This window comes from Synechococcus sp. CBW1107 (assembly GCF_015841355.1).
Taxonomy (GTDB): Bacteria; Cyanobacteriota; Cyanobacteriia; order PCC-6307; family Cyanobiaceae; genus Regnicoccus_A.
In genome coordinates this window covers 2,156,192-2,265,255 of sequence record NZ_CP064908.1, presented here as the reverse complement: position 1 = coordinate 2,265,255, position 109,064 = coordinate 2,156,192, and the positions used below count along the sequence as shown (strand labels likewise).

Sequence of the window (109,064 nt, the reverse complement as noted above, 5' to 3'; positions counted from 1 at the left end):
CTGGAGCGTGGCGGAACCGGTCACTCCGGCGCCGGCGGGCTGGTGGGCCGCGCCATCGATCTGCTGCGCTTCGAGCCCGTCTACACCGACGTCTTCCGCCACGTCTTCGGCGACACCCTGGTGTTCGAAGACCTGTCCAGTGCGCGACGGGAACTCGGCCGCTGCCGGGCCGTGACCCTGGAAGGGGAACTGCTGGAGCGCAGCGGCGCCATGACCGGCGGCAGCCTGCAGCAGCGCTCCGGCCAGCTCAGCTTCGGACGCGCCGGTGAGCAGGACGAGGCGGAGCCCCACCGGCGCCGCCTGCTAGAGCTGGGGGAGAGCCTGGTGGTCTGCCGCCGCCGAGAGGCCGATCTGGGCCGGCAGCTGGAGAAGCTGCGCCCGGCGCTGCAGGAGGGACAGCAGCGCCGGGCCGCCCTGACAGCGGAGCGGGCGGCGGCGGAGCGGGCCCTGGGGCCCCAGCTGCAACGGATGGAGCAGCTCCAGCAACGGCTCAACCACACCCGGGAGGGCCTGGAGAGCGGCCGGCAGCGCCGCCAGCAGCTGGAGCGCGAGCTGGCCCCCATGCTGCTGGACCTGGCCGGGCTGGAGGTGGCCGAGGCCGAAGCCCAGGCGTCCGGAGACAGCGCCCGCTGGCAGGGCCTGCAACGCGACCTGGAGGCGGCCGATCAGCGGCTGGCCAGCGCTCGCGAGCAGCGGGACGCCCTGCTGCTGGCCCAGCGGGAGCGCAGCTTGAGCCTCACCCGCCTCGGGGATCAGCTCGAAGCCCTCGCCGGGGAGGAAGCGCGGTTGCAGCAGGCTGTGCTCAGCCTGGCCGAAGAGCACCGTCAACGGCGCGAGCAGGAACGCCAGGGCCAGGAACGCCAGGCGGAGCTGGAGGGGCAGCAGCAACGGCTGCAGGAGCGTTTCGGCGAACGGCGCCGGGCCCGCGATGCCGCCGAAGCCCAGGTGGCCCAGCAACGGCAGGCCTTGCAGCAACGCCAGTGGGACCTGCAGCGGCTGGGGGAGGAGCGCCTGGCGCTCGGAGAGCAGGAGCGGTCTCAGGCCCTGCGGCTGGAGGCGATGGAGCGGGCCCTGCCCGATCCCCTGCCCGAGATCTCCGAGGAGCTGCGCTCAGCAGGCCTCGAAGCGCTGCAGCAGGAGTTGCAGCGGCTGCAGCAGCGCATGGAAGCTCTGGAGCCGGTGAACATGCTGGCTCTGGAGGAACTGGAGCAGCTGGAGCAGCGCCTGGCCGACCTCGCCAGCCGGCTGGAGGTGCTCTCCAGCGAACGGGAGGAACTGCTGCTGCGTATCGAGACCGTGGCCACCCTGCGCCAGGAGGCGTTCCTGGAGGCGTTCCACGCCGTGGATGGCCACTTCCGCACGATCTTCGCCGGACTCTCCGAAGGCGAAGGGCACCTGCAGCTGGAGAACGAGGCCCAGCCCCTCGAAGGCGGGCTCACCCTGGTGGCCCACCCCAAGGGCAAGACCGTGCGCCGGCTGGCCTCGATGTCGGGTGGGGAGAAGTCGCTCACGGCCCTGAGCTTCCTGTTCGCCCTGCAGCGCTTCCGCCCTTCCCCCTTCTATGCCCTCGACGAGGTCGACAGCTTCCTCGATGGTGTGAATGTGGAGCGGCTGGCCGCGCTGATCGCCAGCCAGGCCGATCAGGCCCAGTTCCTGGTGGTCAGCCACCGCAGGCCGATGATCGCCGCCGCTACCCGCACGGTGGGGGTGACTCAGGCCCGTGGGGCCCACACCCAGGTGGTCGGGATGCCCACCGCCGCCTGAACCGGTGCGGTGGGTCACAATGATCCGACCACCCACTTCGCCGACACCCGCCCGGGATCTGGCCTTTGACCTCCTCCTACCCTCCCTCCGCCGACCCTTCCGGCGCCGCCCCCAGCGACAGGCTCTGGCTGCGCTCCGAGCTGATGGGAACCCAGGTGATCACCCGCGACACCGGCCGCCGGCTGGGCGTGGTGGGCGAAGTGGTGGTCGACATCGACCGCCGGGAGGTGGTGGCGCTCGGTCTGCGCGACAACCCCTTCACCCGCTTTCTGCCTGGTCTGCCACGCTGGATGCCGCTCGATCGCATCCGCCAGGTGGGCGATGTGGTGCTGGTGGATTCCGCCGATTCCCTGGCGGAAGGGTTCAACCCCGATCGCTACAGCAAGGTGATCAACTGCCAGGTGATCAGCGAGTCGGGCGAACAGCTGGGACGGGTGCTGGGCTTCAGCTTCGACATCGAAACCGGAGAGCTCACCACCCTGGTGCTGGGAGCCCTCGGTGTTCCACTGCTTGGCGAAGGGGTGCTCAGCACCTGGGAACTGAGCGTCGAGGAGATCGTGAGCAGCGGGCCCGATCGGATCATCGTGTACGAGGGCGCTGAGGAGAAACTCAAGCAGCTGGGCAGCGGCCTGCTCGAGAAACTGGGCATCGGCGGCCCCAGCTGGGAGCAGGAGGAGCGGGACCGCTTCCGCCAGACCATGGTGCCGGTGGAGAACCAGCTGGCCTCCGGACAGCCCAGCGTCCAGGAGCAGCGCCGGATTCAGCCCGCCTCCAGCCGTGCCGTGCAGGTGGAGGAGCAGGAGGAACTGGAGTACGTGGAGCTGGAGCGCCGCCGTCAGGAACCCCTGCGTCAGCGGCGGTACCTCGACGAAGATGAGTACGACGACGAACCAAGACGCCGGAGCCCCCTGCCCCAGCAGCCCCGTCAGGCTCCGCTTCGCTCCAGCGGAGACCAGCAGCGTCAGCCGCTTGATGTGGAACCCGAGCCCTACCGGGGGAGGCAGGAGCCGGAACCGGAGGTGCTGGAGCCCCCGGCCCGCCCCCGCACGAATGAGGAGCGCTTCTCGGATCCCTGGTGACTGGTGACCGGGTGAATCCTGGGATAGGCCGGCCGGGGGGCCTCAGTCCGCCGGCCTGAAGTTCAGGGAGGCCGAGTTCACGCAGTAGCGAAGGCCCGTGGGGCCGGGGCCGTCATGGAAGAGGTGGCCCAGGTGGGCCTCACACCTGGCACAGCGGATTTCGGTTCGCACCATGCCGTGGCTGCGGTCCTCGATGGTGGTGATCGCTGCGGGATCGAGCCCGTCCCAGAAGCTGGGCCAGCCCGTACCGGAATCGAACTTGGCGCTGGAGCCGAACAGGGGCGAACCGCAGCAGATGCAGTCGTAGCGACCCTCCTGCTTGGTGTTCCAGTAGGCCCCGGTGAAGGCCCGCTCGGTCCCGCCGCAACGGGCCACCTCGTACTGCTCGGGCGTGAGGCGCTCACGCCAGTCGTGATCGGAGGGGGCTGGCGTGGCGGCCGTGTCGGAGCTGGCCATCGGGCAAGAAAGGTCTGCTGCCGTCAATTTAGGCAGCCGGCAGAAGCTCCTGCACCATCGCCGCCAGGGCCGCCACGGCCCCGGGCTGGCCGCGCAGGCTGCGCAGATCGTCGCGCTGGCCCCGCAGCCGCTCCGGGTGGGCCAGCCACTCATTGGCCTCGGCAGCGATCTCGGCGGGCGTGATCGCTCCCACCCGCTCGGGCACCACGGCACGTCCAGCCGAGATGTTCGGCCAGGCCAGAAACCCCCGCTGGCGCATGCGCCAGGCCGTGAGCGCCAGGCCCAGCAACCAGCGCAGCAGGGGCAGGCGCGCCAGCAGACCCAGCCAGCCGTCCCAGGCCTGCATCACCTGCAGATGCTGGGTGGGCACCAGGACGATCATCGGCACACCGAGGGCCCCGAGTTCAGCCGTGTTCGCCCCCACGGTGGTGAGCGCCAGAGCGCACTGGCTCAGGGGGGCATGGGCCGGATGCTGCTCGAACAGCAGGATGGGGGTGCCGGCCCCGCTGATCAGCCAGCGCTGGCCGGAGCCGGCCTCCGGCTCGAGCAGCCGGGGCGGCTGACCGCCGTAGTGGCGCTGAATCGGGTTGCCGCTGCCTCCGTAGGCCAGCAGATCGGGCACGCTGGTGGTCGGTGCCACCGGCAGGATGAAGCGACACCCGGGCCGCAGGCGGGCGAGTCGATCGGCGGTGTCGAGCAGGAAAGGAACACCCACCTGCAGCTTCGCCCGTTTGGAGCCGGGCAGCAGGGCCACCCACTCCCCCTCGGGCAGGGGAGCCACCGCCCGCGCCTCCTCGGAGAGATCGGCCATCAGATCCCCCACCACCGTGCAGCGCTTGCGCCAGCGGGGAGGCAGGCGCGTGGCGGCCTGGGGGCCCATCGCGGCGATGCGGTCGTTCCAGCGCGGCCAACGGGCCACCCACTCGGCATACGTGAGGTGGCGGTAACCGAGACGCGCCGAGAGCAGCACGGTCCAGAACTGATCTCCGCCCAGGAAGACCACCACCCCATGGGCGGGCCAGGGTCCATGGCGCCGGGGCCTGACCAGCAGTTCCCAGAACTTCCGGGCCGGCACGATGCGGGAGAACAGGCCGAGGTCACGGGCCACCCGCGCTTCGCTGCCGGTGGCGTTGGGGCAGGGCACGAGCACCAGCTCCAGGGAGCACGCCGCCCCAGGCACGACGGGTTGAAGCTCCAGCTGACGATGCAGGCGCTGGGCAAGAGGGCGCACCCAGGTGGTGAGTTCGCCAGGGCCGTTGCACACCAGCACGATCGCTGTGGTGGGCGTGCGGCTCAGCAGCGGCTCTCTCAAGTTGTGGGAAGGGAAAATGCGGATGGCGAGACTTGAACTCGCAAGGCCGAAGCCACACGCCCCTCAAACGTGCGTGTCTACCAATTCCACCACATCCGCGTGGCCGTCAGGAGTCTGGACTCCCTTCGGCTCGTCAATATACCCATCGCCGGTCCCGGCCTCCGCCGAACTGCGGAGTCAAGGGTCAGCACTGATACAGTCCGCAGCGGCCTTGACCCACCACGGATGCCCATCGGCAAGCTGCTGATCGCCAACCGTGGCGAGATTTCTCTCAGAATCCTGCGCAGCTGCCGCGAACTGGGCATCAGCACAGTGGCGGTCTACAGCACCGTCGACCGCAACGCCCTGCACGTGCAACTGGCCGACGAGGCGGTCTGCGTGGGGGAAGCCCCCAGCAGCAAGAGCTATCTCAACATTCCCAACATCATTGCCGCGGCGATCTCCCGGGGCGCCGATGCGATCCATCCCGGTTATGGCTTCCTGGCCGAGAACGACCGATTCGCGGAAATCTGCACCGCCCACGGCCTCACCTTCGTCGGACCATCCCCGGAGGCGATCCGGGCCATGGGGGACAAATCCACGGCCAAGGCCACCATGCAGCGGGTTGGAGTTCCCACCATCCCCGGCAGTGAAGGTCTGCTGGAGGACGCCCGGGAGGCCTCCGTGCTGGCTGGGCGCATGGGCTTCCCCGTGATGATCAAGGCCACGGCCGGCGGTGGTGGCCGTGGCATGCGCCTGGTGCAGGAGCCGGAGCAGCTCGAGGGACTCTTCAAGGCAGCTCAGGGGGAAGCGGAAGCGGCCTTCGGCAACCCCGGCCTCTACATGGAGAAGTTCATCGAGCGGCCCCGCCACGTCGAGGTGCAGATCCTGGCTGACCGCCACGGCAATGTCGTGCACCTGGGCGAGCGCGACTGCTCGATCCAGCGCCGACACCAGAAGCTGCTGGAGGAAGCCCCCAGTCCGGCGCTGGATCCTGAGCTGCGACGGCGCATGGGCGAGGCGGCGGTGGCGGCAGCCCGCAGCATCACCTATGAGGGCGCGGGCACCGTGGAGTTCCTCGTGGATCGCAGCGGCAGCTTCTATTTCATGGAGATGAACACCCGCATCCAGGTGGAGCATCCCGTCACGGAGATGGTCACCGGCTTTGATCTGATCGCCGAGCAACTGCGCATCGCCGGGGGCGAGCCCCTGAGCATGCGCCAGGAGGACGTGCAGCTGCGCGGCCATGCGATCGAATGCCGCATCAATGCCGAAGACCCGCAGCAGAACTTCCGGCCGGCCCCGGGCCGGATCACCGGCTGGTTGCCACCGGGGGGGCCGGGCGTGCGGGTCGACAGCCACGTCTATACAGGCTACGAAATCCCCCCCTTCTACGACTCGCTGATCGGCAAGCTGATTGTCTGGGGGCTCGATCGCGAGGCGGCCGTCAAGCGCATGCGCCGGGCCCTGAGCGAATGTGCGATCACCGGTATCCCCACCACGATCGAGTTCCACCTCGCCCTGCTGGATCGGCCCGAGTTCCAGAGCGGCGATGTCCACACCAAGTTCGTGGAGCAGGAGATGCTGCCGCCTGCTGATCCGCGCGGCTGACCCGGCGACGAACCGCCGGCTTCAGGCCATGGCCATGGACGCACTCAGACAATGGACTGGCTCTGACGCAGCACCTGGGTGAGCAGCCCCTGCTGTCCCACCACCAGCTCCCTGAGCAGGCTGATCAGCCCCACCCAGATCACCGGGGTCACATCGACGCCGCCGATGGCGGGAATCAGCCGGCGGCTGAAGCGCAACAGCCCCTCGGTGGGCCAGCCGATCAGGCGCATCGCCCCGCGGTTCAGATCCACCTGTGGGTACCAGGTGAGCACGATGCGGAACAGGAACAGCAGGGTCCAGGCCGCCAGGCCCAGAGCCAGCGCGGTGTGGAGCACCGGCAGGGCAGAGACCAGCACGGAGACGGCCGTCACAAAGCGGTAAGCAGCGGTGGTCCCATCGTAGGAAGCGGGCACCGCTGCCTAAGATCCGGTGCGGATCCCATGGCGCCATGACCCCATCCCTCTCCAACTTCCTCAGCAGCCTCGTGTACGGAGCGCTGATCGTGGTGATTCCGATCACCATCGCCCTGGTGCTGATCAGCCAGAACGACCAGGTCGACCGCAAGCTCTGAGCTGCCGCTGATTCTTCCGTTCCAGGTCCCTAAACTGGAACTGCCGTTCACCCCTGGCGGACGGAACAAGTCGTTCGCCTGAGGTTTCAGACGTGGTCAATGCCAGCCTGAACTGGGCCAGCATCGTCGGCATCGTGTTGGCCGTCGGTGGTGCGTTCCTCTATTTCATGAGGAGCTTCAAGCCTGCCCTCGCCCGCGACTACGACGTCTTCTTCGCCGCCGTGGGTCTGCTCTGTGGCGGGATTCTCTTCTTCCAGGGCTGGCGGCTCGATCCGATCCTTCAGTTCGGCCAGTTCCTGCTGGCGGGAACCACCGTCTTCTTCGCCTACGAAAGCGTGCGCCTGCGGGGCGTCACCACCGAGCAGGCACGGCGCTCCTCCTACTTCGACGACGACGAGCCCATGCCCGCCAGGCCCAGGGTCGGCGGGCGTCCCGGCTGGGATGACGACATGGAGCGCTTCGAGGAGCCCCAGCCCCTGCGCCGGCGGATCCGCTCCCCCCTCAACGAGGAAGCGGACGACGAACCCAGCTTCTACCGCCCCCGTCGTGAGGCCGCCCGTCCTGCCATTCCCGAGCGTGCCGCCAGCCGCCGCCCGGCAGGCGACAGCTCCTGGGACGCTCCTGAAACCAGCCGCCGCCCGGCAGGCGACAGCTCCTGGGACGCTCCTGAAACCAGCCCCCGACGCGAGCCCGACGCCTACAGCACCCGCAGGGCCGGGATCTCCAGCACCGCGCCATCCAGCACGGCACCCTCAGGCCCGGCCTTCGGTTCCCGCCGGCGGGAGCGCGACAGCGGCATCGAGCCCCGTCGCGGCAGCCGTCCGGTGCCCAGCGCCGAGACCATGCCTCGCTCCAGCCGCCGGCCCGGCCCGGCCGGCGGCACGGATCCGGCATCGGGCACTCCCCCTGGCGTCCCCCAGGGCACTCCGATCCGCAACCGCCCCAGCACCACGACCAGCTCCGGTTCTGGTGCCGGTTCCACCCCCACCGGCACCCCCGTGAGCGATGCCGACTACACCCCGCTGAGGCCCACCCCTTCCAGCAGCCGGCCCCGGGACAACACCTCCCGTTTCGACAGCTGATCACCCTGCCGAGGCCCCGCTCACTGACGGTGACGGCGGCGGTCCTGGCGGTTCTTCTGAGTGCATGCTCCCTGCCGTGGGCCCGCCGAACCCGGCCAGCTCCTGGCCCTGGCTGGTCGTCGAGCCTCAGCCGCCAGGATCCAGCCCTCAGCGGTGATGGTCGTCTGCTGGCCAGCGTGATCGAACGACAGGGTCGCTCCACCGTTCTTCTCCAGGAACGCGCCACCGGACGGGTGTTGCCTCTGCGCCACCTCAACCGCTGGCAGCCCCACAGCTCCCCCTCCCTGAGCTGGAGAGGCCGCTACCTGGCCCTGATCGTGCAGCGGGGCGACAGGCGCCTGGCGGTGATCGAAGATCGCCTCACCGACCGGCTGCTGCCCTTGCCCCTGCCGGGCGGGCGCGAACCGGTGCGACTGAGCCTGGCGCCCGACGGCCAGCGCCTCGCCCTGCAACTGGTATCCGCCGGCCGCTGGCGGGTGGAGGTGTTCGAGCTGGGGGGGGTGCTGGAGGTCGATCCGCCGGCCGGAGTGCTGCTGCGCACGCCGGCCGGAGCAACGCCATGACACCCCAGGGGAGGACTGAGTCAGGTGCCCCCCGGCAGGGGCTGGCACAGCTGGCGTTGACCCTGCTGGCCGCCGGCCTGCTCACCGCCTGCGCGGCCACACCACTGCGGCCCCTGCCAGCCGTCAACCAACGGCTGGAGCAGAACGGCAGCAACCGCGATCCCTCTCTGAGCGGCCGCTGGCTGGCCCTGATCAGCGGGCGTGACGGACGCGAGCGGGTTGAGCTGATCGACCTGGATCAGAACCGGCCCGTCCCCCTGCAGGGCCTGAACCGGCCCGACGCCCAGCCCCTGAACGTCAGTGTCGATGCCAGCGGTGAGCGGATCGCGCTGATCCGCCAGCGGGACGGCCGCACCGAACTGGTGCTCTACCTCCGCAGCAGGGCGGGTCTGCAGCCGCTGCCGCTGGATCCGCCGGGAGTCCCCCGGCAGGTGCAGCTGGGCGCGGATGGACGCGTGCTGGCTGTTCAGGTCAGCCGCGGCGGCCTCTGGCAGGTGGACCTGATCGAGCTCCCCTGAGACTCAGGGCACGAGGCCCGCCCAGTGCAGGAAGGTGTCGCCGCTGAGTGCCTCAATCAGCAGCACGGCGGCAAAGCCGAGCATGGCGAAGCGCCCGTTCACCCGCTCCGCGTAGCTGCTCCAGCCGAACGCCGGCACTTCGGAGGTGGTGGCACTGGTGGCTGGAACGACCTCAGGGTCACCGGCAGGGACAGGGGATGTCATCAGGGCTCACGGTTGCGGCCAAAGTCATAACCGGCGGCGGGCAGCAGCCGCCAGCCGCCCTGGCCGTCGAGCTCGAGCACGGTGTCGTGGAAGGCCACCAGGGTGGGCCTGTGACCCACACTCACGAAAGCCATCTCCCGCTCCACCAGCAGCTCGTAGAGGGCCTTCTCGGTGGCCACGTCAAGGGCGCTGGTGGCCTCGTCGAGAACCACGAAGCGGGGGGAGTTGAGCAGCAGCCGGGCGAAGGCCAGACGCTGCTGCTCGCCGAGCGAGAGCAACCGGGGCCAGTCCTGCTTGATGTCCAGATCGGGGTAGCGGCTCACCAGTTCGGGCAGGCGCACCTCCTCGAGCACGTGGCGCAGCTGGTCGTCGCTGAAGCGATCGGTGGGCTGGGGGTAGCAGAGCTGCTCCCGCAGGCTGCCCAGCAGCATGTAGGGCTTCTGGGGAATGAACATCAGCTCACCCACCGGCGGGCGCTGCACATGGCCGGCGGCCGGAGGCCAGAGCCCACTCACCAGCCGCAGGAAGGAGGTCTTGCCGCAGCCCGAAGGCCCGACCACCAGCAGCCTCTGGTGGGCTGTCACCTCCAGGCTGAGATCGCTCACCAGCAGGCGGCTGGTGCGGGGCGGCACCAGATCCACGTGGCTCACCAGGATCGACTCGGGACGCACGGCTGCGGCTGCGGCACCCATGGCGCCTCCGGCGGAGGCCTGCTCGGCGGCCACGAACTCGGCCATCTCGGCATTGATCGCCTCCACCTTGCCCTGGAAGCCCTCGAGACGGCTGATGGAGGCGGAGAAGGCGGCCAGCCGGTCGATGTTGTTGACGATGTAGCTGACCGAGAACAGCACCTGGGAAAAGGCGATGCTGGCCTGGCCGAAGACCCCGAAGTCCACCTGCTTGGCGAAGTAGATCGGCGCGATCACGAGCCAGGGCAGGAAGCGCGAGAAGTAGTCGTACGAGCGCTGGATCACCTGGATCAGGGCTTCCCAGATGATCAGCCGGTTGTAGTTGACGATGACCCCGTCGAGGCGGCGTTCACCCTCCTTCTGCTCCTGGCGCTCCCCCCGGTAGAAGGCGATCGATTCAGCGTTGTCGCGGATGTGGACGAGGCCGTAGCGGAAGTCGGCCTCCAGCTTGAGCTGCTGATAGTTCAGGTTGACCAGCTTGCGGCTGGCGAACACGATCAGGGCCGTTCCCCCCACCGAATAGGCCAGCAGCCAGAGGGCCAGGGTCTGGTTGATGCTCCAGAGAACGATGATGAAACTGAAGAAGGTGAGCAGGGCGGCGATGATTTCCACCGTCACGCTCAGGCTGGTGGCCGTGAAGCTGGCCGCGTCCTGGGAGATCCGCTGGTCCGGGTTGTCGATCTCCTCGATGCTCTCGTCGTTGGGATTGAGAACGTAGTAGGCCCGGTTGGTGAGGTAGCGGCCCAGCATGCGACCACTGAGCCATTCCCGCCACATCAGGCCCAGCTTGGGGATCAGGTAGCTCTGGATGGCGCGGATCGGCAGGGCCAGCACCAGGCAGAAGGCGTAGATCGCGACGATCTTCCAGAACTCCTCCTCCTTGTAGGCCACCAGAACGTTGTCGATGTTCCGGGCGATGTAGCTGATGCCGACGTTGATGCCATTGATCACCAGGATCAGCAGGGCGATCACCCCGAGCAGCAGCCAGGGCAGCCAGCGTCCCTGGCGCAGCTTGCCGCGCAGAGCCACGAAGCAGCTGAGGCCGGCGGCGAACAGGACCATCACGACCACGCCGATCGGTCCGTTCCAGATCGCCGCCACCTGCTCGGGGACCCCTGGCAGGAAGCGGCTGCGCAGGTCGGGGATCCAGGCACCGGCGGCGGCCACCGTCCCGGTGAGCAGCAGCAGGGTGAGCCCGACCACCACCGCCAGCAGGGCGATCACCAGCAGCAGGAACTGGCCGCTGCCGCGATTCCCCTCATCCAGCGGCAGGAAGTAGGGCTGGGCCAGGCGCTGCAGCTTGGCCAACTGCTCGCGAAGGGCCTTGAGGGGACGCATGAACGGCTGCAAGTCGGCTCATTGTCGCCGCTGGCGGGCGTCAGCCGGGGGGCCAGAGCAGGGGCCGGCCGCCGATCACGTGCACATGCAGATGAAAGACCGTCTGTCCGGCCTCGGCGCCGTTGTTGATGACCATGCGCCAGCCGCTCAGCCCCTCCTGCTTCGCCACCTGAGCCGCCACCAGCAGCAGATGGCCCAGCAGGGCCTGGTGGCGGGGTTCGGCGTCGGCCAGGTTCACCAGCGGCTCGCGCGGAATCACCAGCACGTGCACAGGCGCCTGGGGCTGGATGTCACGGAAGGCCAGGCAATGCTCATCGGCGTGCACCTGATCGCAGGGAATCTCGCCCCGCAGGATGCGCCCGAAAATCGTGTCGCTCTCAGCCATGACGCCTCCGCCTTGAACGGCAACGGGTGGGGGGGTGAGACAGGCGGGGCACTGACTGGGTGTCCGGACGCCTGAGCGCCGATGTTGGCACGCTGCAGCAGCGCCACCCTGCAGGGCCTGGAGGCCAGGGAGGTGGCGGTGGAGGTGGACATCGCCCCCGGTCTGCCGGGGCTCCAGATCGTCGGTCTGGCGGAAGCGGCCGTGCGCGAGTCCCGTGAGCGGGTTCGGGCCGCCCTGCGCAACAGCGGCTTCCGCATGCCCCTCACCCGGGTGATCGTCAGCCTGGCCCCGGCGGATCTGCGTAAGGAGGGGCCGGGTTTCGATCTGCCGATCGCCCTGGGGCTGCTGCTGGCCTCGGGCCAGCTCTCGCCCGAGCACATGCAGGGGATCTGGAGCACCGGGGAGCTGGGCCTCGATGGCGGCCTGCGGCCGGTGCGTGGAGTGATGGCTCTCGCCCTGGCCGCCAGACGTGCCGGAGCGAGAGCTCTGGTGGTGCCCCAGGCCAATGGCGGCGAGGCAGCGCTGGTTGCGGGGCTGGAGGTGTGGCCGGCGTCTGATCTGGCGCAGCTGATGGGCTGGCTGGCGGATGCGCAGGGCATTCCGGCTCCGGCACCCGCCCTGACGCAGCCGGAGGCGAAGCAGCCCGACCTGGCTGAGGTGATCGGTCAGGCCCACGGCCGGCGTGCCCTGGAGATCGCCGCGGCCGGAGGCCACCACCTGCTGCTGGTGGGTCCACCGGGCAGCGGCAAAACGATGCTGGCGCGGCGCCTGGCGGGTCTGCTGCCGCCCCTGCCCCGCCAGGAGGCCCTGGAGCTGACCCAGCTCTATTCCGTGGCTGGACTGCTGCCGGAGGGTGGCGGCCTGATCGGCTCAAGGCCTTTCCGGGCTCCCCACCACAGCTGCACGGCCACAGCCCTGGTGGGCGGTGGCGCCACGCCGAGACCCGGGGAGCTGTCGCTGGCCCACCATGGCGTGCTCTTCCTCGATGAACTGGCGGAGTTTCGCCGCGAGGTGCTCGAGCAGCTGCGCCAACCCCTGGAGGAGGGGGAGGTGTGGATCAGCCGCTCACGTCAGCAGAATCGCTTTCCCTGCCGCGCGGCACTGGTGGCGGCCACCAACCCCTGTCCCTGCGGCTGGTTCGGGGATCCGGAGCGGACCTGCTGCTGCGGCGAGGCCCAGCGGCGGCGCTACTGGTCGCGGCTGTCGGGACCCCTGCTTGACCGCCTCGATCTGCAGGTGGTGATGGGGCGTCTGGACCCAGGTGACCTGGTGCGCAGCTTCGGCCTGGGAGCAGCCCGGCCAGCCGGGCCGAAGGACAGTCCCGAGAGCACGGCGGTGGTGGCGACGCGGGTGATGAGGGCTCGGCAGAGGATGGCGCGCCGCAATCCCGGTGGTCAGCCCAATGGACAGCTTCAGGGCGCGAGTCTCAGGACCCTGGTGGAGCTGAGTCCAGGCTCGAAGAGGCTCTGGCAACAGGCCATCGCTCGACGGGGCCTGAGCGCCCGGGCTGGAGAGCGGCTGCTGCGGGTCGCCCTCACCCTGGCGGATCTGGAGGGAACCCAGGTGGTGAAGTCTCAGCACCTAGGCGAAGCCCTGTCGTACCGATCATTTGACCAGGTCGGCAGAGAAATGTCGTTCAGGAACGCTGAACAGCAGCGCCAGCGCTGATCTGATCAGGTTCAGGTCGAGCCCCGCGGGCGATCAGCGGCGACGACGACGCTGCTGGGCCTTGCGCTTGTACTTCTCGGTTGGCGTCTCGTGGTGACGCAGGCGCTTGAGGTCGGCGAAGATGCCGGCTTTGGACACCTGCCGCTTGAAGCGGCGCAGGGCCGACTCGATGCCTTCGTTTTCGCCGACGGTGACCTGGGTCATGAACCACGCAGTGGGGCTTGTTGAACGTCAATGTAGCAATCGGCTCAACGGCCCCCGATCACGGCTGGGCCTTGGAGCTGGGGATCGGCGAAAGGGTCACCGGAGTGGCCGGGGCGGGGGAGACCGCAGGCGGACTGGTTGCTGGAGCCTGACCTGAGGTGGTGGTGGCGGCTGGGGCCTGAGCCTCGGACTGGGCGGCCTCCTGGCCCGGCCAGGTCTCCCGGTACAGGTAGACATGCCCCAGGGCGCGGTTGCCGAAGTGGCGGCGCATCAGCTTCCAGCCCGGTTCGGGAACGAACAGCAGGAAACCGTCGCTGTGGCCCTGGGTGCGGGCCACCACCACCTCGGGACCCGCCTGGTTGCGGCCCGGTGCGGCCAGCAGGATGTTGTCGCTGCCCTGCCGCACCACGCTCAGCCTGTACACGGTGCCCAGATCGCTGCCGCCCACCCGCAGGGAATAGCCGTTGCCATCCATGTAGCGGGAGCAGATGCCGGTGAAGTCAAAGGTGGCCAGCAGGGGCTCCACCCGGGTCGGCGACGAGCCGTTGGTGGAGAAGCAGGGACGGCGGTCACTCACCTGCTCGTAGATGTTCAGCTGGGCGCGAAGGCCATCGCCGATCGGCGCCGCCACCATCACGAACTTCGACTGATCCAGGTCACGGGCACTGAACAGAGCTCCCTGGGCGGCGACGGGGCCGGCGGCGGCAACACCCAGCACCAGCACTGCCGGCAGGGGGGACAGCAGCGTGCTGAACGATCGCAGGAGGAGCGGCAGTGGCGCGACGCGCATCGGTGAACGAGACGAGGTGAGCCCGATCGTAGAAGTGAGATCAAGTGCCGCCAGGGGCGCTCAGCTGGCCTTGTTGAGACGAATTGCGACCAGCAGGCTGATCAGGGTGCCGGGCAGACAGGCCGCCAGAATCAGCCGCGTGGTGAGCACCCCCAGGTCAGGCTCGCCGTAGGAGAGCTCGAAGACCGAGCCGGTGGCGGCGATGCCAAGCAGGCAGGCGAGCCCGAGAAAGACCCCTGCGAGGGGTTGCATCGGCATGGGGAATCAGCGCTGGGAGTGGACATCATCACGGCGGAAGCCGTGATCCTTGAGCTCCTCGTTGAGACTGAGCTCATCGCTGACCAGATCGACGAAGAGCACCCCCTTGAGATGGTCCATCTCGTGGAGGATGCAGCGGGCGAGGAGGCCATCGGCCTTGATGCGGCGTGGGCGCCCCTGCTCGTCGCGGTAACTGACCTCTGCCTCGCTCGGGCGCACCACGGAGAGGTAGACCCCGGGAATGCTCAGACAGCCCTCCTCATAGGTGTTGAGCGCCGCGCTGGTGGCGTTCAGTTCCGGATTCACCAGCACCATCGGTGGCGTGGCGGGGTTCTCGGGATCGAGGTCGATCACCAGCAACTGCTTGTGCACCCCCACCTGGGGTGCGGCCAGGCCGATGCCGTGGGCGCTGTACATGCTGCGCAACATGTCGCGGGCCAGCTCACGAACCGATTCATCCACCTTGCTGATGCGCTTGGCGGGCTGGCGCAGCACCTGATCGCCCAGCCTGTGAATCGTCAGCGGAGGGGTGTCGAGCACCTGCTTGGGGACCTGGACCGTGCGGCTGGTCTGCTCCGCCTGTCGGGCCATCTTGGCGAAGCTGCTGGCCAAAGCGTCACCTGAAACGATGGTGTGATTGTAGGAGCCGCTGGTGGGGCACGGTTCAGGGCAGGGTGCAGGAGCCGGGCCGGGCCGGCCCCTGGAGGCGTCGGAGGTGGTGGGTCGCACGCCGCGGATCAAGGAACCCCAGCTGCACCGAGGCCGGCTGTTCTGGCTGGAGCAACGCCCCGCCGAGCAGGGGCGCACCACCTTGATGATGAGACCCTCGCCCACAGCCGAGGCGATCGAGCTCACGCCCGGCGACTGGAACCTGCGCAGCCGCGTCCATGAATACGGCGGCGGTGTGGTGGCGGTGGACCGGGGACCGGCCGGAGCCAGCGCGGGCGGGCCTGTGGTGGTGGTGAACGATCGCGATCGCTGCCTCTGGCGTCTCGAGACCGAGCGGCCGTCGGCTCAGCCCATGCGGCTCACCGAGCCGGGGGAGCGCGCCTTCGCCGATGGGTTGATCGATGGGCGGCGACGGCGCTGGATCGGGGTGATGGAGGCCGGCGGGCTCGATCAGCTGGTGGCCGTGCCCCTGGAGGGGGGTGAACCGCAGCTGCTGCGCCAGGCCCTCGACTTCTGCGGCTATGCCGTGCTGAGCCCCGATGGCGGCCGTCTCGCCTGGGTGGAGTGGCAGCAGCCGCACATGCCCTGGGAGCGCAGCCAGCTCTGGCTGGCGGACGTGCTGCCCGGAGGAGAGCTGGGTCCGGCGCGGCTCATCGCCGGCTCCGGCACGGCGGGCCAGCCGGCGGCCTGCTCGGTCTTCCAGCCCCTCTGGCTGGCGAACGGGGATCTGGTGGTGGCCAACGACCGCCACGGCTGGTGGAACCTGGAGAGGCTGGAGGCCACAGGCGCTGGGGCCTGGCAGCGGCTGCTGCCGATGGAGGCGGAGTTCGGCATGCCGCAGTGGGTGTACGGGATGCTCACCACTGCCTGGGATGGCCGCCAGCTGGTGGCGGCCGCCTGCGTGCAGGGCCGCTGGCAGCTGGGCCGCGTGCTGCTCAACACCCGTGACCCAGACGGCGGAACGGAGCCAGCCCTGGCTCGCTGGGAGCCGATCCCCTGCCCCTTCGATGATCTCGAGGGGCTCTGGGCCGAGAACGGCCAGCTGGTGGCGGTGGCCGCCGACGCCAGCACCGAGGCGGGCCTGCTCAGCCTGGATCTGGCCAGGGGCCGTTGGCGGCACCAGGCGGCCGCCGACCTGGCGGGGGTGCCGGCGGCTGTCCGCCGTCCGCTGGCTCACTCCATCCCGGCGGACGGCGGACAGCCGGCTGAGGCGCTCTGGTTCGAGGGCTACGGAGGCCGCCCCACCCACGCCTGGTATCACCCCCCTCAGGGGGGAGGCAACGCCGGTGCGCCGCTGCTGGTGAAGGGTCACAGCGGACCGACGGGCATGGCCGGCACCGGTCTGAATCCGGCCATTCAGTACTGGACCAGCCGGGGCTGGGGCGTGGTGGATGTGAACTACGGCGGCTCCACGGGCTTCGGGCGGGCCTACCGCGAAAGGCTCGATGGGCTCTGGGGTGTGGTGGATGTGGCCGACTGCTCCGCGGCGGCCCGCGCCCTGGTGGCCACGGGCCGCGCCAGCCCTGAGCGGATCGCGATCGAAGGAGGCAGCGCCGGTGGGTTCACCGTGCTGGCCGCCCTCTGCTTCAGCGATGTGTTCCGTGCGGGGGCGTGCCGCTACGCCGTGGCCGACCTCGCCAGCCTGGCCGACAGCAGTCACCGCTTCGAGGCCCGCTACCTCGACGGCCTCGTGGGTCCCTGGCCGGCAGCACGGGCCATCTATGAGGCCCGATCCCCGCTCCACCACGCCGAGCGGATCCGCTGCCCGGTGATTTTCTTCCAGGGTCTCGAGGACAAGGTGGTCCCCCCAGCCCAGACCGAACGGATCGTGGAGGCTCTGGTGCAGAACCGGATCCCCGTGGAACTGCATCGCTTTCCGGGTGAAGGCCATGGCTTCCGCAGCGGCACCGTGCAGATTGAGGTGCTGGAGGCCACAGAGGCTTTCTTCCGGAAGCACCTAGCCCTCTGATGCCGTTCATCCCAGTCAGCGTCAGGATTCTGGTGGAGGCCGTGGAGACGCCGGCCGTGGCGCTGGTGGCCCTTGGTCTGGTGCTGGTGGTGGGCCGCAGCCTCGGTGATGTGCTCGGACTGCGCCACTGGGGCATTCCCGAGGCCCTGCTGGCCGGAGTGCTCGGCCTGCTGGTGGCGCCGGCGGGGCTGGTGCCCCTGCTCAGCCAACCCGTGATCGACATCTGGGATCAGCTGCCGATGGTGCTGCTCACCCTGGTGTTCGCCACGCTGTTGCTGGCCAAACCCCTGCCCAGACCGGCCGGGCTCTGGCGGCCGCTCTCGGCCCAGGTGCTGCTGGCCCTCACCCTGGCCTTCGGTCAGTACCTGGTGGGTGGCCTGGTGGTGCTGCTGGTGCTGCAGCCGCTGCTGGGAGTCCATCCGTTGATGGCCTGCCTGATCGAGGTGGCCTACGAGGGGGGGCACGGCTCGGCCGCCGCCATGGGCGCCAGCTACGCCAGCCTGGGCTTCGAAGGCGGCGAGGCCCTGGGTCTGGCCATGGCCACGGTGGGGTTGCTGATCTCCACGGTGGTGGGGGGGCTGGTGGTGGTGCTGGCCCGCAGCCGGGGCTGGCTGATGGGAGGGTCCACCATCGCCTCAGGCGTGGCGAACCCCCCTGAGCCGGAGGAGGGCGTCACGCCCCAGCAGGCTGAGGCGCTTGCCGCCCAGGCCGAGCCACCCTTGCCCCCACCGCCGGAGCTGAGGCTTTCGGCCCTGGCCCTCAACCTGGCCCTGACGGGACTCGCCGTGGCCTTCGGCGTGGTGGCCCTTGCCGGTCTGCGGCGGGTGGCCGACCACGTGGGCGGGGGGCTGGCGATGGTGGTCGATGTGTTCCCGGTGTTCCCCCTGGCCCTGGTGGGATCGCTGCTGGTGCGCTGGCTGCTGGAGCGTTCCGGCAAGGACCACTGGGTCTCGACCCGGGTGCAGAACCGCCTGGGCACGGTGTCGGCCGATCTGCTGATCACGGCAGCCACCGCCTGCCTGGATCTGACCCTGCTGGCTCACGACTGGATGTCGCTCACGGCCCTGGCCCTGGCCGGTCTGGCCTGGAACCTGGGGGTGTTGCTGCTGCTGGCCCCGCGCATCCTGCCTTCGGCCTGGTTCGAGCGGGGGATCATCGAGTTCGGCCAGGCCACCGGCGTGGCGGCCAGCGGACTGCTGCTGCTGCGCATGGCTGATCCACTGGATCGCAGCGAAGCCCTGCAGCCGTTTTCGATCAAGCAACTGCTGCTCCAGCCGATCGTGGCCGGAGGAGTGATCACGGTGGTGGCGCCGCTGGCGGTGAGCAGCTGGGGGCTGCCGGCCTGGACCGGGCTCTGCCTGGCGCTGGTGCTCCTCTGGGGAGGGCTGGGCCTGGCCCTGATGGCCGGGTCCCGAAGCCCGGCCTGAGGCCCTCAGCGCACCATCGCCGCCACGTTGCCCCCATCGACGGTCAGCACCGCGCCGGTGGTGCGCTCCATCAGGGCCAGGGCCACGAAGGCCTCCGCCACATCGCTGGCCCGCACCTCCTCACCCAGCAGGTTGCCGGCCATGTAGGCCTTCTCGCTGACGCCCCGGGCGGCGGAGCGTTCCTGGATCATGCCCTCATCCAGCAGGCCGGAGCGGATGCGATCGGCATTGATGGCATTGGCGCGCACCCCTTCGCGACCGCCCTCGAGGGCGTACTGGCGCATCAGAGCCATCAGGGCCGCCTTGGCGATGCCATAGGCGCCGAAGCCGGGGCCGGGGTTGAGCGCCTGCTTGCTCACGTTGAAGAGCAGCTGACCGCCCATTCCCTGGGCGCGGAAGATGGCCATCGCTGCCTGGGCCACGCTCTGGTGTGAGAAGAGGTTGAGTTCGAAACTGGCCCGCAGGTCGGCGTCGCTGAGATCGGCGATGGCGCCACTCCAGGCGGCACCGGCATTGCTGACCACGATGTCGAGGCCGCCGAAGTGGCCCGCCACCGCCGACAGCGCCTGGCGTACAGCCTGGGGATCGGTGAGATCGCAGGCCAGACCCAGGGCGCGGCGCCCGCAGCTGGCCGCCACCTCCACGGCCTGCTCTCCCTGGCGATCGAGCACCGCCAGATCGGCGCCTCGCCGGGCGAAGGCGCGGGCGGTGGCGGCCCCGATCGCTCCGGCGCCGCCCGTCACCAGCACCACGCATCGGGCCAGGGGCAGCTCCTTGGCCTTACCGAGCTTGGCCTGCTCCAGGCTCCAGTACTCCATGTCGAAGGTGTCGTCCTCACCCACGGGCTGGAAGCGGCCCAGGGCCTCCGCTGCCAGCAGGGTGCGGGCCCAGGCTTCGGCGATATCGGCGGTGACGGAGGCCTCCTGGGCCGAGCGGCCCACGCCCGCCAGCCCAAGGCCGGGGATGGCCAGCACCCGCGGCAGGGGATCCAGCGGCGTGCGTCCACCGCCGACCCGGGCATTCTGGCGAGCCACGTAGGCCTTGTAGTCAGCGATGAACGCCTCCAGCGCCATGGCGGCGGCCTCCGTCCAGGGGCCCGGATCGCCGCAGGCGGGTGGCAGCACCAGCGCCTGGGCCTTGGTGCGGATGACGTGGTCGGGCGTGGCCACGCCGCGGTGAGCCCAGTCGACCAGGCGCTGATCGTTGACCACCGCCAGGGCGGGCTCCGAGGCGCGGAGATCAAGCAGCCAGCGGCGTGAGGCCACGTCGGCCCCGGCGGCCCGGCTGAGCAACCCGCGCAGCACCGGCAGCACGGCAGCCGCAGGGATGGGGGGCTCCGGCAGGGGTCGCGGCCTGGGCTGGGCGCTCACCCGGGCCAGGCGTGCCTCGGCCTCCCCCACCAGAGCCAGCATCCGCCCGTAGCTCTGCTCGGCCGTGGCGCCGAAGGAGAAGAGACCGTGCTGCAGCAGGACCATGCCTTCGAGCTCCACCCCGGCGGCCATGGCCCGCTGCTCGGCCGCCTCAAAGGCCTCAGCCGCCGCCTTGGCCAGGGCGAAGCCGGGCATCACGTAGGGAACCAGGGCGACACGATCGCCGTAGACCTCCCGGCAGAGCGCTTCGGCGTCCGGCTGATCGGCCAGGGCCAGCAGGGCGATCGAGTGGGTGTGATCGACGAACTTGTGGGGCAGGAACGCGTGAAGCAGGGCCTCCACCGAGGGGTTGGGGGCTGATGGGTCGATCAGGTTTCTGCGCTGGGCGGCCACCATGTCCTCGTCGCTGAGGCGCTCGAGAACCCTCAGAGCCTGGAGGGGCTCCAGTCGCACGGCCGGGTGGCCGGGGGGCTCGATCGTGGCCAGGTCCCAGCCGCTTCCCTTGACGCACAGCACCGGGATGGTCTCGCCCAGCAGGCCGGTGACCTCGGTCTTCACGGAGGTGTTGCCGCCGCCATGCAGCACCAGGTCGGGGTCGCCGCCGAGCAGTCGGGCGCTGTAGGTGCGAAGGGCCAGATCTCTGCTGATGCCCACGGCGCCGTAGCGGGCCACGGCGGCCTCGGCCTCGGCCTGTGACCAGCGGTTCTGACTCGGCATCCGGCGGAGTGGCGGGGATTGACCAGGAGGCTAGGGAAGGGCGCAGCGGCCGAACCGTGCCAGCATCAAGGTCACTGAGACCGGCAGACGCCGCCGCCGCGATGGGGCGATCCAGAAGGTCCGGTCGGCGCCGCCAGGCACGCACGCACAGCGGCGGGGGCAGCAAAGCCGGGATGGCGCCGGGAACGATGGTGTTCGTTGGCGAGCGCAAGTGTGAGCGCGCCCGTGTCGACATCTTCGATTACAACGCCGAGCAGCTGAGTGAAACCCAGGATGTGGAACTGAGCCAGTGCTTCGAGCAGGCCCTGGCTGGGAACAGCGTGACCTGGATCAACGTCAATGGCATCCACGACGTGGGCTTGATCGAAAGACTGGGAGAACACTTTGGCCTCCACCCGATGACGCTGGAAGACCTGGTGAACACCAGCCAGCGCCCCAAGCTGGAGGAGTTTGGTCACTACCTGCTGATCGTGATGAAGATGATGGAGTTCGAGCGCAGCAGCGCCTCGATCAGCATCGAGCACCTCAGCCTGATCCTGGCCGAGAACGTGGTGCTCTCCTTCCTGGAGGATGAGGGAGATGTCTTCGATTCCCTGCGTGAAAGAATCAGGAAGGGCAAGGGCCGAATCCGGCAGCTGAAGGCCGACTACCTCGCCTACGCACTGATGGCCACGGTGGTGGATCACTACTTCCAGGCCATCGAGCAGATCGGTGATCACATCGAGGAGATCGATGACAAGATTCTCGAAGACCCGAGCCCGGATGACATTCAGGACATTCACTATCTCAAGCGCGACGTGCTGACGCTGCGCAAGGCGGCATGGCCCTGCCGTGAAGTGATCAGTGCGATCGAGAAGGGATCCTCACCGGTGCTGACCGACAGCACCCGGGTGTACTGGCGTGATCTCTACGACCACACCATTCAGGTGATCGACATGGTGGAAACCTACCGGGACATCCTCGGCGGCATGCACGACACCTATCTCTCCAGTCTCAGCAACCGCATGAACGAAGTCATGAAGACGCTCACGATCATCTCGTCGATCTTCATCCCGCTCACCTTCATCGCGGGCGTGTACGGCATGAACTTCGAGAACATGCCGGAGCTGCGCTGGCGGCTTGGCTATCAGGCCACCCTGGGACTGATGGTGCTGATCGGCGCGGGTCTAGCGCTCTACTTCCGCCGCCGCCGCTGGCTCTGAGCCCGAGGCCAGCGGTCCATAGAGGCTCCGCAATCCCGCTTCGCTGGCTGGTGCCACCCCCCGCTCGGTGATCAGGGCCGTGACCAGCCGCGCCGGGGTGACATCGAAGGCAGGGTTGAAGCCCCTGCTTCCCTGGGGGGGCAGCTGCAGCAGGGCGACCTCACCCGCTGCGGAGCCGGTCTGGGCCAGCCCCTGGATGTGGGTCACCTCCTCGGGGGAGCGGGCCTCGATCGGGATCCCGGCCACACCATCGGCGAGGGTCCAGTCGATGGTGGAGGCGGGCAGCGCGACGTAGAAGGGCACGCCGTTGTCGTGGGCGGCCAGGGCCTTGAGGTAGGTGCCGATCTTGTTGCAGACATCCCCCGTGCGGGTGGTGCGGTCGGTGCCCACGATCACCGCATCCACCAGGCCGTGCTGCATGAGGTGACCGCCGGCGTTGTCGACGATGACGGTGTGGGGCACCCCTTCGCGGCCCAGCTCGAAGGCGGTGAGGCTGGCGCCCTGGTTGCGGGGGCGTGTTTCATCCACCCAGACATGGATGGCCAGCCCGGCACGGTGGGCCTTGTAGATCGGGGCCAGGGCGGTGCCCCAGTCGACGGTGGCCAGCCAGCCGGCGTTGCAGTGGGTGAGCACATTCAGGGGTTCCTGCTGCCGCTCGGGAGGCCGCTCAGCCGCCAGCCGCCTCAGGAGCTCAAGACCGTGATCGCCGATCGCCGCGCACATGGCCACATCCTCATCGGCGATGACGGCCGCCTCCGCCGCGGCCGCGGCGGCGCGCTCGGCCGCAGGCAGCGGAATCACCCGGTCACGCACCCGCTCCAGGGCCCAGCGCAGGTTGATCGCGGTGGGGCGGGTGGCGTTGAGCCGCTCAAAGGCCGCCGCCAGAGAGGCCTCCCCCGGATCGGCCTGCAGGGCGAGCATCAGGCCGTAGGCACCGGTGACACCGATCAGGGGGGCGCCGCGCACCACCATCGTGGCGATCGCCTCGGCGGCCTGATCGAGCGTGGCGAGCGAGCGGGTGCTGAAGCTGTGGGGCAGGCGGGTCTGATCGATCACCCCCACCGAACGGCCGCCGTCTTCGAGCCAGATCGTGCGCCAGGCCTTGCCGTCGATGTTCATCCGATGCCGCGTGCCACGTGTCGCCGCACCATGCTGACAAACCACAGGGCACTGGCACCGACCTGGGACCAGCGGGTCCAGGAACAGTTCCTAAGCTGAACCGGACCTCGCCGCGAGGCACCATGCCGAGCAATCCCGTGACCTGGTTCGAGCTCAACGTGAGCGACATCGAACGGGCCAAGGCCTTTTACACCGACGTGTTCCAGGTGGAGTTCCAGGACTTCTCCAATCCGGAGATGGACTACTGGTGCTTCCCGATGGACACCTCCCAGGTGGGCGCCGGCGGCGCGCTGATGCGCATGGACGGCTGCGAACCCGGCAAGGGCGGAACCATGGTGTACTTCAGCTGCGAGGACTGCGCCATTGAAGAAAGTCGCGTGGTGCCGGCCGGCGGCCAGGTCTGCCGCCCGAAGATGGCGATCGGCGAGTTCGGCTTCATCTCGGTGGTGCTCGACACGGAGGGCAATCCGATCGGACTGCATTCCATGCGTTGATCGCCGCTGGCACGTCTTCAGCGCACGCTGAACGGATCCCAGGCCTCGGGACCGATCACGAAGAGGATGTCGTCAGCCAGCAGGAGGGTGTGGCCGTGGGGATGCGTGATGGGTTCCCCAGAACGGGTGATCGCCAGGATCGTGACGTTGTGCTCCGCGCGCAGACCGCAGCTGGCGATGGTGTGGCCCACCAGCGGTGACTGTTCGCCCAGGCGCAGGGAGTGGGTGGTGAGGTGGGGGACAGCGACGCGCAGGTCGCTCACGGCCGTGGACTCCGGCGAGAGGCTGCGGGCCATCTGGCGCCAGTCGCCGCGCACCTCACCGATCAGACGCTTGATGTCCTCGCGGGGCACGAGCATCCGCGCCAGCACGCGGGAGAACACCTCGATCGACACCTCGAGTTCATCGGCGATCACCTCATCGGCCCCCAGGGACAGCAGCGTTTCCACCTCACGCAGGTAGCGGCTGCGCACAAGGATGAAGGCATCGGGAGCAAAGCGGCGCGCCAGTTCCACGACGCGCCGGGCACCGGCGGGATCATCGATCACCACCACGATGGCGCGGGCCCGATCGGCATGCACCAGGCGCAGGATCGGCTCCTGGCTGGCATCGCCGTAGTGAATCGGCTCACCGGCGCTGAGGGCATCGCGCACGATCGCGGCGTTCACATCGAGCACGGCATAGGGGATGTCGCAGCGTCGGGCCGTGCGGGCCAGGTTGGCGCCGGTGACCCCGAAGCCCACGATCAGGATGTGACCACTGAGGCCATCGGTGCTGCCGGAGCTGACCGGCACCAGGCGGCGGCGCTCCAGCCGCCGCAGGGGGGTGGTGGCCACCCAGGCGGCCAGGCCTGGACCGCAGGCCACCAGAGCCGGGGTGAGCATCATGCTCAGCACGGCCACATCCAGAACGGTCTGGAAGATGTCGGGCCCGAGCAGGCCGGTGCTCACGCCGGCCTTGGTGGCCACCAGGGAGAATTCACCCACCTGGGCGAGCGCCAGGCCGGTGAGCACCGACCCACCCAGGGGCAGGCCCACCACCAGGGCCGAGCCGGCGGCCACCAGGGGTTTGACCAGCACCACTCCCAGGGTGAGCAGCAGCAGCGAGAGCGGGTGGGCGAGCATGAACTGGATGTCGAGCAGCATGCCGATCGACACGAAGAACAGGCTCATCAACACATCGCGGAAGGGCAGCATCACCGCCACCGCCTGATGGGAATACTCCGACTCCGAGAGAATGAAACCCGCCAGAAAAGCACCCAGCGCCAGTGACAACCCCAGCGACTGGGTCATCATCGCGATGCCCACGCAAAGGCTGAACACACCGAGCAGAAAGGCCTCCGAACTGCGGGTGCGGGTGATGCGCTCCAGCAGCCAGGGCACGATCCAGCGCCAGGCCAGCCACGCCACCAGAGCCACGAGGGCGATCCTTCCCAGCAGGGCCGCAATCGTGTCTGCTCCCGACGCTGCCCCCACCCCAGCCAGCAGGGGTGCGATCAGCATCACCGGAACGACACCCACATCCTGATAGATCAGGATCGCCAGGGTGGTGCGCCCATGCGGTGTTTCCAGTTCGGCTCGCTCCTGCAGCATGCGCAGCACGATGGCCGTGCTGGAGAGCGCCACCACGAAGCCCACATACACCCCCTGTCCTAGGGAGAGCCCCAGCCCCCTGCAGATCGCCCCCACCAGTGCTGCGGTGCCGAAGAACTGCAGGGAGCCGCCGATGAGGAAATGACGGCGCAGACGCGCGACGTCCGCCAGGGAGATCTCCAGCCCGATCACGAACAGCAGCAGCACCACGCCGATCTCGGCCAGCAGTTCGATCTCGTGGACGTTCTGCACCAGCCGGAACAGATCCGGCCCGGCGAGCACACCCGCCAGCAGCAGGCCGATCGAGCTGGGAATGCTGAAGCGGTGACAGAGCACCACCGCCACGGCTGACATCGTGAAGATCACGACAATGTCGAGCAGAAGGGAGGTCATGTCACTGCCATGTGCGGCCATCGGTGCTGCGGTACGTTCCCCCTCCCTGGTTACCGCCGCCGGCACCCAGGGCCTGCATCAGCAGGTAGACCTCGAGGCTGTCTCCCCTGCGCTCGATGCTCTGCTTGAAGCAGAACGCGAAGGGATAAAAGTCGGGCTTCAGCACCAGTTCCCGGCGCAGACTGCGGCGGCTGACCTCAAGCTTGTAGAGCTTGCAATCCTGAAGCAGAAAGGCCATCTCCTGGTTGTTGAGAGTGGTCTGGAACACACGGCCACCCTTAGGGGCCACCTCCTGCTGCAGCCGCTCCAACCTCCGGGCGGGTGAATTCCAGGCGTGCCACGCTGCACTCAGCACCAGCACAAGGCCGCCCGCCAGGGCCAGGGCAGGAAGAGGCCTGAATGCAGCCATGGGCAAAGCCCGGGCGAGGCTTCAGGTTACCGGGGCTGAGCTGGGGGGAGCCCTGAGACGATCGCTGGCTGGTGTCCGATGAGCGCGCCGCCGGCAAGACGGGACCGGACCTGTGGGGTCCCGTCGTCTGGATGGAAGGGTCAGGCCGCACCTGGCCGCTGCCCGACCAGGAGTGCACATCCCAGGGCATCGGCAGGAAGGCGAGGTAGTTGAGCCAGAGCTGCACTGTCGAGAAACCGCCGTGGCGCCACTCCAGGACGTCCATGATCACGTGCAGCGCTGGGGCGACAAGAGCGGCGATGCCCACCGCAGCGGCCAACTGGGACTGGGGAGGTTCACGAGGATTCATCGGCGCCAGGGATCAGGCCCCATGGTCCCGGCTGGCGCAGGCCTGATGCCTGGGAAGACGAAGCCTTGGCATGGCAGCAAAGATGAGCAGCATGACCAAGTAGACCGAGCCCGAGACCTGATCCCGGCTGCTGATGACCTGTGCGATGGACCGTTGCTGAAGGACTCCGGCGAGAGTCAGCTCCGCGGCAATCACAAGAGCGAGGCCCAGGCCGCCAGTGATCAGCGCGCTGATCGGCGAGCAGATGTCAGGGAAGCGGCGAAGCATGTGCCCGGCAGCCCGATCGATGACCACAGCCATGATCGGCATCTCCACAAGTTCCGCCCATCGTTCACCGATGCGAGGGACCAGCAGGGGAACCCTGACCAGACCGAGCAGGAACCCGGCGCCGAGAACGATGGCGCCATACGCGAGACCGGCCTGAATGACCTTTGGCATACTCGCCCCGGGCTCTGACGATGAAACTCTGCCGTGCCGCGACGATGATCAGTTGGCCTGTCTGACTTGACGTTGACGGTGCATGCAGCCCCATAGCGACGGCGGCGCCACCCACCCAGACTGCTCATACCGCTCAGCCGCCCTCGGGGCCATGGGTCCACTCTCCCCGCTTGTGACCACCCTGCGCCGCACGCCACCGCTGGTGTTCGCCATGGCGGTGCTGGCCACGGGTCTGGTGGTGTCCAGCAGCGTGCTTGTGAAGGGCGTCCGCCGCGGCAACGACACCATCACCGTGACCGGTTCCAGCACCGAGCGCATCACCAGCGACTTCGTGGACTGGACCGTGGACGTGGCCCGGAGCGCACCGACCCTTCAGGCCTCCTATCAGGAGCTGCAGCCGGAGGTTCAGCGCACGATCGACTTTCTGCGGCAGCAGGGCATCCCCGCCGATGCCATCAGCCGCAATCCGATCAAGTCCGACAAGTCGGAGGTGCGCGACTCCCGCACCGGTGAGCTGCAATCCACCACCTTCACCACCCGCCAGCAGATCCGCATCAGCAGCCCCGAGGTGGAGAAGGTGGCTGCGGTGGCCCAGCAGATCGGTGAGCTCGTGGGCCAGGGGGTGCCACTCACCATCAACGATCCGGCCTACACCTACACCAGGCTCTCTGAAAAGCGGGTGGACATGCTCGCCAAGGCCACCCGTGATGCCCGGCTGCGCGCCCGCGAGATCGCGCGCCAGGCCGGCTCCCACATCGGCGTGATCACCCAGGCCGACACCGGCTCCTTTCAGATCACGGTGCCCAACTCCACCGAGATGAGCAGCTTCGGCTCCTACGACACCACCACGATTGAGAAGGACATCACGGCCGTGATGGGTGTGACCTTCCGGGTGGACTGAGGGACCGGCAGGGGGTCAGGCGTCACGTCGCCCCGGTGGCGACCACAGCCTGCAGGAGCTCTGTCGCCCGTTGAAGGATGGGGGCGGGGCCATCGGCTCTCGCTGCATGACCGTCATCGGAGCTTCGCCGAAGTACAGACCATCGGAGACAAGGAAAGTCAACCGGATGGTGTCGCGATCTGGAGGCGCCCGTCGCGCCTCCTCCCAGGGGCCGATGGCGTTGACGACAGGCTGGGACACCGCGAAGAGAACCTGAACCAGGTGCACCATCGATTTGGCCGCCTCCGAGGAGTAAGGGGAATACGAGGGATCACGAGGCGTGATTGCTGTTGGCTGGGAGCCTTCGCAGGCGGTGAGGTCGAGGGGAAAGAAGGCACCTCCCGGACCAGGATCATGGTCAAGCCATTGTGGGCCGGACACTGGCTTCGACAGCTCGTGGCGTTGTGTTGAGGCGTGCTCAGGGGCGGACCGGCTCCGCCAGATGTTCACCGCCGACCTGAAGGTGTGCTGGTGGTGCGCTGAGCCTCCGCCACGATCCTGAGACCGCCACGCACCACCAGCAGCGACACGACCACGCCGACGATCAGGTCGGGGTAAGGGCTGCCCAGTGCCCACACCAGGCAACCCGCCAGGATCACGCCGAGATTGGCGATCACATCATTGGTGGAGAAGATCCAGGACGCCCGCATGTGCACGCCCCCATGGCGGTGACGGGCGATCAGCAGCAGACAGACGATGTTGGCGATCAGGGCGAGGACGCCGATCGCGATGATCGGCAGGCTCTGCGGATCGCTGCCGAGCAGGAAGCGGCGCAGCCCATCGAGCAGCACTCCGAAGCCCAGCAGAATCTGAAGAATCCCGCTCAGCCGTGCCGCATGGGCCTGGCGACTCACGCCTTTGCCGACGGCAATCAGCGACAGCCCATACACCGCGGCATCGGCGAGCATGTCGAGCGAATCGGCAAGGAGCCCTGAGGAATCGGCCAGCCAGCCCGCCAGCCCGCCAGCGATTCGACCAGGGCCATGCCGGCATTGATCAGCAGCAACGCCGTGAGGGTGCGGCGTTCCAGCCCCTCGGCCTGATTCCCACCGCAACCGCAATCCGCCATGGCTCTAGGACGGTGGCTGGCCAAGCTGGCGGGCCTGGGAGGCGGCGTCGCGGGCACCCCAGCGCCGGCTGATCCTGCCCTCCCGGATGGTGAAGGTGAACAACTCCATGGCCACCAGGGTGTTGGAGCGTCCGGTGGGCCGGTTCCCGAAGGCCGGGGCCTTGAAGGTGCCGGTTTCGGTGTAGCGGGCGCAGACCTGATCACCCTCCGCCACCAGGTCTTCATTGGTGAGCTGCAGGCCATAGCCCTCGATCAGCTGGCGCCAGATCGGCTCCACCTTGTTCACCAGGCCATGGCCGAGCACTCCCTGAATCTCCGCGTCTTCTGCGAACAGACCCTTGAGGGCCTGCAGATTTCCAGTGTTGAACGCCTCCACGTAGCGCCGAACCACGGCTTTGTTGTCGTCCTCGAGGGTCATCGGCCACTCCGGAGGCACAGAGCAGGGAATGTGCGGATTCTGCCCCTCGATCGCGCAAAGGCACCACCGACTGGTCCTGCGGGCACGCCGAGGGGCGCTGAGGAACGGTGCCGGAACTCACCGAGGCTGGAGCACCTCGCTGAAGTGCTCCGGTTGCGTGAGCTCGCATTTGCGGCCTGGGAAGGTGCCGTAGAGCGCCCGGTGACGGCTGAGTCCGTACTCATCAGAGCGCGTGGGGTAGGCGCGCACCCAGACGATCAGGTTCTCGAGATGCTCCTCCTGCTCGCGAGCGGAGCTGAACTTCTCGGGCTCCCAGGGCCGGTCCCGGCAGTGGGCCACGCAGATGTCCACACCGGGATTGAGGAAGATCAGGTCGTCGGCGTGCACCAGCACCGGCTCGAGGATGTCGGCATAGCAGCCTTCGATGATCCAGTGGTCGTGCTCGGCGATGAACTGCCGCACGGCAGCCACGCTCTGCGCCAGCGGGCGACGCTGGGGGCTGCCTGGCTCAAACGCCACAGCGTCGAGGGAGAGCCGCGCCGCCGGCTGCCGGGCCACCAGCTGCCTGGCCAGGGTGCTCTTGCCAGCTCCGGCATTGCCCAGAAGGATGATGCGCATCGTTGTGGCCTTCACGCACCAACCTTCTCTCCCTTCTAGGCCGTCTTCAGGGCGGCCACTGGCGCGAGCCTCGATGCCGGCGATCCCGACGACCTGGCCCGGCTCTGGGAGGGTCTGCGCCCAAACCTGCAGAGCAGGATCAGCCGCTGAACAGCCAGCCCTGGAAACGGCGGGTGAGAAAGGGCATGACCGCATAGGTGAGCAACACCACCGTGATGGCCGCATTCACCGACACCCGCAGCGCCCAGGGCCAGGCGGCCAGCCAGACGGCCACGTGGGGGCTCACCAGCAGGGCCACGCTGGTGACACCCAACCACACCAGCAGGGCCTGCTTGTAACGCCGCGGGGATGGACGGGTGGATTGTCCGGGCAACCGGAACCAGGCCTCCAGGCCCGTGAGCACCTGGATGGATTCCTGCTCGCTGATCAGCGGCATCACCCGCTCGATCCAGCCCCTGCGCACCTCGGACTGCAGCCAGGACTCGAGGTGGGGGCAGGTGTCGAACTGCAGCACGATCGCGTAATCAGAGCCTCCACCGAGCTGGGGGGTCAGGATGTGCACCCCCAGATGGCCGTCGAAACGGCGGGCGTCGGCGGCGATGCCCTTGATCCAGGCCTCATAGCCCGCCTCCCTGCCGGGGCGGACGCGATGGGTGATCACCGCCGTGACGTGCTGGTGGGGATCCATGGGGAACAATCCGGCCAGGGAGCAGACACCAGAGCATGCCCTGCGGAGTGGAGACGGCAACCAGGGTCGCGACAGCAACCGACTCCGACTCACCGACACAGATCGGACCGTCGACGGGCCAGAACCCGCAGGGGATGATGATGAACCGATTGAGGATCCTCCTGCAACCAGACTGTTCCATCTCCTCCTTGAGCCACCTCGGGAACGCTGCGACGAATTGGGACTGGAATCGACGGCTCATGATTCTCGCCCACGCGCCAAGGCATCCATCGAAAGGATGCGAGCGAGCAGCAGGATAATGAGTCGCTTCTCTAGCGGCGGAACTCCTCCCGTTCTTCCTCACAGATCACCAGCAGCAGGCTGTCCTTGACAGCCGTTTCTCGGTGGGTATCCCCAGGCTCGACAAAATAGGAGCCGCCAGCTGCGATGAGGTGCGGATCCTCGGCCTCCGCCTGCACTTCCATCACTCCGCTGAGAATAAACACCTGGCACCAATGGGCATGATGATGCGTTGGGATCGACATGCCTTCAGGCATTCGATAGAGCCCCGATTCCACGTTGTAGTTCCCTTCCCACAGGCGGCAGGCCTGCATCGTGATTCCCCGCACATCAATGGACTGCCAGCACTGATCATCGGCCGGGAGGTATCTGGTCATCGGTGCTCTGCTTCAGGGAGTCAGGGCTTTGGAGGCCTGAGGGTGTTGTACTCGCAGTTCCTGTGATCGGCCAAGAGGTTCTGAGCGGCGTCCCAGCAAGTGGTGTAACTCAGGAGGATCAGCCCCGGCGTAGCCGGGGCTGACGGCTCACCTCCCTCAGATTTCAGCTGTGGCAATGGGTGGGCCGGTCTGTGACCCTGTTCGGAGAACTACCACCAAACCGAACACAGACCATGACCCTCACCCATAGTGGCGCCTCCGAGCTGAGCCAGCTCATGGAGGGCACCACCGCTGGCGCCCTGATCCCAGAGATCGTGCGCCGGGGTTTCCAGGACCTGCTGGAAGCCGAGGTTTCTGCCCTCACGGGCGCTCAACTCCATGAGCGCTGCCCCGATCAGCGCTCCACCCATCGCAACGGCTACCGGGAGCGGCTGCTCACCACCCAGGTGGGCGACCTCAGCCTGGCCATTCCCAGGTTGCGGCAGGGCAGCTTCTTTCCCAGCTGGCTGGAGCCACGCCGCCGGGTGGACAAGGCGCTCTACGCCGTGGTGATGGAGGCCTACACCGGCGGGATCTCCACCCGCAAGGTCGACGCCCTGGTGGAGGCGCTGGGCGGGGCCAGCGGCATCTCCAAATCGGAGGTGAGCCGCATCTGCCAGGGGCTCGATGAGCAGGTGAAAGCCTTTCTGGGCCGGCCGCTTGACCATGCCCGCTTTCCCTACGTCTACCTCGACGCCACCTACCTCCACGGCCGCCTGGGCCGAAATATGCAGGTGGTGTCGCGGGCGGTGGTGGTGGCGATCGGCATCAATGCCCTCGGCTACCGCGAAGTTCTCGGCATTGCCGTGGGCGACAGCGAGGCGGAGGGCTTCTGGCGTCAGTTCCTGGGCTCACTCAAGGAGCGTGGCCTCGACGGCACCCGCCTGGTGATCTCGGATGCCCACCTGGGCCTGACGGCAGCGATCAAGCGGATGTTCCAGGGCAGTAGCTGGCAGAGGTGCCGGGTGCACTTCCTGCGCAACCTGCTGAGCCATGTGCCCAAGGCCGGCCAGGACATGGTGGCCGCTGCCATGAAAGCGGTGTTCGTGATCCAGGCTCCAGATCAGGTGCGCGCCCACTGGCAGCGGGTCACCGAGATGCTGCGCAAGCAGTTCCCCGGCGCCGTGCCCGTGATGGAAGCCGCCCGGGACGACGTGCTGGCCTTCCTGCACTTCCCCCAGGAGCACTGGCGCAAGGTCTGGAGCACCAACCCGCTCGAGCGCCTCAACAAGGAGATCAAACGCCGCACCAACGTGGTCGGCATCTTCCCCAATGATCCAGCGATCGTGCGCCTGGTGGGCAGCCAGCTGCTGGAGCAGCAGGAGGAATGGCAGCTGGAGCGTCGCCGCTTCTTCTCTGAGGCCACCATGGCCAAGATCCCAGAGCCAGAAGAGCCCTTGGAGCTCACCGATGCAGATCCGAACGCCCAGCCGGCTGCAACCATCAGCTGAAGCGCACCAGCTTCTACCTCGATCTACACAGAACACATCGATCGCTGAGTTGCCAATTCAGCGATCAGGGTTCATAATGGATCAATGGAGCTGCGCAATCAGCTTCCAAGCAGTCATCCCCTGACTGCTCCTGTTCACCCTCCGGAGAGGGTCACAGGACCTCCTGAGTTACACCACTCGGAGGGGCGCTACCAAAAGAAGTCCTATGCCCCACCAGCACAGGGTTCTGGTCGTCGATGATGACCCCGAGCTGCACCACTTCCTGGCCGGTGAACTCACCGTGGAGGGCTACTCCGTGGAAGCGGTGGGAACGGGCCAGCAGGCGCTGATCCGCCTGCGGGACGCTGGCTGGGATCTTGTGTTGCTCGATTGGAGCCTGCCAGATTTCAGCGGCGTGGAGGTGTGTCGGCGGCTGCGGGCCAGTGAGCTCACCACCCCAGTGCTGATGCTCACCGCCCGCGATGCGGTGGCGGAGCGTGTGGAGGCACTAGATGCCGGTGCCGACGACTACCTCACCAAACCCTTCTCGATCGAGGAGCTGCTTGCACGGGTGCGGGCCCGGCTGCGCCGGCTGCCCGGCGCCTCCAGCAGCGACGATCTGCTTCGCTTCGCGGATCTTGAAGTGAACACCGCCAGCCATGAGGTGAGCCGCGGAGGCAAGCCGATCCAGCTCACAGTGCGGGAGTACGACCTGCTGCTGGCCCTGCTCAGAGAACCCCAGCGGGTGCAGGAGCGCCAGGCGCTGTTGCACAACGTCTGGGGGGAGCACTTCGTGGGGGATGCCAACCTGCTCGATGTCTACATCCGCTACCTGCGCAAGAAGATCGAGCGTCCCGGCCTGCCCAGCCTGATCCAGACGGTGCGTGGCGTGGGCTTCATGCTCAAGCAAGGGGAGCCGAAGTACTGAGCTGCACCCGCTCCAGCACCAGCTGAAAGTCGGCGCCGCCGCCGGGGGCCGCCTCCACCCGCACCTCGCCGCCCATGCGCCTCATCAGCAGGCGCACCATTGCCAGGCCGATGCCGCTGCCGCTGGCATTGGCTTCACTGGAGCCACGCACAAAACGCTCGAAGATGCGCTCCTGCTCCGCCAGGGTCACCCCTTGGCCATGGTCGCGCACATGCAGCACCGCCTCGCTGGCGCTGGTCGAGCTGAACAGTTCGATTGGAGTGCCCTCCGGGGTGTACTTGAGGGCGTTCTCCACCAAGTTGGTGAGGCACTGCTGCAGCCGCTCGCTGTCGCCAAGGCCCAGGGGCGGTGAGCCATCCTCAGGAATGCGCAACCGCAGGCGGGCGGAGGCCAGGGGCTCCAGCCGCTCGAAGGCCGTCAGCAGGGCTTCATCCAGGTCAAGAGGGTCGCGTCCCAACTGCAGGCGGCCGGCTTCCTCCCGGGCGATGTCGAGCAGTTCTCTGACCAGCCGGCCCATGCGCTCCGCTTCGCGCGCGATGAGCTCCAGCTCCGGCCCGCCAGCCAGGGGATGACCCTGTCGTTGAAGGCTCTGGGCGTACCCGCTGATGAGGGTGATCGGCGTGCGCAGTTCGTGGGCGACGCCATCCACGAAGGCCTGCTGACGTTGGCGTGCGGCGGACAGGCGATCCAGCAAGGCATTGAAGGCTGCAACGATTGGTTTCAGTTCCTCGGGCTGACCAGTGCCGGACAGCCGGATCTGCTCAAGGCTTTCAGCATCGATCCGGCCCAGCTGGGCGCTGAGCTGATCAAGCGGCATCAGCGTTTGCCTCACCACCAATCTCAACAAGATACTGGTGAGTAGCGAGGACAGACCCGCTGCGGCCAGCAGCAGCAGCAGCACGATGCGGCGGCGTTCAAGATCGGCCGAGATGTCTTCCACCACCCGCAACAAGGCTGGCCGGCCGGAGAAGCTGAGCGGCTGGCTGCTGCAGAGGTATAGGCGACCGCCAACAGTGAAGGCCACCAGGTGGTTGTAGCCGATGCAGCGGCGCTTCACAGTGTCCACCAGCTCAGCAAGCTTCACCCGCTGAGACACAGTGGCGCTTCGCCTGGGCCAGCGGTAGGGCCGCCCAGGCTCCAGCTCCAGCCACAACACCCGGCCTGGGGTGAGGAGACGATCCAATTTGGCCTGGAATTCGGCAGGGCCGGCCGTGGGGGAGAGTTGCAACAACTCCTGGCGCACCTGATCCGCCGCCAGGCGGTGCCGCTGGGCGCGAGAGCGATCGAGCAACTCCCGGTGGGCCAGAACCACAAGAGCAAAGCCAGCCAGCACAGCCAGCATGCTGCTGGCCTGCAGGCGACTGCGCAGGGACACACTGGCTGAAGAGAGCTTCACCGGCTCACCAGACGCCTGAAGGCAGCATCCACGGGATCTGGCTCACCAGACGCCCGCCACTGACGAACCAGTATGGCCAATGCCTGGCGGTAGCTCCGGCCGCGTGGAACGGCCCAGATCAGAAACACAACTCCCGGCAGCACGAAGAGTGCCAGCAACAGCACTGCGGTCAGCAGCTCTCCTGCCCCGAAGCGACCCGGCGGGATGGGCTGCCCGGAAGACACTGCCCAGGCCAGGGCGCGCTGCGGCTCAGGCCATGACCGGAAACGTGCAAGACGTTGTTCGATGGGTAGGCCCTGCAGTTTCCTGCGACCTTCAATGCGGTTGAGCACTTTGTCGCGCTCACTTGCCCAAGCCTGAACCTTCTGGAGCGAAAAACGCTCAATCAGCCGGCCGTCTGTCGCTATGAGCGCATAGCTGCAGCTAGACGAGTGAGAGTGCTCCGGACTGGCTTCAGCTTTCCTTTTAAGAGAGCCGCTACGAATTGCCAAGCCTACAGCTGCGGCATAAAGGGCGTCGTTGGTGAAGCGGGGCTGCGACAATCCGGGCCGACAAGAAGAATTTGAAAACTCTCAACGAGCAGAGACCCCTCAGGCAAAAAGGGGAGGAGCGCAACACGATGGGGCAGGTTGCAACGCATTCATAACAAACAAAGCCTCTCTGTCCAAGAACGAAAGCCCATAAGTCAGCAAGAAGAAAATAGACGCAATACAATAAAGCTATTACTGCTTGGAGCAGCTTAATGGCAAGGGCTGCCAATCCAGAGCAACCAAGAAAGAGTTAGGCATGAAGAGCTGCGGCGAAGCACTTCATGCCTAACATGGAACATGCCCCCAAGTCACACTTTAATGCTACTAGTTAAATGCACAAGTGGTAGCCCCAGCGTCATCAATGGTAATAGTCGCTGTTGTTTCTCCACCCGCCGACCTTTGGTCTAAACAACGTATGCCCTCAGGAAATGACTGGGTGGACAATGCAGGATTAAAGGCCGTGGCAGTAACCACATAATCAGCAGTCGCGCCTGCAGCGAGACCCACGCATGCGCCCGCAGCAGGCTCAGTAATTGCTGCATTAACGGCCGCAGAAGAGCCAACGTCAATGTCTGAAGCGGCACTAGTCGCACACTCCTTGGCGAGCCCAATAGCCTCTCCCATGGCGGCACCAATAGCGGCCACATCACGTGCTCGAACGTAATTAGGAATCGCCAGAGCTGATAGGATGCCGATAACGGCAACAACAATCATGAGCTCCACAAGAGTGAAGCCTCTTTGAAGAGCAATTCGCTGAGACCTAGTTGGCAAACTTTGCAAGATCTTTAAACGAAGTGAAGCGTTCATTTGCTGTGTAGAAATCACATTTAAAGCATAGGCATCAATGAACTGTTCGGCATCCCTAACGCACGGCTCACCTCTAGCACAAGCCTCCGGCGTGCTATCGCTGAAAAGCCAGATGTGGACTGGCACTTGAAAGGCCAAGTCACCTTGAGACCAAGGCACCGATGGCCTGAATCACTGGCAACGCACGAAAGTAACACGGCATTTCCTCAGCATTTTTTCAGCAGCAACACCGCTTCGCCAAAGCAATATGGTTGCGATTCGCAATCTCTGCCCTAAGGAGACTCTGGAAAACCAGCCGGTAGCGCCCCTCCGAGTGGTGTAACTCAGGAGGTCCTGTGACCCTCTCCGGAGGGTGAACAGGAGCAGTCAGGGGATGACTGCTTGGAAGCTGATTGCGCAGCTCCATTGATCCATTATGAACCCTGATCGCTGAATTGGCAACTCAGCGATCGATGTGTTCTGTGTAGATCGAGGTAGAAGCTGGTGCGCTTCAGCTGATGGTTGCAGCCGGCTGGGCGTTCGGATCTGCATCGGTGAGCTCCAAGGGCTCTTCTGGCTCTGGGATCTTGGCCATGGTGGCCTCAGAGAAGAAGCGGCGACGCTCCAGCTGCCATTCCTCCTGCTGCTCCAGCAGCTGGCTGCCCACCAGGCGCACGATCGCTGGATCATTGGGGAAGATGCCGACCACGTTGGTGCGGCGTTTGATCTCCTTGTTGAGGCGCTCGAGCGGGTTGGTGCTCCAGACCTTGCGCCAGTGCTCCTGGGGGAAGTGCAGGAAGGCCAGCACGTCGTCCCGGGCGGCTTCCATCACGGGCACGGCGCCGGGGAACTGCTTGCGCAGCATCTCGGTGACCCGCTGCCAGTGGGCGCGCACCTGATCTGGAGCCTGGATCACGAACACCGCTTTCATGGCAGCGGCCACCATGTCCTGGCCGGCCTTGGGCACATGGCTCAGCAGGTTGCGCAGGAAGTGCACCCGGCACCTCTGCCAGCTACTGCCCTGGAACATCCGCTTGATCGCTGCCGTCAGGCCCAGGTGGGCATCCGAGATCACCAGGCGGGTGCCGTCGAGGCCACGCTCCTTGAGTGAGCCCAGGAACTGACGCCAGAAGCCCTCCGCCTCGCTGTCGCCCACGGCAATGCCGAGAACTTCGCGGTAGCCGAGGGCATTGATGCCGATCGCCACCACCACCGCCCGCGACACCACCTGCATATTTCGGCCCAGGCGGCCGTGGAGGTAGGTGGCGTCGAGGTAGACGTAGGGAAAGCGGGCATGGTCAAGCGGCCGGCCCAGAAAGGCTTTCACCTGCTCATCGAGCCCCTGGCAGATGCGGCTCACCTCCGATTTGGAGATGCCGCTGGCCCCGCCCAGCGCCTCCACCAGGGCGTCGACCTTGCGGGTGGAGATCCCGCCGGTGTAGGCCTCCATCACCACGGCGTAGAGCGCCTTGTCCACCCGGCGGCGTGGCTCCAGCCAGCTGGGAAAGAAGCTGCCCTGCCGCAACCTGGGAATGGCCAGGCTGAGGTCGCCCACCTGGGTGGTGAGCAGCCGCTCCCGGTAGCCGTTGCGATGGGTGGAGCGCTGATCGGGGCAGCGCTCATGGAGTTGAGCGCCCGTGAGGGCAGAAACCTCGGCTTCCAGCAGGTCCTGGAAACCCCGGCGCACGATCTCTGGGATCAGGGCGCCAGCGGTGGTGCCCTCCATGAGCTGGCTCAGCTCGGAGGCGCCACTATGGGTGAGGGTCATGGTCTGTGTTCGGTTTGGTGGTAGTTCTCCGAACAGGGTCACAGACCGGCCCACCCATTGCCACAGCTGAAATCTGAGGGAGGTGAGCCGTCAGCCCCGGCTACGCCGGGGCTGATCCTCCTGAGTTACACCACTTGCTGGGACGCCGCTAAACCAGCCCATCTGCGGGACAATGGTGCCGTGATCGCAGGTCAGGACTGGGTTGATGGGCGGCAAGCAGCTCGGCTTTTCGGACTATGAGCTGACCACGGCCAAAAAGCAGACCAAGCGCGAGAAGTTCCTCTCTGAGATGGAGGCGGTAGTGCCGTGGCAGGCGCTGATCGCATTGATCGAGCCCTACTACCCCAAATCAGGCAAGAAGGGCGGCCGGCCTCCTTATCCGCTGGCCACGATGCTGCGGATCCACCTGTTGCAGCAGTGGTATTCACTCAGCGATCCAGCCATGGAGGAGGCCCTGATTGAGGTGCCCACCATGCGCCGCTTCGCGGGCATCGAGCTGATCAGCGAGCGGATCCCTGATGAGACCACGATCCTCACCTTCCGCCACTTGCTGGAAAAGCACGAGCTGGGCCAGGCGATCTTTGACACCGTCAAAGCTCACATCGCTGCGCGGGGCATGACGATGCGCCAGGGCACCATCGTTGACGCCACCTTGATTGCGGCACCCAGCTCCACCAAGAACAAAGAGGGGAAGCGGGATCCGGAGATGCACCAGACCAAGAAGGGCAACCAGTGGTACTTCGGCATGAAAGTCCATGCCGGCGTAGACAAGGACTCGGGCTTGATCCATTCGGTGGTGGTCACGGCCGCCAACGTGCACGACCTCACCCCGGCGGCCGATCTGTTGCATGGTGATGAGGCGGTCGTCTACGCGGATGCGGGCTACCAGGGCATCGCCAAGAGACCGGAGATGGCAGGCAAAACCACGGAGTTCAGGGTGGCGATGCGACCCGGAAAACGGCGAGCCCTACCGGACACACCAGAAGGAAGGCTGCAGGATCTGATCGAGACGGCCAAGGCTCACATCCGATCGAAAGTCGAGCACCCATTCCGGGTGGCTGGCGTCCCCGGCAGTGGTGTAAATCCCCAGGGCCTCAGCCCGGCGTAGCCGGGCTGAGCGTCCGCACCTCAGGCGATCGGCTCCACGGCTGACGTTGCAAGGGGTGGGCAGGCCCGTTTCCCTGGTTTGAGAACCACCTCAACCAGACAGACCATGCCCAAGACCCATGCTGCCGTACCTGAGCTGGCCTCGCTACTCGATGGCAGCAGTGCCGGGGAGCTGATCCCTGAACTGGCACGCCACGGCCTGCAGCAGCTGATCGAGCTGGAGCTCGCTGCCTTCCTCGGTGCGGACTGGCACGAGCGCACCGAGGAGCGGCTCGGCCACCGCAACGGCTACCGGCCTCGCACCCTGACCACCCAGGTGGGGGATCTGGCACTGCAGATCCCGAAACTGCGCGCGGGCAGCTTCCTCCCCTCGATCCTCGAACCCCGCCGCCGGGTTGATCAGGCCCTGTACGCGGTGATCATGGAGGCTTACATCGGTGGGGTCTCGACCCGCAAGGTCGATGCCCTGGTGGCGGCGCTCGGCTCCCAGAGCGGCATCTCCAAGTCGCAGGTGAGTCGCATCTGTCAGGAGATCGACCAGCAGGTGCAGGCGTTCCTGGGCCGGCCGCTGGAGAGCAGCGGCTACGCCTACGTCTACCTCGATGCCACCTACCTCAAGGGGCGGCTGGGCAAGGCTCAGCAGGTCTGCTCCCGCGCCGTCGTCGTCGCCATGGGGGTGAACGAGGACGGGCGCCGGGAGTTGCTGGGCCTCAAGGTGGGCGACAGCGAGAGCGAGCCCTTCTGGGCGGAGTTCATCGCCCACCTCAAGGAGCGAGGCTGGCGTCCCCGGCAGTGGTGTAAATCCCCAGGGCCTCAGCCCGGCGTAGCCGGGCTGAGCGTCCGCACCTCAGGCGATCGGCTCCACGGCTGACGTTGCAAGGGGTGGGCAGGCCCGTTTCCCTGGTTTGAGAACCACCTCAACCAGACAGACCATGCCCAAGACCCATGCTGCCGTACCTGAGCTGGCCTCGCTACTCGATGGCAGCAGTGCCGGGGAGCTGATCCCTGAACTGGCACGCCACGGCCTGCAGCAGCTGATCGAGCTGGAGCTCGCTGCCTTCCTCGGTGCGGACTGGCACGAGCGCACCGAGGAGCGGCTCGGCCACCGCAACGGCTACCGGCCTCGCACCCTGACCACCCAGGTGGGGGATCTGGCACTGCAGATCCCGAAACTGCGCGCGGGCAGCTTCCTCCCCTCGATCCTCGAACCCCGCCGCCGGGTTGATCAGGCCCTGTACGCGGTGATCATGGAGGCTTACATCGGTGGGGTCTCGACCCGCAAGGTCGATGCCCTGGTGGCGGCGCTCGGCTCCCAGAGCGGCATCTCCAAGTCGCAGGTGAGTCGCATCTGTCAGGAGATCGACCAGCAGGTGCAGGCGTTCCTGGGCCGGCCGCTGGAGAGCAGCGGCTACGCCTACGTCTACCTCGATGCCACCTACCTCAAGGGGCGGCTGGGCAAGGCTCAGCAGGTCTGCTCCCGCGCCGTCGTCGTCGCCATGGGGGTGAACGAGGACGGGCGCCGGGAGTTGCTGGGCCTCAAGGTGGGCGACAGCGAGAGCGAGCCCTTCTGGGCGGAGTTCATCGCCCACCTCAAGGAGCGAGGCCTCGCTGGCGTCAAGCTGGTGATCTCTGACGCCCACAGCGGACTCACCAAGGCCATCCGACGGCAGCTGCAGGGCAGCGTCTGGCAGCGCTGCCGGGTCCACTTTGCCCGCAACCTGCTGCAGTGCGTTCCCAAGGCTCACCAGGGCATGGTCACCGCCGCCCTGCGCAGCGTGTTCGCTCAGGAGAGCGCGGAAGAGATCGAGTCCCGCTGGGATGATCTGGCGGCCTCGCTGGCGGAGCGCTTCCCCAAGGCCGCTGCGCTGATGCATGAGGCCAAGGAGGACGTGCTGGCGTTCCGCCACTTCCCCAAGGACCACTGGCGCAAGATCTGGAGCACCAACCTGCTCGAGCGGGTCAACGAGGAAATCAAACGCCGCACCAGGGTCGTCGGCATCTTCCCCAACGACGCGTCGATCACCCGCCTGGTGGGCGCGGTACTGCTGGAGCAGCACGAGCACTGGCAGCTGGAGGGCCGGCGCATGTTCTCAGCCGAGAGCATGGCGACCATCCCGGAGCTGGATGCCATCCCTGCTCTCCAGGCCCTCAGCACCTGAGAGAGGCAGGACGCAGGCCCCAGGTGATCGAGGCTGCAGCGCCCCCAGAGGGCGCAGCGGCCTTGATCGCAGCCCGGGGGCCGGCCGCTGCCACCTCCAGGCCGCAGAAGTCACTCCAACTCACAACACATCCGCAAGCTGACGAAAGACTTGACAAGTCATTCGTCCTGATTCATCGTGATTGAACGAGGCGCATCTGCACCTCCGGAATGACAGCCCGTCATTCCACCCTGTTCACCCTCTGACTAGGGCATTCGGGCCTCGGGTTTTACACCACGCAAAGGGACGCGGCCAGGAGCGAGGCCTCGCTGGCGTCAAGCTGGTGATCTCTGACGCCCACAGCGGACTCACCAAGGCCATCCGACGGCAGCTGCAGGGCAGCGTCTGGCAGCGCTGCCGGGTCCACTTTGCCCGCAACCTGCTGCAGTGCGTTCCCAAGGCTCACCAGGGCATGGTCACCGCCGCCCTGCGCAGCGTGTTCGCTCAGGAGAGCGCGGAAGAGATCGAGTCCCGCTGGGATGATCTGGCGGCCTCGCTGGCGGAGCGCTTCCCCAAGGCCGCTGCGCTGATGCATGAGGCCAAGGAGGACGTGCTGGCGTTCCGCCACTTCCCCAAGGACCACTGGCGCAAGATCTGGAGCACCAACCTGCTCGAGCGGGTCAACGAGGAAATCAAACGCCGCACCAGGGTCGTCGGCATCTTCCCCAACGACGCGTCGATCACCCGCCTGGTGGGCGCGGTACTGCTGGAGCAGCACGAGCACTGGCAGCTGGAGGGCCGGCGCATGTTCTCAGCCGAGAGCATGGCGACCATCCCGGAGCTGGATGCCATCCCTGCTCTCCAGGCCCTCAGCACCTGAGAGAGGCAGGACGCAGGCCCCAGGTGATCGAGGCTGCAGCGCCCCCAGAGGGCGCAGCGGCCTTGATCGCAGCCCGGGGGCCGGCCGCTGCCACCTCCAGGCCGCAGAAGTCACTCCAACTCACAACACATCCGCAAGCTGACGAAAGACTTGACAAGTCATTCGTCCTGATTCATCGTGATTGAACGAGGCGCATCTGCACCTCCGGAATGACAGCCCGTCATTCCACCCTGTTCACCCTCTGACTAGGGCATTCGGGCCTCGGGTTTTACACCACGCAAAGGGACGCGGCCTTCCGGGTGATCAAGCAGCAGTTCGGCTTTCAGAAGACCAGGCTGCGTGGTCTGGACAAGAACCGTTGCAAGATCAACGTGCTAGCGGCATTGTCGAACCTGTTCGCGGCCCGACGACAGTTACTCGCGACAGTCTGACCAGGGGCGTGGTGTGTCTGAACACCTCGATACAGCCTCAAAAACCAGCCCAAAGTGGCCGAACATGAGCCCAAAAGCCATCAGAAGTTGGCCTCAGAGGCAAATCACAGCTAAAGGCACCGTTCTTGCACACTGCGGCCGCTCAAAACCCGATTAACCAGAGCTTCCCTAATACATCGACAGCATGCAGCAAGATCCTTAACTAAGTCATGCTTCACCCACACAACTCTGCTGCCGGGCCTTCTCAAGGAGGCTCCTTGATCCCAAGTAAACTCTGTGGCTGGCGCGCAAACCTTTACACAATATAAATGACCTCAGCACGAAGTTACAACAAAATCAGTTGGCAAAAGCGCTTTGCTGCTCAGGCCTGGTTCGGAATCTAGTGCAACATCTATTTAGGGGAAGGCGAGCCAGCATCCAGACGAGCGAGCCTCAGCTCTCGCTCACGGGGCCAGGCCTCACCCGCTGGAGTGAAAAACCTTCGATCAAGGGCCATCGACAGCGACTAGGACATAGCTGTTGCTGGAGCGGTGAGAGCGTTCATTATTGGCTTCAGACATGTTGCGCAGCGATCTGCTCCGCAAGGCAAGGCTCAAAGCAGCGAAGAACAACACCGAATCAGGACGGTCCCCCGAAGAAAGTGCCCAGCTCGCAGATGGCGATTACTCATGGCCAGGAAAGGCATCCGTGCCGTTTCATGGAATGAGAGGGGAGGGGGCGCCACGTCGACAGCGGCGACCAGAACTGGATGGTATGGACTGCACCAATTGTGAAGCCCCGTAGGATCCGGTCACGTTCCTGCTGAGTATGGTAAGGACGGGTTGAAGCGGAAAGCCGAAGCGCCATGGCGAAGCGTTATGTCACTGCTACTCACCTGCACTGCAGCGGTGAGAGGGGCAGGCCCAGGCGACAAAGTCATTCTTCCCGGCTGCTGATGGCCATGCTGCTTGAAGCGGCTCATCGGCAGCGGTGCGCACAGCTCGAGGGGGGGTTCGTGATGCCCTTCGCTGTGCTTGCCTCGATCGCGATTGTGATCGCTGCGGTTCTCCTCGCGGCTCGCGCCAACTACAGCCTGCTGGGCTCCAACCGTCAACTGCTGTTCACTAGCGCCCGTGAAGCCGCCGAATACGGCTTCTCCGAGGCCATAGCCAAGCTCAACACCGACCGCTACGGTTATCTGCTTGTCACCAACTGGGACCAATGGCAGAGCAATGCCCCGCTAAGCGATGCCTGCGGGCTCGCCGTCTTTGGAGCCGAACCCAACCAGAAATTCAACGGCATCTCTAGCAACAGCTCCAATGCCTGGAGGGTCCTTCCAGCGGCAACCGGCCAACCCTCCGCACGATACCAGATCACCAACTACGTGGCGCCAAGGGCGGTGAACAACACCTGTCTCCAGGGCACCAACGGCACAACCCGCTTCGGCAATCTCTGGGGCGGCGATGGTCGCATAACCATTCGTGGCGAGCTGATCAATGCCAACAATCAGGTGCTAGGCCAGTTCATCCTTAACCGCAAAGTACATGTGAAGGCCTTCGCCGGGCCGGGCCAGGGCGAAAGTTCCATGGTAATTGGCACAAGCGCCAATATCAGTCAGACAAACCTCTACTTTGATTCAGATGCCAATGGAAGCTATAATAATCCTCCCGACTCCTGGCTTGACATCTACTGTGTTGATTGCGCCGCAACGACTCAAGCCGGCCTGAGGACTGAACTCGGCATTCAAGGACCCTATGGGGGAACGATCTACAAAGGTGATTTTAACTACGGAGAGTATCCCAACCCAGATCTTAGCTCCTTGACTGCACCGAATATAACAACGAGCTTAGATAATTATCCCTACACAGACTCCACCCTTGCCACATTGCGCCCCGAATGCAAAAACGATACTCTTGATGGGGTCAATCAAGTCGTTTGTCAAGTATCTCGGATCGACTTAGGTGGCAACAGAACTCTCCGGGTCAGAACCGCCCCAAAGCCAGTGAGCATTTTCATCACTGGCTCTGGCGCCGCCAACCCGGTTATCGCGCTGAGCGGAGGCGGGCAAATAATCAATAACGAATACACTTCAACCAGCACAAACAATTTCGCCAGACTTCGTATCTACGGCCTTAACCAACCAAGTTACAACTCAGGCTCCGGCCAGAATCCCTGCAATCTACAAACTACCAGTATGACAGGCAATACTCCAATTAGCGGGGCTTTTATGTGGCTCCCCAATGGCACCATTTCCTACACAGGTGGCGGCTCGCAGGCAGCCAATTACTATGGTGTTCTATGGGGCTGCCGTTTCGCCTCTAACAGCTCCAACTCTATCAATTTCATTGGCCCAAGCAACGGCCTTCAGGTACTCCAATCGGCCCTGAACGCAGATGTCCCCCTCGGCACAGTCCGGTATCGGGCGCAGGGCGTGATGGATCCAGGTTGAACGAAACCCATGGCAACTCTCAAACCTCGATTGCGTCGATTCGGTTCCAGCGGATTCACCCTGGTGGAGTTACTGCTCGCCGGAGTTTTGCTGGCAATCACAATGGCCGGGATCGTGGGGGCCTTTCTGGCCCCATGGCGTAGCTCAAATCTGGCCGCTCGCCGTGATGCCCTCGAAGCGTCCGTGTCCGAGGACTTGTCCTGGATACGCGATTACAGCAAAATCTGGCACTGCGAGATTGGCCCCTATGCCACAGCTCCCGCCAATACCAACAATGGATGTCAATCCAGCGGATCTGCACTCTCCTATCTCCCAGCTTTCAACAGCGTTTTGACCAGTAGATATCAACTATTCCGGTCTTGGTGTATCAACGGAACGGTGCGCAACCAATTCCTCACTGAGGGGGCTTCCACCACCGTTCCACCGAACCGCCCCAATCCCTTCCAGATCGGGGCCACCACCATCAGCAATGCTCAGGCCCCAGGCTCTTCCGTGATCCGCACAATCGCGCTCAACACGTCAGCTGACGAATTAGCGATAAGTACAGGACAGCGACTCGACATCACCTACCAATCCCCGAACGACTCCGAAATTCAGCTGTTCCGCACCTCTTCCGTTTTCGTGGAAGCCGCTTCCTGGTGCCCCTGATGACATCTTTCTCCCACAAGGCCTATGGAGTCTCACCAGCTGCAACGGGCTTTACTTTGGTAGAGATGCTGATCACCGTAGTTGTCATCGGAATCACTGCTGGCTCAGGGATTGTACTGCTGCGTGGTGTAGTTTCTAGCTCACGTTTGCGCCATGCTTCACTTGAATTGGTGGGCTACCTGGACTCATCCCGGCGCAATGCCATGCGGCTCGGCGGAACCTGCACGATCAATCGAGCCGGAACTACCTTCAGCCCTTCAAATGCAAACGGCAATACTTGCGCTGGCGACCCAGCTCTTGATCTGTCCGCAGCAGCCAGCGACCCCAACCTGGCGGTCGATAACACCTCCCCTGCTGCAGTTATCTTCACCCAGCGGGGCACATCTGTGAACGGAGCCACATTCGTGCTCACTCTCGCCGGTGCAAGCACCGACCGGTGCGTACGCGTCACATCACCACTGGGGATCGTGGGAGCAGGCTCCAAGCCTCTGGGGACGGCTGTAGCCAACTGCAATTACATCAACCCCTGAACCCCACCATGCCCCCCCTTCCTCCCTCCCTTGATTCCCGCCGATGTGCCCAGGGTTTCACTCTGGTGGAGCTTTTGGTGGCGGCAACTCTCGGATCGGTGGTGTTGGTGGGAGCAGGTTTTCTACTTTTGAGCATCATGCGCAGCTCGGCCCGCAGTGAACGGGTGATTCAACTGCGTGACGACTGGGCACGGGTTTCGGAGTTTATGGAAGAGGAGGTGACCCAAGGCGAGCGGGTGATCACCGATCTGAATCGCATCAACACCTTACGCGGCAATCTTGCCTGCACGCTTAACACGGCGGCAAATGTGCGATTCGGCGTGCTGGCTCCCCATAGCCAGATTCCGATCGTCTATGGAATTCGCCCCCCCGCCGGAACGGAAGTCAACCAGTGGCGCGGGCCGAATGTGATCGTGCGTTGTGGCCCCACAGTTGCAGCGAACGGTCAGTTAGATCCAAACACCTACCGCGAGGATGTGCTCGCCGGCGCAGCTTCAGAACTCACTGCCGCCCTGATTACCACCGACACCAACACCGCAACTCGGGCCATACGGATCACTCTCGGATTCCAGACTCCTGGCGGCACCGCTTATTCGAACAGCTTTCGTGATCGCGATCGGGTCAATCCCCCTTATAATCTTCTAGACGATCGCGACGCGCGCGGTATCAATGTTTGCAGCCTCCCCAACGTGTACTGCGGTGGCGGCACGCTCACGGGAAGCGCAACGCCAAATGCCCAGCCCAATCAGTACATCCCACAGAGCGGGGCCATCGTCCAGGGAGCGCCAGGCCGTGAAGACATCGTTTACTTCGAAGGTCCGGCCCCCAGCGGTATCAGCAACTGCATGCGCTCCTCCTGCACAATCTCCGGAGTCACCATGAGGGATGTAGAAGTGGTGGTCTTCGACGACCGTGAGATCCGCATGTGATCTGTGTTCCTCATTCATCCGCTGCACTGACCGCAGGATAGTCAGACAAAGTCACCAAGAATTTCTGACCACTGTCGAGAACTCCAGCAAACCGCCCACCTTGTACGGCGGCAACTCAATTCGAGCAGTGAACTGAAATTCTGCGTCGATCAGGTGCCACACCTTGCTCCTCCCGATCAACGACCTGCCCAGCCTCTATCAGGTCATGAAGGGCTTTTCAGTCGTGTTCCACATGCCATTGCATTCACCCCACCCCAGCCACCACCTCACTGCGCACCCGCTGCACCGGCCCGCCGCCATCCGTGAAGCTCTGCTCCAGCCGCATCGCCACCAGCTGGCTGGCCGGATCCAGGCAGGCCGAAAAGGGCAATCCCGTCGACCCGTTCAGCGCCGTGGCACCCGGCAAGCGTCCGCAACCCGCCCAGCTGCTGGGATCACTCGCCAGGCCATCCACCACCACCCGGCTCAGCGACGCGCTGCTGGGGTCGATGCGCCCCTCCAGCCCGTAGGCCGGCCCGCAGCGCATCAGCACCTGCCCCCGCCAGATGCCGCTCGGTGGCGCGCCCACCGAATAGCTAATCACCGTGCCGTCGCGCTTCAGCTGCAGCACCACCTGCCGGCCGGCCACCCCGCAGCTCACCGGCAGCGGCGCCGCCTCGTTCACCACCTCCGTGGCCCCCTCCAGATCCGTGCGGATCAGCGCCAGGGCCCGCCGCTGATGGTTGCGCTCGCGCACCAACCGCGAGAACTGCTGCGCATTGCGCCCCTCCCCCAGCAGCGCCTGCACCACCACGCCACACAGCATCAGCCCCAGCGCCATCGCCAGCAGCAGCTCCACCAGCCCGAAGCCTGCGCTGGCCTGGCGTTTCGTCGTCTGAATCCTCGGCATCGTCAGGCGTCTCACAGGGTTGGATCCGGGCTGCAGGCGCTGCTGTCGGGCCGGCCGCCGGGCGCGCCGCCATAGCGGCCCACCCGCACCACCCCCAGCGGCAGGGCCATCACCAGACAGCGGCGCAGCTCCGTACCGGCACTGCTGAGCACCACCGTGCCGCCATCCAGCACCAGGCCGTTGCTGCTGAAACGCAGGGTGTCGGGCAGGTTGTGGCTCAGCTCGATCGTGCCGTTCTCCACCCCCTCACCCAGGGGCATCGCGGCCTGCTCACAGCCAGCCAGCGACCCGCTCAACGGCGCCTGCCATCCCTCCGGCGCCAGGCTGAGGCCGCAGGGCCGTCCATGCCGTTCTGCCGCCGCGCGGCCCCGCTCGATCCCCAGCACCAGTCGCCGCGTGGCCACCTCCAGCCGCTGGCGCGCCATCGATTCGCCGCCGGCCTGGATCGCCAGCCCGGCCAGCAGCAGCAGCACCGTCACGCCCACCAGCAGCTCCGGGAGCGAAAAGCCCTGAGCGGGGCCCCGCGACGCGGTGAATCGCCGGGTCATGGCCTGCACAGGCCATGGGCCGCGGGAGCAAACAGCCGCTTGCGCTCGAGGCCATCGGCTGTGGCCGTCAGCCAGAGGGCACCGGCTCCGTCCGTCTCACCCGCGTCCGTCGTCAGCGTGACCCCCTCCGGCACTGGGCCGCCGGCCGCACTCAGTTGCAGGTCCATCCACGCCGCCGCAGCGCCGCAGCTCATCGGCGCCGTCACCCCGGCGGCGGCCACACGCAGCGCCCGCTCCCGCTGAAGCAGCACCAGGTCGAGCTGGCTCAGCAGCTCCTGCCGTTGCTCGGCGCGATGGTTCCAGGCCATGGCCGAGCCCCACAGCTGCGCTGAGCCGTTCGCCGCCAGGGCGAACACCACCGACGACACCATCACCTCCACCAGCGTCATCGCCCCATCCCCCGCAGACCCGCCACATGCAGGGGCTGCGGGGCCTCCCCCGCCAGCTCCAGCGCGTACAACCGCTGCACAGCCCCCTGGCTCAGTTCCAGCCGCAGTTCACCCGGAGGCCCCGCCGCTCCGGGCAGCCCCGGAGTCCACGACACCAGCCGGTAGTCGCTCTCACCCACCCGTCCGCTCAGCAGAGTGCCCGGATCCAGCCCCGCGCCGCAGCCGGGCACCGGCGTGATCCAGGCACTGGAGGCCAGGGGCAGCAGGCAGGCGTGCTCACCACTCAGGCGGCTCGCCACCTGCTCCGCCGCCGACGCCAGCGCGTCCTCCAACTGGCGCTGCTCCAGCTCCGCGGCCGCCAGCCGGCTGCCCTGAAGCGCCACCGTCTGCACCGACAGCGCACTCAGCATCAACACCAGCGCCACTCCGAACGCCAGCGGCAGCAGGAAACCCTGCTCAGCCTCCGGCGCTTGTCTGCGCCAGGTCCCCTGGGCCCGACAGCGTCGAGCCGTCCATGGAACCGCCATTGGCGGACTCCTCAATCCACGACATCCCAAGCGTTCCCAGCCAGGGCGGGCTGGCGCACCAGATTCAGCGGAGCTGGGGTGATGGCTTCAACAAACGTTGCACAGGTGCGATCAGCACATCCAAAAGCTCAGCCTTTCTGGCGGATGCACCGCCATTTCTGCATGTGTCGCCGGGCTCAGCGGCTCAAAATGGGGCATGCGCATCACTCTCAAGCTCGACGACGACCTCCTCAGCCAGGCTCAGCAGCTCAGTGGCATCAACGAGCGCACCCAGCTGGTCCGCGAAGCGCTCAAAGCCCTCGTGCAACGAGAAAGTGCCCATCGGTTAGCAGAACTCGGTGGTTCCGAGCCCCAGCTCGGAACCACCCCCCGTCGCCCGTCCTACTGAATTTCAGGCTCAACACCTGAGCTTGACCAGGGCTACGGAGCGATCAGCCAGCGCAGGTCCCGCTCAAGCGTTGCCGCCAGCTTCGGGTTCCATTGGGGGAGACTTTCCCACTCCTTGCGGCTGTAGACGAGCAGATCCGTCGCCAGCGGAAGATCGGCCGTGTCCCAGGGCCGCAGCCTCTCCCAGATCGGCAGCTCGCACTGCCGCAGCACCAGCAGCAGATCCAGGTCGCTGCCCACACCGGCATCGCCGCGCCCGTAGGAGCCGAAGACACCCACGCCCTCCAGCTCCGGTTGGGCCGCCGCCTGGCGCTGGGCCCACCGGCCCGCCGCCTCAAGCACGCTCTCGGAACTGGGCCAGCGCAGCACGGACCCACTCGATGATCGCTGTGGCATGGAACAGGCCCTGCTCGCTCTGCAGTCTGCCGAAATGTTCACCCGGGGTGCCGTCCGGATAGCTGTCCGGATAGCGGGTGGGGATGTAGAAACCATCCAGCAAGCGAAGCCTGTCCTCAAGCGCTTCCGGTGGAGGTGGTTGCAGCTCATCCTTGCCGGGCACTTCAGCCCAGATCCGAGTGAGGGTGTGTCCCCAGACCTGTTGGCCCAGGGCCATATTCAAGGCTTTGAGCGACTTCTCGGTGGCCTGATGGGCGGCAAAGCAGGCCCATTCATGCCGATCGGCTTGCATGGAGGCCTCGGCCTGCTCGAGGTCCCGCAGGGCCTGATTCAGCCAGTCGGCGGAGCGGTCAGCCATCGAGCCAGTCTGCTCCTCTCAGACGTCCTAGGAGTGATCTGGGTTGAGCCGTAGATCCCAGGGCAGCTGCAGCAGCTGCAGGGCCGGAGAGGGGAGTGGCTGGGCCAGCGTCATCGACCGTCCGCCTGCTGAACCTGACCGTAACGAAATTGCTCGACCCGGACTGTCAGGTCTTGCGTCGCACGTCGCGGCTTCAAACTCAGGCATGCGCACCACACTCACCCTCGACGACGATCTGCTCAGTGAAGCCACAGGCCTCAGCGGCATCAGGGAGCGCAGCCAGCTGATCCGCGAGGCCCTCAAGGCCCTGATCGAGCGGGAACGCTCACGCCGCATGGTCATCATGGGCGGCTCGGAGACCCAGATCGGACCACCCCCGCGTCACCGCCAGCTCTACTGATTCAGCTCGGCGCTATCAATGACTGATAGCAATCCCAGAGGCGCCATGGCGCAGCTCCTGATTCGGCAGCTGGCTCGTCTGCGGGCCACCACACCGGCAGCGGGCCGCAGCCTTGACGTGGCGGCCCTGATCCGCGAGGACCGCGATAGCCGCTGAATCAGGTCCCTGGGTGGTGGACGCTTCGGTGGCCTTCGCCTGGTTTGCCGCCGTGCCTGGCTCCGAGCCGCTGCCGGGCCTTCCCGCTGCGCTCGATCTGGCTTGCCTCACGGATTGAGCGGCAGCCCTACTGATTCAGCTTCAGCACCGCCATGAAGGCTTCCTGGGGCACATCCACCTTGCCCATGGCCTTCATGCGCTTCTTGCCCTTCGCCTGCTTCTTCAGCAGCTTCTTCTTGCGGGAGATGTCGCCGCCGTAGCACTTGGCCAGCACATCCTTGCGGATGGCGCTGATGCTTTCGCTGGCGATGATGCGGCTGCCGATCGAAGCCTGGATCGGGATCTTGAACTGCTGCCTGGGGATGAGTTCCTTGAGCTTCTCCACCAGGCCCTTGCCCACGTTGTAGGCCTTGTCGCGGTGCACGATCGTGGTGAGCGGATCGGCCTTCTCGCTGTTGATCAGCACATCGAGGCGCACCAGTTCGTTCTTGCGATAGCCGATCAGGCTGTATTCCATCGAGGCATAGCCCTTGGTGCGGCTCTTCATCTGATCAAAGAAATCCGTCACCACTTCCGCCAGCGGCATCTCGTAGTGCAGCGTCACCCGATCGGTGGTGATGTACTTCATGTCGATGAACTCACCCCGCCGCTCCTGGCACAGCTCCATCAGGGTGCCGTTGTAGCTGTTGGGCGTATAGATCTCCAGCTTCACATAGGGCTCTTCGATCGATTCCCGCTTCTGCGGATCCGGCAGGGTGGCGGGGTTGTCCACCATCTGCGTGCTGCCGTCGATCATGTTCACCCGGTAGATCACCGAGGGGGCCGTCACGATCAGGTCGAGGTCGTACTCCCGCTCCAGCCGTTCCTGCACGATCTCCATGTGCAGCAGCCCCAGGAAGCCGCAGCGGAAGCCGAAGCCCATGGCGCTGCTGGTTTCCGGTTCATACTTCAGCGCCGCATCGGAGAGCTTGAGCTTGTCGAGCGCCTCGCGCAGATCGGGGTACTGGTCGGCGTCGGTGGGGAACAGGCCGCAGAACACCATCGGCTTGGCCTCGGTGTAGCCCGGCAGCGGCTCGCTCACCGGATCGGCCACCAGGGTGATCGTGTCGCCCACCCGCGCGTCGGCCACCGCCTTGATCGACGCCGACAGGTAGCCCACCTCGCCGGCATGGAGGCTCTCCACCTGGCGCTGGTCGGGCGCCATCACCCCCACTTCATCGAGTTCGTAGGTGGTCTTGCTGGCCATCAGCAGCACCTTGTCCTTGCGGGCCACCTGGCCGCTGATCACCCGGAAATACACGATCACGCCCCGGTAGGGGTCGTAGTACGAGTCGAAGATCAGGGCGCGCAGCTGTTCGTTCACGCGGTCGGGCGGTGCCGGCACCCGCTCCACGATCGCTTCGAGGATCTCGGGGATGCCCAGGCCCGTCTTGGCGGAGCAATCGATCGCCTTCGAGGTGTCGAGCCCGATGATCGCCTCGATCTCCTCCTTGATCCGCTCCGGATCGGCGCCGGGCAGATCGATCTTGTTGAGCACCGGAATGATCTCCAGATCATTCTCCAGCGCCAGATACACATTCGCCAGCGTCTGCGCCTCCACCCCCTGGCTGGCATCCACCACCAGCAGAGCGCCTTCACAGGCCTGCAGGCTGCGGCTCACCTCATAGGAGAAGTCCACATGGCCCGGCGTGTCGATCAGGTTGAGGATGTACGTCTCGCCATCGGCCGCGGTGTACTCCATCCGCGCGGCCTGGAGCTTGATCGTGATCCCCCGCTCCCGCTCCAGCTCCATGTTGTCGAGGAACTGGGCCTGCATGTCGCGCGCCGCCACCGTTCCGGTGTCCTGCAGCAGCCGGTCGGCCAGGGTCGATTTACCGTGGTCGATGTGGGCAATGATGCAGAAGTTGCGGATCCGCTGAACGGGAACGTCGGTCATGGTCCCGTTCAAGGGGCAATCTGGAAAGCCGATCCTAGGGATGAAGCGGTGGAACCTCGCCGGCAACGAGGCAGCCTCCCGGCCCGGTTCCTAAGCTCAGCGCACACCCCGTCCGCCCCTGAGCCATGAGCACCGAGACCGCCAGCACGGAAACCACCGCCGGCTCCGAGGCCGCCATCAGCGACCCTCGCGCCCTCACGATCGAGAACGTCGAGCGTGTGCTCGATGAGCTCCGTCCTTATCTGATGGCCGACGGCGGCAACGTCGAGATCGTCGAGATCGACGGCCCCACCGTGAAGGTGCGTCTGCAGGGCGCCTGCGGCAGCTGCCCCAGCAGCACCATGACCCTCAAGATGGGCATCGAGCGCAAGCTGCGCGAGGCGATTCCCGAGGTCAACGAAGTGGTGCAGGTCCTCTGAAGACGAGGCCATCTCCGGCCCGTAGGCTGCACGCGCCCTTGCACCTGGAGCCGTGCTGGATCAGCGCCTGCTGCGCGACAACCCCGAGCTGATCGTCGAGCAGCTCGGGCGTCGGGGCATGGCTCTCGATCTCACCGCCCTGCAGCTGGTCGCCCGCCAGGAGCGCGACCTGGAGCAACAGCGCAGCGACCTGCAGGCCGAAGGCAACCGCATCGGCCGCCAGGTGGGGGAGCTCATCCGCAGCGGTGAAGCGCCCCACAGCCCCGAGGTGCAGGCCCTGCGCGACCGGGGCAACACCATCAAGCAGCAGGTGGCGGTGCTCGAGGAGGAGGAGAAATCCCTCGAAGCCCGTCTGCTGGAGCAACTGCTCGCCTTCCCCAACCTGCCCTCCCCCCACTGCCCCGATGGGGCCGGTGAAGCCGAGAACGTGGAGCGGCGGCGCTGGGGCACATCCCGCCAGCCGCTGGCCGGTGAGCCGCCCCTCGAGGAGCACTGGCAGATCGCCGAACGCCTCGGCCTGATCGACAGCGAGCGCTCGGTGCGCATCGCCCAGAGCCGCTTCGTGACCCTGCTCGGAGCGGGCGCCCGGCTGGAGCGGGCCCTGATCAGCTTCATGCTCGATCAGCACGCCAGCCGCGGCTACCGCGAGGTGCTGCCGCCGATCCTGGTCAACAGCGCCAGCCTCACCGCCTCCGGCCAGCTGCCCAAGTTCGCCGAGGAGAGCTTCCGCTGCTCCGACGACGACCTCTGGCTCACCCCCACCGCCGAGGTGCCGCTCACCTCGTTCCACCGCGACGAGATTCTTGCGGCTGAGCAACTGCCCCTCAAGTACGCCGCCTACACCCCCTGCTTCCGCCGCGAAGCCGGCTCCTACGGCCGCGACACCCGCGGCCTGATCCGCCTGCACCAGTTCAACAAAGTCGAGTTGTACTGGTTCTGCCATCCGGACGACTCGGAGGCGGCCCACGCCCAGCTCACCGCCGACGCCGAGGCGATCCTGCAGGCCCTCGAGCTGCCCTACCGGGTGCTCGATCTCTGTTGCGGTGATCTGGGCTTTTCGGCCACCCGCACCTTCGATCTCGAAGTATGGCTGCCCGGCGCCGGCGCCTACCGCGAGATCTCCAGCTGCAGCACCTGCGGCGAGTTCCAGGCGCGGCGCGCCTCGATCCGCTTCAAGGACGGCAGGAAGACCCGCCTGCTGCACACCCTCAACGGCAGCGGTCTGGCGGTGGGCCGCACCATGGCCGCCCTGCTCGAAACCGGCCAGCAGGCCGACGGCCGCGTGCGCCTCCCCCAGGCCCTGGTGCCCTACTTCGGTGCCACGGAACTGGTGAGCGAGGGCTGAGCCTGCGGCGTCTGCAGCGCCTCCCGGACCAGCGAGGCATCCACCGCCGGCTTCGGCAGGCCTGCGGCCACCCACCCCCGGGCGCGATGCAGCGACTCAACCAGCTGGAGGTTCCAGGCCAGCAGGCCCTCGGCCTCCAGCATCGGCAGCTGGTGCGCCAGCGGGTGGTACACCAGGCTGGCTTCGGCACGCTGGAAGCCCGTGGCGTTGAGGCCGATCGCCTGCCCCATCCAGGTGCTGGCCTCCCGCGGCTGGGCCGCGGCCGCACCATGGGCCGCCTGCCACACCCGCAGCAGACGCACCAGCTCCGGTCGGGCCTCCTTCAGGCGGGCAGGATCCACGGCCAGCACCTTCAACACCTCACCAGGCCTGCTGCGGCTGTCCTCCAGCGTGCGGGCCAGGCCCAGCCTCTTCACCGCGTTGCTGTACGGAGGGGCGAGCACGGCGGCCTCCACCTCACCCCGGCGCAGACTGCCCGGCATCGAGGCCATCGGCATCGTCACCAGGCGCACCTGGGCAGGATCGATGCCCCCCTGCTCGAGGGCACGCATCAGCAGATCACGCCCCACGGCCGAGCGGCCCACAGCCACTCGGCGGCCCCGCAGGTCGTCGAGGCTGAGGATCCACGGCCGCGCCACGATCTGATCGGCCCCGGCCGATTCGCTCAGCACCAGGATCAACGTGGGACAGCGCCTGGGCTGCCGGGAGCAGATGGTCACGGCATCGGCGGTGCTGATCGGCACCAGCCAGTGCTGCCCCCGCAGGTAGGCGTCCACCACCTCCTGATGGCCGGGCTGCGGATCAAGCCGCAGCCGCAGGCCGTGGGCCCCGGGAAGTCCGTCGCGCTCGGCCAGGGCGAAGTAGCGATCGGCTGGGGAGGGGCCGATGGGCAGGTTCAGGGCGCCTTCCCCCCATTGCCACCTGAGCACCCCGGCCGAGGCCACGGCCACAACCACGAGGCTCAGTCGCCAGACCCCCGACCGACCATGCCGAGGTGTGGCCCGATCAGTGGGACGGTGCTGCACGGGTGGCGCGGCAGGGGAGCGGCAGGCAGCTGAAAACCGCTGCCGCGGAACCGTAGGCCGATCCCCTGGTGCCGATGGTGCCCGGATGTACACCAACGGTGTCAGCCGGGAGCACCCACAATGGTCAGCACAATCCATGGATGCTGAATGGGCGTTGTTGCGGCACTGGCGATCCTGGCGGCCCTGATCGTGGTGCACGAAGCCGGCCATTTCTTCGCCGCCACCTGGCAGGGCATCCGCGTCAGCGGCTTCTCGATCGGTTTCGGTCCGGCCCTGCTGCAACGCCAGCGCCGCGGCGTGCAGTTCGCCCTGCGGGCGATCCCCCTCGGCGGCTACGTGGCCTTCCCCGACGACGACGAGGACAGCGACATCCCCAGCGATGATCCCGACCTCCTGCGCAACCGTCCCCTGCACCAGCGGGCCTTGGTGATCGCCGCCGGCGTCATCGCCAACCTGCTGCTGGCCTGGGCCGTGCTCTTCGGGCAGGGGCTGATGGTGGGCGTGCCCGCCGGCTTCAGCGCCACGCCGGGCGTGCTGGTGGCGGCGGTGCAGCCGGGCCAGGCCGCCGCCGCCTCCGGCCTGATGGCCGGCGACCGCATCCTCAGCCTCGGCGGCGTGCCCGTGGGTGGTGGCTCCCAGGCCGTGGTCGATCTGGTGGCCGACATCCAGGGCGCCCCCGAACGCACCCTGCAGATCCAGGCCGAGCGCGCCGGCGCAACCCTCAGCCTGCGGCTCACCCCCGCCGATCAGAGCGGCATCGGCCGCATCGGCGCTCAGCTGCAGCCCAACGGCAGTGAGGTGTTCCGCCCCGCCAGGGGCCCCCTGGAGCTGCTCAACCAGACCAACCGTGTCTTCGTGCAGCTGATCCGCCGCACCGTCGACGGCTTCGTGGCCCTGGTCACCCACTTCGGTGAAACCGCTCCCCAGGTGTCGGGGCCGGTGAAGATCGTTGAGATGGGCGCCAGCCTGGCCCGCCAGGGCGGCGGCAGCCTGTTCGTGTTCGCCGCGCTGATCTCGATCAACCTGGCTGTACTCAACGCCCTGCCCCTGCCCCTGCTCGATGGCGGCCAGTTCGCCCTGCTGCTGCTCGAGGGCCTGCGCGGCCGGCCCCTGCCCGACCGCCTGCAGATGGCGTTCATGCAGTCGGGCTTCCTGCTGCTGGTCGGGCTCAGCGTGGTGCTGATCGTCAAGGACACCAGCCAGCTCTCGGCAGTGCAGCAGCTGCTCGGCCGCTGAGGTGCCCCGCTTCGCCACGGCCCGTCAGCGTGCGCCGCTGATCCTGGAGCGCCTGGCTCTCCACTACCCCCACGCCACCTGCTCCCTCGACTGGACCACCCCCTGGGAGCTGCTGGTGGCCACCATGCTCTCGGCCCAGTGCACCGACGAGCGGGTCAATCGCGTCACCCCGGCCCTGTTCGAGCGCTTCCCCGATGCGCGTGCCGCCGCCGCGGTGAGCTCCAGCGAGGTGGAGCCCTATGTGCAGTCCACCGGTTTCTTCCGCAACAAGGCGAAGAACATCGTGGCCGCGTCACGCCTGCTGATCGAGCGCCATGGCGGTGAGGTGCCGGCCTCGATGGAGGAGCTGCTGGAGCTGCCGGGCGTGGCGCGCAAGACGGCCAACGTCGTGCTGGCCCATGCCTTCGGCATCAACGCCGGTGTCACGGTCGACACCCACGTGCGGCGGCTGAGCAACCGGCTCGGGCTCACCCGCCAGAGCGAACCGCGCCGGATCGAGCCCGATCTGATGAAGCTCCTGCCCCAACCGGAATGGGAGAACTTCTCGATCCGGCTGATCTTCCATGGCCGCGCTGTCTGCAACGCCCGCAAGCCCCTCTGCCCGGGCTGCCCCCTCGCCGATCTCTGCCCCAGCCATCCCGACCACGGCCCCAGTGGCCGCCGGGACGGGCGGCAGGCCACGCGCTAGGCTCGATTCCCACTGAACGAATTGCAGCAGCCGCATGGCGAAGAAGTCGATGATCGCGCGCGACGTGAAGCGCAAGAAGATAGTTGAACGCTTCGCCCTCAAGCGTGCTGCCCTCAAGGCGTCCTTCGAAGCCGCCGCGGATCCCATGGAGCGCCTGGAGATCCACCGCAGGATCCAGAACCTGCCCCGCAACAGCGCCCCCACCCGGGTGCGCAACCGCTGCTGGGCCACCGGCAAGCCCCGCGGCTTCTATCGCGATTTCGGTCTCTGCCGCAACCAGCTGCGCGAGCGCGCCCACAAGGGTCTGCTGCCCGGCGTGGTCAAGTCGAGCTGGTAAGCCGCTCCGGGGCTGTCGATCAGACGCGCGAGGGTGGCCAGGGGCCACCCTTTTTTGCGCTGGCTGCCCCCCGCAGGCCTGAATGCGAGAATGGAGCTTGACAAAAAACGGACATAAGACGACGTGCCAGGACAGATTCAGACGGTCTCCTTCGATGGTCGGGAGATCCGGCTGACCACGGGCTTGTATGCCCCCCAGGCCGGGGGTTCGGTCCTGATTGAATGCGGAGACACGGCCGTGCTGGTCACGGCCACCCGCGCCAAGGGCCGCGAAGGGATCGACTTTCTCCCGCTCACCTGTGATTACGAGGAGCGCCTCTACGCCGCGGGCCGCATCCCCGGCAGCTTCTTCCGCCGTGAAGGCCGCCCCCCCGAGCGCGCCATCCTCACCACCCGCCTGATCGACAGGCCCCTTCGGCCCCTCTTCCCCTCCTGGCTGCGCGACGACCTGCAGGTGGTCGCCACCACCCTCTCGCTCGATGAGCGGGTACCGCCCGATGTGCTGGCGGTCACCGGCGCCTCGATCGCCACCCTGCTGGCGAAGATCCCCTTCAACGGCCCGATGGCCGCCGTGCGCGTCGGCCTGCTCGGCGACGACTTCGTGCTCAACCCCAGCTACCGCGAGATCGAGCGCAGCGAGCTCGATCTGGTGGTGGCCGGCACCCCCTCCGGTGTGGTGATGGTGGAAGCGGGCGCCAACCAGCTGCCCGAACAGGACGTGATCGAGGCGATCGACTTCGGTTACGAAGCCGTGGGCGAACTGATCAAGGCCCAGCAGAAGCTGCTCGCCGATCTCGGCATTGAGCAGGTCTTCCCCGAAGCCCCGGTTCAGGACCCCGCCCTGCCCACCTTCCTGGAGCAGGAATGCGGAGCGGGCATCGGTGAGGTGCTCAAGCAGTTCAGCCTCACCAAGGCCGAACGCGATGCCCAGCTCGACACCATCAAGGCCGGGGTGGCCGAGAAGATCGCCGCCCTCTCCGACGACGACCCGATCCGTGTGGCCGCCGCCGGCAAGGCCCTGGGCAACACCTACAAGGGCATCACCAAGAAGCTGATGCGCGCCCAGATCCTCAACGAGGGCAAGCGGGTCGATGGCCGCGCGCTCGATGAGGTGCGCCCGATCACCGCCGCCGTGGGCGTGCTGCCCAAGCGGGTCCATGGTTCGGGCCTGTTCCAGCGTGGGCTCACCCAGGTGCTCTCCACCGCCACCCTCGGCACCCCCAGCGATGCCCAGGAGATGGACGATCTCAACCCGATCGGTGAGAAGACCTACCTCCACCACTACAACTTCCCCCCCTATTCCGTCGGTGAGACCCGGCCGATGCGCTCCCCCGGCCGCCGCGAGGTCGGCCACGGAGCCCTGGCCGAGCGAGCGATCGTGCCCGTGCTGCCCCCCAAGGAGAGCTTCCCCTACGTGCTGCGCGTGGTCTCGGAGTGCCTCAGCTCCAACGGCTCCACCTCGATGGGCTCGGTCTGCGGCAGCACCCTGGCCCTGATGGATGCCGGTGTGCCCCTCAAGGCTCCGGTCAGCGGCGCCGCCATGGGCCTGATCAAGGAGGGCGATGAGGTGCGCATCCTCACCGACATCCAGGGCATCGAGGATTTCCTCGGCGACATGGACTTCAAGGTGGCCGGCACCGAGAAGGGCATCACCGCCCTGCAGATGGACATGAAGATCAGCGGTCTGGCGGTGAGCACCATCGCCGAGGCCGTCAACCAGGCCCGCCCGGCCCGGCTGCACATCCTCGAGAAGATGCTCGAGGCGATCGGCAAGCCCCGTGAGGTGCTCTCCCCCCATGCCCCGCGCCTGCTCAGCTTCCGCATCGACCCGGAACTGATCGGCACCGTGATCGGCCCCGGCGGCCGCACGATCAAGGGCATCACCGAGCGCACCAACACCAAGATCGACATCGAGGACGGCGGCATCGTCACGATCGCCAGCCACGACGGCGCCGCCGCCGAGGAAGCCCAGCGGATCATCGAGGGGCTCACCCGCCGCGTCAGCGAGGGCGAGCTGTTCAACGGCTCCGTCACGCGGATCATCCCGATCGGCGCCTTCGTCGAGATCCTCCCCGGCAAGGAGGGCATGATCCACATCTCCCAGCTCTCGGAAGCGCGGGTGGAGAAGGTGGAGGATGTGATCAAGGTGGGCGATGCCGTCACCGTGCGGGTGCGCGAGATCGACAACCGCGGCCGCATCAACCTCACCCTGCGGGGCGTGGCCCAGGAAGCGGTGCCGGCGGCCTGAGCTCAGTCAGTGGTGGCGATCAGGCCCGAACAGGCCTCGGGCTCAGGCTGGTGGAAACCAGCCTGCACCACCACCGCGCCTGAGCCAGCCGTCTGACACCCCACCAGGGTCTTGCCGGAGAACGCGCTGGAGGGCATCCCCTCCGCCATCACCCGGTAGCCGCCGGCCGTGGTCTGGATCAGGTAGGAGAACGGACCAGCTGACGTGCTGATCAGCGTGCTGCCGCCGTTGATCAGCGCCAGTTGCAGCTGCTGACGCACCGTGGAGCGAACCATCGCTTCGGCCGCCTGCTCGCGCAGGGCGCTCACTCCCTGCAGGCCGGCGACGAGCACGACCATCAGGCCGAGGCCGTAGATCAGGACACCCTGGATGAAGCCGTCATCGGCGACGGTGGGGGACGGAGAGCGACTCGGGGATCTGGTGGGACACCTGGCCTGGGGCGAATGGGCCAGGTGATAGAGAAACGCGTGACAGGCCATGGGACAGCCTCGATCAATGACCGGACCGTAACGATTCGCTTGCCAAGAGGCAGTCTCGCCTGCTACCGGCAAGCGATTGTTAACCAGCCGCCCGTGGGTCAGACCACAAAGCCCGGATCGATCCGCGCCATGGCGGCGGCGGCCCGCTCACACAGCTCCGCATGGGCCAGACCGTGGCTGGCGATCAGGCATCCCGCCTGCAGTCCGTCACCCCTGTTGTACTGAAGCGGCCGGCCATCAGCGTGGCTGAAGGCCCCGCCCGCCGCCCGCAGCACCGCTTCCGGCGCCGCCATGTCCCAGTCCTTGGGGGCGCTGCGCCCTGAGAGCGAGAGGTAGAGGTCGGTTTCGCCGCGCAGGATCGTGGCCACCTTGCACCCCACGCTGCCCACCGCCAGGGAGGAGCCCAGCCCCAGCGCCTGCACCAGCTGCTCCAGCCGCTGATCGCGGTGGTTGCGGCTGGCCACCAGCACCAGATCCTCAGGGACGCTGCGCTCGCTCAACTGGGGCGCGAAGCGCTCGCCGGCCGGATTCTCCCGCCAGGCGCCACCGATCAGCTCCTCGGACACCGCGCCCACCAGACCGAACCAGAGTTCCTCCTTCTCGGGCAGCAGCACCACGCCGAGCACCGGCTCGCCCTGATGCACCAGGGCCAGATGCACCGCGTACTCACCGGTGCCCTGGAGGAAATCCTTGGTGCCATCGAGGGGATCGAGGATCCAGAGCCAGTCGGCCTCCAGGGGCACGCCGGCGCTGAGCTGCTCCTTGGCGGTCTCCTCGCTCAGCAGGGTCCAGGGGGCCTCGGGGAAGGCCTGGGCAAGACCCTCGAGCAGGTGCTGGTTCACCGCCAGATCAGCCGCCGTCACCGGCCCTTCGCCGCCTTCATCCACGCTCAGGGCCAGGCCATAGCCGAAGGGGGGCTGCTCGCCGCGGGCGTAGGCCCTGAGAATCGCGGCCGACTCCCAGCTGAGGCGCCGCAGCAGCGCCAGCAGCTCTTCGGGATCGAGACCGGCGGGCAGGCAGGGGGCAGCGATCATGGACACAGCCAGGCTCGAACAGAAGCGCATTGTGGAGCAAGCCAGCGAACCCGCCTCCGGGGTGCTGTACCTGGTGGGTACACCGATCGGCAACCTCGGGGATCTCTCCCCCCGGGCCCGGCGGGTGCTGGAGGGGGTCGACCGCATCGCCTGCGAAGACACCCGCCACAGCGGTCAGCTCCTGGCCGGGCTGGGCATCCGCAGCCGTCTGCTCAGCTTTCATCAGCACAACCAGAACGCCCGCATCCCCGAACTGCTGGCGGCCCTCAGCGCCGGCGACAGCCTCGCGGTGATCAGCGATGCGGGCCTGCCGGGCATCTCCGATCCCGGCGAGGCGCTGGTGGCGGCCGCCCGCGCCGGCGGCCACCCGGTGATCTGCGTGCCCGGTCCCTGCGCGGTGACCACGGCCCTGGTCAGCAGCGGCCTGCCCAGTGGCCGCTTCTGCTTCGAGGGGTTCCTGCCGGCCAAGGGCAGCCAACGCCGCCAGCGGCTCCAGGAGCTGGCGGGCGAGGAACGCACGCTGGTGCTCTTCGAAGCGCCGCACCGGCTGGTCGAGCTGCTCGACGACCTGCTCACCACCCTCGGCGACCGGCCCCTGCAGGTGGCGCGGGAGCTGACCAAACGCCATGAGCAGCAGATCGGTCCCAGCGTGGCCGCCGCCCTCGAGCACTTCCGGCAGGTGCCGCCCCGGGGGGAATGCACCCTGGTGCTCGGTGGTGCCACGCCGGAGCCGCCGGCCCTGCGCAGCGACGCCGAGCTGACCGAGGAGCTGCGCGGGAAGGTGGCTTCAGGCCTGAGCGCCAGTGATGCGGCCCGCCAGCTCGCCGCCGAGACCGGCCTCTCCCGCCGCAGCCTCTACGCCCTGCTGCACCAGCCCGACTGAGCGCCGCCAGCCCTGAATGGAGCATGCTGTGGGCCGAGCTGCTCCATCCCCCTCCATCCTGGCCATGCTGCTGCGCCTGCGCCTGTTGCTCACCAGCCTCGGCGGCGGCCTGCTGCTGCTGCTGATCCTCTGCCTCGGCGCCCAGAACCTGGAGGAGCGCCCCAGCCTGCGGCTGGGCATCGGCCGCAGCGCTCCTCTGCCCAGCGGCTTCCTGGTGGGGCTGGCCCTGGCGGCGGGGGTGATCAGCGGCGGCAGCGCCACCGCCCTGCTGCTGCCCCGCCGGGATCAGCCTCCGGGAAGGGCGTAGAGCGCCCCTTCCAGCACCACCCGGGTGATGCCCCGCCCCACCAGATAGGTGGCCGTGCGCTGAATCACCTGGCTGTCGGGCATCTTGATCACCCGCTGGGTGCGGCCGCACTGGCGCTTGGCCTGGCGGGGATTGGCGAACACCACCAGGGCCTGGCGCGCCTGCTCGTCGTCGGGCAGGGAGCCGAGCTCGGGGAAATCACTGAGCGGGCGGGCCTGCAGCTCGACCGTCTTGTCGACCAGCATGTAAAGACTGGCTGGAAGGGCCGCGCTCTCCAGCGGCTGGCAGACCACCGCCGAGCCCTCCCGCAGCCCCGGACCGAGGTGGGCGCCCGCCACCACCGGCACCATCGTGAAGACATTGCCCTCGGCGTCGGTGTCATCCCCGTCGCCGTCGTCGCTCTCGCCATCGTCACTGTCGCCGTCGTCGTCCTCACCGAAGTCATCGGCGTCGTCGATCGCCAGCACACCGGGGCCGGAGCCATCGTCGTCGGGGTCGCTGTCGAGGTCGCTCACCGGGTCGAGATCGGGGTCAGCGTCCAGGTCGAGATCGGCATCGGCGTCAGTGTCCGCCTCGGTGTCGATCGCCCTGGCCACAGGCATTTCGCTGGAGGCAGCCACCTGGACAACCGGCTCGACCGGCTCCGGCGCCGGCGTGGGGGTGGGCGTGGCTGTGGGGGCCTCCTGCTGGCCCGCGGCTCGGCCGCGGTCCTTCTTGAGCTGCTCGTAGAGCGTCGGATCGAGGGCGCTCTTCACCACGCGGGTCACCGTGTTGGGGCTGCAGCCGAAGCCATCGGCGAGGGCCGTGCTGGATGCACCAGCCCGCCACCGCTGCACCAGCTCCTGTTTCTGGGCGTCACTGAGCCGGGAGGCCGCCATCGAGCAAGTTGCGCAGCGGCCCAATCTAGGCTGATGCCATGGGCCGTTAGCTCAGCTGGATAGAGCATGCGACTTCTAATCGCACGGTCGCTGGTTCGAATCCAGCACGGCCCGTTCCCCCATCCTCCGCAGGCCGACGCTCCGGCAGCCGCACCAGCGTTTCCTGACCTGGGCCTGATTCAGTAGCAGCAGCGCCGAACGTGCCGGCGATTTGTCAACAATCTTGACAAATCCACTGATCCCGAGAGGCCCGCCCCATGGCCCTCACACGACGCGTCGAACTGGTGCCGCTGGAGCGCACCGCCGCAGGCAATGCCCTCTTCAGCCAGGCCCAGCCCAGCGACGAAACCCTGATCGCCGATCTCGCCCCCCATCAGCCCGTCTCGCTCTTCTGCCACCGCCGCCAGACCGATCAGCTGATCCTGCTGCGCGGCTCCCTCGAGCTGGTGGTGCTGGAGGACGGCCGGCTCCGGCGCATTCCCCTGCGGGAAGACGAACCGATGCTGGTGCGCATCCCCCCGGGCGTTCCCCACGGGGCGGTCAACAGCAGCCGCCGGTACGCCACGGTGGTGAATGCCGTGCTGCGCCACGGCCCTCCCGACCCGCGCGACTACAGGCCGCGACCCCTGCCCCATGCCTTGCGGGAGCAGTGGCGGGACCTCATGGGCGAGCCCGCGCCAGCAGGTCCTCCGCTGCCGGCAGGCGCAGGCGATCGGCCCAGCCACAACGCTCCAGGCCGCGGATGAAGGCATAGGTGGGATCGGGCAGCCGCTGCACGCGCCCGCCGCTCACCCCGTAGCCCTGCCGCACCGACCACTGGAAGGCGTGATGCAGGTTGTGCCAGCCCTCCCCGAGCGTGATCAGGGCCACCAGGCCGTTGTTGCGGCTCATGTCGTCGGTGAGGAACGGCCGATCACCGGCGAGGTGGGCCAGGGAATTCACCGTGGCCACCCCGTGGAAGAGCAGCGTTGTGCTCAGGCAGAACGCCGCCAGCCACTCCAGGCCGCCGAGCACATACGACAAGCCACCCAGGGCCAGCAGGGGCAGGAAATGCAGCCGGTCGATCAGGCGCAGCACCGGGTCGGCCTCCACATCGGCGGGCAGCCGCTCCGGGAAGAAGGAGGACTGCAGCAGCCAGCCCACCTGGGAGCGCCAGAACCCCTGCAGTCCTGACCGGGGCTGCAGGGGCGAATGGGGATCCTGGTCCGTGTCCACATGGCGGTGATGGGCCAGGTGGTGGGCTTTCCACCAGCTCGGCCCCATCTGCCCGGCGGAGGCCCCCACCAGGGCCCCGATCCAGACCACCGGTTTGGGCGCTCGGTAGCTGCCATGGGTGATCAGGCGGTGATAGATGGCCGTGGTGGCCAGCATCCGCACCAGATAGAGGGCCAGGGCCCAGCCCGCCGCCTCCAGGCTCAGCCCCGTGGCCAGCAGCAGCAGACAACCGAGGTGGGACAGAACAATGAACACCGGTCCCAGGCAGTACAGGACACGGGTGAGACCGGAAGTCAGAAGACAGCACTGTGAAGAGATCTTCACGTTAGGCGGGCAGCGTGGGGGGCAACGGCGGTGATCCCTAGCCTGAACTCCAGGGGGAAGCCTTCCTATGGCCTACACCACAGGTCCGGGCAAGGGTCCCACCGAGAGCTCTGTTCACACGACCGGCAACACGTCCGCGCAAGCAGCCGCTCAATCGGCCATGCAAGCGGCACCTGAAGCATCCTTCGCGGCCCTCGAGCCCCTGCTGCTGCAGTCCCGGGGCCGGGCCGATGCCCTGATCGAGGTGCTTCACGGCGCCCAGACGCTCTACGGCCATCTCTCCGATCCCCTGCTCAGCCACGTGGCGGCACGCCTGCGGCTGCCACTCAGCCGGGTCAAGGGAACCGCCAGCTTTTATCACCTCTTCCGTTTCCAGCCACCGGCCCGCCACCACTGCGTGGTCTGCACCGGCACCGCCTGCCAGATCCAGGGAGCCCCGGCCCTGATCGACACCATGGAGGAGGGCCTGGGGCTGCGCCTGGGCGCCCGCCGCTCCGACGGCTGGGTCAGCCTCTCGGAGGTGCGCTGCCTGGGCACCTGCAGCGATGCGCCCCTGGTGCTGATCGACGGCACCGTCGGCCGCCAGCAGACCAGCGATGGCCTGCGCCGCTGGCTGCAGGAGCTGGAGCCATGAACGGTCTGCGCTGCTGCGCCTCGGCCGGCTGCCTGGCCAGGGGCTCCGGCGCCGTGATCGGGGCCCTCGAAACGGCCATCTCCAGAGCCGAACTGGGGGACCGGATCCAGCTGCGTCCGGTGGGCTGTCTGGGCCCCTGCAGCCAGGGCCCCCTGCTGGCCCTCGATCCCGAGGGCGCCCTCTATGCCGGTGTGGACCCCCAGGACGCCGACACCCTGGTGTCCGCCCTGGCCCGCCGGCTGCATCAGGGCACCGATCAGGAGGCGCCCCTGGAGTGGGCCCCCGCCAGGGGCGAGCGCCTGGACCTCGCCCAGCCGTTCTTCCAGCGGCAACGGCGGATCGTGCTGGAGCACTGCGGCCTGATCGATCCCACCGACCTGGAGCAGGCGATCGCCGTGGGGGCCTACGGCCAGCTGGAGCGGGTGCTGCGGGGCTGGAGCCCGGAGCAGGTGGTCAAGGAACTGCAGCGCAGCGGTCTGCGCGGCCGTGGGGGCGCCGGCTATCCCACCGGTCTGAAATGGGCCACCGTGGCCCGCATGCCCGGGGCCCGCAAGGAGGTGGTCTGCAACGCCGATGAGGGCGATCCCGGAGCCTTCATGGACCGCGCCGTGCTGGAGGGCGATCCCCATCGGGTGCTGGAGGGAATGGCGATCGCCGCCTATGCGGTGGGCGCCGACCACGGGTTCATCTACATCCGCGCCGAATACGAACTGGCGATCGAGCGGCTGCGCCTGGCGATCGAGCAGGCCGTGCTCCGGGGCCGGCTCGGGGCGGCCCTGTTCGGCACGCGCTTCGGGTTCACGCTGGAGCTGCGGGTGGGAGCCGGGGCCTACGTCTGCGGAGAGGAAACGGCGCTGATCGCCTCGATCGAAGGCAAGCGCGGCACGCCCAGCCCCAGGCCCCCCTATCCCGCAGAACGCGGGGTGGGCGGCAGACCCACCCTGATCAACAACGTCGAGACCTTCGCCAACGTGGCGCCGATCCTGCGGGAAGGCGCCGACTGGTTCGCCGCCATCGGCACCGCCGGCAGCAGCGGCACCAAGGTGTTCAGCCTCACCGGCCACGTGCGCCGCGGCGGCCTGGTGGAGGTGCCGATGGGCACCAGCCTGGCCACGGTCGTGCTGGAGATGGGCGAGGGCAGCCCGCACGGGTCCAGCGTCAAAGCCGTGCAGACCGGCGGACCATCCGGGGGCTGCGTGCCGGCCGATCGGCTCGAGACACCGCTCGACTACGAGAGCCTCCAGTCGCTTGGCACGATCATGGGCTCCGGCGGCATGGTGGTGCTGGACCAGGGCACCGACATGGTGGCTCTGGCCGCCTATTTCATGGCCTTCTGCCGTGAGGAGTCGTGCGGCAAGTGCGTCCCCTGCCGGGCCGGCACCGTGCAGCTCCACGGGCTGCTGGAGAAGATCCTGGCCGGCCAGGCCAGCCAGGCCGACCTCGATCAGCTCGAAACGCTCGGGGCGATGGTGATGGACACCAGCCTCTGCGGCCTGGGTCAGAGCGCCCCCAAGCCGATGCTGAGCACCCTGCGCTACTTCCGCGGCGACTACCTCGCCCGGCTGGGGGCGCCATGAGCGTGCGCACCCTGCGCATCGACGGCCGCGACGTGGCCAGCGCCGACGGCGCCACGGTGCTGGAGGCCGCCGGCGACGCCGGTGTGGCCATCCCCACCCTCTGCCATCTGGAGGGGCTCTCACCCGTGGCCGCCTGCCGGCTCTGCCTGGTGGAGATCGAGGGCAGCCCCAGGCTGCAGCCGGCCTGCATCACCCCGGTGAGCGAGGGCATGGTGGTCCACACCGCCACGCCCCGTCTCCGGGAGATCCGGCGGACCGTGATCGAACTGCTGTTCACCGAGGGCAACCATGTCTGCGCGGTGTGTGTGGCCAACGGCCATTGCGAACTGCAGGACCGCGCCGTGGAGGTGGGCATGGACCACTCCCGCCTGCCCTACCGCTTCCCCGATCGCCCCGTGGACCTCTCCCACCAGCGCTTCGGGCTCGACCACAACCGCTGCATCCTCTGCAGCCGCTGCGTGCGCGTCTGCGACGAGGTGGAGGGCGCCCATGTCTGGGACGTGGCCTGGCGGGGCGAACACTGCCGGATCATCGCCGGACTGGATCAGCCCTGGGGCGCCGTCGACGCCTGCACCGACTGCGGGAAGTGCGTCATGGTCTGCCCCACCGGCGCCCTGTTCCACAAGGGCGACAGCGAGGGGGAGAAGCACGAGGATCCCAGCCGGCTGGCGGCCCTGCTGCGGGCCCGTCGCGCCCGCCAGGAGGCCCCATGAGCCAGCCCGCGAAGCTGCGTCTGGCCACGGTCTGGCTGGCGGGTTGCTCCGGCTGCCACATGTCGTTCCTGGATCTCGACGAGTGGCTGATCGAGCTGGCACCGCGCATCGAGATGGTCTTCTCGCCGATCGCCTCCGACACCAAGACCTACCCCGAGGCTGTGGATGTGGCCCTGGTGGAGGGAGGCGTGGGCAACAGCGACAACCTGGCCCTGATCCGCCAGGTGCGCCAGCGCACCCGCCTGCTGGTGTCCTTCGGCGACTGCGCCATCACCGCCAACGTGCCCGGCCTGCGCAATCCGCTCGCGGGTCCGGCCGCCGTGCTGGACCGCTCCTACCTGGACCTGGCCGACGGCAGCGCCCAGTGGCCCCACGCTCCGGGCCTGGTGCCCGAGCTGCTGGAGCGGGTGCTGCCGGTCCATGAGCTTGTGCCGGTGGATCTGTTCCTGCCGGGTTGCCCACCACCGGCCGGGCGCATCCGCGCCGTGCTCGAGGCCCTGCTGCAGGGCGAGCGGCCGCTGATGGAGGGTCCGGAGATGATCCGCTTCGGCTGAGGGGGCTCAGGCCGCCAGAGCAGCGGCCACCTCGGGGTTGCTGTACCAGCTGCGCACGCCGTCGCGCACCGGCGTGATGCCCAGTTCGGCGCGCAGCTCCTCGAGATCCTGGTCCATGCGCTCCTCCCAGATCACCGGAAAGAGCCGTTTGGCAGCGGCACCGGTATCGAGCCCATCGACGATCAGCCTGAGAATGGCCCTGGCCGTGCGGGCCTGCTCCTCAACGCTGCTGAGTTCGCTGGCGGGGGTGTGGCCCATCAGCCAGCTCAGCATCAGCGAGACCAGATCGGTGAAGCCCAGTCCGGGATGGTTGAACTGGCCCACGCTGATGCTGATCACCCCGATCTCCCCGTAGTTATCGAGGCTGTAGCCACTGAGAATATGGTGAAGATCATGGGTGGCGAATACTCGGTAGTTGATATAATCAGCATCGGTTTCCAGATTGTTGAAGAAAGCCGGTTCAGGGAAGAAGTTGATGTCGTAGCCGTGGGTGTTCAGCACCGTGGCGTAGGTGTGGCCGAGCGTGCCCCTGGGCAGGGCGGCCAGAGCGTCCACGTCGTAGGGGCCACAGAGTCGGCGCTCCTTGATCAGGGCGGCGGAGGCCGGATCGTTCTCCAGAATCCGGGTGCACAACTTCATCGGATTCGAGTCCCTCAGCCGATGGGAGAGCAGGAACACGTTGCCGGCGTCCTTACCGCCCCCCACCGCCAGATCGGCGAGTTCGAGAAAATCCTGCAGGTTGTGCTGGGCGGCGATCGTGTTGAGGTAGCGGAAACCCATGGATGGAGGCGCCGTGAACAGCGGTTGGACGGGCAGACGCGGCCGGGGGGCGCTTCTAGCCTGGTGGTGACGGCCTGATCCGCCATGACCCGCACGATCCTGATCGATCCGGTCACCCGCATCGAAGGCCACGCCAAAATCTCCATCCATCTCGAGGCCAGCGGCGCCGTCAGCGGCGCCCATTTCCATGTGGGTGAATTCCGCGGCTTCGAGGCTTTCTGCGTCGGGCGGCCCTTCAGCGAGATGGCGGCGATCACGGCGCGGATCTGCGGCATCTGCCCGGTGAGCCACCTGCTGGCGGCAGCCAAGACCGGCGACCAGCTGCTGGCGGTCACGATTCCGCCGGCGGCCGAGCGGCTGCGGCGGCTGATGAACCTGGCCCAGATCATCCAGTCGCACGCCCTCTCCTTCTTTCACCTCAGCAGTCCGGACTTCCTGCTGGGCTGGGACAGCGACCCCGCCCGGCGCAATGTGTTCGGGCTGATCGCCGCCGATCCCGAACTGGCCCGCGGCGGCATCCGCCTGCGCCAGTTCGGCCAGGCGGTGATCGAGCGGCTGGGGGGACGCAAAATCCATCCGGCCTGGGCGGTGCCCGGAGGCGTGCGCAGCCCGCTGCAGCCCGAGGACCGCGACTGGATCCGCTCGCGGCTGAGCGAGGCCGTCGCCACCACCCGCGGCGCCCTCGACCTGTTCAAGCGCCTGCTGGATGGGCCGCTGGCGGCGGAAGCCGCTGTGTTCGGCGACTTCCCCTCTTTATTCCTGGCCCTGGTGGGACCCGACGGCCGCTGGGAGCACTACGGCGGTCGCCTGCGCCTGATCGACAGCGCGGGCGTGCTGGTGACGGACGAGCTGCCGGCCGATGGTCTCGGCGCCGGGCAGCTGGGCGGCCTGCTGGCCGAAGCGGTGGACCCCACCACCTACCTGAAGTTCCCGTATTACAAACCGCTGGGCCCTGAAGCGGGCAGCTACCGGGTGGGGCCTCTGGCCCGCCTCAACGTCTGCGAGCGCATCGGCCACGAGCTGGCCGACCGGGAACTGCTGGAGCTGCGCCAGCGCGGCGGCCGGGTGGTCACCAGCTCCTTTCTGTATCACCTGGCCCGGCTGATCGAGATCCTCGCCGCCCTGGAGGCGATCGAGGCGCTGCTCGACGATCCAGCCCTGTGCGACCCCCACGTGCGCGCCCACGCCGGCGTGAACGCCCGCGAGGCCGTGGGCGTGAGCGAAGCGCCCCGCGGCACCCTCTTTCACCACTACCGCGTCGACCCGGGGGGTCTGATCGAGGCGGTCAACCTGATCATCGCCACCGGCCAGAACAACCGGGCGATGAACAGAACGATCACCCAGATCGCCCGCCAGTTCATCCAGGCGGGCCCGGGCGCCGAGCCGGAGATCGCCGAGGGCCTGCTCAACCGGGTGGAGGCGGGCATCCGCTGCTTCGATCCCTGCCTCTCCTGCTCCACCCATGCCGCCGGCCAGATGCCGTTGCATGTGCAGCTGATCGGCCCCGACGGGGAGCTGCTGCGCGAGCGGTGGCGGGAGTGAGCGGCGGGGCGTCCCCAGACACGGACCTGCTGATCGGCTGGGGCAACGGCCTGAGGCAGGACGACGGCGTGGGCCTCCTGATCGCCGAGCGGGTGCGGGGCTGGGGCCGGCCCCGGCTCGAGGTGGTGGCGATCACCCAGCTCACCCCCGAGCTGGCGCCGCGACTGGCGCAAGCCGCACGGGTGCTGTTCGTGGACGCGGCCCTGGAGCGGGCCTGTCCCGACCCCGGCTGGAGCCTGGAGCCGCTGCCGTGCGGGGCTCCAGGCTCCCAGCCCCTGAGCCACCACGCCAGCCCCGGCGCCCTGCTGCAGCTGGCCGGCCGTCTCTACGGGAGCACCCCCCCCGCCTGGCAGCTGCTGGTGCGCGCCCACAGCTGCGGGGTGGGCACGGAGCTCACGGCCGCCACCGCCGCCCTGCTGCCCGCGGCCCTGGCGGCCGTGAGGGACTGGTGCGGCCGCGGCCATGCATGAGCTGGCGCTGATGCAGGAAGTGCACCGGATCGCCCTGGAGGCCGCGGCGGCCGAGGGCGCCCGGCGGATTCACAGCCTGCGACTGCGGCTGGGCAGGCTCTGCGGGGTGGATCCCGACGCCCTGCGCTTCGCCTTCGAGGTGGTGATGGCCGAGGAGGTGGCCCTCGGTGCCCGGCTGGAGCTGGAGGTGGTGCCCACCCTCTGCCGCTGCGGACCGTGCGGGACGCCATTCGAGCCCGGGGATGTGATCCTGGCCTGCCCGCACTGCGGCTGCCTGGCGGCGGAAGTGCTGGCGGGGCGGGAGCTGGAGCTGATCGGGCTGGAAGTGTCCTGAGCTCAGGGGAGGTGTCGAGACCCTCAGCCACCCGGCTGCCGGTTCCTCAACGCCCACCGCCGACCAGGAAGGCGTGGATCAGCCCAGGGTTCAGCGATCCGTCACGGGCGTTCTTTCTCTCCAGACTGAGCACAACGACCCCGGCCCCGCCATGTGCTCCCACTGCTCCTGCGGTCAGCCCAGCCGCACCCTCGAGCTGCGCCACAACCTGCTGGAGCGGAACGACAGCAACGCCGGGCTCAACCGGGAGCGGTTCGCCGCCGCCGGCCTGCTGGCGCTGAACGTGCTCTCGGGTCCCGGCGCCGGCAAGACCGCTCTGCTCGAACGCCTCGCCCGCCAGTGGGACCACGGCCCGGTGGGAGTCATCGTGGGTGATCTGGCCACCGACAACGATGCCCGCCGCCTGCGGGCCGCCGGCGCCCGCGCCGTTCAGATCCAGACCGGCGACCTCTGCCATCTGGAGGCGTCGATGGTGGCTCGGGCCTTCGATCAGCTCGACACCACGGCCATGGAGCTGCTGCTGATCGAGAACGTGGGCAATCTGGTCTGCCCCACCGCCTTCGATCTGGGCGAACGGCATCGGCTGGCGCTGCTCTCGGTGACGGAAGGGGAGGACAAGCCGCTCAAGTACCCGGCCCTGTTCCAGTCGGCCGAGGTGGTGGTTATCACCAAAGTTGACCTGGCCGACGCCGTGGGCTTCGATCGCTCCTCGGCCCTCGCCAACGTGGCCGGGGTGGCCCCCCAGGCAAGGATTTTCGAGCTCTCGGCCCGCACCGGCGCCGGCATGGAGGCGCTGCTGCACTGGCTCAGCCACCAGCGCCTGGGAGCGCCGGTGTGATCTGCCGCCTGCGGCTGGAGATCGAGGGGCTGGTGCAGGGGGTGGGCTTCCGGCCGCTCGTGCTCCGGCTGGCGCGGGAGCTGGAGCTCACGGGCTGGGTGCGCAACACCGGTGCCGGCGTGCTGCTGGAGCTGCAGGGGCCTGCGCCGGCGATCGACACCCTGCTGCAGCGGCTGCGGCGGCAGCGTCCTCCCCACAGCCGCCTCGATCGGATCCGCCGTCACCAGCGCCCGCTCGAGGCGGCAGAAACCGGCTTCGAAATCCAGGAGGCGCCCATGGAGGAGGCCCACGGGAGCGGGAGGGCGGACACCTCCGTGCGCTGGGCCCTGATCCAGCCGGATCTGGCCCCCTGCCCGTCCTGCCGCGCCGAGCTCCGCGATCCCGCTAACCGCCGCTGCGGCTACGCCCTGATCAGCTGCGTCCACTGCGGTCCCCGCTACAGCCTGATGGGGACGTTGCCCTTCGACCGGGTCCGCACCGGCCTGGCGGCGTTCCCGCTCTGCCCCGCCTGCCAGGCCGAGTACGACGATCCGAGCGATCGCCGCTGCCATGCCCAGACGATCGCCTGCCCCCGCTGCGGACCGCGCCTGAGCTGGTGGGGTCCCGGCGGCCAGCGGCTCAGCGACCCCCGCCGCCCCCATCCCTCGGGGCCCAGTCCCTGCCTGCAGGCAGCCGCGGCTGCCCTCATGGCGGACAGGACCGTCGCCCTCAAGGGCGTCGGCGGCTTCCAGCTGCTGGTGCGGGCGCGCTGCCCGGAGGCGGTGGCCGGGCTGCGGCGGCGCAAGGGCCGCCCCGAGAAACCCCTGGCGGTGATGGCCCCGGGCCTGGCCTGGGTGCGGCGCCACTGCCACCTGAACCCGACCGAAGCCCGGCTGCTCGACTCAGCGGCGGCGCCGATCGTGCTGCTGCGCCGCCGCGGGGAGGCGGGAGTGTGCGACGCCGTGGCCCCCGACAACCCCTGGCTGGGGGTGATGCTCCCCTCCAGCCCGCTGCACCTGCTGCTGCTGGAGCTGCTCGATGAGCCGCTGGTGGCCACCAGCGGCAACCGCTCGGGGGAACCGCTCTGTCACGACGAGACCAGGGCCCTGCAGGAGCTGGCCGACCTGGCCGATGGCTTCCTGGTGCACGACCGGCCGATCCTCAACCCGGTGGATGATTCCATCGCCCAGGTGGTCTGCGGCGAGCCGATGCTGCTGCGCCATGCCCGCGGCTACGCGCCCACCGCCGTGGATCTGCCCTCCGCGGCGGAGCCGGGAGTGGATCCGCCGCCGCCGCTGCCCACCGGGGAGGTGGCGATGGGTGGGCAGCTCAAGAGTGCGCTGGCCTTCGGCTGGGGCCGTCGGGCGCTGCTGGGTCCCCACCTCGGCGATCTCGACAGCGCCGCAGGCGAAGCCCACCTCCGCCGCAGCCTCGGTGACGCTCTGGCGCGCCACGGCCTCCGTCCCGCCGGCTACGTCGTCGATCAGCACCGTGGCTACCGCTCCCACCGGATCGGACTGGAGCTCGCGGCCCTCGGCGGCTGCCCGCCACCGCTGGGGGTGCAGCACCACCACGCCCACCTGCTGGCCTGCCTGGCGGAGCATGGCCTCGCCCCGCCCGAGGTGGGGGTGGCCTGGGACGGGGCCGGGCAAGGGAGTGACGGCACCCTCTGGGGTGGGGAAGTGCTGCGGCTCGAGCAGTCCGGCTTCAGGGCCGAGGCCCGCCTGCGGCCCTTTCCCCTGCCGGGGGCGGAGCGGGCGCTGCGGGAACCACGGCGGGCAGCGCTGGGGCTGCTCTTCGCCGCCGGGGGATCGGAAGAGCTGGCTCGGGCCACCGGCACACCCACCATGGGGGCATTCAGCGCCGAGGAGCGGCAGGTGCTCTCGCGGATGCTGCAGCAGGGGCTGCAGAGCCCGTGGTGTTCCAGCGTGGGTCGCCTCTTCGACGCGGTGGCCTCCCTGCTGGGCCTGCAGCAGCGCTGCAGCTTCGAAGGCCAGGCGGCCCTGAAGCTGGAAGCCGCGGCCAGCCACGGCGGCACCGCCGGCCGGAGGCGCTACGCGTTGGTGCTGCGCACCCACACCGCACCGGGCGGCGGCAACGGAAACGGCAACGGCAGCGGGCCCTGGCTGCTCGACTGGCACCCCCTGCTGCAGGACCTGCTCGACGATCAGCGCAGGGGAGTGGCGGCGGAGGCCATCGCCCTGGCCTTCCACCACGCCCTGGCCGATGCGCTGGTGGATCTGGCGGTGCGGCTGAAGCTGGAGCGGTTGCTGCTCAGTGGCGGCTGTTTCCAGAACCGCCTGCTGCTCACCCTGGCGGCGGGGGGCCTTCGGCGCGCCGGCATCGAGCCGCTCTGGCCCAGGCGGATTCCCTGCAACGACGGCGGCCTCGCCCTGGGTCAGCTGATGGCGGTCAGCCTCGGACGCTCTGGCTAGAACCGGAGCAGGCCCATGGGGGCCGCACCCTGATGGAGGGTCCGATGTGTCTGGCCATAGCGGGGGAATTGATCCGGATCGAGGATCGACGACCAGCGGATCGTCCCGGGGAGGACCCCGCCCTCTGGCGCATGGGCCTGGTGGAGTTCTCGGGTGTGCGCCGCGAGGTGAGCCTGGCCTGCGTGCCCGAGGCGGTCGTGGGCGACCGGCTGCTGGTGCACGTTGGCTTCGCCCTCAGCATCGTCGAACCGTGAGGAGGGGATCGCCATGGCGGAGCTGAGCGCATGACCCGGGCGACCGTGGATGGCAACGAAGCGGTGGCCCGTGTCGCCTACCGGCTGAACGAGGTGATGGCGATCTACCCGATCACGCCGGCCTCGCCGATGGGGGAATGGGCCGATGCCTGGGCCGCCTTGGGCCGGCCGAACCTCTGGGGCACGGTGCCCCGGGTGGTGGAGATGCAGAGCGAGGGCGGGGCCGCGGGTGTGTTGCACGGCGCCTTGCAGGCCGGTGCGCTCACCACCACCTTCACCGCGTCGCAGGGGTTGCTGCTGATGCTGCCCAACCTCTACAAGATCGCGGGTGAACTCACCGCCACGGTGGTGCATGTGGCGTCCCGCGCCATCGCGGGACAGGCCCTCTCGATCTTCGGCGACCACGGCGATGTGATGGCCGTGCGCGGCACGGGCTGCGCACTGCTCTGTTCCGCCTCGGTGCAGGAAACCGGCGATTTCGCCGCGATCGCCAGCCTGGCCAGCCTGCGCAGCCGCCTGCCGGTGGTGCACTTCTTCGACGGCTTCCGCACCTCCCATGAGCTCCAGACGGTGGAGCTGATCGATGACGACCTGCTGCGGGCCCTGATCCCCCGGGAGCTGATCGCCGCTCATCGCGGCCGCGGGCTGACCCCCGATCACCCGGTGATCCGCGGCACCAGCCAGAACCCGGATGTGGCCTTCCAGGCCCGCGAGGCCGCCAACCCGTTCCATGAGGCCGCTCCCGGCCTGATGCAGGAGGCGATGGACGCCTTTGCCGCCCTGAGCGGCCGCGCCTATCAGCTCTTCGAGTACCACGGCCACCCAGAGGCCGAACGGGTGCTGGTGCTGATGGGTTCGGGCTGCGAAACGGCCCATGAAACCGTCGATGCGCTGCTGGCCGCCGGCGAGCGGGTGGGGGTGCTGAAGGTGCGGCTGTACCGGCCCTTCGATGGCACGCGCCTGCTGCGGGCCCTGCCGGCCACGACCCGGGCGATCGCGGTGCTCGACCGCTGCAAGGAGCCGGGCAGCGGCGGCGAGCCCCTCTACCTCGATGTGTCCAATGCGGTGCGCGAGGGCTGGACGGGCTCACCCCTGCCGCGCCTGCTGGGCGGCCGCTACGGCCTGGCCTCCAAGGAGTTCACCCCGCCGATGGTGCGGGCCGTGTTCGCCGCCCTGGAGCGGCCCAGCACCCCCAACCCCTTCACCGTCGGCATCGACGACGACGTGACCCACCGCTCCCTGCCGGTGGAGGACGACAGCGGCAGCTGTGGTGGCAAAGCAGCCGGTGGCAACGCAGCCGGCGGCGGCTCCGGGGCGCCCTTCGCCGCGATCCTCTACGGCCTCGGCTCCGACGGCACGGTGGGGGCCAGCAAGGCCACCATCAAGATCATCGGGGAGGCCACCGACCTGCACGCCCAGGGCTACTTCGTCTACGACTCCAAGAAGTCGGGGGCGGTCACGGTCTCCCATCTGCGCTTCGGGCCGGATCCGATCCGCTCCACCCACCTGGTCCGTCAGGCCCGGCTGGTGGCCTGCCACCACTGGGATTTCCTCGAGCGCTTCGATCTGCTGGAGGAGGCCCTGCCGGGTGCCACCCTGCTGCTGAACAGCCCATGGCCGGCGGAGCAGGTGTGGCCACGGCTGCCTCGGGCGGTGCAGGAGCGCATCGTGGAGCGCCACCTGACGGTGCTGGCGATCGAGGCCACGGCGATCGCCGCTGAACTCGGCCTGGGCGGACGGATCAACACCGTGATGCAGGTGGCCTTCTTCGCGGCGGCCGGGGTCATGCCCGTGGAGCAGGCGCTCGAGGCGATCCGCGGCACGATCCGCCACAGCTACGGCGGCAAGGGCGAGCGGGTGGTGCGCAGCAACCTGGCGGCCGTCGACATGGCGCTGAGCCGCCTGAGACCGGTGCCGATCGGAGCGGTGGGCACCAAGGACCACGAGGCTCCAGCGCCCACCGGCACAGACCCACTCGCGGGGGCGCCGGCCGTCGTGCGTGAGCTGATCGCGCCGCAGCTGGCACGCCGGGGGGATCGTCTTCCCGTGAGCGCCCTGCCTCCGGATGGCACCTTCCCCTGCGGTACGGCCCGCTGGGAGAAGCGCAACATCGCCGAATCCGTGCCGGTGTGGGAGGCCGACCTCTGCGTGCAGTGCGGCAAGTGCGTGATGGTCTGCCCCCACGCCGTGATCCGGGCCAAGGTGGTCGAGCCGGCGGCCCTGGCGGACGCCCCGGAGGGCTTCGTGAGCACGCCCGCCCGCGATCCCCACTGGAGCGGCCTCAGCTTCACCCTGCAGGTGGCCGGCGAAGACTGCACCGGCTGCGGCCTCTGCGTGGAGGTCTGCCCGGCCCGCGACCGCACCGAGCCCCGGCGCAAGGCGATCAACATGGCCCCGCAGCGGCCCCTGCGCGAGCAGCTGCGCCGCCACTGGGACTACACCCTCAGCCTGCCCAGCCCGGACCGGCGCGACCTCGACCTCCGCCACATCCGCCAGCAGCAGCTGCAGGAGCCCCTGTTCGAATTCTCGGGCGCCTGCGGCGGCTGCGGCGAGACCCCCTACATCAAGCTCGCCACCCAGCTCTTCGGCGACCGGATGGTGGTGGCCAACGCCACCGGCTGCTCCTCGATCTACGGCGGCAACCTGCCCACCACCCCCTGGAGCGCCAATGGCGACGGCCGCGGCCCCGCCTGGAGCAATTCCCTGTTCGAGGACAACGCCGAATTCGGCCTCGGCTTCCGGGTCGCCTTCGACCAGCGCCGGGCGATGGCGCAGCAGCTGCTGCGCGAGCTCGCCGCCGGGAGCGGGGCCTGGGTGCCGGCAGCGCTGGCGGCGGCCCTGATCGAGGCGGATCAGAGCGACGAAGCGGGGCTCCACGAGCAGCGGCTGCGGGTGGCGGAGCTGCGCTCCCTGCTGGAGCCGCGCCTGGCGACAGGCGAGACCCCTGATCACCACGGCCCTCAGGCCGAGGCCGCCCGCACCCTGCTGACCCTGGCCGACGATCTGGTGAAGCGGAGCGTCTGGTTGATCGGCGGCGACGGCTGGGCCTACGACATCGGCTCCGCCGGCATCGACCACGTGCTGGCCAGCGGCGCCGACGTCAACATCCTGGTGCTCGACACCGAGGTGTACTCCAACACCGGCGGCCAGATGTCGAAGGCCACCCCCCTGGGGGCGGTGGCCAAGTTCGCCAGTGGCGGCAAGGCCAGCGCCAAGAAGGACCTGGGGCTGATGGCGATGTCCTACGGCCAGGTCTACGTGGCCAGCGTGGCCATGGGCGCCCGCGATGAGCACACCCTGAGGGCCTTCCTGGAGGCCGAATCCTTCCCCGGACCCTCGCTGATCCTGGCCTACTCCCACTGCATCGCCCATGGCATCGACATGGCCCAGGGCATGACCCAGCAGAAGCGCGCGGTGGACTCCGGGCGCTGGCTGCTCTACCGCCACGACCCCCGCCGCGCCGAGCGGGGCGAGAACCCCCTGATCCTGGATTCCCGGGCCCCGACGCTGCCGATGGCGGAGGCGATGGCCAGCGAGAACCGCTTCCGGATGCTGGCCTGGAGCCATCCGGATCAGGCCCGGACCCTCACGCGTCAGGCCCAGCAGGAGGCGCGCCAGCGCTGGGAGCGCTACGAACGGATGGCGGAGCCATGAACGGTCCCGACCTCTCCAGCCACTACCTCGGCCTGACCCTGGCCTCTCCCCTCGTGGTGGGGGCGGCCGCCCCCCTCAGCGGCGATCCCGACCACATCCCCCGCCTGGCCGAGGCCGGGGCGGCGGCCGTGGTGCTCCACTCCCTCTTCCTGGAGCAGATCGAGCGCGACTGGCAGGACTGGGAGCACCATCACCATCAGGGCAGCGAGAGTTACGCCGAGGCCCTCAGCTATCAGCCGAACCTCGAGCCCCGCCACCTCGGGGTCGAGGGGTACCTCCATGAGATCGAAACCGCCCGACGGCGGGTCGACATTCCGATCATCGCCAGCCTCAACGGCACGGAGGAGGGGCACTGGGAAGCGATCGCCCGGGCCGTGGAGCAGGCCGGTGCCGCGGCGATCGAGCTGAACCTCTATGCCGTCCCCACCGACCGCAGCCTGGATGCCAACGCCCTGGAAGCGGCCCAGGTGGCGATCGTGCGCAGCGTCTGCGCCGCCACCAGCCTGCCCGTGGCCGTGAAGCTCAGCCCTTACTACACCAACCTCCACCACCTGGCCCATGCGCTGAAGGCCGCCGGCGCCCGCGCCCTGGTGCTCTTCAACCGCTTCTACCAGCCCGACATCGACATCGAGACCCTCGAGCCCCGCGCGAACCTGCTGCTCAGCACGGCGGCGGATCAGCGGCTTCCCCTGCGCTGGATCGCCCTGCTGCACGGTCGGGTTCCCCTGGAGTTCGCCGCCAGCGGCGGCATCAGCCACGGCACCGATGTGGTGCGGATGCTGATGGTGGGAGCCAGCGCCACGATGGTGGTGTCGGCCCTGCTGCGCCACGGGCCCAGGCACCTGCAGACGCTCACCACCGAGCTGAGCCACTGGCTGGAGGAGCATGGCCACGGCTCCGCCCGGGAGCTGCTGGGCTGCATGAGCCAGCAGCGCTGCCCCGATCCCGCCAGCTTCGAGCGGGCCCAGTACCTGCGGGCCATCACCAGCGATCCGGTCGGCCTGGCCTGGGATCCATGAGCGGCAGTCCCCCGCACCGTCAGCGGCAGGAGGTGCAGCGGCTGCTCGACGCACTGCACACCGAGACCCGCCGGAGCTGGACGCTGATGGAGGTCTGCGGCGGCCAGACCCACGCGATCCTGCGCCACGGCCTCGATCAGCTGATCCCCCCGCAGCTGGAGCTGATCCATGGGCCCGGCTGTCCGGTGTGCGTCACCGCGGCGGAGACGATCGACCGGGCCCTGGCACTGGCGGCCCGACCGGAGGTGATCCTCTGCACCTACGGCGACATGCTGCGGGTGCCGGGAACGGGCCCGTCCCACCTGCTCGAAGCCCGCGCCAACGGGGCCGACGTGCGCGTGATCACCGCTCCTCTCGACGTGCTGGCTGTGGCGAGGTCCCATCCCGGGCGGCAGGTGGTCTTCTTCGCGGTGGGCTTCGAGACCACCGCCCCCGCCACCGCCCTGCTCGCCCACCAGGCCTGGAGCGGCGGCGCGCAGAACCTCAGCCTGCTGGTGTCACACGTGCGCGTGCCGCCGGCGATGGAAGCGATCCTGACTGCGCCCGAATGCCGGGTGCAGGGCTTTCTGGCGGCCGGCCATGTCTGTGCCGTGATGGGCCGGACGGAGTACGAGCCGATCGCGGCGCAGCACCGGCGGCCGATCGTGATCACCGGCTTCGAGCCGCTCGATCTCCTCGAGGGCATGCTGCGGGCCGTGCGCCAGCTGGAGCGGGGCGAGGCCCGGGTGGAGGACGCCTACCCGCGGGCCGGAGCCGGAGTGGGCAATGCCTCCGCCCGCGCCCTGATCACGAAGGTGTTCACCCGCTGCGACCAGCACTGGCGCGGCCTGGGGATGCTGCCCGGCAGTGGTCTGCGCCTGCGCCCCCCCTACGACGCCCTCGACGCGGCGCGGCGCTTCCCGTCGGCGGCCCGGCCGGACACCGACACCGACACCGACACCGACACCGACACGGAGGGTTGCATCAGCGGCCTGGTGCTGCAGGGGCTGGCCCGTCCCGACGCCTGCCCCCGCTTCGGCCGGGGTTGCAGCCCCGAGCGTCCGCTGGGGGCGCCGATGGTGTCGGCGGAAGGCGCCTGCGCGGCCTACTGGCGCTACCGCGAGCGGACCTGATCGATGACCGCGCCTCTGAATCTCCCCTGTCCCATCAGCCCCGACGACGGGCCGGTGGTGCTGCTCGGCCACGGAGGCGGTGGACTGCTGAGCCAGCGGCTGCTGCAGCAGGTGATCCTGCCGGCCCTGGGAACCACAGACGGCGTCCTGCTCGACGCCGCCACGTTGAAGACGGAAGGGGGAGAGCTGGCCTTCAGCACCGACGGCCATGTGGTGCGTCCCCTGGAGTTTCCCGGCGGTGACATCGGCTCGCTGGCGGTGTTCGGCACCGTCAACGACCTGGCGATGCTCGGAGCCACTCCCCTGGCCCTGAGCCTCGGCCTGATCCTGGAGGAAGGGCTGCCCCTGAGCACCCTGAGCCGGTTGCTGCGCTCCGCCGCGGCCGCCGCGGACCGCTGTGGCGTCTCGGTGGTCACGGGAGACACCAAGGTGGTGGAGAAGGGCAAGGCCGACGGTCTGTTCATGACCACCGCCGGGATCGGACGGATTCCGGCCGGCGTGTCGATCGGCCCCCGGGCCATCCGCAGTGGCGACGTGATCCTGGTGAGCGGCGACCTGGGCCGCCACGGTGTCGCCATCCTGGCGGCCCGGGAGGAGCTGGGCTTCAGCACCAGCCTGGCGAGTGACCTGGCCCCGCTCCACGGCAGTGTCCAGGCCCTGCTGGCCGCCGGCCTGGACCTGCATGCCCTGCGCGACCTCACCCGCGGGGGGCTGGCGGCCGCTCTGCATGAGCTCTGCCGTGACGCCGGCCTGGGGGCCCTCGTGCACGAGGCGGAGGTGCCGGTCCATGGGGCCGTGGCCTCGGCCTGCGAGCTGCTGGGCCTCGACCCGTTCACCATGGCCAGCGAGGGGCGCTTCGTGCTGATGCTGCCCGAGGCTCAGGCGCAGGAGGCCCTGAAGCTGCTGCGCCGCTGGCAGTCCGGAGCCGCGATCATCGGCCGGATCGGGGGGGAGGCGTTGCTGCTGGAGACCAGCCTGGGGGTGCGACGCCCCCTGGAGCTGGGCCGGGGCGAGCTGTTGCCCCGCATCTGCTGATGGCCAGGGGCACCTGGGGGCTGGGATGATGGGGTCTGTTCCCCTGTGCAGTCATGTACACCGACTGGACCGCTGTGATCCTGCTGCTGCTCACCGCCTTGCCCCTGGGGGTGGTGGTGGCCACGGCGGCCTTCTTCGTCTGGCGTCAGAAAAAGCTCAGGCAGCGCTGATGTCGTGGGGGGCGGCCACGTGATCAGCAAGGCTGCCCTGGCCGAGGCAGTCGAGGCAGGTGCGGAAGCTGTGGCCGCCGAGGCGCAGAACGCCGCTGCCCCCGCAGTGGCTGCAGCGTCGGTGAATCATCTGTGCTGAGCCGCTCACCGACGTGGACGGACGGGCTGGATGGGTGAGAACGTGGGAATACGACTCAGGAGCAGCGAGATCGTGGCCTGCTTCAAGCGGGGCGGGGAAGGACACCACCACCCGTGATGGCACTCCTTCACGAGCTGGATGGTTCTGGGAGGAGCGCTCCGGACTGACGAGACGTTCCGGACTGGAGCTGGACACGGAAAGGCTCCGGTGCGTAGTTGATCAGTCTGATCTCAAAGTCGGGCATTTGATCCCGAAACCTTCCTTAAGAGTTCCCAGGTCTTCGGCCCCTCGACGCAGCTGAGCCTGCAGGTGCGCAAGATCCAGCTCCTGCAGCAGGTCCACCGCGCTCAGACGGCTGCCGGCGGGCACCAGGGCCAGGCTGGCCGCCATCCGGCCGATCACCGCCGCCGCATCGAGGCCCTCCCGCCTCAGGGGCTCCAGCCCCTGAGCCGCCTGCCGCTTGGCCAGCCGCTGTCCACCCTCATCCAGCCAGAGGGGCACATGCCAGCAGCTGACGAACGGCCGTCCCAGCCGCTCGCACACCGCCACCTGCGGCGCGGTGGAGCGCCAGAGATCAGCGCCCCGCACCACCGTGGTCACCCCCATCAGCAGGTCGTCCACGGCTGAGGTGAGGTGATAGGCGAGGAAACCATCGGCGCGGCGCAGCACTACATCGCCCACCTGCGTGGCCGCCTCCAGGCAGCCCGTGGGACCGATCTCCTCCCGCCAGCGCAGGTCTCCCGGCTCCAGCCTCAGACGCCAGCTGGGCAGTCGGCCCTGCCGAGGCCCCCAGCCGACGGCCCGGTCCCGGCACGTGCCCGGGTAGAGCGGCCAGCCTCCGTGGGGGGCGGAGAGATCCGCCAGCATCCGGCGGCTGCAGCGGCAGGGATACAGGACCCCGCCACGGCGGAATGCCGAAAGGACCGACGCATAGAGCCCGGTCCGATCGCTCTGGCGCAGGGACGGTCCATCCCAGCTGAGTCCCAGCCAGTTCAGATCGGACTCGATCGCCTCGATCGCTCCCGGGCGCCGGCGCGGGAGGTCGAGGTCGTCGTGGCGCAGCAGAAAGCGACCTCCGCTCAGGCGGGCCTGCAGCCAGGCCAGCAGGGCGGTGCGCAGGTTGCCCAGATGCAAGGGGCCGCTCGGGGATGGGGCGAACCGGCCCGTGGGTCCCTCAAGACGACGGTGGTCGGCCTCCTCGATCAGCCGTTCGAGCCGGGAAGGAAGTGGCAGCCCCAGGACTCAGCTCTGGACCTTGTCCTTGAACTGCTTGCCGGCCGTGAAGGCCGGCACGCGCTTGGCCGGGATCTTGATCTTTTCACCGGTCTTGGGGTTGAGGCCCTGACGGGCGGAGCGCTCGCGGGCCTCGAAGGAGCCGAAGCCCAGGATCGAAACCTTCTTTCCTTCCACGACGGAATCGACGATCGTCTCAATGGCGGCGTCGACGACCTTGGACACTTCGGTCTTGGTCAATTCGGTGCGGACCGCAACGAGGTTGACGAGATCAGCTTTGTTCATCGGAGGCGAAAACCTTCAGGAGAATGCGTGAGCTGGGCGGAGCGGAAAAACACCCTCTTCGCCGGCGCCGGAACGGTACAGCGCGCCAATCGTATGGGGGAAGCGCTGTCCGGGCAACCAAAAACCCCGGCTGAACAACGGTTTGGGGCCGAATCATCCCCGAAAACAGCCATTCCGGCCCCCATGGACCAGCCCGCGCTGCCTCAGGGCCGGTCCAGCAGACCATCCAGCAGAGTGCGGCCGCCGTCGATCAGCTTCTCCCCCTGCAGGGCCCCCAGGCCCGCTCCGCTGGCGATCCAGCGGGGAGAACCGGGCGGCAGCCAGCGGACCAGGGCTTCGAGGCTGCGCCCCTGCCGGCCCCAGTGAAAGGTGCGGGCCGTGCGCAGCGGACGGGCCTTCCCTGGCGCGGTCGGCACCAGCAGGCGGCCGCAGAACAGCACATCGGGATCCCCGGCCGCATGCACCACGCAGGCCCCCGGGGTGGTCCCCGGCGTCCAGAGCACCCGCACACCCCCGCCAAGGTCGAGCCCATCACCGAAGGGGCAGAGGCCCGCCACTCCGGGCAGCAGATAGGCCTCCTGCTCCTGGAGCAGCACCGGCCAGCCCAGCGCCTCCTGCCAGCGCCGGCAGCGGCCATGACCCTCGCGGCTGGTGAGCAGGATCATGCCGGCCGCGGCCCCGCTCAGGGCGGCGAGGTTGGCGGCGGTGAAGGCCGGCACGTCGATCAGCAGCGGCGCCTGGCCCGGAGGAGCCAGCAGCCAGGACGTCCCCCCCAGGCTGTCGCGGTTGGGAGCGAACACCCACAGGCCGGGGAGCACGGGCGTGGGCGGCCGCCCCGCCTCCAGGGTCCTCTCGCCACTGTCCTCCTCCGGCACGGCCGCCTCCCGAGGACCATCGCCCCTGCACAGCACTAGTTTGAATCGTCAGGTGACCCGAGTCCTTGTCCTCAATCCAGCTCGGACATCCCTGGCCCCTCGGGGCAGCGCTCACCGCCCGGGGGGTGAATTTCTCCCTGGTGGCCCCATCCGCCACACGCGTGGAGCTGCTGCTGTTCGCCCGTGGCAGCTCGCCTGAGCCCTTCCGGATCATTCCGCTGGATCAGCGCCATCGCTCCGGCGACCACTGGCACGTGGAAGTGGAGGGGATCGGCACCGGCACCTGCTACGGCTACCGCGTCTACGGGCCTCTGCTGCCCGGGGCCCACGGTTTCAACCCGTCGAAGGTGCTGCTCGACCCCTGCGCCAGGGCGATCAGCGGCTGGGACGTCTACCGCCGCGGTGACGCCATCGGCGCCGTCCCCAACACCGCCACCTGCCTGAAGGGGGTGGTCACGGAACGGGATCGCTTCGATTTCGTGGCCGCGCCGAGGCCGCGCCACAGCTGGCAGACCACGGTGATCTACGAGCTGCACGTGGGCGGGCTCAGCCGGGGCCACGGCAGCCCCGTGACTCCTGAGCACCAGGGCAGCCTGCTGGGCGTGATCGACTCCCTGCCCTACCTGCGCAGCCTGGGCGTCACCACCCTGGAGTTGCTGCCGGTGATGGCCTTCGATCCCCAGGACGCGCCCCACGGGCGCCAGAACTACTGGGGTTACAGCCCCCTGAGCTGGATGGCCCCCCACCAGGGCTACCTGGTGGGCGACGACCCGCTGGCGGGACGCCAGCAGGTGCGTCAGCTGGTCACCGCCTGCCACCAGGCCGGGATGGAGGTGCTGCTCGACGTGGTCTACAACCACACCAGCGAAGGCAACCAGGACGGACCGACCCTGAGCTGGCGCGGACTCGCGGACCGCCTTTACTACCACCAGAACAGCCGGGGTGACTACCTGGATGTCACCGGCTGCGGCAACACCATCGCCGCCAACCGCCCCCTGGCCCGGCGGCTGCTGCTGGAGTCGATGCGCTGCTGGGCCCTGGAGCTGGGCATCGACGGCTTCCGCTTCGATCTCGGCATCGCCCTCAGCCGCGGGGAGGAGCTGACCCCGCTCGACCAACCGCCGCTGTTCGAGGAGATCGAGGCCGACCCCGAGCTGAGCGACCTCAAGCTGGTGAGCGAACCCTGGGATTGCGGGGGCCTCTACCGGCTCCAGGACTTCCCGGCGCGGCGCATGGGCACCTGGAACGGCCGCTTCCGCGACGACGTGCGCCGCTTCTGGAAAGGGGACGACAACTGCTGCTGGCCCATGGCCCAGAGGCTGTCGGGCAGTCCCGATCTCTACGGCGGCAAGCCGGCCACGGCGGGCCGCAGCATCACCTTCATCACCGCCCACGACGGCTTCACCCTCGCCGATCTGGTCAGCTACGACCGCAAGCACAACCTGGCCAACGGCGAGGACAACCGCGACGGCGACAACCACAACAACAGCTGGAACCACGGCGTGGAGGGGCCCTGCAGCGATCCGCAGATCAACGAGCTGCGCAACCGCCAGATCCGCAACCTGCTCACCACCATGCTGCTGGCACCCGGGGTGCCGATGCTGCTGATGGGCGATGAAGTGCGCCGCAGCCAGGGGGGCAACAACAACACCTGGTGCCAGAACAATCCCCTGGGCTGGATGCACTGGCGCCCCGACGAGGACGATCAGAGCCTCCATCGCTTCGTGAGCCGGCTGGTGCGCCTGCGCCGCCGGCTCGAAAGCCTGCTCAACCCGGAGGTTCCCCACGCCGACAGCCCCCCCTCCAGGCCCGGGGAGCGGGACCAGATCTGGCGCGAGTGGCACGGGGTGGAACTGCTCCAGCCCGACTGGGGCAGCTGGTCCCACAGCCTGGCCTGGAGCCTGCATGACATGCGCCACGGGGCGCTGCTGTGGTGCGGCATGAATGCCTACTACCAGCCGATGGCCTTCAAGCTGCCGGCGGCCAGCGCCGGCTGGCTGCAGGTGATCGACACCGGCCGGATCGATGGTGATGGACTGGCCGAGAGCCCCGTGGCCTGGAGCTCCTCAGAGGCGCCACTCAAGGGCCGCAGCCTGATGCTGCTGCTGGCCCCCCACCTGATGACGGAGTCGTGGCCCTGAAGAAGCAAGCGGGCGGCGGGAATCGAACCCGCATCATCAGCTTGGAAGGCTGAGGTTTTACCACTAAACTACGCCCGCGCCAGTACAAGCGTACCGTCGGCGAACGCCCATCCCGGTCGCGACGACCGCCACGAACGCTTGCCTGCAGCATTATGACCTGCGCCTGGGACAGCCCTTCTTGACCTCCACCGAGACCACGCTGAGCCCCCAGGCGCCCACACCGGTCAGCGATGCCTCCAACCTCAGGGGCGCAGACCGCCGACGCATGCTCTGGTGCTACAGCCTCGGCGACGCGGGCACCGGCATGGCGGCCACCCTGCTCGGGTTCTACCTGTTCGTCTTCTACACCGGGGTGGCGGGTCTGCCGGCCTGGATGGCGGGGCTGGTGCTGATGGTGATCAAGGTCTGGGACGGCATCAACGACCCGATCGTCGGCTTCCTCAGCGACCACACCAAGAGCCGCTGGGGACCGCGCATTCCCTGGATCGCCTTCAGCGCCGTTCCCCTCGGGCTGAGCATGGCGGCGATGTGGTGGGTGCCCCCCGGCAGCGACTGGCAGAAGTTCGTCGTCTTCGTGCTGATCCAGCTGGTGGCGATGGGGCTCTACACCTGCGTCAACCTGCCCTACTCGGCCCTCGCCAGCGAGCTCACCACCGACACGCCCCTGCGCACCCGGCTCAACGCCCTGCGCTTCACCGGTTCGATCATCGCCGGCCTGAGCGGCCTGGTGCTGGGGGCCCTGCTGGTGAGAGGCGGCGCCGAGGGTTACCTGCGCATGGGCCTGATCTCCGGGATGCTGATCACCGTCACCAGCCTGATCTGCGCCTGGGGGCTGGCCCCCTTCGCCCGCCACTGCCAGCGCCCCAGCGGCCACCCCGAACCGATCAGCAGGCAGCTGAGACGGATCAGCGGCAACGGCCGTTTCCTGCGGGTGCTGGCGCTCTACCTGCTGCTCTGGTGCGCCCTGCAACTGATGCAACCGGTGTCGCTGATCTTCCTGACGGTGGTGATGCGCATCCCCGAGAGCTGGAGCACCTGGATCCTGATTCCCTTCCAGGTGAGCGCCCTGGCGGGCCTGCAGCTCTGGAGCTGGGTGGCCTACTGGCACGGTCGGGTGCATGCCCTGCGCTGGGGCGTGGGTCTCTGGGTGGTGGGCTGCATGGCGGCCATGGTGCTGGTACCCCTGAACCCGGAGATCTCCCCCACCGGATCGGCCGGCAACCTGCTCAATCTCTCCCTGCTGGTGGCCACGATCATCCTGGTGGGCCTGGGCGCCGCCACCGCGTACCTGATCCCCTGGGCCCTGCTGCCTGATGCCATCGATGCCGATCCCGACAGACCCGCCGGCCTCTACACCGCCTGGATGGTGATCACGCAGAAGCTGGGCATCGGCGTGGCGGTGTTCGTCCTCGGCAACGTTCTCAGCTTCAGCGGCTACCAGGCCGCCAAAGGGCTGCTTCAGCCCGATTCGGCCCTGCTCACGATCCGGCTGTGCATGGGCATCATCCCGGTGGTGCTGATCGCCGTGGGTCTGGTGGTGATGCGCCGCTGGCCGGAACGGCGGCGCCGCCCGGCCCTGCACTCATGACCATTCCCCGCTACATCCAGCGGCTGGGCAGCAGTGTCCTGATCGGCGGACAGTCGATCTCCGCCCTGGCCAAGGGCCGCATCAACCTCAACGACCTGTTCGAGCAGATGCTGGAAGCCGGACCCGGCAGCTTCCTGATCGTCATCATCACGGCCCTGGCCGCCGGCACCGTGTTCAACATTCAGGTGGCGGCGGAGCTGACCCGCCAGGGGGCGGGCTTCTCCGTGGGCGGCATCCTCGCCCTGGGACTGGCCCGGGAGATCGCCCCACTGCTCACTGCCACCCTGCTCACCGGGAAAGTGGCCACGGCCTACGCCGCCCAGCTGGGCACCATGAAGGTGACGGAGCAGATCGACGCGATCACGATGCTGCGCACCGATCCGGTGGAATACCTGGTGGTGCCCCGCGTGCTGGCGATGGTGGTGATGGCGCCGGTGCAGTGCCTGCTGTTCTTCGTGGTGGGGATCTGGTCGGGCCAGGTGAGCAGCACCTTCCTCTATTCCATTCCCCCCACTGTGTTCTGGAACTCCGTCCGCACCTGGATGGAGCCCTCCGATCTGCCTTCGATGCTGGTGAAGGCCCTGGTGTTCGGACTTCAGATCGCGGTGATCGCCTGTGGCTGGGGTCTCACCACCCGCGGTGGCCCCAAGGAGGTGGGCACCAGCACCACCGGCGCCGTGGTGATGATCCTGGTGACGGTCAGCCTGATGGATGTCGTCCTCACCCAGGTGCTCTTCGGTGGCTGAGCCGCCGGGCCTGCCCCCCCGCGGGGCGACCACTGGTCAACGGGGGGGCAGGCGCTGCAGCATGGAGCGATGACCACTCCTCCGAGTCCTGCCACTGACGCGCCAGTGGGCAGCGAGCCCCCAGTCCCGAGCGGTCCCGATCCGGCGGCCGGGGTGATCCTGGCTCCCCGCCCGTGGGTGCCCCTGGGGGTGATCAGCCTGGCCCTGGCGCTGCTGCCCCTTCAGCCCACCTGGAGCTGGGCCCCGATCGCCGCCGGGGTGGTGGGGCTGCTCGGGCTGTTCCTCCTGGTGCAGACCTTGCTGCTGCGGCTGCAGTTCAGCAGCGATGCCCTGCTGGTGTGGAGCCGCTCCAGCCTGCTGCGCCGCTTCCCCTACAGCGCATGGATCGGCTGGAGAGTGTTCTGGGGACCGCTGCCGGTGCTGTTCTATTTCCGTGAAGCCAGCAGTCCCCACCTGCTGCCGGTGCTCTTTGATGCCACCGCCCTTCGCCAGCAGCTGGAACTCCACCTGAGCGGCCTGCCATGAGCGACATCACCTCCCCCCCAGAGTCCGACTCCGAGCCGCTGCCCCAGCCCGAGCCGCTGCAGCCGGCGCCGCTGCAGCCCGAGCCGGGGGCCCGCAACGAGCTGATGGAGCTGGCCCTGCTCGACCTGCGGGAGCGCCGAGCGGCCCTGCTGAGCGAGATCGAGGCCCTGGAGCAGCGGCGGCGGCAACTGGACACCGATCTCGACGGCAGCCCCAGCGGTCGCGCCGATGGCATCGCCCGCAGACTCAAGGGGTTCCAGGACTACCTGGTGGTCGCCCTGCAGGACCTGGCCAGCCAGGCGGAGCAGATGGATCTGGTGGTGCAACCCCTGCAGGTGCAGCCCTCACCCCTGGATCCGGCCCCTGAAGCTCCTGCATCCATGGCGGCGGCGGTTCAGCCGGTCCCTCCTCCGGCGGCTGGCCAGTTCAGCCAGGACGCCGAGCTGATCCGCGAACGCCTGACCCGCTTCCAGGGCCAGCCCGATTTCTATGCCGATCCCTGGAAGCTGCGCCGCAGCCTGGAGCCGGCCGCCGCCGCCCTGCTCGACGACTGGTTCCTCAACCAGGGCGGGCGGGGTGCCCAGCCCAGCACCGGCAGCCGCAATCGCAATGCCCTGATCACCGCCGGGGCCGTGGCGATCCTGGGGGATCTCTACGGCGACCGCTTCCAGACCCTGGTGCTGGCGGGAGAGCCCGAGCGCCTCGGTGAATGGCGCCGTGGCCTGCAGGATTGTCTGGGCCTGGCCCGGGAAGACTTCGGCCCCAACAGCGGCATCGTCCTGTTCGAGCGGCCCGATGCCCTGATCGAGCGGGCCGACCGGCTCGAGGAGCGTGGCGAGCTGCCCTTCATCGTCATCGATGCCGCCGAGCAGGTGGTGGACATCCCGGTGCTTCAGTTCCCCCTCTGGCTGGCCTTTGCCGCCACCGCCAGCGAGCTGGCCCTGGAGCAGGACCTGCCATGAGCCAACCCCTCTTGCCCCTGCTGGTGCTGGCGGCGGGATACCTGCTGGGCTCGCTGCCCACGGGCTGGCTGGCCGGCCGCTGGCTGGCCGGCATCGACCTGCGCCAGCTAGGCTCCGGCTCCACCGGGGCCACCAACGTCCTGAGGCAGCTGGGCAAGGGGCCAGCTCTGGTGGTGTTCCTGGTGGATCTGCTCAAGGGCACCGCCACGGTGCTCCTGGCCAAGGCCCTGCTGCAGCCTGGCGGCGGCTTCACCCCCAGCACAGACTGGTGGGTGGTGGCGGCCGGTCTGGCCGCCCTGGCAGGCCACAGCTGGCCCGTGTGGCTGGGCTGGAAGGGGGGCAAAGCCGTGGCCACGGGGCTGGGCATGCTGCTCGGCCTGGTGCCGGCCGTGGGCCTGGCCTGCTTCGGAACCTTTCTGGCCTGCCTCGCCCTCAGCCGGATCGTCTCGCTCTCCAGTGTCGTGGCGGCGCTGAGCCTGCCTCTGCTGATGCTGGCCGCTTTCGCCGGAGCGGGCACCGGCGTGCGGCCGGCCTACCTGGCCCTGGCTCTGCTCACCACCGCCCTGGTGGTCTGGCGGCACCGCAGCAACCTGCGGAGGCTGATGGTGGGGGAGGAACCGAGGCTGGGACAGAAGACTCCGCCGGGAGGGCCCTAACCGGCGTTGAGAGCCCGGCTGCGCTCCGCCGCCGCCAGCACCGCCTCGATCAGAGCACTGCGCACCCCCGCCTGCTCCAGCTGACGCAGGGCCGCGATCGTGGTGCCCGCCGGGCTGGCCACCATGTCCTTGAGCTGGGCCGGATGAAGGTTCTGCTCCCGCAGCAGTTTCACCGAGCCCTCCATCATCGCCAGAGCCAGCTCCAGGGCCAGGGGCCGGGGCAGTCCCGAGGCCACGCCACCATCGGCGAGCGCCTCCAGCAGCACCGCCGCCAGGGCAGGACCCGAGGAGGCCAGGGCGAGCAGGCCATCGAGCTGGCTCTCGGGCAGCTCCTTGACCACCCCGACGCGGCCGAAGAGATCGAGCACCCACTGGCGCGGGCCGGCCGGCAGGTCCTTCCCCCAGGCCAGACCGGTGATCCCGGCGCCCACGAGGCAGGGGGTGTTGGGCACGGCACGCACGCAATTCCAGCCGGGGAAGGACCGCTCGAGCCGCTCCAGGGTCACTCCGGCCAGCACCGAAATGAGCAGGGGAGCCCCGTCGCTGTCACGGGGGGGCGACGGCGCGGCCGCGGCAACCGCCGTGAGCAGCTGGGGCTTCACCGCCAGCAGCACGACGGGGGCCGCCCAGGCTTCGTCCGGATCACGAGCCACGGCCACTCCGAGCTCGTCCCGGAGGCGCCGGGCCGAGTCTTCGCTGGCGACGACGGCCCGCACCTGATCGCGGGCGATCACCCCTTGATCCAGCAACGGCGTCAACAGCGCCCGGGCCATGCGGCCGAGGCCGATCACACCAAGACGGGAGGGCTTCAGATGCTGAACCCGGAGGTGGGATCCTGGCGGCCCCACGCCGGACTGGGGGCGGCCGGGTCACTCTCGGCGGCGGGATCGCGGCTGGGCACGATCGTGGGTGAGGACGGCTCCTCGCCAGTGGCGGTGGTGACCGTGACGCAGCTGGGAGCGAACAGGAAGATGCTCTCGCCCACCCGCTCCTGGTGGCCATCGATGGCGAAGGTGCCGCCAGCCACGAAGTCGACCGCACGCTGGGCCTGGTCGGGCTCCATCATCGTGAGGTTGAGGATCACGGTCTTGCGGTCACGCAGGGCCTGGATCGCCCGGGGCATCTCATCGAAGCTTCTGGGCTCCATCAGCGTGACCTCCGCCGCCGTGGAGGAGAGCCCCGGCATGCCGATGACGTTGCTGGAGGAGCTGACGGAGCCGAAGGGGTCGTCGCTGCTGAAGTCGCTGGTCAGGGCGAGGGCACTGCCACTGGAGAGGGCGGGGCGGCCAGGGGACGCCGAGGTGGCGGGAGAATCACCGGGGTCGTAGTCCAGTTCATCGTCGTAGTCACCATCGAGGTAGTCGTCTCCGGAAACGACGGCACGCAGGCGGGAGAACAACGACACCGTGGGCACCTTCGGATGGAGATGTACTTACTTAGCGTCCCACGCCTTTGGTTGCAACTGGACACAACCTCGATACCGATTTCCGAAACAGAGTTCAGGTCCTCGGGCCGAACAGGGCCGAGCCGATCCGCACCCAGGTGCTTCCCGCCCGCACCGCCTCCGGCCAGTCGTTGCTCATGCCCATCGAGAGGTCCTCGAGGCCCAGGGTCGCCGCCAGCGCAGCGCAGTCCCGGAACAGGCCGAAGCGCTGATCCGCCTCGAGCCCCAGGGGGGCGATCGTCATCAGACCCACCGGCACCAGGGGCTCCAGCGCCCGCAACCGGGGCCAGCACTGCTCCAGCTCCAGCGGCTCGAAGCCAGTCTTGCCGGGATCGGGCCGGAGTTTCACCTGAAAGAACACGCGGGGACTGAGCTGCTCCTCGGCGGCAATCCGCTGCAGCCGCTCCGCCAGGGGAAGACTGTCGACGGAATGGATCGTGCCGAAATGGCGCAGCACCCCACGGGCCTTGTTGGCCTGCAGCCGGCCGATGAAATGCCAGTCGAGAGGTTCGAGATCGGCCAGCTCCGCCTGCTTGGCCTGGGCCTCCTGCAGGCGACTCTCACCAAAGCTGCACAGCCCCAGAGCCACCGCCTCGCGCAGGCGGCCGGCCGGCTGCCCCTTGCTGACCGCCAGAAGGTGGGTCTGGGGCGGCAACTGCCGCTGCAGAGCCTTCAGCCGCTGGGCGAGGGCGTCAGCGGGCGTAGCAGCCGGCGTGGCGGTGGTCATCCCGTCAGCTCAGGGGAAGATCGGGTAGCGCCCCTCCGAGTGGTGTAACTCAGGAGGTCCTGTGACCCTCTCCGGAGGGTGAACAGGAGCAGTCAGGGGATGACTGCTTGGAAGCTGATTGCGCAGCTCCATTGATCCATTATGAACCCTGATCGCTGAATTGGCAACTCAGCGATCGATGTGTTCTGTGTAGATCGAGGTAGAAGCTGGTGCGCTTCAGCTGATGGTTGCAGCCGGCTGGGCGTTCGGATCTGCATCGGTGAGCTCCAAGGGCTCTTCTGGCTCTGGGATCTTGGCCATGGTGGCCTCAGAGAAGAAGCGGCGACGCTCCAGCTGCCATTCCTCCTGCTGCTCCAGCAGCTGGCTGCCCACCAGGCGCACGATCGCTGGATCATTGGGGAAGATGCCGACCACGTTGGTGCGGCGTTTGATCTCCTTGTTGAGGCGCTCGAGCGGGTTGGTGCTCCAGACCTTGCGCCAGTGCTCCTGGGGGAAGTGCAGGAAGGCCAGCACGTCGTCCCGGGCGGCTTCCATCACGGGCACGGCGCCGGGGAACTGCTTGCGCAGCATCTCGGTGACCCGCTGCCAGTGGGCGCGCACCTGATCTGGAGCCTGGATCACGAACACCGCTTTCATGGCAGCGGCCACCATGTCCTGGCCGGCCTTGGGCACATGGCTCAGCAGGTTGCGCAGGAAGTGCACCCGGCACCTCTGCCAGCTACTGCCCTGGAACATCCGCTTGATCGCTGCCGTCAGGCCCAGGTGGGCATCCGAGATCACCAGGCGGGTGCCGTCGAGGCCACGCTCCTTGAGTGAGCCCAGGAACTGACGCCAGAAGCCCTCCGCCTCGCTGTCGCCCACGGCAATGCCGAGAACTTCGCGGTAGCCGAGGGCATTGATGCCGATCGCCACCACCACCGCCCGCGACACCACCTGCATATTTCGGCCCAGGCGGCCGTGGAGGTAGGTGGCGTCGAGGTAGACGTAGGGAAAGCGGGCATGGTCAAGCGGCCGGCCCAGAAAGGCTTTCACCTGCTCATCGAGCCCCTGGCAGATGCGGCTCACCTCCGATTTGGAGATGCCGCTGGCCCCGCCCAGCGCCTCCACCAGGGCGTCGACCTTGCGGGTGGAGATCCCGCCGGTGTAGGCCTCCATCACCACGGCGTAGAGCGCCTTGTCCACCCGGCGGCGTGGCTCCAGCCAGCTGGGAAAGAAGCTGCCCTGCCGCAACCTGGGAATGGCCAGGCTGAGGTCGCCCACCTGGGTGGTGAGCAGCCGCTCCCGGTAGCCGTTGCGATGGGTGGAGCGCTGATCGGGGCAGCGCTCATGGAGTTGAGCGCCCGTGAGGGCAGAAACCTCGGCTTCCAGCAGGTCCTGGAAACCCCGGCGCACGATCTCTGGGATCAGGGCGCCAGCGGTGGTGCCCTCCATGAGCTGGCTCAGCTCGGAGGCGCCACTATGGGTGAGGGTCATGGTCTGTGTTCGGTTTGGTGGTAGTTCTCCGAACAGGGTCACAGACCGGCCCACCCATTGCCACAGCTGAAATCTGAGGGAGGTGAGCCGTCAGCCCCGGCTACGCCGGGGCTGATCCTCCTGAGTTACACCACTTGCTGGGACGCCGCTGGAAGATCGGATCAGATGAAGGTCTGATCGAACAGCTGGCGCCACCGGGGCAGCTGCGCACTGCCATCACGACGGGCCCGCGCCAGGTTCTGCTCCGCCACATGGCGGGCATCCATCAGGGGAATCACCTCGAACTGGGCCCCCCGCGGTTGCAGGGTCACCAGAAAGAACATCCTCTGGGCGTAGAGGGTGGCGAAGAGATCACGACCTTCACCGGCAGGAGCGACCCGGTAAAGGAGCCCGAACGTCGGATGGTTGAGATAACGCTCGGTGGTCGCGTCGACGCTCACTGTCGGCTGCAATGGCTACCAATTACAGCGCACCGTACTGCCAGCGCAGCCCGAGAAACAGAAAAAGTGCGCTTGCCGCGACCAGATTCAGCCAGCGGGCCGCCCGCCGGGCCAGGCGGATCTGCGCTGGAGGCACCCAGTGCCCCCCCCGGGCCATCAGAGCCTCGGCCCCCTGCTCCGAGCGCAGCAGCAGGTTGGCGAGCAGCCGCTCGGCCACCGCCAGCACCAGTCCGAGGCCACCCTTCCAGCCCAGGCGCCTGAGGTTCACCGCCCGGGTGGCGATCGAGCGCAGCAGGTTCTGGAACTCCTCCTGCACCAGCGGCAGAAAACGCAGGGAGAGCAGCAGGGTGAAGCCCAGCCGCTCCACCGGCAGCCCCAGCGCCCCGAGCGGCGTGATCACCCAGCTCAGCGCCCACACCAGTTCCTCCGGTGGAGTAGAGAGCAGCAGCAGGTTGGCGCTGTGCAGCAGGGTGAACAGCAGCGTGGCGCTGTTGAGACCAAGCTCGGCCGAGCGGCGGTTGACCACCAGCGGCCCGATCGGCAGGGGTCCCAGCTGGATGGGTCCCCAGCGCAGCACCTCCCAGGACAGGCCGAAGCGCTGAGGCGCCGGCTGGCCGGCGGGGACCGGGGCCAGCAGGAGTTCCCGGGGGGAGCGCATCGTGCTGGCGGAGGCCACCACCCCCACCGGCACCAGCGCCGCCAGGAGGCCCACCAGCAGGCAGAGGGCCAGCAGCACGGGCAGGTTGCGCCGCCACAGGCGCCAGGGCAGACCGCAGACGGCCGTGATCAGCAACAGCAGCGCCACCAAGGACAGACGCCACTGGGGTCCGGCCAGCACCGGGGTGCCCAGGAAGGCCAGGGTCCAGCCCAGTTTGAGCCTGGCATCGAGCCGCCGCAGCCATCCCCGCTGCCCATCGACGTACTGGCCGATGGGCAGCTGACGCAGCCAGTCCATCAGGAGCGCACCATCAGGAGGCGGAACGGCTCTGCTGCCGAGCCAGGTCCTTCTCGGCATCGCGCTGCTGCTTGCCGCGCCAGAACAGCCGGATCGGTGAGCCATCGAAGCCCAGACCCTCGCGGATCTGACGCTCCACATAGCGGCGGTAGGTTTCGCCGAACAGCTTCGGGTCGTTCACGAACAGGGTGAAGCTGGGTGGTCTGGTGGCCACCTGGGTGCCGTAATAGATACGGCCCTGGCGCCCGCCGCGGCTGGTGGGAGGTGAACGCCAGCTCACCGCCTCCTGCAGCACTTCATTCACCACCGAGGTCGTGACCCGGCGGCGGTGCTGCTCCACCGCCAGCAGCGCCAGGGCGAAGATGCTCTCCACCCGCTGGCCGGTGAGGGCGGAGGTGAACAGCATCGGTGCCCAGTCGAGGAAATAGAGCTTGGCGCGCAGCTCCTTTTCCATCGCCGCCATCGTGTGGCTGTCCTTCTCGATCGCGTCCCACTTGTTGACCACGATCACGCAGGCGCGGCCGTCCTCTTCAATGCGCCCCGCCACCCGCTGATCCTGTTCGGTGACGCCATCGAGGGCATCGATCACCAGCACACAGACATCACTGCGCTCGACCGCCTTGAAGCTGCGGTTGATGCCGAAGTATTCCGGGCCGTAGCTGACGCTGCGGCGGCGGCGGATGCCGGCGGTGTCGAGCAGTTTCCAGGTCTTGCCTTCCCGCTCGATCGTGGTGTCGATCGTGTCGCGGGTTGTGCCGCGGATCGGGCTCACGATCGCCCGCGCTTCGCCGCAGATCGAGTTGAGCAGGCTGGATTTGCCCACGTTGGGACGGCCTATGATAGCCAGCTGGATCGGTTCCTCCGTCTCCTCCTCCGGCGTGGTGGGCAGGTAGCCGATCACCTTGTCGAGCAGATCCCCGGTGCCGGCGCCGTGGATGGCCGAGACGGCATGGGGCTCACCCAGGCCCAGACCCCAGAAGTCGGCGGCCATGGCCAGGCCCTGATCGGGCGATTCGCACTTGTTCACCGCCAGCAGCACAGGCACCTTCTGCCCGCGCAACCAGTCGGCAATGGCCTGATCGGCCCCGGTGAGTCCCTGCTGGCCATCGACGATCACCACCGCCACGGAGGCCTCGGCCAGGGCCAGGTTGGCCTGCTCGCGGATCTCCGGCAGGAACTCACTGTCGTCATCGAAGACGAGACCTCCGGTGTCGACCACGCGGAATCGGCGGTCCCCCCAGAACCCTTCCTGATAAGTGCGGTCACGGGTGACGCCGGGCTGATCGTGCACGATCGCTTCGCGGCTACGGCAGAGCCGATTCACCAGGGTGGATTTGCCCACATTGGGCCGCCCGATGATGGCGACGACTGGAAGCGCCAAGAACTTTTATCTCAACAACGATGTCCTGCTTCAACCCTACAGACTGAGGCTGCTTCGATCAGACGCCTCATTCGGCGGCTCGGTCGGCAATCTCGGTCGGGGGCTTCAGTGCACCTCCGGATCGCCGGGGTGCCCCTGAAGCGGCGATTCGGGTGGGACCAGGGGCTCCGGCAGCGGCCCCTGCTCCGGCAGCCCCTCCCCGCGGGCGGCCAGATCGGCCAGCAGCCAGCTCACAGCCGTGGCCCGGCGCGTGCGACGCGGCACCAGCTCGCCGATCCGGTAGCCGGCGAAGCCGAGCTGGGCTTTGAGCAGCTGCTTGTGCTCCGCGGGAATCGAGCGGGTCAGGTGCACACTGGCGGGTCGCTCGGCGATCAGCTCCGGCGCCCGGGGGAAGGCCTCGGCCCAGGCGGCCGGTGTGGTGAGCCCCGCCTGCCAGGTCCTGTCCTCCTGGAGTTCATAGCCCAGCCGCCGCCAGATCAGTTCACAGACGAAGCGGTCGCTGAGGCGATCCTCCAGGATCATCATCAACAGGGCACGGCTGAGCGGGTGGGGATCCGTTGCCCCCTCAGGCGGCGACGCGGACATGGCCATGGCTCCCAGCTCCCTCAACGATGCCCCCCTGAGCCTGCCCGGTCGCGGCACACCGCGGAAGCTGCGCTGCCGGGTGCTGCAGTCGCCCCTGGCCGGCGTGAGCGACCGCATCTTTCGAGGCTTCGTGCGCCGCTGGGCCCCTGATGCCCTGCTCTTCACGGAGATGGTCAACGCCACAAGCCTGGAGCTGGGCCACGGCAGCGACAAGATGGCGGGCCTGGAGGCCGAGACCGGGCCGATCGCCGTTCAGCTCTTCGACCACCGGCCCGGAGCGATGGCGGAGGCGGCCCGGCGGGCCGAGGGGGCGGGTGCCTTCCTGGTGGACATCAACATGGGCTGCCCGGTCCGCAAGATTGCCCGCAAGGGGGGCGGCAGCGGCCTTCTGCGCGATCCCGTCCTGGCCTGCCGCATCGTCGAGGCCGTCAGCGCGGCCGTCACGGTTCCGGTCACCGTCAAGACCCGTCTGGGCTGGTGCGGCGACTCCTCCGATCCGGTGGGATTCGCCCTGGCCCTGCAGGAGGCCGGCGCCCAGGCCCTCACCCTGCATGGCCGCACCCGCGACCAGGGCTTCTCCGGCTCAGCCGACTGGGACGCCATCGCCCGGGTGAAGCGGGCCCTCTCCATTCCCCTGATCGCCAACGGCGACATCACCGACCCGGAGCGAGCCCTCGACTGCCTGAAACGCACCGGCGCCGATGGCGTGATGGTGGGACGGGGCACTCTCGGGGCCCCCTGGCTGGTGGGCCGCATCGACGCGGCCCTGAGCGGAAGACCGCTGCCGCCGGTGCCCGGCCCTGCGGAACGGCTGGCCCTGGCCCGGGAGCACCTTGAGGCCCTGGTGGCGGCCCGGGGGGAGCAGGGGCTGCTGATTGCCCGCAAGCACATGGGCTGGACCTGTCAGGGCTTCGCCGGCGCCGCCCGGCTGCGCCATCAGCTGATGCGGGCCCCCAGCCCATCGGCGGCGCTGGAGCTGCTGGCGGGGGCCGGACAGATGCGCTTCCCGAAGTCGCAGGAGTAGATCGCCGGCCTCTGCCAGCTCACCGGAATCTCGAGCAGGTCGCGGCTGCCCGTGATCGCCTGAACCGCCAGCAGCACCGCAACCAGGATGTTCACGCTCACATGCAGTCGGCGCATCTTCAGGGAACGGAAGATCTCCGGTTTGGCCGACATCGAAAACAGCATCAGGCCTGTGAGCAGCACCCCGCTCCAGTAATGGGACGCCCAGAACGACCCTTCGAAGGGGTTGTCGCTCAGTCGCCAGATCTCTGGCTGGCTGCCCAGCCCCAGCAGACCGGCCCAGGTGAGCAGCGCGAACGAGGCCCGCAGAGTCGTGCTCTTCACCCACCAGAGGGACAGCAGGCTGGCGAAGGTGCCCGCGCTCACCAGCAGCAGCAGAGCCAGGCGCTGGATGCCACCGGTGAAGGGTGGTTCAGGGCTGATGTACTTGTTGGTGAAGGAATAGATCAGGGCCACCAGCACCGCCACCACCATCCCTCCAGTGACCCAGCGGCCGTGGTCGGCGTGCTCAACCCCCACCGTGGGCGGCTGGGGGTGGATCTTCAGCCGTCGCTCCCGGGCCAGGATCCCCAGGCGAATCGTCGCCCCCACCACCGGATACACGAACAGGATCACCAGCACGGGGTGGAGCAGGGCGAACCAGTCGATGGGGTTCATGGGCCTCGAGGCGGTGCACTCAGGCAAGCATCCCAGGCCTGATCAGCCCAGCCGCGGGGATGTGTCGGGAAGCACCTGCGGCCAGCCGCAGCGGATCAGCAGCAGGGAGAAGTAGGCGGAGCTCCCCTCCCCTTCGGACGGCACCGCAGCGGCCGGTGCCACCAACTGATCCGGCCAGCCCACATGCCGGGCGAAGAGGGCGTCCTCCAGCAGTCCGAGACGCTCCAGCAGAGGCCGCACCCACCTCCAGCGGGCACCCAGCTTGAGTAGGGCCAGCACAGGCCTCTGGCCTTCGGGACAGGCCATGGCCTCCTCCAGCAGCGCCTCCAGCTCGGCGGGATCATCCGGCGTGGGCAGCACCCTCAGGGTCTGGCGCTGCAGGGCCAGGGGCCAGGCACCGGCTGCCGCCGCCGCCGATGCCGCCGTGATTCCCGGGATCAGGCGCAGCGGACAGTCCGGGTGGTGCTCCAGCAGAGCCAGCAGCACGTAGGACGCACTGGCGAACAGGGAGACATCCCCCTCACAGAGCAGAACCACCCGGCGGCCGGCGGCCACCTCCAGCGCGAGGGCCCCGGCAGCCTGGCGCCAGGCCCGGCGGCGCGGCGCCGCCTCCTCCACCATCGGAAACAGCAGCGGCAGGCGCCGCTGCTGCGGCCTCAGCCAGGGTGAGGCGATCCTGGCGGCCATCCCCTCCGCCTCCAGGCGCGCCACCGGATAGGCCACCACCTCCGCCGCCTGGATCGCCCGCACCGCGGCCACGGTGCAGAGATCAGGATCGCCCGGGCCGACCCCCACCAGCACCAGGCCCGGTCCAGAGCCCGAAGCGGAGGCTGCATCAACACGATCGATCACAGAGGTGCTCCCGGTGGCGCCTGCCAGCACGCTTTCTAGGCTCGGGCCCGATCCCCCTGCCGCTGCGACGCCGTGAGCCGCCTGCACATCCACTCTGTTCATCCGCCGGCGCCGGGCCAGGACACGGCGGCCATGCCCCTGCTCAGCAGCGAGGACGGCGCGGTGATCGCGGCCGAGCTGGCCGCCCGCGGTCTGAGGTTCGAGCGCTGGCCGGCACGGGGCGAACTGGCGGAGGGTGCCGATCAGGAGACCATCCTCAGCGCCTACGCCGGCGAGATCGCCCGCATCCAGAGCCAGGGCCGGTACCCCACCGTCGATGCGATCCGACTCGGCCCGGACCACCCGGAGCGGCAGGCCCTGCGCCTGAAGTTCCTGGCCGAGCACACCCACGCCGAAGACGAAGTGCGCTTCTTCGTAGAGGGGCAGGGGCTGTTCTGCCTCCACATCGGCGAGGAGGTGCTGCAGGTGCTCTGCACCAGAGGCGACCTGATCGGTGTTCCCGCCGGCACCCGCCACTGGTTCGACATGGGCGCGGCACCCCGGTTCACGGCCCTGCGCTTCTTCGACAATCCCGAAGGCTGGGTCGCCCAGTTCACCGGCGATGACATCGCCTCCCGCTACCCCCTGCTTGATCCCCTGCCCGAGGCAGCAACGGCCTGAACGATGCGGCCGCTAGCTGTGCATCCGGGGCTGGGGGTGAAGCCGGGCCAGCAGCTCGGCTTCATGGCAGGCCAGCTCCTCCAGACGCTCCACCACCGCAGGGCGCGGCCAGCGGCGCTCACACAGCACCCAGTAGAGGCCGAAGTGACGCGCCTCACTGGCCAGAAGCTCCCCATAGAGCTCCTGCAGCTCCGGGTCCGGGCTGTGGGCCGCCAGCAGGGCCATGCGTTCGTGGCTGCGGGCTTCGATCAGACCGGCCACCAGAAAGCTGTCGAGCATGCGCTCGGGTTCCTGGCGCCGCACCAGCCTGGCGAGGGCGGCGCCATAGGGAGGAGCCGCCAGCGGGCGAAGGGCCTCACCCCGGCGCCCCAGCAAGGCCAGCACCTGCTCGAAATGCTCCAGCTCCTCCCGCGCCAGGGGACTGAGAGCGGCGGCCAGGGCTTCATCGGAGGGGTAGCGGAACATCAGCTGCAGGGCCACACCAGCAGCCTTGCGCTCGCAATGCGCGTGATCGATCAGCAGCTCGAGCGGATGGGCCAGGGCCTGCTCCAGCCAGCCGGGGCCGGTAGGGGCCGCCAGCCAGCGCACCCGGGCCACACCCGCCGCAGGGGTACTCATGCGCGGCTGCGCAGGTGGTCGACAAGGCCCTCGAGAGCCAGCCGGTAGCTGGTGGGCCCGAAGCCGCAGATCACGCCCACCGCCCGGTCGGCGAGGAAGGAGTGATGGCGGAAGGGTTCGCGGGCATGGGTGTTGCTCAGGTGCAGTTCCACGTAGGGGATGGCCACGGCCAGCAGGGCATCGCGCAGAGCAATGGAGGTGTGGGTGTAGGCGGCGGCATTGATCAGGATGCCGGAGCTCCGGTCGCGGGCCTCCTGGATGCGGTCCACCAGGGCCCCCTCGTGGTTGCTCTGGAACCAGGCCAGATCAGCCCCCAGCGCGGCGGCCCGCTCGGTGAGGTCCAGGCGGATGGCCTCAAGGCTCAAGGTGCCGTAGAGCCCGGGCTCGCGGCTGCCCAGCAGGTTCAGGTTCGGACCATTGAGGGCGAGCAGCTGCATGAGGGAGGTCGGCTGGTAAGTTGTCGAGGTGTGGTTCGGGTCGGTGCCCGAGTGGTTAATGGGGGCGGACTGTAAATCCGCTGGCTCTGCCTACGTTGGTTCAAATCCAACCCGGCCCACCTTTCCACATGCCCTTGTAGCTCAGCGGTAGAGCACTCCCTTGGTAAGGGAGAGGTCACGAGTTCAAGTCTCGTCAAGGGCTTTTCAACACCTCATTCCACAGCCTTTTTCTCCCCCTGATTCGGGCCGGCTCGAGGGACCGCAGATGGCTGGAGTTTCTTCTGAGATTCGGTACGGATTCATCCGAAGCAGCTGATGTCCTGCGAGGGCGATTCTCCCGAGCGGCCTCAGTCTTTGGCCAGACTAGGTTCGCTTGCCACCCGGTCGATGAACCCCTCCCCCCGCTCCTCCTCAACCACCGCTCGAGCAGGCGGGGCCGATCCCGGCGGGCGGTTCTCGACAGCCGCTCTGCGTGAGCCGGTGAGTTCGGGGCTCACCAGGCCGATCGCCTGGCGGCAGGCCCAGCTCCAGTGCCTCGATGGGCTGCTGGCGGAGAACGAACCGGCCATCCTGGAGGCGCTGAGCGCCGATCTCGGCAAGCCGACGGTGGAGGCCTACTTCGAGGTGGTGTCCGTGCGGCAGGAACTCCGCCTGGCCCAGAGGAAGCTGAAGCGCTGGATGGCGCCAAGGCCCGTTCCCGTTCCCCTCGCCCAGCGCCCCGGCCGGGCCGAACTGGTGGCCGAACCCCTCGGCTGCGTCCTGATCATCGGGCCATGGAACTATCCCTTCTCGCTCACGCTCCAGCCGCTGGTGAGCGCCCTGGCGGCAGGGAACACCGCTGTGCTCAAGCCTTCGGAGCAGGCGCCCCATACCTCCGCCCTGATCGCCCGGCTGGTGGGCCGCCACCTCGATCCCACGGTGGTGGCAGTGCAGGAGGGTGGCGCCGACGTCGCCGGCGAGCTGCTCGACCTCCCCTTCGATCACATCTTCTTCACCGGCGGCGGCCGGGTGGGGCGGCTGGTGATGGCCGCCGCGGCCAGGACTCTCACGCCGGTCACCCTGGAGCTGGGGGGCCGCAGCCCGGCGATCGTGCTGGCCGATGCCGATCTCGAGGTCTCCGCCCGTCGCCTGGCCTGGGGCAAGGGTCTCAACGCCGGGCAGACCTGCATCGCCCCTGACCACCTGCTGGTGGAGGACTCGGTGCGGCCGGCCCTGATCGAGCGGCTGCAGGTCGAGTTCCAACGGGCCTACGGCGACGATCCCCTCTCCTCCCCTGACCTGGCCCGCATCGTCAACCAGGCTCAGTTCGAGCGCCTGCTGGCTCTGCTGGAGAGCGCCCGCCGCAACGATCGGGTGCTCAGCGGAGGCCAGGTGGATCCAGGGACCCGCCGGATCGCCCCCACCCTGATCGCCTGCGCGTCCGCCTCTGAACTCCTCAGCCGCCTCAGCGGTGACGATCCGCTCCTGGCCGGCGAGCTGTTCGGCCCCCTGCTGCCGGTGGTCGGTGTGTCCGGGCTACCCCAGGCCATGGAGCTCATCCGACGGGGGGCCAAGCCGCTGGCCCTCTACCTGTTCAGCCGCAGCCAGGCGGCCCAGGACCGGGTGCTGGCCGGTACCAGTTCCGGTGGCGTCTGCTTCAACGACGTGGTGATGCAGGCGGGGGTGCCGGAGCTGCCCTTCGGAGGGGTCGGCGAGAGCGGCCTGGGCCGCTACCACGGTCAGGCCGGCTTCGATACCTTCTCCCACCTGCGCAGCGTGCTGCGCAGACCCTTCCGTCTTGATCTGCCCTTCCGCTATCCGCCCTATGGCGATCGGCTCGCCCTGATCAAACGGCTGCTGGGCTGAGTTCCGAGGGAGCGGCGGTCAGGGGGCTGGCGTTCCGGGGGGTTCTCCGTATGGTTCAGCCAGCCGAACGCCCTCCATGCGCAGCTCGCAGTCCTTGCGCCGTTCCCTGGCCGCCCTGGTCGTGGCCGTGGTTCTGCCCATGCCTGCCCTCGCGGGACCTCAACACGTGGTCAGGCCGGGGGAAACTCTCTCGGAGATCGCCGAGCGCTATGGGGTGTCGGTGCAGCGCTTGATTCAGCTCAACGGCCTCAAGGACCCCGACCTGGTGGAGGCCGGCACCCGCCTGAAGCTGCCTGAGGGCAGCCCTGCCAAGGGCAGCCCCGCCAAAGGCAGCCACACCGTGAGCGCCGGCGAAACGCTCTCGGAGATCGCCGGACGCTATGGGCTTTCGGTCCAGAAGCTGATGGAGCTCAATGGCCTCAAGGACGCCGACCTGGTGCAGGTGGGGCAACGCCTGAAGGTGCCCACGGCGAAAAGCGCGACCGGTTCCGCCAAGCCCGCCAGGCCAGCGCCCCCCGCTGCTGCCGGGACGCAAACCGGAAGGGTGCACGTGGTCAAATCCGGCGAGACCCTCTCGGAGATCTCCGAGCGCTACGACGTGCCGGTGGCCCGACTGGTGAGCCTGAACAAGCTGGAGAGCCCCGACAACCTGCAGGTGGGCACCAAGCTCAGCCTGGGGCCAGCCAGCGGAACCCCAGCCGCCAAGCCGGCAGCATCCAAACCAGCGGCCGCCAAACCAGCGGCCACCAAGCCAGCAGCTGCCAAGCCAGCCCCGGCCAAACCGGAGCCCAAACCAGCACCGAATCCTCCCGAGCAAGCCGAGCAGCCCGCCCCAGCCGTCGCCACTCCTGCGGCCCAGGTCACCCCTGACCCCCAGGCCAAACCGGTCGCCACCCCTGCGGCAGCCGCGCCCAAACCTGTGGTGGCAGCAGCGACACCCGCCGCGGCCCCGGCCAAGCCACAGCCCAAGCCCCAGCCCAAGCCCGACCCCACCAACACCGCCCCACCGGACTGGCGCACCTACGGTCCGTTGCAGGTTGATTTCTCCAACTGGCGGCCGATGGGCGGCAGCCAGGTGGCTCCAGCGCTCAACAGCAGCGGCCAGCCGGTGTTCGTGGCGATCAACTGCGCCGCCCGCAAGATCAATGCCACCGGCGAAGCAGGCGCCTGGACCAGCTGGGAAGATCCCACAACCGACTTCGAGGAGCAGCTCATCAAAGACGTCTGCAAGTAGACCGAAGGCAGAGGGTGAGTGCCCTTGCCAGCGGCCGGATCAGGCCGCCCAGCGTAGGGGCCAGGGCTGGCTGAGGTAGTGGCGGCCAGCGCTGCGCAGCCAGAGGCGCTGGCTGCCATCGTCGCTCTCGCTGATCAGCTCCTCCTGCACCAGACGGCGGGTCAGCCAGCCCCAGCGCTGCTCATCTCCGCCATGGGCCTGCTCCAGGGTCTCGCTCAGGCGGCGCAGGTCCACGCCGTCCTTCTGGGCCAGGGCCTCCAGCACCCGCGCCGCGTCCGGCGACCAGTCGCTGATCGAGCGGGGCCGCCGGCAGACATCGCAGCGGCCACAGGGCGGCACCAGCTCCCCCACAGCCAGCAGCAGGGACTGTTCACGGCAGCCACTGCCCTCCGCCACCGCCTCCATCCTCCGCAGCTGCTGCTGAGCGATGTCACGGCGCGGGCGCTCCTGGTGCTGAAGCTCCGGGCTCATCTGCCGGGCCGAGGCCCGCATCGCCCAGCCCAGGGAGAGTCGATCAGCCGGATCGAACAGCACCAGACAGCGGGCGGGATGACCGTCACGGCCGGCCCTGCCCGACTCCTGCAAATACCCCTCGGCGCTGGCGGGCAGATCCAGGTGCAGCACCAGACCCACATCCGGGCGGTCCACCCCCATTCCGAAGGCCACCGTGGCCACCAGCACCGGCCGGGGACTCTCCTGGAAATGCTCCAGGGCCAGCCGGCGGCTCTCCGGGTCCATGCCCGCGTGATACGCGATCGCCTCACGGCCGGCGGCAGAGAGGCGCGCGGCCCAGTGCTCCACCGAACGGCGGGTGCGCGCGTAGATCAGCACTGCCCCCCGGGCCTGCTCCAGCGCTTCCAGGACCGGGGGCAAGGGATCCTGGGGACGGCGCTCCATGGCATAGGTCAGGTTGGGGCGGCGGGCCGAGCGCACCTGGACCAGGGGCCGGCGCAGCTGCAGCAGGCGGATGATGTCGGCCCGCACCCGGGGTGCCGCTGTGGCGCTCAGTGCCACCAGCGGCACCCCGGGACAGAGGCTGCGCAACTGGCCCAGCCGCCTGTAATCGGGCCGGAAGTCATGGCCCCAGGCACTGATGCAATGGGCCTCATCCACCGCCAGGGCCACCAGGCGCCCCTGCTCCAGCACCTCCTCCAGCAACTGGCGGGTGGCCTCGGCCTGCAGGCGCTCCGGGGCGAGATAGAGCACCCGCAGGCGGTTCTCCTCCAGGCGCCGCCGCAGGGTGCGGCGGCTGGGCGGATCGAGGCCCTGGTGGAGACTGGCCGCAGGGATGCCCCGCCTATGCAGCTGGCTGACCTGGTCCTGCATCAAAGCCACCAGGGGGGAGACCACAAGCACCAGCCCGTCCCGCACCAGCGCCGGCAACTGGAAACACAGCGACTTGCCGGCCCCGGTGGGCATCACCGCCAGACAATCCCGACCGGCGAGCAGCGCTTCCACCACCGGCCTCTGACCAGGGCGGAAGGCGGTCCAACCGAAATGGCGCCCGAGCTCCGATTCGAGCGGATCCGCCGCCACCGCCTCGTCAGCCCCGCACCGTTGCGACCTTAACCCTCGCTCCACTCAGGGCAAGGGCGGAGGCGTCAGCTGGTCGGGGCTCTCCTCCACGAGCTGCAGGCGCACCCGCTTCCCTCCCGAAAGCTCGCCGAGGGACACCCGCAGGGTGGTGCCGCTCAGGCTCTGCAGGGCGGTGAGCAGCTCGCGCAGATGGGGGGTGCTGCTGCCGCTCTCCACCCAGAGACGTTCCTGCAACCCCCCCAGGCGACGCCAGCTGGTGTGCAGCTTGAGCACGGCGCTCTCCAGCTGCTGAGCCTGACCGACGGCATCGGCGAACAGGCCAAGGGCATCGAGCCGCTGGGCTTCCTGCAGAGCCTTCTCCAGATTGAGATCCCCCTGCTGGAAGGCGCGCACGGCGATGCCGGCCTCGGCCGCCTTGCTCAGCCAGCGGGCGGTGCTGGTCACATCCTTGACCCGCTCCAGTTCAGGTTCGTCGCGCAGGACCCGGCGCAGATCGTCCTGCTGCGGTTCGGGCAGTTTGGCAAGCTCCCGCACCAGAGGGGCCACCACCCGGGGGGGCAGCAGGTTCTCCTGGGTGCGCTGGCGGATCTCCTCGGGCAACAGCGGACTGGTGGCCGCGGTGAATTCATCGCTGAGACGCCGCACCTGCTTACGGGTGATCTGCTGGCCGCCATTGGCGGCCTCACTGATCATCTGCTGGACCTCCGGATCGGCAAGGGCCGTGTCAAGAAAGGCGCGTTTGGAGAAGTTGTTGACGCTCCCCTGCTCCAGCAGCCCGTCCCCGACCAGGTTGTCGGCGGAATCGGCGAGCTGGATCAGGCTGTAGGCGCGGGTCTTGCTGATCTCCCGCTCCCTGAGCCATTGCAGAAAACCGGTGCCGCGGCCCTCACCCCCCCGCTTTTCCCTGTCCCGCACCGCCCGCAGGATGCGCCCCCGCCAGATCTCCGTCTGCAGATCGAATCGGTCGCAGACAGCCCAGGCCTCCTCCAGGCGGGAGAGGAACTCCATGGTGCTGATGTCATCCCGTTCAGGATCGGGCAGCTCCAGGCTGAGGGCGGGTGCCTCCATCGACGACCAGCGGTGCAATCGCTGATGCTGCCACGCAGACCCGAGCCTCGAACGACGAAACGTGACGCCTGCGGTTCAGCACCCCTTCGGGGCAGGTATCTTCCGTCTGGCAGTCACCCCACAACAGCGCAGCGATGGCGATCTCCCGCGGCGACAAGGTGCGCATCAAGCGGCCTGAGTCCTACTGGTTCAACGAAGTCGGCACCGTGGCGTCCGTCGACACCTCGGGCATCCGCTACCCCGTGGTGGTGCGCTTCGACAAGGTGAATTACAGCGGCTACAGCGGCTCCGAAGGCGGCATCAACACCAACAATTTCGCCGAACGGGAACTCGAGTCCGCCTGAACTCCTGCGGGCCATTCCGCTCGGGGTCCAGCCCTGATCCGCCATCCGCCCTGAGCTGAGCTTCGGGCGGTTTTCATCTGTCGTGGTGAGTCCGTCGTCCTGCCAGGCTGCCCGGATCGATGCTGAGCGGATGCCCGAGCTCCCTGAGGTTGAAAC

General features: G+C 68.1%; 114 protein-coding genes, 5 tRNA genes and 2 pseudogenes (2 of these 121 running past the window's edge). 65 read left to right on the top strand and 56 right to left on the bottom strand.

The genetic code is table 11. The features are described 5' to 3' along the window. Together smc and I1E95_RS11800 are read left to right on the top strand one after the other, a co-directional pair. A protein-coding gene (gene smc / locus I1E95_RS11805) for a chromosome segregation protein SMC (protein ID WP_197162494.1) crosses the window boundary here: on the top strand, window positions 1-1,764 show its end. The gene continues 1,845 nt to the left of window position 1, outside the view; 1,764 of the gene's 3,609 nt are visible here — the last part of the coding sequence; the start codon falls outside the window, past its left edge; its stop codon occupies window positions 1,762-1,764. A gap of 65 nt (window positions 1,765-1,829) precedes the next feature. Beyond that, entirely contained in the window at window positions 1,830-2,843 is a 1,014-nt protein-coding gene (locus I1E95_RS11800) for a PRC-barrel domain-containing protein (protein ID WP_197162492.1), read from the top strand. Between the two features lie 42 nt (window positions 2,844-2,885). Here the strand turns inward: I1E95_RS11800 and msrB are convergent, their stop codons facing one another. The 3 genes from msrB to I1E95_RS11785 form a co-directional block, all read right to left on the bottom strand. After that, window positions 2,886-3,299, bottom strand: coding sequence for a peptide-methionine (R)-S-oxide reductase MsrB (msrB, locus tag I1E95_RS11795; RefSeq protein WP_197162490.1), 414 nt, complete (start codon window positions 3,297-3,299; stop codon window positions 2,886-2,888). A gap of 28 nt (window positions 3,300-3,327) precedes the next feature. Further along, window positions 3,328-4,611: a glycosyl transferase gene (locus I1E95_RS11790; RefSeq protein WP_197162488.1), complete on the bottom strand. Its 1,284-nt coding sequence runs from the start codon at window positions 4,609-4,611 to the stop codon at window positions 3,328-3,330. A gap of 17 nt (window positions 4,612-4,628) precedes the next feature. Then, window positions 4,629-4,710: transfer RNA gene (locus I1E95_RS11785), tRNA-Leu, on the bottom strand. A gap of 126 nt (window positions 4,711-4,836) precedes the next feature. Between I1E95_RS11785 and accC the strand changes: the two genes are divergently transcribed. After that, window positions 4,837-6,201 carry an acetyl-CoA carboxylase biotin carboxylase subunit gene (gene accC, locus I1E95_RS11780; protein ID WP_197162486.1) on the top strand — a complete coding sequence of 455 codons (1,365 nt, stop codon included), beginning with the start codon at window positions 4,837-4,839 and terminating at the stop codon, window positions 6,199-6,201. A 44-nt stretch (window positions 6,202-6,245) separates the two neighbouring features. Here the strand turns inward: accC and I1E95_RS11775 are convergent, their stop codons facing one another. Then, a complete protein-coding gene (locus I1E95_RS11775) occupies window positions 6,246-6,572 on the bottom strand; it encodes a YggT family protein (protein ID WP_197167450.1) in 327 nt (108 codons plus the stop codon). A 77-nt stretch (window positions 6,573-6,649) separates the two neighbouring features. Here I1E95_RS11775 and psbX point away from each other — a divergent pair, with 77 nt between their 5' ends. The 4 genes from psbX (at window position 6,650) to I1E95_RS11755 (ending at window position 8,935) form a co-directional block, all read left to right on the top strand. Then, window positions 6,650-6,772: a photosystem II reaction center X protein gene (gene psbX, locus I1E95_RS11770; RefSeq protein WP_197162484.1), complete on the top strand. Its 123-nt coding sequence runs from the start codon at window positions 6,650-6,652 to the stop codon at window positions 6,770-6,772. 92 nt (window positions 6,773-6,864) lie between these two features. Next, the gene (locus I1E95_RS11765; RefSeq protein WP_197162482.1) at window positions 6,865-7,854 is read left to right on the top strand and encodes a Ycf66 family protein; all 990 of its coding nucleotides are present in this window, start codon (window positions 6,865-6,867) and stop codon (window positions 7,852-7,854) included. A gap of 23 nt (window positions 7,855-7,877) precedes the next feature. After that, entirely contained in the window at window positions 7,878-8,417 is a 540-nt protein-coding gene (locus I1E95_RS11760; protein ID WP_370594591.1) for a Tol biopolymer transporter periplasmic protein, read from the top strand. Then, on the top strand, window positions 8,414-8,935 hold the full coding sequence (locus I1E95_RS11755) for a hypothetical protein (protein WP_197162481.1): 522 nt from the start codon (window positions 8,414-8,416) through the stop codon (window positions 8,933-8,935). The genes I1E95_RS11760 and I1E95_RS11755 overlap by 4 nt, the downstream gene beginning before the upstream one ends. Before the next feature lie 3 nt (window positions 8,936-8,938). Here I1E95_RS11755 and I1E95_RS11750 read toward each other — a convergent pair whose 3' ends face one another. The 3 genes from I1E95_RS11750 to I1E95_RS11740 are packed head-to-tail and all read right to left on the bottom strand — an operon-like array spanning window position 8,939 to window position 11,551. Then, entirely contained in the window at window positions 8,939-9,139 is a 201-nt protein-coding gene (locus I1E95_RS11750; protein WP_197162479.1) for a chlorophyll a/b-binding protein, read from the bottom strand. After that, complete coding sequence (locus I1E95_RS11745) at window positions 9,139-11,166, bottom strand: ABC transporter ATP-binding protein/permease (protein WP_197162477.1); 2,028 nt, start codon at window positions 11,164-11,166, stop codon at window positions 9,139-9,141. The genes I1E95_RS11750 and I1E95_RS11745 overlap by 1 nt, the downstream gene beginning before the upstream one ends. A gap of 40 nt (window positions 11,167-11,206) precedes the next feature. Then, window positions 11,207-11,551, bottom strand: a complete 345-nt coding sequence (locus tag I1E95_RS11740) for a histidine triad nucleotide-binding protein (RefSeq protein ID WP_197162475.1) — start codon at window positions 11,549-11,551, stop codon at window positions 11,207-11,209. 81 nt (window positions 11,552-11,632) lie between these two features. Here I1E95_RS11740 and I1E95_RS11735 point away from each other — a divergent pair, with 81 nt between their 5' ends. Continuing rightward, the gene (locus tag I1E95_RS11735) at window positions 11,633-13,219 is read left to right on the top strand and encodes a YifB family Mg chelatase-like AAA ATPase (protein ID WP_197162473.1); all 1,587 of its coding nucleotides are present in this window, start codon (window positions 11,633-11,635) and stop codon (window positions 13,217-13,219) included. Window positions 13,220-13,252: 33 nt separating this feature from the next. Here the strand turns inward: I1E95_RS11735 and rpsU are convergent, their stop codons facing one another. The 4 genes from rpsU to def are packed head-to-tail and all read right to left on the bottom strand — an operon-like array spanning window position 13,253 to window position 15,083. Further along, a complete protein-coding gene (rpsU, locus tag I1E95_RS11730; RefSeq protein ID WP_006172073.1) occupies window positions 13,253-13,423 on the bottom strand; it encodes a 30S ribosomal protein S21 in 171 nt (56 codons plus the stop codon). 58 nt (window positions 13,424-13,481) lie between these two features. Next, a complete protein-coding gene (locus I1E95_RS11725) occupies window positions 13,482-14,213 on the bottom strand; it encodes a DUF3747 domain-containing protein (protein ID WP_197162472.1) in 732 nt (243 codons plus the stop codon). Between the two features lie 60 nt (window positions 14,214-14,273). After that, window positions 14,274-14,471, bottom strand: a complete 198-nt coding sequence (locus tag I1E95_RS11720) for a hypothetical protein (RefSeq protein ID WP_197162471.1) — start codon at window positions 14,469-14,471, stop codon at window positions 14,274-14,276. 6 nt (window positions 14,472-14,477) lie between these two features. Beyond that, window positions 14,478-15,083 (bottom strand): peptide deformylase, encoded by a 606-nt coding sequence (def, locus tag I1E95_RS11715; protein WP_197162469.1) that lies wholly within the window; start codon window positions 15,081-15,083, stop codon window positions 14,478-14,480. 103 nt (window positions 15,084-15,186) lie between these two features. Between def and I1E95_RS11710 the strand changes: the two genes are divergently transcribed. Together I1E95_RS11710 and I1E95_RS11705 are read left to right on the top strand one after the other, a co-directional pair. After that, on the top strand, window positions 15,187-17,109 hold the full coding sequence (locus I1E95_RS11710) for a prolyl oligopeptidase family serine peptidase (protein ID WP_197162467.1): 1,923 nt from the start codon (window positions 15,187-15,189) through the stop codon (window positions 17,107-17,109). After that, complete coding sequence (locus tag I1E95_RS11705; RefSeq protein WP_197162465.1) at window positions 17,109-18,536, top strand: sodium/glutamate symporter; 1,428 nt, start codon at window positions 17,109-17,111, stop codon at window positions 18,534-18,536. Before I1E95_RS11710 ends, I1E95_RS11705 begins: the two co-directional genes overlap by 1 nt. Before the next feature lie 5 nt (window positions 18,537-18,541). Here I1E95_RS11705 and I1E95_RS11700 read toward each other — a convergent pair whose 3' ends face one another. Next, window positions 18,542-20,623, bottom strand: a complete 2,082-nt coding sequence (locus I1E95_RS11700; RefSeq protein WP_197162463.1) for a bifunctional aldolase/short-chain dehydrogenase — start codon at window positions 20,621-20,623, stop codon at window positions 18,542-18,544. Window positions 20,624-20,796: 173 nt separating this feature from the next. Here I1E95_RS11700 and corA point away from each other — a divergent pair, with 173 nt between their 5' ends. Then, entirely contained in the window at window positions 20,797-21,825 is a 1,029-nt protein-coding gene (gene corA / locus I1E95_RS11695; protein WP_231594597.1) for a magnesium/cobalt transporter CorA, read from the top strand. Here corA and mtnA read toward each other — a convergent pair. Then, window positions 21,790-22,944, bottom strand: coding sequence for an S-methyl-5-thioribose-1-phosphate isomerase (mtnA, locus tag I1E95_RS11690; protein ID WP_197162459.1), 1,155 nt, complete (start codon window positions 22,942-22,944; stop codon window positions 21,790-21,792). The genes corA and mtnA overlap by 36 nt on opposite strands. Before the next feature lie 122 nt (window positions 22,945-23,066). On the opposite strand from mtnA, the gene I1E95_RS11685 reads away from it, so the two are divergent. After that, complete coding sequence (locus I1E95_RS11685; RefSeq protein WP_197162457.1) at window positions 23,067-23,438, top strand: VOC family protein; 372 nt, start codon at window positions 23,067-23,069, stop codon at window positions 23,436-23,438. Between the two features lie 17 nt (window positions 23,439-23,455). Here the strand turns inward: I1E95_RS11685 and I1E95_RS11680 are convergent, their stop codons facing one another. After that, window positions 23,456-25,423: a monovalent cation:proton antiporter family protein gene (locus tag I1E95_RS11680; protein WP_197162455.1), complete on the bottom strand. Its 1,968-nt coding sequence runs from the start codon at window positions 25,421-25,423 to the stop codon at window positions 23,456-23,458. Between the two features lies 1 nt (window position 25,424). Further along, entirely contained in the window at window positions 25,425-25,832 is a 408-nt protein-coding gene (locus I1E95_RS11675) for a hypothetical protein (RefSeq protein ID WP_197162446.1), read from the bottom strand. A 502-nt stretch (window positions 25,833-26,334) separates the two neighbouring features. On the opposite strand from I1E95_RS11675, the gene I1E95_RS16945 reads away from it, so the two are divergent. Further along, a complete protein-coding gene (locus I1E95_RS16945; RefSeq protein WP_231594596.1) occupies window positions 26,335-26,637 on the top strand; it encodes a hypothetical protein in 303 nt (100 codons plus the stop codon). 133 nt (window positions 26,638-26,770) lie between these two features. After that, window positions 26,771-27,520, top strand: coding sequence for an SIMPL domain-containing protein (locus I1E95_RS11665; protein WP_197162442.1), 750 nt, complete (start codon window positions 26,771-26,773; stop codon window positions 27,518-27,520). 485 nt (window positions 27,521-28,005) lie between these two features. On the opposite strand, the gene I1E95_RS11660 is transcribed toward I1E95_RS11665, so the two are convergent. The 5 genes from I1E95_RS11660 to I1E95_RS11640 all read right to left on the bottom strand — a co-directional run bounded on the left by I1E95_RS11660 (window position 28,006) and on the right by I1E95_RS11640 (window position 30,945). Next, complete coding sequence (locus I1E95_RS11660; RefSeq protein WP_197162440.1) at window positions 28,006-28,614, bottom strand: cation transporter; 609 nt, start codon at window positions 28,612-28,614, stop codon at window positions 28,006-28,008. 18 nt (window positions 28,615-28,632) lie between these two features. Then, window positions 28,633-29,046, bottom strand: coding sequence for an ester cyclase (locus tag I1E95_RS11655; RefSeq protein WP_197162438.1), 414 nt, complete (start codon window positions 29,044-29,046; stop codon window positions 28,633-28,635). A gap of 117 nt (window positions 29,047-29,163) precedes the next feature. Further along, a complete protein-coding gene (locus tag I1E95_RS11650; protein WP_197162436.1) occupies window positions 29,164-29,664 on the bottom strand; it encodes an AAA family ATPase in 501 nt (166 codons plus the stop codon). Between the two features lie 139 nt (window positions 29,665-29,803). Then, on the bottom strand, window positions 29,804-30,352 hold the full coding sequence (locus I1E95_RS11645; protein ID WP_197162434.1) for an antibiotic biosynthesis monooxygenase: 549 nt from the start codon (window positions 30,350-30,352) through the stop codon (window positions 29,804-29,806). A gap of 311 nt (window positions 30,353-30,663) precedes the next feature. After that, window positions 30,664-30,945, bottom strand: a complete 282-nt coding sequence (locus I1E95_RS11640) for a cupin domain-containing protein (RefSeq protein WP_231594594.1) — start codon at window positions 30,943-30,945, stop codon at window positions 30,664-30,666. A 296-nt stretch (window positions 30,946-31,241) separates the two neighbouring features. Between I1E95_RS11640 and I1E95_RS11635 the strand changes: the two genes are divergently transcribed. Next, entirely contained in the window at window positions 31,242-32,498 is a 1,257-nt protein-coding gene (locus tag I1E95_RS11635) for an IS256 family transposase (protein WP_197161565.1), read from the top strand. Between the two features lie 205 nt (window positions 32,499-32,703). Then, a complete protein-coding gene (locus I1E95_RS11630) occupies window positions 32,704-33,405 on the top strand; it encodes a response regulator transcription factor (protein ID WP_197162431.1) in 702 nt (233 codons plus the stop codon). Here the strand turns inward: I1E95_RS11630 and I1E95_RS11625 are convergent. The 4 genes from I1E95_RS11625 to I1E95_RS11610 all read right to left on the bottom strand — a co-directional run bounded on the left by I1E95_RS11625 (window position 33,380) and on the right by I1E95_RS11610 (window position 37,885). Further along, window positions 33,380-34,801: a sensor histidine kinase KdpD gene (locus I1E95_RS11625; RefSeq protein WP_197162430.1), complete on the bottom strand. Its 1,422-nt coding sequence runs from the start codon at window positions 34,799-34,801 to the stop codon at window positions 33,380-33,382. The two genes, I1E95_RS11630 and I1E95_RS11625, sit on opposite strands and share 26 nt — an antisense overlap. Then, a complete protein-coding gene (locus I1E95_RS11620) occupies window positions 34,798-35,343 on the bottom strand; it encodes a hypothetical protein (RefSeq protein WP_197162428.1) in 546 nt (181 codons plus the stop codon). The genes I1E95_RS11625 and I1E95_RS11620 overlap by 4 nt, the downstream gene beginning before the upstream one ends. Before the next feature lie 312 nt (window positions 35,344-35,655). After that, complete coding sequence (locus I1E95_RS17200) at window positions 35,656-36,276, bottom strand: type IV pilin protein (RefSeq protein ID WP_304623242.1); 621 nt, start codon at window positions 36,274-36,276, stop codon at window positions 35,656-35,658. 352 nt (window positions 36,277-36,628) lie between these two features. After that, a complete protein-coding gene (locus tag I1E95_RS11610; RefSeq protein WP_197161565.1) occupies window positions 36,629-37,885 on the bottom strand; it encodes an IS256 family transposase in 1,257 nt (418 codons plus the stop codon). A gap of 205 nt (window positions 37,886-38,090) precedes the next feature. Between I1E95_RS11610 and I1E95_RS11605 the strand changes: the two are divergent. From I1E95_RS11605 to I1E95_RS11570, 9 genes and pseudogenes are all read left to right on the top strand, one after another. Next, window positions 38,091-38,942: pseudogene (locus I1E95_RS11605) on the top strand (IS5 family transposase); the annotation flags it as partial. A gap of 156 nt (window positions 38,943-39,098) precedes the next feature. Then, window positions 39,099-39,863 carry an IS256 family transposase gene (locus I1E95_RS11600; RefSeq protein WP_370594544.1) on the top strand — a complete coding sequence of 255 codons (765 nt, stop codon included), beginning with the start codon at window positions 39,099-39,101 and terminating at the stop codon, window positions 39,861-39,863. 61 nt (window positions 39,864-39,924) lie between these two features. Continuing rightward, on the top strand, window positions 39,925-41,151 hold the full coding sequence (locus I1E95_RS11595) for an IS256 family transposase (RefSeq protein WP_197161492.1): 1,227 nt from the start codon (window positions 39,925-39,927) through the stop codon (window positions 41,149-41,151). Window positions 41,152-41,473: 322 nt separating this feature from the next. Next, window positions 41,474-42,010 (top strand): transposase, encoded by a 537-nt coding sequence (locus tag I1E95_RS11590; RefSeq protein ID WP_231594593.1) that lies wholly within the window; start codon window positions 41,474-41,476, stop codon window positions 42,008-42,010. A 293-nt stretch (window positions 42,011-42,303) separates the two neighbouring features. Next, window positions 42,304-42,441 (top strand): annotated as a pseudogene (locus tag I1E95_RS16935) (IS5/IS1182 family transposase); the annotation flags it as partial. A gap of 934 nt (window positions 42,442-43,375) precedes the next feature. After that, entirely contained in the window at window positions 43,376-44,869 is a 1,494-nt protein-coding gene (locus tag I1E95_RS11585) for a hypothetical protein (protein ID WP_197162426.1), read from the top strand. Window positions 44,870-44,878: 9 nt separating this feature from the next. Further along, window positions 44,879-45,517 carry a prepilin-type N-terminal cleavage/methylation domain-containing protein gene (locus I1E95_RS11580; RefSeq protein WP_197162424.1) on the top strand — a complete coding sequence of 213 codons (639 nt, stop codon included), beginning with the start codon at window positions 44,879-44,881 and terminating at the stop codon, window positions 45,515-45,517. Next, a complete protein-coding gene (locus tag I1E95_RS11575) occupies window positions 45,517-46,047 on the top strand; it encodes a GspH/FimT family pseudopilin (RefSeq protein WP_197167444.1) in 531 nt (176 codons plus the stop codon). The genes I1E95_RS11580 and I1E95_RS11575 overlap by 1 nt, the downstream gene beginning before the upstream one ends. 8 nt (window positions 46,048-46,055) lie before the next feature. Then, entirely contained in the window at window positions 46,056-46,976 is a 921-nt protein-coding gene (locus I1E95_RS11570; RefSeq protein ID WP_197162422.1) for a type II secretion system protein J, read from the top strand. A gap of 244 nt (window positions 46,977-47,220) precedes the next feature. Here the strand turns inward: I1E95_RS11570 and I1E95_RS11565 are convergent, their stop codons facing one another. From I1E95_RS11565 to I1E95_RS11550, 4 genes are read right to left on the bottom strand one after another with little or no spacing between them, the layout of a single operon-like run. Next, entirely contained in the window at window positions 47,221-47,865 is a 645-nt protein-coding gene (locus tag I1E95_RS11565) for a hypothetical protein (RefSeq protein WP_197162420.1), read from the bottom strand. 11 nt (window positions 47,866-47,876) lie between these two features. Further along, a complete protein-coding gene (locus I1E95_RS11560) occupies window positions 47,877-48,413 on the bottom strand; it encodes a GspH/FimT family protein (RefSeq protein WP_197162418.1) in 537 nt (178 codons plus the stop codon). Further along, window positions 48,410-48,802 carry a hypothetical protein gene (locus I1E95_RS11555; protein ID WP_197162416.1) on the bottom strand — a complete coding sequence of 131 codons (393 nt, stop codon included), beginning with the start codon at window positions 48,800-48,802 and terminating at the stop codon, window positions 48,410-48,412. Before I1E95_RS11555 ends, I1E95_RS11560 begins: the two co-directional genes overlap by 4 nt. Next, the gene (locus I1E95_RS11550; protein ID WP_197162414.1) at window positions 48,799-49,212 is read right to left on the bottom strand and encodes a hypothetical protein; all 414 of its coding nucleotides are present in this window, start codon (window positions 49,210-49,212) and stop codon (window positions 48,799-48,801) included. Before I1E95_RS11550 ends, I1E95_RS11555 begins: the two co-directional genes overlap by 4 nt. Before the next feature lie 313 nt (window positions 49,213-49,525). Between I1E95_RS11550 and I1E95_RS11545 the strand changes: the two genes are divergently transcribed. Continuing rightward, window positions 49,526-49,717 (top strand): type II toxin-antitoxin system VapB family antitoxin, encoded by a 192-nt coding sequence (locus I1E95_RS11545; protein ID WP_197162412.1) that lies wholly within the window; start codon window positions 49,526-49,528, stop codon window positions 49,715-49,717. Window positions 49,718-49,749: 32 nt separating this feature from the next. On the opposite strand, the gene I1E95_RS11540 is transcribed toward I1E95_RS11545, so the two are convergent. After that, a complete protein-coding gene (locus tag I1E95_RS11540) occupies window positions 49,750-50,085 on the bottom strand; it encodes a nucleotidyltransferase domain-containing protein (RefSeq protein WP_231594592.1) in 336 nt (111 codons plus the stop codon). Then, window positions 50,051-50,470 carry a HEPN domain-containing protein gene (locus tag I1E95_RS11535; RefSeq protein WP_197162408.1) on the bottom strand — a complete coding sequence of 140 codons (420 nt, stop codon included), beginning with the start codon at window positions 50,468-50,470 and terminating at the stop codon, window positions 50,051-50,053. The genes I1E95_RS11540 and I1E95_RS11535 overlap by 35 nt, the downstream gene beginning before the upstream one ends. A 205-nt stretch (window positions 50,471-50,675) precedes the next feature. On the opposite strand from I1E95_RS11535, the gene I1E95_RS11530 reads away from it, so the two are divergent. Further along, complete coding sequence (locus tag I1E95_RS11530) at window positions 50,676-50,870, top strand: type II toxin-antitoxin system VapB family antitoxin (RefSeq protein ID WP_197162406.1); 195 nt, start codon at window positions 50,676-50,678, stop codon at window positions 50,868-50,870. 283 nt (window positions 50,871-51,153) lie between these two features. On the opposite strand, the gene lepA is transcribed toward I1E95_RS11530, so the two are convergent. After that, the gene (gene lepA / locus I1E95_RS11525) at window positions 51,154-52,962 is read right to left on the bottom strand and encodes a translation elongation factor 4 (RefSeq protein WP_197162404.1); all 1,809 of its coding nucleotides are present in this window, start codon (window positions 52,960-52,962) and stop codon (window positions 51,154-51,156) included. Between the two features lie 125 nt (window positions 52,963-53,087). On the opposite strand from lepA, the gene I1E95_RS11520 reads away from it, so the two are divergent. Both I1E95_RS11520 and serS read left to right on the top strand, forming a co-directional pair. Next, the gene (locus I1E95_RS11520) at window positions 53,088-53,381 is read left to right on the top strand and encodes a NifU family protein (protein ID WP_231594591.1); all 294 of its coding nucleotides are present in this window, start codon (window positions 53,088-53,090) and stop codon (window positions 53,379-53,381) included. 52 nt (window positions 53,382-53,433) lie between these two features. After that, complete coding sequence (serS, locus tag I1E95_RS11515) at window positions 53,434-54,726, top strand: serine--tRNA ligase (RefSeq protein WP_197162402.1); 1,293 nt, start codon at window positions 53,434-53,436, stop codon at window positions 54,724-54,726. Here serS and I1E95_RS11510 read toward each other — a convergent pair. Next, on the bottom strand, window positions 54,690-55,682 hold the full coding sequence (locus I1E95_RS11510) for an ABC transporter substrate-binding protein (protein WP_197162400.1): 993 nt from the start codon (window positions 55,680-55,682) through the stop codon (window positions 54,690-54,692). The two genes, serS and I1E95_RS11510, sit on opposite strands and share 37 nt — an antisense overlap. Window positions 55,683-55,898: 216 nt before the next feature. On the opposite strand from I1E95_RS11510, the gene rseP reads away from it, so the two are divergent. The 4 genes from rseP to I1E95_RS11490 all read left to right on the top strand — a co-directional run bounded on the left by rseP (window position 55,899) and on the right by I1E95_RS11490 (window position 60,259). After that, a complete protein-coding gene (rseP, locus tag I1E95_RS11505; protein ID WP_197162390.1) occupies window positions 55,899-56,987 on the top strand; it encodes an RIP metalloprotease RseP in 1,089 nt (362 codons plus the stop codon). 1 nt (window position 56,988) lies between these two features. Next, entirely contained in the window at window positions 56,989-57,675 is a 687-nt protein-coding gene (gene nth / locus I1E95_RS11500) for an endonuclease III (RefSeq protein ID WP_197162388.1), read from the top strand. 34 nt (window positions 57,676-57,709) lie between these two features. Continuing rightward, window positions 57,710-58,012, top strand: a complete 303-nt coding sequence (gene rpsN, locus I1E95_RS11495) for a 30S ribosomal protein S14 (RefSeq protein ID WP_197162386.1) — start codon at window positions 57,710-57,712, stop codon at window positions 58,010-58,012. 123 nt (window positions 58,013-58,135) lie between these two features. Beyond that, window positions 58,136-60,259, top strand: coding sequence for a polyribonucleotide nucleotidyltransferase (locus I1E95_RS11490; protein ID WP_197162377.1), 2,124 nt, complete (start codon window positions 58,136-58,138; stop codon window positions 60,257-60,259). A gap of 2 nt (window positions 60,260-60,261) precedes the next feature. Here the strand turns inward: I1E95_RS11490 and I1E95_RS11485 are convergent, their stop codons facing one another. Both I1E95_RS11485 and I1E95_RS11480 read right to left on the bottom strand, forming a co-directional pair. After that, window positions 60,262-60,738, bottom strand: a complete 477-nt coding sequence (locus I1E95_RS11485; protein WP_197162375.1) for a hypothetical protein — start codon at window positions 60,736-60,738, stop codon at window positions 60,262-60,264. 98 nt (window positions 60,739-60,836) lie between these two features. Beyond that, window positions 60,837-61,772 carry a 3'(2'),5'-bisphosphate nucleotidase CysQ gene (locus I1E95_RS11480; protein ID WP_197162373.1) on the bottom strand — a complete coding sequence of 312 codons (936 nt, stop codon included), beginning with the start codon at window positions 61,770-61,772 and terminating at the stop codon, window positions 60,837-60,839. On the opposite strand from I1E95_RS11480, the gene rsmI reads away from it, so the two are divergent. Together rsmI and I1E95_RS11470 are read left to right on the top strand one after the other, a co-directional pair. After that, complete coding sequence (gene rsmI, locus I1E95_RS11475; protein ID WP_197162371.1) at window positions 61,771-62,655, top strand: 16S rRNA (cytidine(1402)-2'-O)-methyltransferase; 885 nt, start codon at window positions 61,771-61,773, stop codon at window positions 62,653-62,655. The genes I1E95_RS11480 and rsmI overlap by 2 nt on opposite strands. Before the next feature lie 64 nt (window positions 62,656-62,719). Beyond that, window positions 62,720-62,962: a hypothetical protein gene (locus I1E95_RS11470; RefSeq protein ID WP_197167440.1), complete on the top strand. Its 243-nt coding sequence runs from the start codon at window positions 62,720-62,722 to the stop codon at window positions 62,960-62,962. Here the strand turns inward: I1E95_RS11470 and I1E95_RS11465 are convergent. Continuing rightward, entirely contained in the window at window positions 62,941-63,840 is a 900-nt protein-coding gene (locus tag I1E95_RS11465; protein WP_197162369.1) for a hypothetical protein, read from the bottom strand. The two genes, I1E95_RS11470 and I1E95_RS11465, sit on opposite strands and share 22 nt — an antisense overlap. 40 nt (window positions 63,841-63,880) lie before the next feature. On the opposite strand from I1E95_RS11465, the gene I1E95_RS11460 reads away from it, so the two are divergent. Continuing rightward, window positions 63,881-63,954, top strand: a tRNA-Arg gene (locus tag I1E95_RS11460). 143 nt (window positions 63,955-64,097) lie between these two features. Continuing rightward, the gene (locus tag I1E95_RS11455; protein WP_197162367.1) at window positions 64,098-64,586 is read left to right on the top strand and encodes a cupin domain-containing protein; all 489 of its coding nucleotides are present in this window, start codon (window positions 64,098-64,100) and stop codon (window positions 64,584-64,586) included. On the opposite strand, the gene I1E95_RS11450 is transcribed toward I1E95_RS11455, so the two are convergent. After that, a complete protein-coding gene (locus I1E95_RS11450) occupies window positions 64,501-65,310 on the bottom strand; it encodes an acyl-CoA desaturase (RefSeq protein ID WP_231594590.1) in 810 nt (269 codons plus the stop codon). The two genes, I1E95_RS11455 and I1E95_RS11450, sit on opposite strands and share 86 nt — an antisense overlap. Before the next feature lie 229 nt (window positions 65,311-65,539). Here I1E95_RS11450 and I1E95_RS11445 point away from each other — a divergent pair, with 229 nt between their 5' ends. Genes I1E95_RS11445 through I1E95_RS11430 form a run of 4 tightly spaced genes read left to right on the top strand, consistent with a single transcriptional unit; the run spans window position 65,540 to window position 68,857 of the window. Further along, window positions 65,540-66,013 carry an NAD(P)H-dependent oxidoreductase subunit E gene (locus I1E95_RS11445; RefSeq protein WP_197162363.1) on the top strand — a complete coding sequence of 158 codons (474 nt, stop codon included), beginning with the start codon at window positions 65,540-65,542 and terminating at the stop codon, window positions 66,011-66,013. Further along, window positions 66,010-67,590, top strand: a complete 1,581-nt coding sequence (locus I1E95_RS11440; RefSeq protein ID WP_197162361.1) for a NuoF family protein — start codon at window positions 66,010-66,012, stop codon at window positions 67,588-67,590. The genes I1E95_RS11445 and I1E95_RS11440 overlap by 4 nt, the downstream gene beginning before the upstream one ends. Continuing rightward, window positions 67,587-68,303, top strand: a complete 717-nt coding sequence (gene hoxU, locus I1E95_RS11435; RefSeq protein WP_197162359.1) for a bidirectional hydrogenase complex protein HoxU — start codon at window positions 67,587-67,589, stop codon at window positions 68,301-68,303. The genes I1E95_RS11440 and hoxU overlap by 4 nt, the downstream gene beginning before the upstream one ends. Further along, on the top strand, window positions 68,300-68,857 hold the full coding sequence (locus I1E95_RS11430) for an oxidoreductase (protein ID WP_197162357.1): 558 nt from the start codon (window positions 68,300-68,302) through the stop codon (window positions 68,855-68,857). Before hoxU ends, I1E95_RS11430 begins: the two co-directional genes overlap by 4 nt. A gap of 6 nt (window positions 68,858-68,863) precedes the next feature. Here the strand turns inward: I1E95_RS11430 and I1E95_RS11425 are convergent, their stop codons facing one another. Continuing rightward, window positions 68,864-69,637: a Coq4 family protein gene (locus I1E95_RS11425; protein WP_197162355.1), complete on the bottom strand. Its 774-nt coding sequence runs from the start codon at window positions 69,635-69,637 to the stop codon at window positions 68,864-68,866. 84 nt (window positions 69,638-69,721) lie between these two features. On the opposite strand from I1E95_RS11425, the gene I1E95_RS11420 reads away from it, so the two are divergent. From I1E95_RS11420 to hypE, 10 genes are all read left to right on the top strand, one after another. Continuing rightward, window positions 69,722-71,179: a Ni/Fe hydrogenase subunit alpha gene (locus tag I1E95_RS11420; protein WP_197162353.1), complete on the top strand. Its 1,458-nt coding sequence runs from the start codon at window positions 69,722-69,724 to the stop codon at window positions 71,177-71,179. Then, window positions 71,176-71,649: a hydrogenase maturation protease gene (locus I1E95_RS11415; protein ID WP_231594589.1), complete on the top strand. Its 474-nt coding sequence runs from the start codon at window positions 71,176-71,178 to the stop codon at window positions 71,647-71,649. The genes I1E95_RS11420 and I1E95_RS11415 overlap by 4 nt, the downstream gene beginning before the upstream one ends. Beyond that, a complete protein-coding gene (hypA, locus tag I1E95_RS11410; protein ID WP_197162349.1) occupies window positions 71,642-71,983 on the top strand; it encodes a hydrogenase maturation nickel metallochaperone HypA in 342 nt (113 codons plus the stop codon). Before I1E95_RS11415 ends, hypA begins: the two co-directional genes overlap by 8 nt. Window positions 71,984-72,134: 151 nt before the next feature. After that, window positions 72,135-72,821: a hydrogenase nickel incorporation protein HypB gene (gene hypB, locus I1E95_RS11405; protein WP_197167438.1), complete on the top strand. Its 687-nt coding sequence runs from the start codon at window positions 72,135-72,137 to the stop codon at window positions 72,819-72,821. After that, complete coding sequence (gene hypF, locus I1E95_RS11400; protein WP_197162347.1) at window positions 72,818-75,235, top strand: carbamoyltransferase HypF; 2,418 nt, start codon at window positions 72,818-72,820, stop codon at window positions 75,233-75,235. The genes hypB and hypF overlap by 4 nt, the downstream gene beginning before the upstream one ends. A 44-nt stretch (window positions 75,236-75,279) precedes the next feature. Continuing rightward, entirely contained in the window at window positions 75,280-75,489 is a 210-nt protein-coding gene (locus tag I1E95_RS11395; RefSeq protein WP_197167437.1) for a HypC/HybG/HupF family hydrogenase formation chaperone, read from the top strand. Between the two features lie 30 nt (window positions 75,490-75,519). Continuing rightward, window positions 75,520-79,143: a pyruvate:ferredoxin (flavodoxin) oxidoreductase gene (nifJ, locus tag I1E95_RS11390; protein WP_197162345.1), complete on the top strand. Its 3,624-nt coding sequence runs from the start codon at window positions 75,520-75,522 to the stop codon at window positions 79,141-79,143. Then, window positions 79,140-80,162 (top strand): dihydroorotate dehydrogenase-like protein, encoded by a 1,023-nt coding sequence (locus I1E95_RS11385; RefSeq protein ID WP_197162343.1) that lies wholly within the window; start codon window positions 79,140-79,142, stop codon window positions 80,160-80,162. The genes nifJ and I1E95_RS11385 overlap by 4 nt, the downstream gene beginning before the upstream one ends. Beyond that, complete coding sequence (gene hypD / locus I1E95_RS11380) at window positions 80,159-81,274, top strand: hydrogenase formation protein HypD (RefSeq protein ID WP_197162341.1); 1,116 nt, start codon at window positions 80,159-80,161, stop codon at window positions 81,272-81,274. The genes I1E95_RS11385 and hypD overlap by 4 nt, the downstream gene beginning before the upstream one ends. Window positions 81,275-81,277: 3 nt before the next feature. Further along, a complete protein-coding gene (hypE, locus tag I1E95_RS11375) occupies window positions 81,278-82,309 on the top strand; it encodes a hydrogenase expression/formation protein HypE (protein WP_197162340.1) in 1,032 nt (343 codons plus the stop codon). A gap of 156 nt (window positions 82,310-82,465) precedes the next feature. Here the strand turns inward: hypE and I1E95_RS11370 are convergent, their stop codons facing one another. The 4 genes from I1E95_RS11370 to I1E95_RS11355 form a co-directional block, all read right to left on the bottom strand. Next, entirely contained in the window at window positions 82,466-82,813 is a 348-nt protein-coding gene (locus I1E95_RS11370) for a hypothetical protein (protein WP_197162338.1), read from the bottom strand. 24 nt (window positions 82,814-82,837) lie between these two features. After that, a complete protein-coding gene (locus I1E95_RS11365) occupies window positions 82,838-83,752 on the bottom strand; it encodes a glutamate--tRNA ligase family protein (RefSeq protein WP_231594587.1) in 915 nt (304 codons plus the stop codon). A gap of 108 nt (window positions 83,753-83,860) precedes the next feature. Further along, complete coding sequence (locus tag I1E95_RS11360) at window positions 83,861-84,136, bottom strand: HU family DNA-binding protein (protein ID WP_006170026.1); 276 nt, start codon at window positions 84,134-84,136, stop codon at window positions 83,861-83,863. Between the two features lie 203 nt (window positions 84,137-84,339). Next, window positions 84,340-85,011: an MBL fold metallo-hydrolase gene (locus I1E95_RS11355; protein WP_197162336.1), complete on the bottom strand. Its 672-nt coding sequence runs from the start codon at window positions 85,009-85,011 to the stop codon at window positions 84,340-84,342. 65 nt (window positions 85,012-85,076) lie between these two features. On the opposite strand from I1E95_RS11355, the gene I1E95_RS11350 reads away from it, so the two are divergent. Then, entirely contained in the window at window positions 85,077-87,152 is a 2,076-nt protein-coding gene (locus I1E95_RS11350) for a glycogen-debranching protein (protein WP_197162334.1), read from the top strand. A 7-nt stretch (window positions 87,153-87,159) separates the two neighbouring features. Here I1E95_RS11350 and I1E95_RS11345 read toward each other — a convergent pair. Further along, window positions 87,160-87,230 (bottom strand) — tRNA-Gly (locus I1E95_RS11345). Between the two features lie 100 nt (window positions 87,231-87,330). Between I1E95_RS11345 and I1E95_RS11340 the strand changes: the two genes are divergently transcribed. From I1E95_RS11340 to plsY, 5 genes are all read left to right on the top strand, one after another. Further along, window positions 87,331-88,740 (top strand): MFS transporter, encoded by a 1,410-nt coding sequence (locus tag I1E95_RS11340; RefSeq protein WP_197162332.1) that lies wholly within the window; start codon window positions 87,331-87,333, stop codon window positions 88,738-88,740. After that, window positions 88,737-89,486: an ABC transporter permease gene (locus I1E95_RS11335; RefSeq protein ID WP_197162330.1), complete on the top strand. Its 750-nt coding sequence runs from the start codon at window positions 88,737-88,739 to the stop codon at window positions 89,484-89,486. Before I1E95_RS11340 ends, I1E95_RS11335 begins: the two co-directional genes overlap by 4 nt. A gap of 69 nt (window positions 89,487-89,555) precedes the next feature. Next, on the top strand, window positions 89,556-90,011 hold the full coding sequence (locus I1E95_RS11330) for a DUF3119 family protein (protein ID WP_197162329.1): 456 nt from the start codon (window positions 89,556-89,558) through the stop codon (window positions 90,009-90,011). Next, the gene (locus tag I1E95_RS11325) at window positions 90,008-90,973 is read left to right on the top strand and encodes a DUF3086 domain-containing protein (protein WP_197162327.1); all 966 of its coding nucleotides are present in this window, start codon (window positions 90,008-90,010) and stop codon (window positions 90,971-90,973) included. The genes I1E95_RS11330 and I1E95_RS11325 overlap by 4 nt, the downstream gene beginning before the upstream one ends. Continuing rightward, window positions 90,970-91,629, top strand: a complete 660-nt coding sequence (plsY, locus tag I1E95_RS11320) for a glycerol-3-phosphate 1-O-acyltransferase PlsY (RefSeq protein ID WP_197162325.1) — start codon at window positions 90,970-90,972, stop codon at window positions 91,627-91,629. Before I1E95_RS11325 ends, plsY begins: the two co-directional genes overlap by 4 nt. On the opposite strand, the gene proC is transcribed toward plsY, so the two are convergent. From proC to I1E95_RS11280, 8 genes are all read right to left on the bottom strand, one after another. Beyond that, a complete protein-coding gene (proC, locus tag I1E95_RS11315; protein ID WP_231594988.1) occupies window positions 91,626-92,402 on the bottom strand; it encodes a pyrroline-5-carboxylate reductase in 777 nt (258 codons plus the stop codon). The genes plsY and proC overlap by 4 nt on opposite strands. A 35-nt stretch (window positions 92,403-92,437) precedes the next feature. Further along, window positions 92,438-93,034, bottom strand: a complete 597-nt coding sequence (locus I1E95_RS11310; RefSeq protein WP_197162324.1) for a cell division protein SepF — start codon at window positions 93,032-93,034, stop codon at window positions 92,438-92,440. A gap of 94 nt (window positions 93,035-93,128) precedes the next feature. Then, window positions 93,129-93,800: a YggS family pyridoxal phosphate-dependent enzyme gene (locus I1E95_RS11305; protein ID WP_197162322.1), complete on the bottom strand. Its 672-nt coding sequence runs from the start codon at window positions 93,798-93,800 to the stop codon at window positions 93,129-93,131. A gap of 216 nt (window positions 93,801-94,016) precedes the next feature. Next, window positions 94,017-95,273 (bottom strand): IS256 family transposase, encoded by a 1,257-nt coding sequence (locus I1E95_RS11300; protein WP_197161565.1) that lies wholly within the window; start codon window positions 95,271-95,273, stop codon window positions 94,017-94,019. A gap of 161 nt (window positions 95,274-95,434) precedes the next feature. Then, a complete protein-coding gene (locus I1E95_RS11295; protein WP_197162320.1) occupies window positions 95,435-95,713 on the bottom strand; it encodes a PipX family protein in 279 nt (92 codons plus the stop codon). 22 nt (window positions 95,714-95,735) lie between these two features. Then, window positions 95,736-96,668, bottom strand: coding sequence for a CbiQ family ECF transporter T component (locus I1E95_RS11290; RefSeq protein WP_197162318.1), 933 nt, complete (start codon window positions 96,666-96,668; stop codon window positions 95,736-95,738). Window positions 96,669-96,681: 13 nt separating this feature from the next. Beyond that, entirely contained in the window at window positions 96,682-98,049 is a 1,368-nt protein-coding gene (der, locus tag I1E95_RS11285; protein WP_197162317.1) for a ribosome biogenesis GTPase Der, read from the bottom strand. Window positions 98,050-98,154: 105 nt separating this feature from the next. Then, on the bottom strand, window positions 98,155-98,640 hold the full coding sequence (locus I1E95_RS11280; RefSeq protein ID WP_197162315.1) for a DUF1823 family protein: 486 nt from the start codon (window positions 98,638-98,640) through the stop codon (window positions 98,155-98,157). On the opposite strand from I1E95_RS11280, the gene dusB reads away from it, so the two are divergent. Next, a complete protein-coding gene (gene dusB, locus I1E95_RS11275; protein ID WP_197162313.1) occupies window positions 98,639-99,658 on the top strand; it encodes a tRNA dihydrouridine synthase DusB in 1,020 nt (339 codons plus the stop codon). The genes I1E95_RS11280 and dusB overlap by 2 nt on opposite strands. Here the strand turns inward: dusB and I1E95_RS11270 are convergent. Next, window positions 99,571-100,314: a DUF4079 domain-containing protein gene (locus I1E95_RS11270; protein ID WP_197162311.1), complete on the bottom strand. Its 744-nt coding sequence runs from the start codon at window positions 100,312-100,314 to the stop codon at window positions 99,571-99,573. The genes dusB and I1E95_RS11270 overlap by 88 nt on opposite strands. A 42-nt stretch (window positions 100,315-100,356) precedes the next feature. Continuing rightward, window positions 100,357-101,259, bottom strand: coding sequence for a precorrin-2 C(20)-methyltransferase (locus I1E95_RS11265; RefSeq protein ID WP_231594987.1), 903 nt, complete (start codon window positions 101,257-101,259; stop codon window positions 100,357-100,359). On the opposite strand from I1E95_RS11265, the gene I1E95_RS11260 reads away from it, so the two are divergent. Next, window positions 101,239-101,826 carry an acireductone dioxygenase gene (locus I1E95_RS11260; RefSeq protein ID WP_370594543.1) on the top strand — a complete coding sequence of 196 codons (588 nt, stop codon included), beginning with the start codon at window positions 101,239-101,241 and terminating at the stop codon, window positions 101,824-101,826. The genes I1E95_RS11265 and I1E95_RS11260 overlap by 21 nt on opposite strands. A 12-nt stretch (window positions 101,827-101,838) precedes the next feature. Here I1E95_RS11260 and I1E95_RS11255 read toward each other — a convergent pair whose 3' ends face one another. Both I1E95_RS11255 and aroQ read right to left on the bottom strand, forming a co-directional pair. Then, window positions 101,839-102,444 carry a tRNA-(ms[2]io[6]A)-hydroxylase gene (locus I1E95_RS11255; RefSeq protein ID WP_197162309.1) on the bottom strand — a complete coding sequence of 202 codons (606 nt, stop codon included), beginning with the start codon at window positions 102,442-102,444 and terminating at the stop codon, window positions 101,839-101,841. Then, entirely contained in the window at window positions 102,441-102,881 is a 441-nt protein-coding gene (gene aroQ, locus I1E95_RS11250) for a type II 3-dehydroquinate dehydratase (RefSeq protein WP_197162307.1), read from the bottom strand. Before aroQ ends, I1E95_RS11255 begins: the two co-directional genes overlap by 4 nt. Before the next feature lie 37 nt (window positions 102,882-102,918). Between aroQ and I1E95_RS11245 the strand changes: the two genes are divergently transcribed. The 4 genes from I1E95_RS11245 to I1E95_RS11230 all read left to right on the top strand — a co-directional run bounded on the left by I1E95_RS11245 (window position 102,919) and on the right by I1E95_RS11230 (window position 105,960). Next, window positions 102,919-103,000: transfer RNA gene (locus I1E95_RS11245), tRNA-Tyr, on the top strand. Between the two features lie 11 nt (window positions 103,001-103,011). Continuing rightward, window positions 103,012-103,083: transfer RNA gene (locus I1E95_RS11240), tRNA-Thr, on the top strand. A gap of 185 nt (window positions 103,084-103,268) precedes the next feature. After that, the gene (locus I1E95_RS11235; protein WP_197162305.1) at window positions 103,269-104,726 is read left to right on the top strand and encodes an aldehyde dehydrogenase family protein; all 1,458 of its coding nucleotides are present in this window, start codon (window positions 103,269-103,271) and stop codon (window positions 104,724-104,726) included. Window positions 104,727-104,802: 76 nt separating this feature from the next. Beyond that, window positions 104,803-105,960: a LysM peptidoglycan-binding domain-containing protein gene (locus tag I1E95_RS11230; protein WP_197162303.1), complete on the top strand. Its 1,158-nt coding sequence runs from the start codon at window positions 104,803-104,805 to the stop codon at window positions 105,958-105,960. A 39-nt stretch (window positions 105,961-105,999) separates the two neighbouring features. Here the strand turns inward: I1E95_RS11230 and I1E95_RS11225 are convergent, their stop codons facing one another. Further along, window positions 106,000-107,496 (bottom strand): ATP-dependent DNA helicase RecQ, encoded by a 1,497-nt coding sequence (locus I1E95_RS11225; protein WP_197162301.1) that lies wholly within the window; start codon window positions 107,494-107,496, stop codon window positions 106,000-106,002. 45 nt (window positions 107,497-107,541) lie between these two features. Next, window positions 107,542-108,564 carry a hypothetical protein gene (locus tag I1E95_RS11220; protein WP_197162299.1) on the bottom strand — a complete coding sequence of 341 codons (1,023 nt, stop codon included), beginning with the start codon at window positions 108,562-108,564 and terminating at the stop codon, window positions 107,542-107,544. A gap of 134 nt (window positions 108,565-108,698) precedes the next feature. On the opposite strand from I1E95_RS11220, the gene I1E95_RS11215 reads away from it, so the two are divergent. Both I1E95_RS11215 and I1E95_RS11210 read left to right on the top strand, forming a co-directional pair. Beyond that, the gene (locus I1E95_RS11215) at window positions 108,699-108,908 is read left to right on the top strand and encodes a photosystem I reaction center subunit IV (protein ID WP_197162297.1); all 210 of its coding nucleotides are present in this window, start codon (window positions 108,699-108,701) and stop codon (window positions 108,906-108,908) included. Between the two features lie 130 nt (window positions 108,909-109,038). Beyond that, window positions 109,039-109,064, top strand: partial view of a DNA-formamidopyrimidine glycosylase gene (locus I1E95_RS11210; RefSeq protein ID WP_197162295.1) — the 5' portion only. 820 nt of this gene lie beyond the right edge of the window; only the first 26 of its 846 coding nucleotides appear in the window; it begins with the start codon at window positions 109,039-109,041; its stop codon lies off the right edge, out of view.

What these genes read in the sequence shown, in the direction of transcription:
- msrB (WP_197162490.1), bottom strand. Translation starts at nt 3,299, where the DNA reads ATGGCCAGCTCCGACACGGCCGCCACGCCAGCCCCCTCCGATCACGAC.
- accC (WP_197162486.1), top strand. Translation starts at nt 4,837, where the DNA reads ATGCCCATCGGCAAGCTGCTGATCGCCAACCGTGGCGAGATTTCTCTC.
- psbX (WP_197162484.1), top strand. Translation starts at nt 6,650, where the DNA reads ATGACCCCATCCCTCTCCAACTTCCTCAGCAGCCTCGTGTACGGAGCG.
- I1E95_RS11755 (WP_197162481.1), top strand. Translation starts at nt 8,414, where the DNA reads ATGACACCCCAGGGGAGGACTGAGTCAGGTGCCCCCCGGCAGGGGCTG.
- I1E95_RS11750 (WP_197162479.1), bottom strand. Translation starts at nt 9,139, where the DNA reads ATGACATCCCCTGTCCCTGCCGGTGACCCTGAGGTCGTTCCAGCCACC.
- I1E95_RS11745 (WP_197162477.1), bottom strand. Translation starts at nt 11,166, where the DNA reads ATGCGTCCCCTCAAGGCCCTTCGCGAGCAGTTGGCCAAGCTGCAGCGC.
- I1E95_RS11740 (WP_197162475.1), bottom strand. Translation starts at nt 11,551, where the DNA reads ATGGCTGAGAGCGACACGATTTTCGGGCGCATCCTGCGGGGCGAGATT.
- I1E95_RS11735 (WP_197162473.1), top strand. Translation starts at nt 11,633, where the DNA reads ATGTTGGCACGCTGCAGCAGCGCCACCCTGCAGGGCCTGGAGGCCAGG.
- rpsU (WP_006172073.1), bottom strand. Translation starts at nt 13,423, where the DNA reads ATGACCCAGGTCACCGTCGGCGAAAACGAAGGCATCGAGTCGGCCCTG.
- I1E95_RS11725 (WP_197162472.1), bottom strand. Translation starts at nt 14,213, where the DNA reads ATGCGCGTCGCGCCACTGCCGCTCCTCCTGCGATCGTTCAGCACGCTG.
- I1E95_RS11720 (WP_197162471.1), bottom strand. Translation starts at nt 14,471, where the DNA reads ATGCCGATGCAACCCCTCGCAGGGGTCTTTCTCGGGCTCGCCTGCCTG.
- I1E95_RS11705 (WP_197162465.1), top strand. Translation starts at nt 17,109, where the DNA reads ATGCCGTTCATCCCAGTCAGCGTCAGGATTCTGGTGGAGGCCGTGGAG.
- I1E95_RS11700 (WP_197162463.1), bottom strand. Translation starts at nt 20,623, where the DNA reads ATGCCGAGTCAGAACCGCTGGTCACAGGCCGAGGCCGAGGCCGCCGTG.
- corA (WP_231594597.1), top strand. Translation starts at nt 20,797, where the DNA reads ATGGCGCCGGGAACGATGGTGTTCGTTGGCGAGCGCAAGTGTGAGCGC.
- mtnA (WP_197162459.1), bottom strand. Translation starts at nt 22,944, where the DNA reads ATGAACATCGACGGCAAGGCCTGGCGCACGATCTGGCTCGAAGACGGC.
- I1E95_RS11685 (WP_197162457.1), top strand. Translation starts at nt 23,067, where the DNA reads ATGCCGAGCAATCCCGTGACCTGGTTCGAGCTCAACGTGAGCGACATC.
- I1E95_RS11680 (WP_197162455.1), bottom strand. Translation starts at nt 25,423, where the DNA reads ATGACCTCCCTTCTGCTCGACATTGTCGTGATCTTCACGATGTCAGCC.
- I1E95_RS11675 (WP_197162446.1), bottom strand. Translation starts at nt 25,832, where the DNA reads ATGGCTGCATTCAGGCCTCTTCCTGCCCTGGCCCTGGCGGGCGGCCTT.
- I1E95_RS11665 (WP_197162442.1), top strand. Translation starts at nt 26,771, where the DNA reads ATGGGTCCACTCTCCCCGCTTGTGACCACCCTGCGCCGCACGCCACCG.
- I1E95_RS11655 (WP_197162438.1), bottom strand. Translation starts at nt 29,046, where the DNA reads ATGACCCTCGAGGACGACAACAAAGCCGTGGTTCGGCGCTACGTGGAG.
- I1E95_RS11650 (WP_197162436.1), bottom strand. Translation starts at nt 29,664, where the DNA reads ATGCGCATCATCCTTCTGGGCAATGCCGGAGCTGGCAAGAGCACCCTG.
- I1E95_RS11645 (WP_197162434.1), bottom strand. Translation starts at nt 30,352, where the DNA reads ATGGATCCCCACCAGCACGTCACGGCGGTGATCACCCATCGCGTCCGC.
- I1E95_RS11640 (WP_231594594.1), bottom strand. Translation starts at nt 30,945, where the DNA reads ATGCAGGCCTGCCGCCTGTGGGAAGGGAACTACAACGTGGAATCGGGG.
- I1E95_RS11635 (WP_197161565.1), top strand. Translation starts at nt 31,242, where the DNA reads ATGACCCTCACCCATAGTGGCGCCTCCGAGCTGAGCCAGCTCATGGAG.
- I1E95_RS11630 (WP_197162431.1), top strand. Translation starts at nt 32,704, where the DNA reads ATGCCCCACCAGCACAGGGTTCTGGTCGTCGATGATGACCCCGAGCTG.
- I1E95_RS11610 (WP_197161565.1), bottom strand. Translation starts at nt 37,885, where the DNA reads ATGACCCTCACCCATAGTGGCGCCTCCGAGCTGAGCCAGCTCATGGAG.
- I1E95_RS11600 (WP_370594544.1), top strand. Translation starts at nt 39,099, where the DNA reads ATGCCCAAGACCCATGCTGCCGTACCTGAGCTGGCCTCGCTACTCGAT.
- I1E95_RS11595 (WP_197161492.1), top strand. Translation starts at nt 39,925, where the DNA reads ATGCCCAAGACCCATGCTGCCGTACCTGAGCTGGCCTCGCTACTCGAT.
- I1E95_RS11585 (WP_197162426.1), top strand. Translation starts at nt 43,376, where the DNA reads ATGGCCATGCTGCTTGAAGCGGCTCATCGGCAGCGGTGCGCACAGCTC.
- I1E95_RS11580 (WP_197162424.1), top strand. Translation starts at nt 44,879, where the DNA reads ATGGCAACTCTCAAACCTCGATTGCGTCGATTCGGTTCCAGCGGATTC.
- I1E95_RS11575 (WP_197167444.1), top strand. Translation starts at nt 45,517, where the DNA reads ATGACATCTTTCTCCCACAAGGCCTATGGAGTCTCACCAGCTGCAACG.
- I1E95_RS11570 (WP_197162422.1), top strand. Translation starts at nt 46,056, where the DNA reads ATGCCCCCCCTTCCTCCCTCCCTTGATTCCCGCCGATGTGCCCAGGGT.
- I1E95_RS11565 (WP_197162420.1), bottom strand. Translation starts at nt 47,865, where the DNA reads ATGCCGAGGATTCAGACGACGAAACGCCAGGCCAGCGCAGGCTTCGGG.
- I1E95_RS11560 (WP_197162418.1), bottom strand. Translation starts at nt 48,413, where the DNA reads ATGACCCGGCGATTCACCGCGTCGCGGGGCCCCGCTCAGGGCTTTTCG.
- I1E95_RS11555 (WP_197162416.1), bottom strand. Translation starts at nt 48,802, where the DNA reads ATGACGCTGGTGGAGGTGATGGTGTCGTCGGTGGTGTTCGCCCTGGCG.
- I1E95_RS11550 (WP_197162414.1), bottom strand. Translation starts at nt 49,212, where the DNA reads ATGCTGAGTGCGCTGTCGGTGCAGACGGTGGCGCTTCAGGGCAGCCGG.
- I1E95_RS11545 (WP_197162412.1), top strand. Translation starts at nt 49,526, where the DNA reads ATGCGCATCACTCTCAAGCTCGACGACGACCTCCTCAGCCAGGCTCAG.
- I1E95_RS11535 (WP_197162408.1), bottom strand. Translation starts at nt 50,470, where the DNA reads ATGGCTGACCGCTCCGCCGACTGGCTGAATCAGGCCCTGCGGGACCTC.
- I1E95_RS11530 (WP_197162406.1), top strand. Translation starts at nt 50,676, where the DNA reads ATGCGCACCACACTCACCCTCGACGACGATCTGCTCAGTGAAGCCACA.
- lepA (WP_197162404.1), bottom strand. Translation starts at nt 52,962, where the DNA reads ATGACCGACGTTCCCGTTCAGCGGATCCGCAACTTCTGCATCATTGCC.
- I1E95_RS11520 (WP_231594591.1), top strand. Translation starts at nt 53,088, where the DNA reads ATGAGCACCGAGACCGCCAGCACGGAAACCACCGCCGGCTCCGAGGCC.
- rseP (WP_197162390.1), top strand. Translation starts at nt 55,899, where the DNA reads ATGGGCGTTGTTGCGGCACTGGCGATCCTGGCGGCCCTGATCGTGGTG.
- rpsN (WP_197162386.1), top strand. Translation starts at nt 57,710, where the DNA reads ATGGCGAAGAAGTCGATGATCGCGCGCGACGTGAAGCGCAAGAAGATA.
- I1E95_RS11485 (WP_197162375.1), bottom strand. Translation starts at nt 60,738, where the DNA reads ATGGCCTGTCACGCGTTTCTCTATCACCTGGCCCATTCGCCCCAGGCC.
- rsmI (WP_197162371.1), top strand. Translation starts at nt 61,771, where the DNA reads ATGGACACAGCCAGGCTCGAACAGAAGCGCATTGTGGAGCAAGCCAGC.
- I1E95_RS11480 (WP_197162373.1), bottom strand. Translation starts at nt 61,772, where the DNA reads ATGATCGCTGCCCCCTGCCTGCCCGCCGGTCTCGATCCCGAAGAGCTG.
- I1E95_RS11470 (WP_197167440.1), top strand. Translation starts at nt 62,720, where the DNA reads ATGCTGCTGCGCCTGCGCCTGTTGCTCACCAGCCTCGGCGGCGGCCTG.
- I1E95_RS11465 (WP_197162369.1), bottom strand. Translation starts at nt 63,840, where the DNA reads ATGGCGGCCTCCCGGCTCAGTGACGCCCAGAAACAGGAGCTGGTGCAG.
- I1E95_RS11455 (WP_197162367.1), top strand. Translation starts at nt 64,098, where the DNA reads ATGGCCCTCACACGACGCGTCGAACTGGTGCCGCTGGAGCGCACCGCC.
- I1E95_RS11445 (WP_197162363.1), top strand. Translation starts at nt 65,540, where the DNA reads ATGCAAGCGGCACCTGAAGCATCCTTCGCGGCCCTCGAGCCCCTGCTG.
- I1E95_RS11440 (WP_197162361.1), top strand. Translation starts at nt 66,010, where the DNA reads ATGAACGGTCTGCGCTGCTGCGCCTCGGCCGGCTGCCTGGCCAGGGGC.
- hoxU (WP_197162359.1), top strand. Translation starts at nt 67,587, where the DNA reads ATGAGCGTGCGCACCCTGCGCATCGACGGCCGCGACGTGGCCAGCGCC.
- I1E95_RS11430 (WP_197162357.1), top strand. Translation starts at nt 68,300, where the DNA reads ATGAGCCAGCCCGCGAAGCTGCGTCTGGCCACGGTCTGGCTGGCGGGT.
- I1E95_RS11425 (WP_197162355.1), bottom strand. Translation starts at nt 69,637, where the DNA reads ATGGGTTTCCGCTACCTCAACACGATCGCCGCCCAGCACAACCTGCAG.
- I1E95_RS11420 (WP_197162353.1), top strand. Translation starts at nt 69,722, where the DNA reads ATGACCCGCACGATCCTGATCGATCCGGTCACCCGCATCGAAGGCCAC.
- hypA (WP_197162349.1), top strand. Translation starts at nt 71,642, where the DNA reads ATGCATGAGCTGGCGCTGATGCAGGAAGTGCACCGGATCGCCCTGGAG.
- hypB (WP_197167438.1), top strand. Translation starts at nt 72,135, where the DNA reads ATGTGCTCCCACTGCTCCTGCGGTCAGCCCAGCCGCACCCTCGAGCTG.
- I1E95_RS11395 (WP_197167437.1), top strand. Translation starts at nt 75,280, where the DNA reads ATGTGTCTGGCCATAGCGGGGGAATTGATCCGGATCGAGGATCGACGA.
- nifJ (WP_197162345.1), top strand. Translation starts at nt 75,520, where the DNA reads ATGACCCGGGCGACCGTGGATGGCAACGAAGCGGTGGCCCGTGTCGCC.
- I1E95_RS11385 (WP_197162343.1), top strand. Translation starts at nt 79,140, where the DNA reads ATGAACGGTCCCGACCTCTCCAGCCACTACCTCGGCCTGACCCTGGCC.
- hypD (WP_197162341.1), top strand. Translation starts at nt 80,159, where the DNA reads ATGAGCGGCAGTCCCCCGCACCGTCAGCGGCAGGAGGTGCAGCGGCTG.
- hypE (WP_197162340.1), top strand. Translation starts at nt 81,278, where the DNA reads ATGACCGCGCCTCTGAATCTCCCCTGTCCCATCAGCCCCGACGACGGG.
- I1E95_RS11360 (WP_006170026.1), bottom strand. Translation starts at nt 84,136, where the DNA reads ATGAACAAAGCTGATCTCGTCAACCTCGTTGCGGTCCGCACCGAATTG.
- I1E95_RS11335 (WP_197162330.1), top strand. Translation starts at nt 88,737, where the DNA reads ATGACCATTCCCCGCTACATCCAGCGGCTGGGCAGCAGTGTCCTGATC.
- I1E95_RS11330 (WP_197162329.1), top strand. Translation starts at nt 89,556, where the DNA reads ATGACCACTCCTCCGAGTCCTGCCACTGACGCGCCAGTGGGCAGCGAG.
- I1E95_RS11325 (WP_197162327.1), top strand. Translation starts at nt 90,008, where the DNA reads ATGAGCGACATCACCTCCCCCCCAGAGTCCGACTCCGAGCCGCTGCCC.
- plsY (WP_197162325.1), top strand. Translation starts at nt 90,970, where the DNA reads ATGAGCCAACCCCTCTTGCCCCTGCTGGTGCTGGCGGCGGGATACCTG.
- proC (WP_231594988.1), bottom strand. Translation starts at nt 92,402, where the DNA reads ATGGCCCGGGCGCTGTTGACGCCGTTGCTGGATCAAGGGGTGATCGCC.
- I1E95_RS11305 (WP_197162322.1), bottom strand. Translation starts at nt 93,800, where the DNA reads ATGACCACCGCCACGCCGGCTGCTACGCCCGCTGACGCCCTCGCCCAG.
- I1E95_RS11300 (WP_197161565.1), bottom strand. Translation starts at nt 95,273, where the DNA reads ATGACCCTCACCCATAGTGGCGCCTCCGAGCTGAGCCAGCTCATGGAG.
- I1E95_RS11290 (WP_197162318.1), bottom strand. Translation starts at nt 96,668, where the DNA reads ATGGACTGGCTGCGTCAGCTGCCCATCGGCCAGTACGTCGATGGGCAG.
- dusB (WP_197162313.1), top strand. Translation starts at nt 98,639, where the DNA reads ATGGCTCCCAGCTCCCTCAACGATGCCCCCCTGAGCCTGCCCGGTCGC.
- I1E95_RS11280 (WP_197162315.1), bottom strand. Translation starts at nt 98,640, where the DNA reads ATGGCCATGTCCGCGTCGCCGCCTGAGGGGGCAACGGATCCCCACCCG.
- I1E95_RS11270 (WP_197162311.1), bottom strand. Translation starts at nt 100,314, where the DNA reads ATGAACCCCATCGACTGGTTCGCCCTGCTCCACCCCGTGCTGGTGATC.
- I1E95_RS11255 (WP_197162309.1), bottom strand. Translation starts at nt 102,444, where the DNA reads ATGAGTACCCCTGCGGCGGGTGTGGCCCGGGTGCGCTGGCTGGCGGCC.
- aroQ (WP_197162307.1), bottom strand. Translation starts at nt 102,881, where the DNA reads ATGCAGCTGCTCGCCCTCAATGGTCCGAACCTGAACCTGCTGGGCAGC.
- I1E95_RS11235 (WP_197162305.1), top strand. Translation starts at nt 103,269, where the DNA reads ATGAACCCCTCCCCCCGCTCCTCCTCAACCACCGCTCGAGCAGGCGGG.
- I1E95_RS11230 (WP_197162303.1), top strand. Translation starts at nt 104,803, where the DNA reads ATGCGCAGCTCGCAGTCCTTGCGCCGTTCCCTGGCCGCCCTGGTCGTG.
- I1E95_RS11220 (WP_197162299.1), bottom strand. Translation starts at nt 108,564, where the DNA reads ATGGAGGCACCCGCCCTCAGCCTGGAGCTGCCCGATCCTGAACGGGAT.
- I1E95_RS11215 (WP_197162297.1), top strand. Translation starts at nt 108,699, where the DNA reads ATGGCGATCTCCCGCGGCGACAAGGTGCGCATCAAGCGGCCTGAGTCC.